The organism is Flavobacterium sp. (genome assembly GCF_035299005.1).
Taxonomy (GTDB): Bacteria; Bacteroidota; Bacteroidia; order Flavobacteriales; family Flavobacteriaceae; genus Flavobacterium.
In genome coordinates, this window is sequence record NZ_DATGXL010000014.1 from 57672 (window position 1) to 173014 (window position 115343).

The 115343-nt window shown below is 31.7% G+C and carries 113 protein-coding genes and 1 tRNA gene (2 of these 114 cut by a window edge); 46 read left to right on the forward strand and 68 right to left on the reverse strand.

Annotation, left to right across the window (positions count from 1 at the left end; translation table 11 throughout):
• Together VK164_RS09070 and VK164_RS09075 are read left to right on the forward strand one after the other, a co-directional pair.
• On the forward strand, positions 1-3081 hold the 3' portion of the coding sequence (locus tag VK164_RS09070) for a DUF2723 domain-containing protein (protein ID WP_324209037.1). 120 nt of this gene lie to the left of the window's left edge; 3081 of the gene's 3201 nt are visible here — the last part of the coding sequence; its start codon lies beyond the left edge, outside the window; its stop codon occupies positions 3079-3081.
• A 74-nt stretch (positions 3082-3155) separates the two neighbouring features.
• A complete protein-coding gene (locus tag VK164_RS09075) occupies positions 3156-3794 on the forward strand; it encodes a polysaccharide deacetylase family protein (RefSeq protein ID WP_324209038.1) in 639 nt (212 codons plus the stop codon).
• Here VK164_RS09075 and VK164_RS09080 read toward each other — a convergent pair.
• Both VK164_RS09080 and VK164_RS09085 read right to left on the reverse strand, forming a co-directional pair.
• Positions 3791-4087, reverse strand: coding sequence for a thioredoxin family protein (locus VK164_RS09080; protein ID WP_026724375.1), 297 nt, complete (start codon positions 4085-4087; stop codon positions 3791-3793). The two genes, VK164_RS09075 and VK164_RS09080, sit on opposite strands and share 4 nt — an antisense overlap.
• 74 nt (positions 4088-4161) lie before the next feature.
• Positions 4162-5388: a metallophosphoesterase gene (locus VK164_RS09085; RefSeq protein ID WP_324209039.1), complete on the reverse strand. Its 1227-nt coding sequence runs from the start codon at positions 5386-5388 to the stop codon at positions 4162-4164.
• Positions 5389-5511: 123 nt separating this feature from the next.
• On the opposite strand from VK164_RS09085, the gene polA reads away from it, so the two are divergent.
• The 6 genes from polA (at position 5512) to VK164_RS09115 (ending at position 11923) form a co-directional block, all read left to right on the forward strand.
• Positions 5512-8364, forward strand: coding sequence for a DNA polymerase I (polA, locus tag VK164_RS09090; protein ID WP_324209040.1), 2853 nt, complete (start codon positions 5512-5514; stop codon positions 8362-8364).
• Positions 8365-8449: 85 nt separating this feature from the next.
• Complete coding sequence (locus VK164_RS09095; protein ID WP_324209041.1) at positions 8450-8878, forward strand: DUF1493 family protein; 429 nt, start codon at positions 8450-8452, stop codon at positions 8876-8878.
• A 66-nt stretch (positions 8879-8944) separates the two neighbouring features.
• Positions 8945-9199: an autorepressor SdpR family transcription factor gene (locus VK164_RS09100; RefSeq protein ID WP_008256034.1), complete on the forward strand. Its 255-nt coding sequence runs from the start codon at positions 8945-8947 to the stop codon at positions 9197-9199.
• A gap of 3 nt (positions 9200-9202) precedes the next feature.
• Positions 9203-9844, forward strand: coding sequence for an SdpI family protein (locus VK164_RS09105; protein WP_324209042.1), 642 nt, complete (start codon positions 9203-9205; stop codon positions 9842-9844).
• A gap of 42 nt (positions 9845-9886) precedes the next feature.
• Complete coding sequence (locus VK164_RS09110) at positions 9887-11194, forward strand: serine hydrolase domain-containing protein (RefSeq protein ID WP_324209043.1); 1308 nt, start codon at positions 9887-9889, stop codon at positions 11192-11194.
• A complete protein-coding gene (locus VK164_RS09115) occupies positions 11195-11923 on the forward strand; it encodes a nicotinamide mononucleotide transporter family protein (RefSeq protein WP_324209044.1) in 729 nt (242 codons plus the stop codon).
• Here the strand turns inward: VK164_RS09115 and VK164_RS09120 are convergent.
• On the reverse strand, positions 11918-12940 hold the full coding sequence (locus VK164_RS09120) for a LacI family DNA-binding transcriptional regulator (protein WP_324209045.1): 1023 nt from the start codon (positions 12938-12940) through the stop codon (positions 11918-11920). The genes VK164_RS09115 and VK164_RS09120 overlap by 6 nt on opposite strands.
• A gap of 185 nt (positions 12941-13125) precedes the next feature.
• Here VK164_RS09120 and rplM point away from each other — a divergent pair, with 185 nt between their 5' ends.
• The 8 genes from rplM to VK164_RS09160 all read left to right on the forward strand — a co-directional run bounded on the left by rplM (position 13126) and on the right by VK164_RS09160 (position 21125).
• Positions 13126-13581, forward strand: a complete 456-nt coding sequence (gene rplM / locus VK164_RS09125) for a 50S ribosomal protein L13 (protein WP_166234867.1) — start codon at positions 13126-13128, stop codon at positions 13579-13581.
• Positions 13581-13967, forward strand: coding sequence for a 30S ribosomal protein S9 (gene rpsI / locus VK164_RS09130; RefSeq protein WP_166234869.1), 387 nt, complete (start codon positions 13581-13583; stop codon positions 13965-13967). Before rplM ends, rpsI begins: the two co-directional genes overlap by 1 nt.
• A gap of 175 nt (positions 13968-14142) precedes the next feature.
• Positions 14143-14904, forward strand: a complete 762-nt coding sequence (rpsB, locus tag VK164_RS09135; RefSeq protein ID WP_166234871.1) for a 30S ribosomal protein S2 — start codon at positions 14143-14145, stop codon at positions 14902-14904.
• A 138-nt stretch (positions 14905-15042) separates the two neighbouring features.
• Positions 15043-15864: a translation elongation factor Ts gene (tsf, locus tag VK164_RS09140; protein WP_324209046.1), complete on the forward strand. Its 822-nt coding sequence runs from the start codon at positions 15043-15045 to the stop codon at positions 15862-15864.
• A gap of 106 nt (positions 15865-15970) precedes the next feature.
• Positions 15971-19693: a TraB/GumN family protein gene (locus VK164_RS09145; protein ID WP_324209047.1), complete on the forward strand. Its 3723-nt coding sequence runs from the start codon at positions 15971-15973 to the stop codon at positions 19691-19693.
• Positions 19694-19699: 6 nt separating this feature from the next.
• Positions 19700-20359 carry a queuosine precursor transporter gene (locus VK164_RS09150; protein ID WP_324209048.1) on the forward strand — a complete coding sequence of 220 codons (660 nt, stop codon included), beginning with the start codon at positions 19700-19702 and terminating at the stop codon, positions 20357-20359.
• Positions 20349-20909, forward strand: coding sequence for a DNA-3-methyladenine glycosylase I (locus VK164_RS09155; protein ID WP_324209049.1), 561 nt, complete (start codon positions 20349-20351; stop codon positions 20907-20909). The genes VK164_RS09150 and VK164_RS09155 overlap by 11 nt, the downstream gene beginning before the upstream one ends.
• 3 nt (positions 20910-20912) lie before the next feature.
• Positions 20913-21125: a VF530 family protein gene (locus tag VK164_RS09160; RefSeq protein ID WP_324209050.1), complete on the forward strand. Its 213-nt coding sequence runs from the start codon at positions 20913-20915 to the stop codon at positions 21123-21125.
• Here VK164_RS09160 and aat read toward each other — a convergent pair.
• The 3 genes from aat to VK164_RS09175 all read right to left on the reverse strand — a co-directional run bounded on the left by aat (position 21122) and on the right by VK164_RS09175 (position 23115).
• Positions 21122-21757, reverse strand: a complete 636-nt coding sequence (gene aat, locus VK164_RS09165; protein WP_324209051.1) for a leucyl/phenylalanyl-tRNA--protein transferase — start codon at positions 21755-21757, stop codon at positions 21122-21124. The genes VK164_RS09160 and aat overlap by 4 nt on opposite strands.
• 93 nt (positions 21758-21850) lie before the next feature.
• Positions 21851-22228 carry a DUF3127 domain-containing protein gene (locus tag VK164_RS09170; RefSeq protein ID WP_324209052.1) on the reverse strand — a complete coding sequence of 126 codons (378 nt, stop codon included), beginning with the start codon at positions 22226-22228 and terminating at the stop codon, positions 21851-21853.
• An 11-nt stretch (positions 22229-22239) separates the two neighbouring features.
• Positions 22240-23115 (reverse strand): flavin reductase family protein, encoded by an 876-nt coding sequence (locus tag VK164_RS09175; RefSeq protein WP_324209053.1) that lies wholly within the window; start codon positions 23113-23115, stop codon positions 22240-22242.
• A 106-nt stretch (positions 23116-23221) separates the two neighbouring features.
• Here VK164_RS09175 and VK164_RS09180 point away from each other — a divergent pair, with 106 nt between their 5' ends.
• Entirely contained in the window at positions 23222-24379 is a 1158-nt protein-coding gene (locus VK164_RS09180) for a HAMP domain-containing sensor histidine kinase (RefSeq protein WP_324209054.1), read from the forward strand.
• Here VK164_RS09180 and VK164_RS09185 read toward each other — a convergent pair.
• The 3 genes from VK164_RS09185 to greA all read right to left on the reverse strand — a co-directional run bounded on the left by VK164_RS09185 (position 24372) and on the right by greA (position 26455).
• Positions 24372-25457, reverse strand: coding sequence for a transglutaminase domain-containing protein (locus VK164_RS09185; RefSeq protein WP_324209055.1), 1086 nt, complete (start codon positions 25455-25457; stop codon positions 24372-24374). The genes VK164_RS09180 and VK164_RS09185 overlap by 8 nt on opposite strands.
• Positions 25458-25582: 125 nt before the next feature.
• Entirely contained in the window at positions 25583-25975 is a 393-nt protein-coding gene (locus tag VK164_RS09190) for an HIT family protein (RefSeq protein WP_324209056.1), read from the reverse strand.
• Between the two features lie 3 nt (positions 25976-25978).
• Complete coding sequence (gene greA / locus VK164_RS09195) at positions 25979-26455, reverse strand: transcription elongation factor GreA (protein WP_324209057.1); 477 nt, start codon at positions 26453-26455, stop codon at positions 25979-25981.
• Positions 26456-26610: 155 nt separating this feature from the next.
• On the opposite strand from greA, the gene VK164_RS09200 reads away from it, so the two are divergent.
• The gene (locus tag VK164_RS09200) at positions 26611-27033 is read left to right on the forward strand and encodes a hypothetical protein (RefSeq protein WP_324209058.1); all 423 of its coding nucleotides are present in this window, start codon (positions 26611-26613) and stop codon (positions 27031-27033) included.
• Positions 27034-27082: 49 nt separating this feature from the next.
• On the opposite strand, the gene VK164_RS09205 is transcribed toward VK164_RS09200, so the two are convergent.
• The 6 genes from VK164_RS09205 to VK164_RS09230 all read right to left on the reverse strand — a co-directional run bounded on the left by VK164_RS09205 (position 27083) and on the right by VK164_RS09230 (position 33900).
• Complete coding sequence (locus VK164_RS09205) at positions 27083-29269, reverse strand: TonB-dependent receptor (protein ID WP_324209059.1); 2187 nt, start codon at positions 29267-29269, stop codon at positions 27083-27085.
• Positions 29270-29481: 212 nt separating this feature from the next.
• Positions 29482-29883 carry an alternative ribosome rescue aminoacyl-tRNA hydrolase ArfB gene (gene arfB, locus VK164_RS09210; protein WP_324209060.1) on the reverse strand — a complete coding sequence of 134 codons (402 nt, stop codon included), beginning with the start codon at positions 29881-29883 and terminating at the stop codon, positions 29482-29484.
• The gene (locus VK164_RS09215) at positions 29876-31972 is read right to left on the reverse strand and encodes a DUF4301 family protein (protein WP_324209061.1); all 2097 of its coding nucleotides are present in this window, start codon (positions 31970-31972) and stop codon (positions 29876-29878) included. The genes arfB and VK164_RS09215 overlap by 8 nt, the downstream gene beginning before the upstream one ends.
• On the reverse strand, positions 31933-32553 hold the full coding sequence (pnuC, locus tag VK164_RS09220) for a nicotinamide riboside transporter PnuC (protein WP_324209062.1): 621 nt from the start codon (positions 32551-32553) through the stop codon (positions 31933-31935). The genes VK164_RS09215 and pnuC overlap by 40 nt, the downstream gene beginning before the upstream one ends.
• A gap of 2 nt (positions 32554-32555) precedes the next feature.
• On the reverse strand, positions 32556-33269 hold the full coding sequence (locus VK164_RS09225; protein ID WP_324209063.1) for a geranylgeranylglyceryl/heptaprenylglyceryl phosphate synthase: 714 nt from the start codon (positions 33267-33269) through the stop codon (positions 32556-32558).
• Between the two features lie 4 nt (positions 33270-33273).
• The gene (locus tag VK164_RS09230; protein WP_324209064.1) at positions 33274-33900 is read right to left on the reverse strand and encodes a 4'-phosphopantetheinyl transferase family protein; all 627 of its coding nucleotides are present in this window, start codon (positions 33898-33900) and stop codon (positions 33274-33276) included.
• 138 nt (positions 33901-34038) lie between these two features.
• On the opposite strand from VK164_RS09230, the gene ahcY reads away from it, so the two are divergent.
• From ahcY to VK164_RS09255, 5 genes are all read left to right on the forward strand, one after another.
• Entirely contained in the window at positions 34039-35355 is a 1317-nt protein-coding gene (ahcY, locus tag VK164_RS09235; protein WP_324209065.1) for an adenosylhomocysteinase, read from the forward strand.
• Positions 35356-35565: 210 nt separating this feature from the next.
• Positions 35566-35937: a hypothetical protein gene (locus VK164_RS09240; protein WP_324209066.1), complete on the forward strand. Its 372-nt coding sequence runs from the start codon at positions 35566-35568 to the stop codon at positions 35935-35937.
• Positions 35938-35942: 5 nt separating this feature from the next.
• The gene (locus tag VK164_RS09245) at positions 35943-36314 is read left to right on the forward strand and encodes a BlaI/MecI/CopY family transcriptional regulator (RefSeq protein ID WP_324209486.1); all 372 of its coding nucleotides are present in this window, start codon (positions 35943-35945) and stop codon (positions 36312-36314) included.
• The gene (locus VK164_RS09250; protein WP_324209067.1) at positions 36311-38173 is read left to right on the forward strand and encodes a M56 family metallopeptidase; all 1863 of its coding nucleotides are present in this window, start codon (positions 36311-36313) and stop codon (positions 38171-38173) included. Before VK164_RS09245 ends, VK164_RS09250 begins: the two co-directional genes overlap by 4 nt.
• Before the next feature lie 131 nt (positions 38174-38304).
• The gene (locus VK164_RS09255) at positions 38305-39405 is read left to right on the forward strand and encodes a DUF4407 domain-containing protein (RefSeq protein ID WP_324209068.1); all 1101 of its coding nucleotides are present in this window, start codon (positions 38305-38307) and stop codon (positions 39403-39405) included.
• Between the two features lie 40 nt (positions 39406-39445).
• Here the strand turns inward: VK164_RS09255 and VK164_RS09260 are convergent, their stop codons facing one another.
• The 8 genes from VK164_RS09260 to ruvC form a co-directional block, all read right to left on the reverse strand.
• A complete protein-coding gene (locus VK164_RS09260; protein ID WP_324209069.1) occupies positions 39446-40648 on the reverse strand; it encodes an NAD(P)/FAD-dependent oxidoreductase in 1203 nt (400 codons plus the stop codon).
• A 92-nt stretch (positions 40649-40740) separates the two neighbouring features.
• Entirely contained in the window at positions 40741-42069 is a 1329-nt protein-coding gene (locus VK164_RS09265; RefSeq protein WP_324209070.1) for an OmpP1/FadL family transporter, read from the reverse strand.
• 259 nt (positions 42070-42328) lie between these two features.
• Positions 42329-43036, reverse strand: a complete 708-nt coding sequence (locus VK164_RS09270) for a PH domain-containing protein (protein ID WP_324209071.1) — start codon at positions 43034-43036, stop codon at positions 42329-42331.
• A gap of 44 nt (positions 43037-43080) precedes the next feature.
• Positions 43081-43452, reverse strand: coding sequence for an MmcQ/YjbR family DNA-binding protein (locus VK164_RS09275; protein ID WP_324209072.1), 372 nt, complete (start codon positions 43450-43452; stop codon positions 43081-43083).
• 11 nt (positions 43453-43463) lie between these two features.
• On the reverse strand, positions 43464-43814 hold the full coding sequence (locus tag VK164_RS09280; protein WP_324209073.1) for a VOC family protein: 351 nt from the start codon (positions 43812-43814) through the stop codon (positions 43464-43466).
• Positions 43815-43816: 2 nt separating this feature from the next.
• Positions 43817-44575 (reverse strand): cyclase family protein, encoded by a 759-nt coding sequence (locus VK164_RS09285; RefSeq protein WP_324209074.1) that lies wholly within the window; start codon positions 44573-44575, stop codon positions 43817-43819.
• 50 nt (positions 44576-44625) lie between these two features.
• Complete coding sequence (hemW, locus tag VK164_RS09290; RefSeq protein ID WP_324209075.1) at positions 44626-45789, reverse strand: radical SAM family heme chaperone HemW; 1164 nt, start codon at positions 45787-45789, stop codon at positions 44626-44628.
• A gap of 62 nt (positions 45790-45851) precedes the next feature.
• Positions 45852-46406 (reverse strand): crossover junction endodeoxyribonuclease RuvC, encoded by a 555-nt coding sequence (gene ruvC, locus VK164_RS09295; RefSeq protein WP_324209076.1) that lies wholly within the window; start codon positions 46404-46406, stop codon positions 45852-45854.
• A 54-nt stretch (positions 46407-46460) separates the two neighbouring features.
• Between ruvC and VK164_RS09300 the strand changes: the two genes are divergently transcribed.
• Together VK164_RS09300 and VK164_RS09305 are read left to right on the forward strand one after the other, a co-directional pair.
• Entirely contained in the window at positions 46461-47387 is a 927-nt protein-coding gene (locus tag VK164_RS09300; RefSeq protein ID WP_324209077.1) for a hypothetical protein, read from the forward strand.
• An 87-nt stretch (positions 47388-47474) separates the two neighbouring features.
• Positions 47475-48500 (forward strand): glycosyltransferase family 2 protein, encoded by a 1026-nt coding sequence (locus tag VK164_RS09305; RefSeq protein WP_324209078.1) that lies wholly within the window; start codon positions 47475-47477, stop codon positions 48498-48500.
• Between the two features lies 1 nt (position 48501).
• Here the strand turns inward: VK164_RS09305 and VK164_RS09310 are convergent, their stop codons facing one another.
• Positions 48502-48984 carry a hypothetical protein gene (locus tag VK164_RS09310; protein WP_324209079.1) on the reverse strand — a complete coding sequence of 161 codons (483 nt, stop codon included), beginning with the start codon at positions 48982-48984 and terminating at the stop codon, positions 48502-48504.
• A gap of 1 nt (position 48985) precedes the next feature.
• Positions 48986-49600, reverse strand: a complete 615-nt coding sequence (locus VK164_RS09315) for an energy transducer TonB (RefSeq protein ID WP_324209080.1) — start codon at positions 49598-49600, stop codon at positions 48986-48988.
• A gap of 71 nt (positions 49601-49671) precedes the next feature.
• On the opposite strand from VK164_RS09315, the gene VK164_RS09320 reads away from it, so the two are divergent.
• Positions 49672-50172, forward strand: a complete 501-nt coding sequence (locus VK164_RS09320; protein ID WP_324209081.1) for a DUF456 domain-containing protein — start codon at positions 49672-49674, stop codon at positions 50170-50172.
• Positions 50173-50331: 159 nt separating this feature from the next.
• Here VK164_RS09320 and VK164_RS09325 read toward each other — a convergent pair.
• The 5 genes from VK164_RS09325 to VK164_RS09345 all read right to left on the reverse strand — a co-directional run bounded on the left by VK164_RS09325 (position 50332) and on the right by VK164_RS09345 (position 57346).
• Positions 50332-50408, reverse strand: a tRNA-Asp gene (locus VK164_RS09325).
• Positions 50409-50494: 86 nt separating this feature from the next.
• Positions 50495-51421 carry a DUF58 domain-containing protein gene (locus VK164_RS09330; RefSeq protein WP_324209082.1) on the reverse strand — a complete coding sequence of 309 codons (927 nt, stop codon included), beginning with the start codon at positions 51419-51421 and terminating at the stop codon, positions 50495-50497.
• Between the two features lie 126 nt (positions 51422-51547).
• Positions 51548-51865: a thioredoxin gene (trxA, locus tag VK164_RS09335; protein WP_133608539.1), complete on the reverse strand. Its 318-nt coding sequence runs from the start codon at positions 51863-51865 to the stop codon at positions 51548-51550.
• 113 nt (positions 51866-51978) lie between these two features.
• Positions 51979-56502 carry a DNA polymerase III subunit alpha gene (gene dnaE / locus VK164_RS09340; protein ID WP_324209083.1) on the reverse strand — a complete coding sequence of 1508 codons (4524 nt, stop codon included), beginning with the start codon at positions 56500-56502 and terminating at the stop codon, positions 51979-51981.
• Between the two features lie 154 nt (positions 56503-56656).
• A complete protein-coding gene (locus VK164_RS09345) occupies positions 56657-57346 on the reverse strand; it encodes a DUF6252 family protein (RefSeq protein WP_324209084.1) in 690 nt (229 codons plus the stop codon).
• 171 nt (positions 57347-57517) lie between these two features.
• Here VK164_RS09345 and VK164_RS09350 point away from each other — a divergent pair, with 171 nt between their 5' ends.
• The 5 genes from VK164_RS09350 (at position 57518) to VK164_RS09370 (ending at position 61484) form a co-directional block, all read left to right on the forward strand.
• Positions 57518-58072 (forward strand): 30S ribosomal protein S16, encoded by a 555-nt coding sequence (locus tag VK164_RS09350; RefSeq protein ID WP_324209085.1) that lies wholly within the window; start codon positions 57518-57520, stop codon positions 58070-58072.
• A gap of 15 nt (positions 58073-58087) precedes the next feature.
• Positions 58088-58615: a ribosome maturation factor RimM gene (rimM, locus tag VK164_RS09355; RefSeq protein WP_324209086.1), complete on the forward strand. Its 528-nt coding sequence runs from the start codon at positions 58088-58090 to the stop codon at positions 58613-58615.
• A gap of 5 nt (positions 58616-58620) precedes the next feature.
• Positions 58621-59328, forward strand: coding sequence for a tRNA1(Val) (adenine(37)-N6)-methyltransferase (locus VK164_RS09360; protein ID WP_324209087.1), 708 nt, complete (start codon positions 58621-58623; stop codon positions 59326-59328).
• A gap of 75 nt (positions 59329-59403) precedes the next feature.
• On the forward strand, positions 59404-60582 hold the full coding sequence (locus VK164_RS09365; RefSeq protein WP_324209088.1) for an acyl-CoA dehydrogenase family protein: 1179 nt from the start codon (positions 59404-59406) through the stop codon (positions 60580-60582).
• Positions 60583-60701: 119 nt separating this feature from the next.
• On the forward strand, positions 60702-61484 hold the full coding sequence (locus tag VK164_RS09370; protein WP_324209487.1) for a DUF3050 domain-containing protein: 783 nt from the start codon (positions 60702-60704) through the stop codon (positions 61482-61484).
• 38 nt (positions 61485-61522) lie between these two features.
• On the opposite strand, the gene VK164_RS09375 is transcribed toward VK164_RS09370, so the two are convergent.
• The 10 genes from VK164_RS09375 to trmB all read right to left on the reverse strand — a co-directional run bounded on the left by VK164_RS09375 (position 61523) and on the right by trmB (position 69103).
• Positions 61523-61855: a ferredoxin gene (locus VK164_RS09375; protein WP_324209089.1), complete on the reverse strand. Its 333-nt coding sequence runs from the start codon at positions 61853-61855 to the stop codon at positions 61523-61525.
• A 1-nt stretch (position 61856) separates the two neighbouring features.
• Entirely contained in the window at positions 61857-62915 is a 1059-nt protein-coding gene (locus VK164_RS09380) for an NAD(P)/FAD-dependent oxidoreductase (RefSeq protein WP_324209090.1), read from the reverse strand.
• Positions 62916-63032: 117 nt separating this feature from the next.
• Positions 63033-63272 carry a NifU family protein gene (locus VK164_RS09385; RefSeq protein WP_324209091.1) on the reverse strand — a complete coding sequence of 80 codons (240 nt, stop codon included), beginning with the start codon at positions 63270-63272 and terminating at the stop codon, positions 63033-63035.
• Between the two features lie 4 nt (positions 63273-63276).
• On the reverse strand, positions 63277-64419 hold the full coding sequence (locus tag VK164_RS09390) for an Mrp/NBP35 family ATP-binding protein (protein ID WP_324209092.1): 1143 nt from the start codon (positions 64417-64419) through the stop codon (positions 63277-63279).
• A 180-nt stretch (positions 64420-64599) separates the two neighbouring features.
• A complete protein-coding gene (locus tag VK164_RS09395) occupies positions 64600-65088 on the reverse strand; it encodes a YceI family protein (RefSeq protein ID WP_324209093.1) in 489 nt (162 codons plus the stop codon).
• Positions 65089-65214: 126 nt separating this feature from the next.
• Positions 65215-66624, reverse strand: coding sequence for a hypothetical protein (locus VK164_RS09400; RefSeq protein ID WP_324209094.1), 1410 nt, complete (start codon positions 66622-66624; stop codon positions 65215-65217).
• 23 nt (positions 66625-66647) lie between these two features.
• Positions 66648-67232, reverse strand: a complete 585-nt coding sequence (locus VK164_RS09405) for a YceI family protein (protein ID WP_324209095.1) — start codon at positions 67230-67232, stop codon at positions 66648-66650.
• A 177-nt stretch (positions 67233-67409) separates the two neighbouring features.
• Positions 67410-67745, reverse strand: a complete 336-nt coding sequence (locus VK164_RS09410) for an MGMT family protein (protein WP_324209096.1) — start codon at positions 67743-67745, stop codon at positions 67410-67412.
• 3 nt (positions 67746-67748) lie between these two features.
• Positions 67749-68375 carry a hypothetical protein gene (locus VK164_RS09415; RefSeq protein WP_324209097.1) on the reverse strand — a complete coding sequence of 209 codons (627 nt, stop codon included), beginning with the start codon at positions 68373-68375 and terminating at the stop codon, positions 67749-67751.
• A gap of 53 nt (positions 68376-68428) precedes the next feature.
• The gene (gene trmB, locus VK164_RS09420; protein ID WP_324209098.1) at positions 68429-69103 is read right to left on the reverse strand and encodes a tRNA (guanosine(46)-N7)-methyltransferase TrmB; all 675 of its coding nucleotides are present in this window, start codon (positions 69101-69103) and stop codon (positions 68429-68431) included.
• A gap of 192 nt (positions 69104-69295) precedes the next feature.
• Here trmB and VK164_RS09425 point away from each other — a divergent pair, with 192 nt between their 5' ends.
• Positions 69296-70360 carry a glycosyltransferase gene (locus VK164_RS09425; protein ID WP_324209099.1) on the forward strand — a complete coding sequence of 355 codons (1065 nt, stop codon included), beginning with the start codon at positions 69296-69298 and terminating at the stop codon, positions 70358-70360.
• Here VK164_RS09425 and VK164_RS09430 read toward each other — a convergent pair.
• A complete protein-coding gene (locus VK164_RS09430; RefSeq protein WP_166234987.1) occupies positions 70334-71377 on the reverse strand; it encodes a sensor histidine kinase in 1044 nt (347 codons plus the stop codon). The genes VK164_RS09425 and VK164_RS09430 overlap by 27 nt on opposite strands.
• Positions 71377-72060 carry a response regulator transcription factor gene (locus VK164_RS09435; protein ID WP_324209100.1) on the reverse strand — a complete coding sequence of 228 codons (684 nt, stop codon included), beginning with the start codon at positions 72058-72060 and terminating at the stop codon, positions 71377-71379. The genes VK164_RS09430 and VK164_RS09435 overlap by 1 nt, the downstream gene beginning before the upstream one ends.
• A gap of 181 nt (positions 72061-72241) precedes the next feature.
• Here VK164_RS09435 and VK164_RS09440 point away from each other — a divergent pair, with 181 nt between their 5' ends.
• The 5 genes from VK164_RS09440 (at position 72242) to VK164_RS09460 (ending at position 79706) form a co-directional block, all read left to right on the forward strand.
• Positions 72242-75010, forward strand: coding sequence for a TonB-dependent receptor (locus VK164_RS09440; RefSeq protein WP_324209101.1), 2769 nt, complete (start codon positions 72242-72244; stop codon positions 75008-75010).
• A 162-nt stretch (positions 75011-75172) separates the two neighbouring features.
• On the forward strand, positions 75173-76333 hold the full coding sequence (locus VK164_RS09445; protein WP_324209102.1) for a hypothetical protein: 1161 nt from the start codon (positions 75173-75175) through the stop codon (positions 76331-76333).
• Between the two features lie 104 nt (positions 76334-76437).
• Positions 76438-76779, forward strand: coding sequence for a T9SS type A sorting domain-containing protein (locus VK164_RS09450; protein ID WP_324209103.1), 342 nt, complete (start codon positions 76438-76440; stop codon positions 76777-76779).
• 104 nt (positions 76780-76883) lie between these two features.
• Positions 76884-78644 (forward strand): T9SS type A sorting domain-containing protein, encoded by a 1761-nt coding sequence (locus VK164_RS09455; protein WP_324209104.1) that lies wholly within the window; start codon positions 76884-76886, stop codon positions 78642-78644.
• 81 nt (positions 78645-78725) lie between these two features.
• Positions 78726-79706 (forward strand): acyl transferase, encoded by a 981-nt coding sequence (locus tag VK164_RS09460; RefSeq protein WP_324209105.1) that lies wholly within the window; start codon positions 78726-78728, stop codon positions 79704-79706.
• A gap of 52 nt (positions 79707-79758) precedes the next feature.
• Here VK164_RS09460 and tyrS read toward each other — a convergent pair whose 3' ends face one another.
• A complete protein-coding gene (gene tyrS / locus VK164_RS09465; protein ID WP_324209106.1) occupies positions 79759-81066 on the reverse strand; it encodes a tyrosine--tRNA ligase in 1308 nt (435 codons plus the stop codon).
• Positions 81067-81207: 141 nt separating this feature from the next.
• Here tyrS and VK164_RS09470 point away from each other — a divergent pair, with 141 nt between their 5' ends.
• Complete coding sequence (locus tag VK164_RS09470) at positions 81208-82191, forward strand: SDR family oxidoreductase (protein WP_324209107.1); 984 nt, start codon at positions 81208-81210, stop codon at positions 82189-82191.
• On the opposite strand, the gene VK164_RS09475 is transcribed toward VK164_RS09470, so the two are convergent.
• The 3 genes from VK164_RS09475 to VK164_RS09485 are packed head-to-tail and all read right to left on the reverse strand — an operon-like array spanning position 82184 to position 84615.
• On the reverse strand, positions 82184-82546 hold the full coding sequence (locus tag VK164_RS09475) for a DUF4296 domain-containing protein (protein ID WP_324209108.1): 363 nt from the start codon (positions 82544-82546) through the stop codon (positions 82184-82186). The genes VK164_RS09470 and VK164_RS09475 overlap by 8 nt on opposite strands.
• Positions 82547-83893: a dihydroorotase gene (locus tag VK164_RS09480; protein ID WP_324209109.1), complete on the reverse strand. Its 1347-nt coding sequence runs from the start codon at positions 83891-83893 to the stop codon at positions 82547-82549.
• Positions 83893-84615: a polyprenol monophosphomannose synthase gene (locus VK164_RS09485; RefSeq protein WP_324209110.1), complete on the reverse strand. Its 723-nt coding sequence runs from the start codon at positions 84613-84615 to the stop codon at positions 83893-83895. Before VK164_RS09485 ends, VK164_RS09480 begins: the two co-directional genes overlap by 1 nt.
• A gap of 106 nt (positions 84616-84721) precedes the next feature.
• Here VK164_RS09485 and VK164_RS09490 point away from each other — a divergent pair, with 106 nt between their 5' ends.
• Entirely contained in the window at positions 84722-85387 is a 666-nt protein-coding gene (locus VK164_RS09490) for a DUF4271 domain-containing protein (RefSeq protein WP_324209111.1), read from the forward strand.
• A gap of 17 nt (positions 85388-85404) precedes the next feature.
• Entirely contained in the window at positions 85405-86154 is a 750-nt protein-coding gene (locus tag VK164_RS09495) for a uroporphyrinogen-III synthase (RefSeq protein ID WP_324209488.1), read from the forward strand.
• Positions 86155-86277: 123 nt separating this feature from the next.
• Here VK164_RS09495 and pckA read toward each other — a convergent pair whose 3' ends face one another.
• Entirely contained in the window at positions 86278-87906 is a 1629-nt protein-coding gene (pckA, locus tag VK164_RS09500; protein ID WP_324209112.1) for a phosphoenolpyruvate carboxykinase (ATP), read from the reverse strand.
• A gap of 73 nt (positions 87907-87979) precedes the next feature.
• Entirely contained in the window at positions 87980-88363 is a 384-nt protein-coding gene (locus tag VK164_RS09505) for a DUF423 domain-containing protein (protein WP_324209113.1), read from the reverse strand.
• A 125-nt stretch (positions 88364-88488) separates the two neighbouring features.
• Here VK164_RS09505 and VK164_RS09510 point away from each other — a divergent pair, with 125 nt between their 5' ends.
• From VK164_RS09510 to VK164_RS09520, 3 genes are all read left to right on the forward strand, one after another.
• Complete coding sequence (locus VK164_RS09510) at positions 88489-89859, forward strand: saccharopine dehydrogenase family protein (protein WP_324209114.1); 1371 nt, start codon at positions 88489-88491, stop codon at positions 89857-89859.
• A gap of 98 nt (positions 89860-89957) precedes the next feature.
• Positions 89958-90428, forward strand: coding sequence for an Lrp/AsnC family transcriptional regulator (locus VK164_RS09515; protein ID WP_324209115.1), 471 nt, complete (start codon positions 89958-89960; stop codon positions 90426-90428).
• Between the two features lie 12 nt (positions 90429-90440).
• Entirely contained in the window at positions 90441-91595 is a 1155-nt protein-coding gene (locus tag VK164_RS09520) for a beta-ketoacyl synthase N-terminal-like domain-containing protein (RefSeq protein ID WP_324209116.1), read from the forward strand.
• A gap of 3 nt (positions 91596-91598) precedes the next feature.
• Here the strand turns inward: VK164_RS09520 and VK164_RS09525 are convergent, their stop codons facing one another.
• From VK164_RS09525 to aspS, 16 genes are all read right to left on the reverse strand, one after another.
• Positions 91599-92966 (reverse strand): NADH-quinone oxidoreductase subunit N, encoded by a 1368-nt coding sequence (locus VK164_RS09525; protein ID WP_324209117.1) that lies wholly within the window; start codon positions 92964-92966, stop codon positions 91599-91601.
• A 15-nt stretch (positions 92967-92981) separates the two neighbouring features.
• A complete protein-coding gene (locus VK164_RS09530) occupies positions 92982-94415 on the reverse strand; it encodes an NADH-quinone oxidoreductase subunit M (protein ID WP_324209118.1) in 1434 nt (477 codons plus the stop codon).
• Positions 94416-94424: 9 nt separating this feature from the next.
• Complete coding sequence (gene nuoL, locus VK164_RS09535; RefSeq protein WP_324209119.1) at positions 94425-96302, reverse strand: NADH-quinone oxidoreductase subunit L; 1878 nt, start codon at positions 96300-96302, stop codon at positions 94425-94427.
• Between the two features lie 6 nt (positions 96303-96308).
• Positions 96309-96629, reverse strand: a complete 321-nt coding sequence (gene nuoK, locus VK164_RS09540; RefSeq protein WP_324209120.1) for an NADH-quinone oxidoreductase subunit NuoK — start codon at positions 96627-96629, stop codon at positions 96309-96311.
• Between the two features lie 3 nt (positions 96630-96632).
• Entirely contained in the window at positions 96633-97136 is a 504-nt protein-coding gene (locus tag VK164_RS09545; RefSeq protein ID WP_166235030.1) for an NADH-quinone oxidoreductase subunit J, read from the reverse strand.
• 2 nt (positions 97137-97138) lie between these two features.
• Positions 97139-97684, reverse strand: a complete 546-nt coding sequence (locus tag VK164_RS09550; RefSeq protein WP_324209121.1) for an NADH-quinone oxidoreductase subunit I — start codon at positions 97682-97684, stop codon at positions 97139-97141.
• 6 nt (positions 97685-97690) lie between these two features.
• On the reverse strand, positions 97691-98725 hold the full coding sequence (nuoH, locus tag VK164_RS09555) for an NADH-quinone oxidoreductase subunit NuoH (RefSeq protein WP_324209122.1): 1035 nt from the start codon (positions 98723-98725) through the stop codon (positions 97691-97693).
• Positions 98726-98728: 3 nt separating this feature from the next.
• Complete coding sequence (locus tag VK164_RS09560) at positions 98729-99757, reverse strand: 2Fe-2S iron-sulfur cluster-binding protein (RefSeq protein ID WP_324209123.1); 1029 nt, start codon at positions 99755-99757, stop codon at positions 98729-98731.
• A gap of 56 nt (positions 99758-99813) precedes the next feature.
• Complete coding sequence (gene nuoF, locus VK164_RS09565; protein WP_324209124.1) at positions 99814-101178, reverse strand: NADH-quinone oxidoreductase subunit NuoF; 1365 nt, start codon at positions 101176-101178, stop codon at positions 99814-99816.
• Between the two features lie 4 nt (positions 101179-101182).
• Positions 101183-101713, reverse strand: a complete 531-nt coding sequence (locus VK164_RS09570; RefSeq protein WP_324209125.1) for an NAD(P)H-dependent oxidoreductase subunit E — start codon at positions 101711-101713, stop codon at positions 101183-101185.
• A gap of 4 nt (positions 101714-101717) precedes the next feature.
• Positions 101718-102956: an NADH dehydrogenase (quinone) subunit D gene (gene nuoD, locus VK164_RS09575; RefSeq protein ID WP_166235042.1), complete on the reverse strand. Its 1239-nt coding sequence runs from the start codon at positions 102954-102956 to the stop codon at positions 101718-101720.
• Between the two features lie 20 nt (positions 102957-102976).
• Positions 102977-103498 carry an NADH-quinone oxidoreductase subunit C gene (locus tag VK164_RS09580; protein ID WP_324209126.1) on the reverse strand — a complete coding sequence of 174 codons (522 nt, stop codon included), beginning with the start codon at positions 103496-103498 and terminating at the stop codon, positions 102977-102979.
• 2 nt (positions 103499-103500) lie between these two features.
• Positions 103501-104052, reverse strand: a complete 552-nt coding sequence (locus VK164_RS09585; protein WP_166235046.1) for an NADH-quinone oxidoreductase subunit B — start codon at positions 104050-104052, stop codon at positions 103501-103503.
• A gap of 11 nt (positions 104053-104063) precedes the next feature.
• A complete protein-coding gene (locus tag VK164_RS09590) occupies positions 104064-104429 on the reverse strand; it encodes an NADH-quinone oxidoreductase subunit A (protein ID WP_324209127.1) in 366 nt (121 codons plus the stop codon).
• 201 nt (positions 104430-104630) lie between these two features.
• Entirely contained in the window at positions 104631-104828 is a 198-nt protein-coding gene (locus VK164_RS09595; protein WP_166235050.1) for a cold-shock protein, read from the reverse strand.
• A gap of 106 nt (positions 104829-104934) precedes the next feature.
• Positions 104935-106686, reverse strand: a complete 1752-nt coding sequence (gene aspS, locus VK164_RS09600; protein WP_324209128.1) for an aspartate--tRNA ligase — start codon at positions 106684-106686, stop codon at positions 104935-104937.
• A gap of 141 nt (positions 106687-106827) precedes the next feature.
• Here aspS and VK164_RS09605 point away from each other — a divergent pair, with 141 nt between their 5' ends.
• Both VK164_RS09605 and VK164_RS09610 read left to right on the forward strand, forming a co-directional pair.
• On the forward strand, positions 106828-107829 hold the full coding sequence (locus VK164_RS09605; RefSeq protein ID WP_324209129.1) for a TlpA disulfide reductase family protein: 1002 nt from the start codon (positions 106828-106830) through the stop codon (positions 107827-107829).
• Between the two features lie 161 nt (positions 107830-107990).
• On the forward strand, positions 107991-108338 hold the full coding sequence (locus VK164_RS09610) for a membrane-binding protein (protein WP_324209130.1): 348 nt from the start codon (positions 107991-107993) through the stop codon (positions 108336-108338).
• A 62-nt stretch (positions 108339-108400) separates the two neighbouring features.
• On the opposite strand, the gene VK164_RS09615 is transcribed toward VK164_RS09610, so the two are convergent.
• From VK164_RS09615 to VK164_RS09630, 4 genes are read right to left on the reverse strand one after another with little or no spacing between them, the layout of a single operon-like run.
• Complete coding sequence (locus VK164_RS09615) at positions 108401-111577, reverse strand: efflux RND transporter permease subunit (RefSeq protein ID WP_324209131.1); 3177 nt, start codon at positions 111575-111577, stop codon at positions 108401-108403.
• Between the two features lie 9 nt (positions 111578-111586).
• On the reverse strand, positions 111587-112654 hold the full coding sequence (locus tag VK164_RS09620) for an efflux RND transporter periplasmic adaptor subunit (RefSeq protein ID WP_324209132.1): 1068 nt from the start codon (positions 112652-112654) through the stop codon (positions 111587-111589).
• A gap of 5 nt (positions 112655-112659) precedes the next feature.
• Complete coding sequence (locus VK164_RS09625; RefSeq protein ID WP_324209133.1) at positions 112660-114000, reverse strand: TolC family protein; 1341 nt, start codon at positions 113998-114000, stop codon at positions 112660-112662.
• A gap of 3 nt (positions 114001-114003) precedes the next feature.
• The gene (locus tag VK164_RS09630) at positions 114004-114600 is read right to left on the reverse strand and encodes a TetR/AcrR family transcriptional regulator (RefSeq protein WP_324209489.1); all 597 of its coding nucleotides are present in this window, start codon (positions 114598-114600) and stop codon (positions 114004-114006) included.
• A gap of 161 nt (positions 114601-114761) precedes the next feature.
• On the opposite strand from VK164_RS09630, the gene VK164_RS09635 reads away from it, so the two are divergent.
• Positions 114762-115343 carry the 5' portion of a polyprenyl synthetase family protein gene (locus tag VK164_RS09635; protein WP_324209134.1) on the forward strand. It continues 393 nt past the right edge of the window, so only the first 582 of its 975 coding nucleotides appear in the window; it begins with the start codon at positions 114762-114764; its stop codon lies beyond the right edge, outside the window.

Sequence of the window (115343 nt, forward strand, 5' to 3'; positions counted from 1 at the left end):
TACATCGCAACTTCAGCAAACTTAGAAGTAGGACATCCACCTGGAGCTCCATTATTTCAAATGTTAGGTGCTTTTTTCGCAATGTTTGCCTTTAGTCCAGATAAAATTGCATTAATGGTTAACTATCTTTCAGTTTTTTCTAGTGCTTTTACTGTTTTATTTATGTTTTGGTCGTTGACCATGTTACTTAAAAAAATTACTGGAACCACTAAAGAAATTTCAACTAATCAAAACATAATGATTTTAGGAAGTGCTTTTATAGCTTCATTATCATTTACTTTTTCTGATAGTTTCTGGTATAATGCAGTTGAGGCAGAAGTATATGCAATGGCTTCATTTCTTATTGCATTGTTGTTTTGGCTAGGACTACGTTGGGAGCAAGAATTAGAAACACCTCGTGGCAATAAATGGTTATTAATAATTTCATTAGTGATTGGGTTATCTTTTGGAGTTCACTTTATGGCATTACTAACATTTCCTGCAATTGGATTCTTATATTTCTTTAAAAAATACAAAAAAGTAACCATAAAAAGTTTCTTACTAGCCAATGTAATCATTGTTGCAATTTTACTTTTTATATTCAAATTACTATTACCATTTACACTTGCTTTCTTTGGAAAAACAGAAATATTCATGGTAAACGAATTGGGACTACCTTTCAATTCTGGAACTATATTTGCTTTTTTATTAATTGTTGCTGCGTTTTACTTTGCTTTAAACTATACCAAGAAAAAAGGACACGTTTTTTATAACACCTTGATTTTATCAACGCTTTTCATATTAATCGGTTTTTCAACATGGATAATGTTGCCTATTCGCGCCAATGCTGATACCCCTATTAATGAAAATAAACCTTCTGATGCTGCCGAAGTATTAGCTTATTATAATCGTGAACAATATGGTGAGCAAAAATTATTTTATGGCCCTCAATTTTCAGATACTTATTCCGGATTAGATCCTGTAACACCTTATTTGGATGAAAAACCAAATTATGAGCGTGATTACAAAACTGGGAAATATATTATTACCAATAATTTTAAAAATGCAAAGCAAAACACAGACGACGCCCATAAAGCATTTTTACCTAGAATGTGGAGCAATGAACACAATGTAAATTACATGACTTTTGGAGAGCCACTAGAATTTCAGATTAACCCTGAATATTCTCACGAAGACGAATTAGTTCAAATTGTAACCGATTTTAGAAACGCCTACGCAAAAGGAGATGTTGATTTAAAAGGATATGATAAATTTTTAAAAACCTATGGCGAATATTTAATCGTTGAAAAACCATCTTTTTCAACCAACATGAAATTTATGGTTCAGTATCAATTTGGATACATGTATATGCGCTATTTGATGTGGAATTTCGTTGGAAGACAAAATGACAATCAAGGAAAATACAATGATTTAGACGGAAATTGGATAACAGGAATTCCTCTTTTAGATGAAGTATTTATTGGTTCACAAAAAAATCTTACATCAGATATGCAAAACAATAAAGGAAGAAATATTTATTTTGGACTTCCTTTCATTCTAGCAGTAATCGGAATTTTATATCATGCCAAAAAAGATGTAAAGAGCTTCTATGTATTACTAGCTTTATTTTTATTTACTGGATTAGCATTAAAAATTTACTTAAACGAAAGACCGTTTGAACCAAGAGAAAGAGATTATGCCTTAGTAGGTTCATTCTATGTCTTTGCTATGTGGATTGCCTTCGGTGTGTATGCAATTTTTGATTGGATTAAAAAATTTGTAACACCTAAAGTAGCCATTCCGTTAGTACTAATTATTAGTTTCTTAGCTTCACCAATGCTTATGGCAAAAGAAAACTGGGACGACCATAACCGATCTGACAAATATACCGCATTAGCAATGGCTAAAGCCTATTTAGATTCTTGTGACAAAAATGCTATTTTATTTACCATTGGTGACAATGATACTTTCCCATTATGGTATATGCAAGAAATTGAAGGCTATAGAACTGATATTCGAATTGTAAATACGAGCTTATTCATGACAGACTGGTACATCGACCAAATGAAACGAAAAGTACACGATTCTGAAGCAATTCCGAGCTCATTCAACAGAGACCAATATGTTGGAAACAAAAGAGATTATAGTTTATTTGTTGAAAGAACTAAAGAACCTCTTTTACTTGACGACATGTTAAAATTCATCGCTTTGGATGACGAAAGAGCCAAAATAGAATTAAAAAACGGAAATAAAGTTAATTATTATCCTTCAAGTAAAGTTATAATTCCAATAGACAAAAATGTTATTATCAAAAACAAAGTTGTTTCACCAAAACAATACGACTCAATTGTTCCTGCAATTGCATTTGATATTAAAGGCGATGCTATTTATAAAAACAGATTAATGATGCTTGACATCGTAAATCAAAACAATTGGAAACGACCTATATATTTTACTGGAGGAAGTTTTGGCGAAGATGACTACATTTGGATGAAAGACTATCTACAACTAGACGGAATGTGCTTCAAACTAGTTCCTATTAAAACTCCTGTTGAAGAGCCAAATCCAATGAAAATGGGTTGTATAGATTCAGAAAAAATGTACAATATTGTAATGAAATGGGATTGGGGAAATAGTGGAAATCCAAAAATATACCATGATCCAGAAACAAGAAAAAATAGTATTACTTATCGTACTAATTTAGCTCGATTAATGGAAACATTAATTAATGAAGGTAAAAACGATAAAGCAGAAAAAATAATTGATTTAGCAATGACAAAAATGCCTGTTGAATATTTTGAATATTACTCAATGGTAGATCCTTTTGCAATGGGTTATTACGAAGTAGGTAAGAAAGAAAAAGCAAGATTAATTTTGTCACAATTAGTTAAAAAATACCAAGAAAATCTTACTTTTTATAGTGGCTATACACTAACTGAACAATATTTTTATGCTTCAGACATTGTAACTGACATCGAACAATATAGAGGCTTGCTTGAAATCGCAAAAAATGCAAACGACTCAGGATTTTACAACAAAGAGAAAGTAAAATTCAACAATTACAATAAAATGTTCAATGTTTTTAACAGAAAAATGGAATAAGTAATTTCAAAATATAGAATGTTCCAAGTGAAAGAAATTTCGCTTGGAACATTTTTTTATGCTAATTTTACAGAATGAACTTCAATTGGGTAAAAACAAATAGTTTGATAAAAAAGGTTTTCGCTAATCTGGTTTGGGATATACCAAACTTGGACAAGAAAATCTATTTAACATTTGATGACGGACCAATTCCAGAAGTAACTGAATGGGTTTTAGAACTCTTAAAATCAGAAGACATTAAAGCTACATTCTTTTGTATTGGCGACAACATCAAAAAACATCCAGAAATTTATAAAAGAATACTTGCTGAAGGACATCAAACCGGAAATCACACTTTCAATCATTTAAACGGCTGGAAAACCAACACAAATTATTACATCGATAATTTCAAGTTGTGCGAAACTGAGCACTTAAAACTGAACACTGAACACTCATTTTTATTTCGTCCTCCTTACGGAAAAATCAAACCAAGTCAATCAAAAGCAATTCGACAATTAGGCTACAAAATAATTATGTGGGATGTGTTGAGTTATGATTTTGATTCAACCATTTCAGCAGAAAAATGCTTAGAAAACGTAATTTTAAATACGGAACAAGGAAGCATTATCGTATTTCACGATAGCATTAAAGCAGAAAAAAATCTGAAATATGCACTGCCAAAAGCAATACAAATTTTAAAAAATAAGGGATTCGTTTTTGATGTAATTTCTTAGGCTTGTTCTTGTACCAAAGAAATTAATGTGTTTGCATCAAGTTCACCGCTTTGCCTCCATACCATTTGACCTTCTTTATAAATCATTAAAGTAGGTAAACCTTTAATACGAAGTGCTTCGGCTAATTCCTGATTTTTATCCACATCAATTTTAATTACACGCGCTTTGTCTCCTAAAGCAGCTGCTACATGACGAATTACTTCATTCATAGCCACAGAAGGTTCATTCCACTCTGTAAAAAAATCGATAAGTACAGGTACTTGAGCATCGATAAGTTCTCCAAATTTTGACATAAATTGAATTTATTAGTATCAAAAAAATTATTTTTCACTTGAAAATAATATACAAATGTAGCATTTTTACTGAATTACGCTACTTTTTCTCCTTTTTTTAGTTCAATAACCGTTATTTCGGGCATAATTCCTACTCTACCAGGATAAGCATGGAAGCCAAAACCACGATTTACATAAATGTATCTTCCTGTATTTTCATACAATCCTGCCCATTGTTTATACACATATTGTACTGGGCTCCATTTTATCCAACCCGGAATTTCAATCCCAAATTGAAACCCATGCGTATGACCCGAAAGCGTTAAATGATAATGATTATCATCGTGCTGAATTTTCTCATCCCAATGACTTGGGTCGTGACTCATTACAATTTTGAAATCTTCTTTCATTAAACCTTTTGATGCTAAATTCAAATCGCCACGTTCTCCAAATTTTCTTCCCCAGTTTTCAACACCTACGATTACTAATTCTTGATTGTCTTTTTTAATTTTAATGTGTTCATTTAACAACAATTTAAAATCAATTTTATCATGAATCGCTTTTATAGCTTCAAAATTAGCTTGTTTTTCGGTTTGTGATTTCCAATCTACATATTCGCCATAATCATGATTTCCTAAGATGGAAAACTTTCCAAATTTTGGATTATGAATCCCCTTAAATGTATCAATCCAAGGATCCATTTCGGTTGCATGCGTATTTACAATATCACCTGTAAACAAAACCATATCTGAATTTTGCTCATTAATCAAATCAATTGCATACTGAATTTTCTCAGCATCATCAAAACTTCCACTGTGAACATCAGAAATATGAGTAATTGTCGTTCCATCAAAAGCATCAGGCAAATCTGGAAAAAACAAAGTTTGTTTGATTACTTTAAAATTATACTTCCCAACAGTAATCCCATACAAAAAAGAAGCAAACGGAATTGCTGCTACTCCCAATGCAACTTGGCTTACAAAACGCCTTCTTTCTGGTAAAAAACCTTCTGAATCACTATTAACTAAAGAAAATAATCCCACAAAAAAACGCACAATATCTTCTCCAAATAATATAATGGTCAATAATAATTTTGGGACATATAGTAATAACAACAAACCCATAGTCATCATGGTTTTTGAAGTTTGTCCTACACTTCTATCAAAATGATACAATTGATAAACAATATAGGCTAACGCAATTGCAGACGTTACATAATAGAAAACAAAAAACCACTTTGATTTTATCAAAGTCTTAAATGCCTGAAAAGCATAGATTTCCAGAATAGCAACAAATATTAAAAAAACAATCCAACGAATCATTAGCTCTTTTTTTTGCAAAGTAAGTAACAAGTTAGACAAATTGATGCTGCATTAAATGAATTTTAACAAAGTTTTTTTAAGCAAAGAATTGTACTTTTACATTTTTAATGAAATTTCAGAACAATGTCACAAAAACGTCTTTTCCTTCTTGATGCTTACGCGCTTATCTTTCGTGGGTATTATGCCTTTATAAAAAATCCTCGTATCAATTCGAAAGGAATGGATACTTCTGCAATTATGGGATTCATGAATTCTTTAATGGATGTCATTAAACGCGAAAAACCTGACCATTTAGCCGTGGCTTTTGATAAAGGTGGAAGCGATTATCGTTTTGAAATGTATCAAGAATACAAAGCACATCGAGACGAAACACCAGAAGCGATTAAAATTGCGGTTCCATATATTCAAGAATTATTGCGTGCTATGCACATTCCCATTATCGAAAAAGCGGGTTTTGAAGCCGATGATTTAATTGGAACTTTAGCAAAACAAGCCGAAAAAGAAGGTTTTCAAGTGTTCATGGTAACGCCAGATAAGGATTTTGCCCAATTGGTTTCAGAAAACATTTTCATGTACAAACCAGCTCGAATGGGGAACGATATTGAGATTTGGGGAATCCCAGAAGTCTTAGCAAAATTTGAAATCGAACGCCCTGATCAAGTAATTGATTTTTTAGGAATGATGGGCGATTCTGCCGATAACATTCCAGGATTACCAGGTGTTGGCGAAAAAACAGCTAAAAAATTCTTAGCGGAATATGGCACTTTAGAAAATTTATTAGCGAATACACACCAATTGAAAGGTGCGATGAAAGATAAAATCGAGGCGAATAAAGAATTGGGACTTTTATCAAAAAAGTTAGCTACTATCCTACTCGATTGTCCTGTAACTTTTGATGCTGACGATTACGAATTATCAAAACCAGATGTAGAAAAAACTGATGCTTTGTTTCAGGAATTAGAATTCCGTCAAATGAAAGCGCAGTTTGATAAATTATTTGGTTCTGGGAAAGAATATGACGAAATTGATAGTAATGGAAATACTTCTGAAATTCCGCAACCCATTAAAAAAGCTCCAGCAAAAAAATCAAATGAAGACCAATTTGATTTGTTCGGTTTTAGTGATGAATCGGATGAACCAACAGCGAATCATTCGTATTATGCAACGTTAGAAAACACGACGCATTTTTACCAAACTATTCAAGGTGATTTGCCTGTGAAATTATTGTTACAAAATTTATTAAATCAAACTTCGGTTTGTTTTGATACTGAAACTACTGGAATTGATGCTTTAAACGCAGAATTAGTAGGAATGTCATTTTCTTTCGAAAAAGGAAAAGGATTTTATGTTCCGTTTCCCGAAAATCAGGAAGAAGCACAAACGTTAATTGAAAAATTCCGACCATTCTTCGAAAATGAAAACATCGAAAAAATCGGTCAGAACATGAAATACGACTTGAAAATTCTTTCTAATTATAACATTCAAGTCAAAGGTAAATTATTCGATACCATGATTGCGCATTATCTGATTAATCCTGATATGCGTCATAATATGGATGTTTTGAGTGAAACGTATTTGAAATATGCCCCAAAATCGATTGAAACTTTAATTGGTAAAAAAGGAAAAAATCAATTGTCGATGCGCGATGTTCCTTTGGAAGACATTAAAGAATATGCAACTGAAGATGCTGATATTACGTTCCAACTAAAAGAACATTTTCAACCGATTTTAGAAAAAGTAGGCACAAAAAAATTGTTCGACGAAATCGAAATTCCGCTAGTTCCGGTTTTAGCAGATATGGAAAAAGAAGGAATTCGTTTGGATGTGGAATTTCTAAAAAGTATGTCGGTTGACATGCAAAAAGAAATCGATGCGTTTGAACAACAAATCTATGAAACTGCGGGTGAGAAATTCAATTTGGCTTCTCCAAAACAGTTGGGCGATATTTTATTCGATAAACTAAAAATTGGTGGTGCAAAACAAAAGAAAACCAAAACCGGTCAATATGCTACTGGTGAAGAAGTGTTGAGTTATTTGGCAAACGAACATCAAATTGTGCGCGATATTTTAGAATGGCGACAAATGGTGAAATTGCAAAGCACGTATATTGATGCTTTACCAAATCAAGTTGATAAAAAAACTGGAAGAGTGCATACCGATTATATGCAAACGGTTGCGGCTACAGGTCGTTTGAGTTCGAATAATCCAAACTTACAAAACATTCCAATTCGTACCGAAAGAGGAAGACAAATTAGAAAAGCCTTCATTGCACGCGATGAAAACTATACCTTACTTTCTGCCGATTATTCTCAAATTGAATTGCGTATTATTGCGGCTTTATGTGGCGAAGAAAACATGATAAAAGCCTTTCAAAATCACGAAGACATTCACAAAAGTACGGCTGCAAAAGTGTTCAATGTGCCTTTAGATGAAGTAACAAAAGAACAAAGAAGTCATGCTAAAACTGTAAACTTCGGAATTATTTATGGGGTTTCGGCTTTTGGATTGAGCAACCAAACCAACTTGTCTCGCAAAGAAAGTGCAGAATTAATAGAAGCCTACTATCAAACGTATCCGAAATTAAAATCGTTTATGACTTCGCAAGTTGATTTTGCAAGAGAAAATGGTTATGTGGAAACCATTTCAGGAAGAAGACGTTATTTGAAAGACATCAACTCAGCCAACGCCATTGTTCGTGGTGGCGCGGAACGAAACGCTGTTAATGCGCCAATTCAAGGTTCGGCAGCAGATATTATCAAAATTGCGATGATTAACATTCATAAGAAACTTACGGCTGAAAATTGGAAGTCAAAAATGCTATTGCAAGTGCATGACGAATTAGTATTTGACGTACACAACTCCGAATTAGAAAAAATTCAACCAATGATCAAACACGAAATGGAAAACGCGTTCAAAATGGCAGTTCCGTTAGATGTGGAAATTGGATTAGGTAAAAATTGGTTGGAAGCGCATTAGTAAAGTGGTCAGTGGACAGTAGCAGTTGGCAGATGGATTAGTTTTGTTATTTCGACGGAGGAGAAATCTCATAATGTGATATTTTATGGATAATATACTAGAAAAAGAAATTATTGATTTCATTGAAACAGAATATTGGAAATCCAATCTTCATTCAGACTCTGATATTTTTGAAACAGTAAGAATTAGCGGTGATGATTGTTATGAATTGATAGAAAAATTCTCCAAAAAATACGATGTTGATATTTCAAACTTCTTATGGTATTTTCATCACGAAGAAGAAGGAAGTTGGAATAGTATTGGAGGAGTTTTTTATAAATCACCTGACAAACTGGTTAAAAGAATTCCAATTACACCAAAAATGCTTGCTAAGTTTGCTGAAACAAAAAAATGGGAAATCAATTATCCTTATCACCAACTTCCTGAAAAAAGAAAAGACATTCTATTCAATAAAATAGTATTAATTATTACCGTAATTCTCGCAATTATTGGATTCATAATTAATGTTCTGTAATTATTATTTTAATTTTTTTGCAATTTCAAATAATATTTAGATATTTGTCTAAATATATAAATTAATATGAACGCAATTTTCAAAGCCTTAAACGACGAAACCAGAAGAGATATTCTGGAATTGCTGCGCAAACAGGAAATGACGGCTGGCGATATTGCGGACCAATTTCATATTTCAAAACCTAGTATTTCGCATCATTTGGATATTTTAAAGCGTGCCGATTTAGTCACGAGCGAGAAAAAAGGACAATTTGTAGTCTATTCTTTAAACACTACAATTGTTGACGATATTTTACAATGGATTATTACCTTAAAAAAATAAATTATGAAGAAATTTAAAAAAGAAATTCCGTTTATTGCTGTGGCTTTGTTGCCTTTTACTTACTTAGCATACATTTGGAATCGTTTGCCAGAAAAGGTACCAATGCATTGGAATGGCGCCGGTGAAATTGATCGTTATGGCGATAAAAAAGAATTGGTTGCCATGCTATGCATGTTGGTTGGAATAACCTATTTTGTATTTCTAATTATTCCTTATGTAGACCCAAAGCAAAAATTACAAAACATGGGCAACAAACTAAATAACCTGCGAATGATTCTAACCTTATTCATGTCGGGTTTAGCGGTTTTTATTTTGTATAGTGTGCAACAAAAAAGCAGTAATCCTGGATTTGTGTTTGCAATTATTGGCTTGCTTTTTGCTTTCTTAGGTAATTATTTCAAAACGATAAAACCGAATTATTTCATTGGCATCAAAACCCCTTGGACATTAGAAAACGAAGAAGTTTGGAAAAAAACGCATTTAATGGGCGGAAAATTATGGTTCGTAGGCGGACTTTTAATGGCGTTGACATTTTTACTACCAAACGAAATGCAATTGTATACTTTTTTAGGAATTACTGCCGTTATTACAGTTGTTCCGATTGTTTATTCCTATTTAGAATTTAAAAAAATCAAAAATCAGTAACAATAATATTTTTATTACCACTAATAGCATAAATCGATAATCATGAAAAAAATACTTTTTCTTTTTGTATTGACATTTTCTTTAGCATCAATTGCTCAAGAGCGTTTTGAAAAAATTGATAGCTTGCTAACTTATTTGAATCAAAACAATAAATTCATGGGTTCGCTTTGTATTCGTGAAGGCGAAAATGTAGTCTTTAACAAAGCTTATGGTTATGCAGATGGCGAAAAAAACATTCTAGCCAATAGAGAAACCAAATATAAAATTGGATCGGTTACTAAAACCTTTACCGCAGTGATGATTATGCAATTGATTGAAGAGAAAAAATTGACCCTTCAAACCAAATTGAATCGTTTTTATCCAAAAATTCCAAATGCAGAAAAAATTTCGATTTATGATTTATTACATCACAGAACTGGAATTGTAGATTATATAAATGGCGATACTATTACAGCTAAAAATATTTATCGATTTCATTCAAAAGAAGAAATGATTCAAAAAATAACGGATTACAAACCATTATTTGAACCTGGAACAAAACACCAATACAGTAACTCAAACTATAATTTATTAGGCTACATTATTGAAACACTTACTAAAAAATCGTACGCCGAAAATATTCAAACAAGAATTGTTAAAAAAGCCAACCTAGCAAACACTTATTTTCCAGAAGGAAAAATCAACACATCTGTTGGAGAAAGTTATTCATATTCATTCAATGGAACCGAATGGGAAAAAGTGGAAGAATGGGAAAACTCTATTGCTTATTCAGCTGGGGCCATGATTTCAACACCAGCCGATTTAACACGTTTCATGCATGCTCTTTTTGAAGGAAAATTAGTCAAACCAGCCTCATTAGAACAAATGAAAGAAATTAAAGACGGCTATGGAAAAGCATTAGTACAATTTCCATTTGGTGAACGTCGTTTTTATGGTCACACGGGTGGAATTGAAAATTTTAGAGCAGTTGTAGGGTATTATCCTACTGAAAAATTAGGTGTTTCATTAATTGTAAACGGGGATAACTTCAACAGAAATGATATTATGATTGGCGTGTTGAGTATTTATTACAAAATGCCATTCCCTTTTCCAATATTTACTAAAATTGATGCTGCAGAATTAGCAAAATTTACAGGAACTTATGCATCAAAAGAGTTGCCTTTAAAAATTACGATTTCTGAAAAAAATGGAGAATTATTAGCGCAAGCAACTGGACAAAGTGCGTTCCCTTTGACATTTAAAGCAGAAAAAACATTTATCTTTGCATCCGCAGGAATAGAAATAGTATTCGGCGAAAACACTTTTGTTTTAAAACAAAGTGGCATGAGTTTTAACTTCACCAAAGAATAAATGACAATAAACATATTATCGGGAAATCAAATCGCATTAATAAAGAAAATCACTAACGGAAGAAATCTTGATTTAATAGGATTATTTATTGTTATCTCTGGTTCTATTTTTTTAGATTATCACAAAACCAGATATTACTTTTCTTTGGATGATGTTTCCTATTATTTTCCATTAGGTTTCTTCTCCATAATAAATGTTGGATTTTCAATGATTGCAACTAGATTAGTAACAAAGAAAAATAATCTAGGCAATTTAATTCACACCTTTAATACCACATTAAGTGGAACAATTGATTATTTATTAGGAAACGTTGGAGCTATCTTAACCTACCCTATTTCAATAGTTGCCAATTACTTATCATATAACCACTGGAAAAAAGACAACCGATTAAACGATATTGATTTTGCATTCTATCGCAATTTATTCGTGGGGATGATAACTTCTTTAGTTTTAAATTTTATTGCTTTTTACTTTTTATCAACTAAAGAAATAGATTGGTTCCTTTTCATATCAATTGCATTCCCAGCTGGATTAACTTTTGGAGGAACATTTAACAATATCAAGCGCTATCCAGACAATTGGTTTCTTTGGCAAGTGTATAATTTATCTAAAATTATCCAAAGTCTTTTTATTTTAAATATTGCTAATACTATTAAATATTCATTCTATATGATTAATGCTATTTTAGGTTATATCACTTGGAATGATGATAAAATCAAACAATTATAGTTTTCTAGTAGATTCTCTCTGACGCAACTCTGTCTTTATCACAACCGTTTGATGTTGATAGAATTCATCTTTCGTATTTAACTTATTGATGAGCAACTCTGCCGCTTTAGCTCCAATTTCAGGTGCGTGTTGACTCACGGTAGATAAACTTGGTGTCAATCTTTTAGACCAAACACCATCAGCAAAACCAATAATATTTAATTGCTCAGGAATTTTAATTCCTTTTTTAATTGCTAACTTCATTGCCATAGTAGAGGCATGCTCGTCTAACGCAAAAACCGCATCAACTTTTTCTTTTTGAAACAAGGTTTCTAATTTTTTATCAAACAACTCAACATCATTTTCAATAATGAGTAGTTTATCGTTTAATTTAATATTATTTTCTTCCAATGCTTTTTGGTAACCATGAAATCGTAATTGACCAACACTTAAATTACCAATGGTTGACAACAATGCGATTTTTTTACTTCCTAACTTTAATAAATGTTGTGTAGCATCATAAGAAGATTCAAAATCATCAACAATCACTTTATCACAAACAATAGTTTCAGCAACTCTATCAAACATAACGATAGGGGTTCCACTATTAATAATATCTTTAAAATGCTGATAATGCTTTACAGATTGTGTTTCTTCGGCAACAGAAACAATAAAACCATCAATAGTTCCATTGTTAAGCATATCCATAACTTGCATTTCTTTTTCATAAGATTCATTAGAAATACCTGTAATAACATTATATCCTTTAGCTAATGCTGCTTTTTCAATACCGCTAAATACTTTCGCAAAAAATGGATTTAAAATATTAGGAATAATTACACCTATAGTATTAGTACGTTGGTTTTTTAAATTTTTAGCAATACTATTTGGTTTATAGTTTTGTAATTTAGCATACTCTTGAATTTTTATCTTAGTAGCTTCACTAATTTCAGGACTATCACTTAACGCTTTAGAAACAGTAGAAATGGACACTTCAAACTCCTTGGCAATTTGTTTTAAGGTTGCTTTTGCTTTCATGCTTAAAATTTAAAAAGTAAAAATACACTATTTTTTGTAATTATACTGCTAAAAAAAATCAATAATAACAGATGGTTAGCTACATGAAAACAATATTTTGCATTCCCTATTTGCAAATCTAATAATTAATTGTACTTTTGCACTCCCTTTATTGGGAATGGAATGTTTAATTTAAATAAATTATTGTGAACACATTAAGCTACAAAACAGTATCAGCAAACAAAACAACTGCAGACAAGCAGTGGATTGTTGTGGACGCTGAAGGGCATAACTTAGGTCGTTTATCTACAAAAGTAGCAATGCTTTTAAGAGGTAAATACAAACCAAGTTATACACCGCACGTTGATTGTGGAGATAACGTAATCGTTATCAACGCAGAAAAAATCAACCTTACTGGTAACAAGTTAGATGACAAAACGTACATCAGACACACAGGTTATCCAGGAGGTCAAAGAACTTTAACTGCTAAAGTAATGCAACAAAAAAATCCTGCATTATTAGTAGAAAAAGCTGTAAAAGGAATGTTACCTAAAAACAAATTAGGAGCACAACTTTTCAGAAATTTAAATGTAAATGTTGGTTCTGAGCACAAACATGCAGCTCAACAACCAAAAACAGTTAACCTAAACGATCTTAAGTAATGGGAGTTATTCACAAAATCGGTAGAAGAAAATGCGCTGTTGCACGTGTTTATGTTTCAGAAGGAACAGGAAAAATCACTGTAAACAAAAGAGAATTTAGTAACTACTTCCCAACTGCTACTTTACAGTACAAAGTAATGCAACCTCTTTCTATGACAGAGAACGCATCAAACTTTGACGTTAAAGTAAACGTTTATGGTGGTGGTTCAACAGGACAAGCAGAAGCTGTAAGAATGGCTATTGCTAGAGCAATGTGTGAAGTTGAGGCTGAAAACAGAGCTATCCTTAAACCAGAAGGATTACTAACAAGAGATCCAAGAATGGTAGAACGTAAAAAATTCGGTCAGAAAAAAGCACGTAAGAGATTCCAATTCTCAAAACGTTAATATTCGATATTTATCAGAATATATTTTCAGATTTATTTTTACAATTAAAATTGAATTAAAAACAAAGTTGTCGATATTCCTTGTAAAAAGGGAATTAGTTTAGCATCTAAATTTTCAAGACTAACGCAAGTGACTACTTGAAAATTGCTAATCACGGAACGTAAACTATTACACAATGGCAAACAAAATTGACGTTAAAGAGTTATTAGAAGCAGGTGTACATTTCGGACACATGACTCGTAAATGGGATCCAAACATGGCTCCTTACATTTATATGGAGCGTAATGGTATTCATATCATTAACTTATATAAAACTGCAGCTAAAATTGAAGAAGCTAACGAAGCTTTGAAAAAAATTGCTGCATCTGGTAGAAAAGTATTATTCGTTGCTACCAAAAAACAAGCGAAAGATATCGTTGCTGAAAAAGCAGCAGCTTGTAACATGCCTTACATCACTGAAAGATGGCCTGGTGGTATGTTAACAAACTTCGTTACTATCCGTAAAGCTGTTAAAAAAATGGCTTCTATTGATAGAATGAAAAAAGACGGTACTTTCTTAACTTTATCTAAAAAAGAAAGATTGCAAGTAGATCGTTTACGTGCAAAATTAGAGAAAAACTTAGGTTCTATTGCTGACATGTCTAGACTTCCAGCAGCTCTATTTGTAGTTGACGTTAAAGCTGAGCATATCGCGATCAAAGAAGCTCAAAAATTAAACATTCCAGTTTTCGCAATGGTTGATACGAACTCGGACCCACGTCCAATTGATTTCGTTATTCCTGCAAATGACGATGCTTCTAAATCAATCGATAAAATTTTATCTCTAGTATCTGCTGCATTAGTAGAAGGTCTTTCTGATAGAAAAGTTGAAAAAGATGAATTACCAGCGAAAGAAGTAGAAGCTACTGAAGCTCCTGCAACTGAAACTGAAGCATAAATAAATTAAATTCCAAGAATTAAATTCCAAATTCCAAACTTGTTCTAACTTTTAGTTAGCAATTTAGTAAAATTGGAATTTGGGATTTAGTAATTGGAATTTTTTACTTTTATAAACAACAAATAAAAAACATACAAAATGGCAAATATTACTGCTGCAGACGTAAATAAATTAAGAACTATCACTGGTGCTGGAATGATGGATTGCAAAAAAGCATTAGTGGAAGCAGAAGGAGATTTCGATTTAGCAATTGAAAACTTAAGAAAAAAAGGTCAAAAAGTTGCTGCTAACCGTTCAGACAGAGAATCTACTGAAGGAGCTGCAGTTGCTGTGGTTAACGCAGACAAAACAGCTGCTGTTGCAATCACATTAAACTGTGAAACTGACTTCGTAGGTAAAAATGAAGCTTTCGTAAAATTAGCTACTGATTTAGCTAATCAAGCTTTAAACTACACTACTAAAGACGAATTATTAGCTTCAGATTTTAACGGAATTACAGTTGCTGAAAAATTAATTGAGCAAACTGGAGTTATCGGTGAAAAAATTGAAATCGGTGCTTTTGAGCGTTTAGAAGGTGCTTTTATTGGATCATATATTCATGCTGGTAAAATTGCTACTTTAGTTGCTTTATCTGCAAACGTTGCTGGAGCAGACGAAGCTGCTAAAAACGTTGCTATGCAAGCTGCTGCAATGAATCCAATTGCTTTAAACGAAGCAGGTGTTGATGCAGCAATCATTGAAAAAGAAATCGAAATCGCTAAAGAACAATTAAGAGCTGAAGGAAAACCAGAAGCAATGTTAGACAACATTTCTAAAGGAAAAATCCAACGTTTTTACAAAGATAATACTTTAGTAAACCAAGATTATATCAAAGATGGTTCTATGAGCGTTGCTGCTTATATCAAATCTGTTGATGCTAACTTAACAGTTACAGGTTTTAAAAGAGTTGCTTTAGGATAATCTCTTCCTAAACAAAAGATACAAACCTTAATTCTTTAATAAGAATTAAGGTTTTTTTATTTGCAAAAAAATGTATATTTGAAAAAACTAAACAAATAAATTTACTTTGAAAAAAATTGCTCTTCTTTTTGTTCTTATTAGTTCATCACTTTTTGCTCAAGAAAAAAAATACCAAAGTTTGCTATGGGAAATTAGCGGTAATGGCTTACAAAAAAAATCATACGTATACGGCTCAATGCATGTAAGCGATAAAGTCTCTTATCACTTATCCGATGCCTTTTTTACCCATTTACAAAATGCAGATATTATTGCCAATGAAAGCGAACCTAGAACTTGGACTGAACTATTTGATTTATTTAGTTTCTATAGTAATTATGCAAATAGAGGCTCTTTTTATACAAATTTCTATATAAACCCTCTAGAAAAAGACGATTTATACTCATTGTTTAGAAGCACTAACTACAACTTAGAAAGCTTACTTACTAGAACTAATGAAGTCAATAAAGAATATCAAGAAGAAACCTATCTTGACATGTTTATTTATCGTACAGGAAGGAAATACAACAAAAAAACAGTTGGATTAGAAGATGTAAAAACATCTACCCTTAACATCATGAAAGCTCAAGCCAACATGGATCAAACAGAAGTAGATAAAAACCGTCAAGCTATTTTAAAACTATTAAAAAATAAATCTTACGACGAAGCTCTAACTGATTTTTATAGAGAAAAAGATTTGGACATGATTGATTCGTTATCCAATTTAAGTTCTCCACAAGCTTATTTAAAAGCTATGCTATTTGACCGCAATATAGTGATGGTAAAAAGCATGGATTCAATTATGAAAACAGGAAGTTTATTTAGTGCTATTGGCGCCGCTCATCTTCCTGGACAAAATGGAGTAATTGAGTTACTTAGAAAAAAAGGATATACTGTAACACCAATATTTGATGCATATACAGATAAAGGGAAAAACAGCAAAAAACAAATTGAAGAATATTTTACTAAACCCGAATTAAAAACTAGAACTACAGCAGATAAAACGATTTCAATGCCGCTTTTTGAAGTTGTTCTTGAAAGTGGTGAAGATTTAGAATCTCCAGATTTAGTAAATGGTGGTTTTATTAATGTAAAAAGAAATGTATTAAAAGATTTCTTGAACAAAAACAACAAAGCATTCAATCCAAAAACTTTAGACAGCTTATTTTATGAAAATATTCCAGGCGATATTTTAGAGAAAAAAGCATATAAAGAAAAAAATTATTGGGTTTACGATATTAAAAATAAAACAAAAACCGGTAATGCTCAACATTATCGTTACTATATCACACCACTAGAGATAATTGCAGTAATTATGGGTGGCGAAGGTGATTATGTAAGAAAATATGAAGAAGAAGTTTATTCAAAAATAGTCATTAAGTCTGGCGGAGAAAATTGGGAAACAATTACACCAAGAAAAGGTAATTTTGAAGTACAATTTCCAAGCTATTTTTCATACAGTGGCAACAAAGAAAATCTAAAAGACAATACCGATATGTCTATCTTTGGATATCAAGAAAAAGACAACTCTCATTATTTTTTACTTGAAAAAACACTTCAAGAAAACGATAATCTGGAAGATTCTGAATTTGAATTAAAACGAATTCATTATGAATTTTACACCCAACACGAAATAGATTCAACTGAAACAAAATTCAATAAAGAAAGTTTTATATTTACATCTAAATCAAAATTAGGCGATAAAAAAATTGCATTGCAATCATTACTTAAAGGAAACAAATATTACCTCCTTGGAACTGTAAATGCGTCAGATGCAAATACTACAAAATTTTTCAATTCGTTTCAATTAAAACCTTCAATAGCAACTGAAGAATACAGAACTTACAGCGATTCTGTAGCGCATTTTTCAATTGAAATACCAAAAAAACAAAACGAACATTTAGATTTCTTAATTGAACGCGATTATAACATTGGTGCAAAGAAAAAGAACCATTTTGTTTCAAAAAACAAAAATTATCAATTTTTAGGTGCCAATGGATCAATCGTTGAATTGTCATTTTATCAATACCACAAATACGAAACAGAGAAAAGTATAGATTCTATATGGAAAGGTTATAAAAAACAAATCACAAAAGATTACGACAACAAAGATTTTAATACAAGTATCGATGTTGCTGCGCCTGTAGTAGATGCCGATGTTTTATTGGATAATGAAAACGATGTTTTAGATTATGCAATATCTGATTGGGATGAAGCTTTATTTGGAAAGCAAGATGAAAAATTAACCATTTTATCTGAAAAAAAATCTGAAGACAAAAACAAAAAAACATACACTTTTGAAGCATTAGTTTCTAAAAAAGATTCCAAACAAGCCATCAAACACAAAGCTATTTTTAAAGATGGTACATTCTATACTTTTAAAACATTAGTAGATAAAAACTATAACAACGACGATGCTTTTATAGAAAAGACATTCAGTTCGCTTGCACTTAAAGACACAATATTTACAGAAAGTGTATTTGACAATAAATTAGATTTGTTCCTTACCGATGTGAGAAGCAAACATGATAGTATTCGCTACTCTGCTTTAAAATCGATTCATTATCTGTCTATTGAAAAAGAAGATTTACCAAAGTTCAAAACTTTTTTATCAACATTCAAATTTAAAGATGATGAAACAGAAATTTTAGGCGAGTTGTATGAGAAAATTGGTCGCATAAAATCTCCAGAAATCATCCCATATTTAGAAAGCATTTACAAAAAAGAAAATGTAAATACCGTAATACAATTTGCTGTTTTAAGAGCGTTAACGTTCCAAGAAAGCAAAGAAGCCTACAAAAAAATTCAGGAATTATTAGAATATGATTTACCTATTTCAGATGACGAATACGAAATCACAAGTCTATTCCGCTATTTTGAAGATGATTTAGAAAACAGTCAAGTGTTATTCCCAGATATTTTTCAATTTTATAGTATCAAAGAATATCATACTCCAATTGTAGATTTCACAGATAATCTTTTAAAAGAAAATCTTGGGAATTCTAAAAAGCTAAAATCATTCAAAAAAATGATTTTAACCAATGCAAAACTAGAATATAAGCGTTTAGCAAGTTGGAAAAACAAACAAGATATAAAAGATGAAGACGAGGAAGACTATTATGAAGATATGTATGCTCCATCTAGTGATTTTATAAGTTACATTCAAATTTTGTATCCCTTCAAAAATGAAAAAGACATTGCGCAACTTTTTGAAAAAGCTAGAAAATTAGACATTGAAGAAGTAAATATAGCTTTCGCAAAAGTTCAATTAGAAAAAACTCATAATTTAGATGAAGTAACAGCAAATAGCATGATAGGCAATGAAAAAACAAAATTTGCCGCTTTTCAGATGTTATATCATACAAAACAGAATAGTTATTTGGAAAAATTTGACAATAATGCAATTGCTGAAGCTGCAATAATTTATTTCGAAAATATTGATGTGAAAAAAGATTCTATCTCATTTTATCAAACAAAGGATGTGGTTTATAACGGTAAAAAAATAACCTATTATTTCTTCAAAAAATTAAAAATTGATGAAGATGATTACAATACCAAACAAGAGAAAATTACTGGAATCGCATTTATAAATGATGGAAGCAAATTAAATCTAAAAGGTTTTTACAAACTTACACCAAAAACATTTTTAGAAGAAAAAGATATTAATCCAATAATAAATGCCGCTATTGATGAAAGTTTAAACAGCAATCATTCAAGAGCTTTTCATGGAAAAATAAAAGACGCATTCCAGATGTATGATGAAGAAATGTACATGGAAGAAGGTGATTATTAAAAACAAATGTTTCAAAGAAAAAAAGACATCATTTACGTTGTATTAGCTGGTATATTTATCACCAATGCATTAGTTGCGGAATTGATTGGCGGAAAATTAATTCATATAGGTAACACCGTTATGAGCTTAGGCATTTTACCTTGGCCAATTGTTTTCATTACAACTGATTTAATCAATGAATATTTTGGTGAAAAAGGAGTAAAAAAGCTGTCATTTATAACCGCTGGGCTAATTGCATATACTTTTTTTCTGTTATTAATTGGTCTTCAAATTCCAGCTGTAAAAGGCGATGGATTAATTTCTGACGAACAGTTTAATGCAGTTTTTGGACAAAGTATGTGGATTATAGTTGGAAGTATAACAGCTTTTTTAGTTTCACAATTAATTGATGTCACTATTTTTCATTTTGTAAAAAATAGAACCGGAAAAAAAATGCTGTGGTTGAGAAGTACAGGCTCAACTGTAATTTCTCAATTATTTGATAGTTTCATTGTATTAGGAATTGCCTTTTGGTTACCAGGCAAAATAAACGGAGAAACGTATGTCGCCTCTGCTTTTACGGGATATTCTGTTAAATTGGGAATTGCCATTTGTTTGACACCCTTTATTTACCTCGGACATTATTTAATTGACAACTATTTAGCTAAAGAAAAACATGGCAACTAAACATAGATGCGCTTGGTGCGAAAAAGACGATTTATACCGCGATTATCACGATAACGAATGGGGGAAACCCATTTATGATGATGAAACTATTTTTGAATTTTTGATTTTAGAAACATTCCAAGCTGGATTGAGTTGGTACACCGTTTTAGCTAAGAGAGAAAATTTTAGAAAGGCATTTGATAATTTCGACTTACTTAAAGTGGCTAACTATTCGGAAGAAAAAATGGCAACATTAGCTGAAGACACAGGTATTATCAGAAATAAATTAAAGATTAAAGCAACTGTTACCAATGCACAAGCTTTTATAAAAGTACAGGAAGAATTTGGGACTTTCTCAAAATATATCTGGGGTTTTGTTGATGGAAAACCTGTCGATAATAAACCAAAAACCTTAAGCGAAATAAAAGCAACTACTCCTATTTCAGACGCATTAAGCAAAGATTTAAAAAAACGCGGTTTTAAATTTGTTGGTTCGACAGTTATGTATGCACACATGCAAGCCACTGGAATGGTTAATGACCACGTGATGGATTGCTTTACAAGAAAATAAAAAATGAGCAACGACCCACTACACGGAAAACCTTTAAAGGAAATTGTAGAACAATTGGTGAATTTCTATGGCTTTGACACTTTAGGCGAATTAATCAACATCAATTGTTTTAGAGAAAACCCATCTATAAATTCAAGTTTAAAATTCTTGAGAAAAACGGATTGGGCAAGAAAAAAAGTAGAGGAATTGTATATTAGAACGTTGCCTAAATTTTAAGATTTCAACACCATCAAAAAATCATCTCGGTCAATTTCTACACAACCTAAACTAGCTAAATGATCATTATATACTTGGCAATCTAACAATTTGTAATTTGCTAATTCTAATTGTTTTGCTAAAGCAATGAAGGCAATTTTACTAGCATTTGACACTTTTGAAAACATACTTTCACCACAAAAAACATGACCTAAATCAACGCCATACAAACCGCCTACTAATTCGTCATTTTGCCAAACCTCAACACTTTTTGCGATGCCTAATTCATGTAACTTGCAATAGGCTTCTACCATATTATCAGTAATCCAAGTGCCGGGTTGGTCTTTTCTAGAAATCTTTTTACAGTTTAGAATTACGTCTCTAAAAGCTGTGTTAAAAGTAACCTTGAATTTTTTTTGATTAATTATATTTCGCATGCTTTTCGAAATCTTTAAATCTTCAAAAAACAAGACCATTCGTTCAGGCGGACTCCACCACAAAACTGGCTCATCATCTTCAAACCAAGGAAATATTCCCGAATTATAAGCTAATACGAGTCGTTCTGGAGATAAATCGCCTCCAACCGCTACAATCCCTTCGGGTGAAGCTGTTTCTACAGACGGAAAATATAATTCTTTGGTTAAAAAATACATCGTTTTAAATTTAGAATTCAGAAATTAGAATTTAGAAAAAGAAAAAGTCAGAAATTATAAAACTTCTGACTTCTAATTTCTAATTTCTAAATTTTAGAAAGGTAAATCGTCGTGTTCTTCTTCTTTAAAGTTAGTTGCTGGCTCAAAAGCTTCTGTAGCAGGCATTGGTGGCATTTGTGGTGCACTTGGTGCTTCTGCTTGCACTTTCTCGATTCTCCAACCTTGGATAGAATTGAAAAACTTTGTTTCTCCTTGTGGATTTACCCATTCTCTTCCTCTTAAATTGATAGAAACTTTTACCTGTTCACCAACATTATAATTGTTTAACAAATCTGTTTTGTCTTGTGCAAACTCAATCAAAATATGTTGAGGATATTGCTCTTCTGTAGTTACTACAAGTTCTCTTTTTTTGAAAGAAGCACTAACTTGTTGTACAGGATTAATTAATTTTACTCTTCCTAAAACTTCCATAATACTTAAATTTATTTTTTTGCTAATAACAATTTCCAAGCATCAATAGCTCTTCCATTATCTACATACTCTTTTGCTTTTTGAAATTTTGTATCCATATCATCGGCACTTAAAACCGCTTTTACTTCAAAATTTTCTTTTACAAATATAGCAATTTCTTCTTCGGTTGGAATATTTTCTATGTTTCCTAATTTTCCTAAATCATTACCCGTAAAATAGCCACTTTCTTTGATGAAATCAGGAATCATGTCAACACCAATTCCTAAAGTGGTCAATGGTTTTTCAACCTCAAACATCCCTACATTAGAACGGCTATACCAATTACCTCCCATTCGGGCAACCAAATCAATTTTGTGTTGGTCAATCATTCCTATTGCATCCAAAACGGCTTCATTAATATGAATTTTCACCACTTCACAAATTACTAAATTTCCTGCTCCGCCTTGGTCACCTAAAGCAATCACTTCATTGATTTTACATTCAAATTGTACAGGACTTTCAGCCACTCGAAATGGCTTTACTCTGTCTGATTTTAGCATCGTAAATCCTGCTTTTTCAAACTCATTAACTCCATCTGGATATTCGGTACTTGATAACGACATTTGTTGTACGATATCATAATTCACAACATTAATTACAACTTCTTTAGTGTTTTGAACGTTGATTAAGGTGTGCTTAGTAGTATTATCGCGTACACGTCTTGCTGGCGAAAAAATCAAAATCGGTGGATTAGAACTAAACACATTAAAGAAACTAAAAGGCGACAAATTTGGATTTCCATTACTATCCATAGTACTTGCAAAAGCGATAGGTCTTGGCGCTACTGCACTTTGTAAATATCCTTGTAGTTTTGCTGGCGCTATTTCTTTTGGATCGATGCTTAACATACTGAAACTATTTTTTACAAAGATAACAAACAATTACAAGTTCAATTACAAGAACAAGTGTCAAATTTAAAATGGTTTTTAGTATTTTTACATCAAATCTTGATACATGCAGTTTTCAGAAAGGCGAAATATTACCCGTTGGTTTATCATTATTGCTTCCTTTTTCATTGTAATCTTAATACTTTGGAATACCTATAACTTTTTCCAGATTTTCAAAACCGAAGAACGAGCAAAAATGGAATTTTGGGCCACAGCTCAAAAAACACTAGCCAATGCTAACGAGAATACAGATATTGAGTTACCATTTCAAATAATCAGCAACAATACCTCAATACCGATGATTGTTACAGATAGCAATGAAAAAATCATTAGTCATAATAACATTGCAGAAGCAATCACAAAAGATAGTATTGCTTTAAAAAACTATTTTAATTCAATAAAAAACGACAATCAGCCTATAAAAATGGAGCTTTCTGATAGAAATTATCAATTGGTTTATTATGGAAATTCACCCTTATTAAACAAGTTAAAATATTATCCTGTTGCGTTATTATTAATTATTATTTTATTTGGCGCTGTAGTTTATAACTTTTATAAAGCCACGAAAATGGCTACACAAAACAAACTTTGGGCTGGAATGGCAAAAGAAACAGCACATCAAATTGGAACACCTTTATCCTCATTAATTGGTTGGTTGGAAATTTTAAAATTAGAAAATATTGAAGAAAGTACTGTTACCGAAATCGAAAAGGACATCAACAGATTACAAACTATAACCGATCGTTTTTCAAAAATTGGAAGCGAACCAGCATTAGAAAATCGAAACATTATTGAAGACACAAAACATACGGTTGATTACTTGCAATCGAGAGTTTCAAAGCAAGTTGTTTTTAGTTTTTCGGCGCCTGACCATCCTATTTTTGCAGCAATAAATCCTGCTTTACATAGCTGGACGATTGAAAACTTAGTCAAAAATGCTATTGATGCCATGAAAGGTAAAGGGCATTTAGATATCAATATTGTGGAATTAGAAAATGTGGTTAAAATTAAAATTACAGATACCGGTAAAGGAATTCCGAAGAATCAATTTAGTAAAGTTTTTGAACCAGGATTTACAACAAAAAAACGAGGTTGGGGATTAGGGTTATCGTTAACAAAACGAATTGTTCAAGAATATCATAAAGGAAGAATAAAAGTAGCTCATTCTGAAATTGGAAAAGGAACTACAATGCAAATGAGTTTTAAGAAAATCCCTCTTATTTAACTGGAATTCCAAACCAAGTAACGGTTCTGAACATTTTTTTTCTCTCTTTTTTACTTTTTGAAATGTATTCTTTTACGAACTCATATTGCTCTTGCGCTTGTTTTACAGTATCAGAAATTGATGCTCTTAATGAATTATAACTTGATGTATTTTCTTTCCCTATACTTCCTAAAGCAAAAAATTCTTTTTGAACATTTTCTAATCTTTCTTTTGGTATTTGAATCATCTCTAAAAGAATTGTATCAGAATATGATGGTGTAAATTCTTTATTTCTGTAAATAATAAAGTCATTTAATAACACAATTACTATATTATATTCTTCTACAATCTCATTAAATTTTTCAACATTTTTATTCATTCTTGAAACATTAAAAACACTTTTCATGTAATTGTATTGTTCCAAAATTAAATCGTTCAAAATTTCATTTCTTTGGATTCTTTCAGAACTTTCAAATGCTTTATCAACTTCAGATAATTTTAAATATTTTTCAATTTCAATCTGATACTCAAAATTCATTTTAGGTCTTCCTTCATATGGTTTCCCATTATAAAATTCGCGATTAGTTATTGGCTCTTTTGTAAATTGCCATAAATAATCAAAAGGCATGTGGGATAAAATTGCTACTGAAGGCAACATTTTAAAATATTTAGAAACTAAATTGCGAACAAATTTTTCGTTTTTTACATAACCCGAATCCCAAGTTGGATCAAAAACGTACCAATTTCCGTTTTTCATATGAATAGCACACCAAGCATGTGATAATTTACCAATCTGATTATTTTGCTTTGTATAACCTGTCACAATTTGACATTGATAACCTAATTTATCTATTATTGCTTTAAAAAATTTAGCATAATGAATACAAACGCCTTTCTTAGTTGAAATTGTTTTTGTAACAAAATCTTCATCGCTACTAAATAATTCTGTAGAAAAACTATAGGTAACATCATAAGAAACTGTTGAAATCACATAAAAATAAGCTGCTTTTATTTGCAGTTCTTCGTCTTTAAAATTTGTTTGAATATAGCTTGCAATTTCCTGAGCTGACTTTGTTTGCTGCTCAGGAATCAGACGCATTTGTTTTTCAACGGGAGCGTAAATGCTTTTAACTTGTGAAAAAAGAATTGTTTGAAAAAATAAAAGATAAATTATATATTTCATAGCTATTTTTAATCAAAAAAAAACACCAAAAAAGGTGCTTTTTATTCTAAATTAGAAGCGATTTGCTTCGCTAATTCTTGAAACTCTTCTGGTAATAAACTTGTTTTTCGTTGAAAACGCATATCTTCCATATCTTGAAGCGGAATCAAATGTACATGAACATGTGGTACTTCTAACCCAACAACAGCAACACCTATTCGCTTGCATTCAACCGATTTCTCAACTGCTTTTGCAATTTTTCTTGAAAACTTCATCAATCCTAAATAATGCTCTTCTTCCATATCAAAGATTTTATTAATCTCTTGTTTTGGAATACAAAGTGTGTGCCCTTTTGCGTTTGGATTAACATCTAAAAAAGCTAAATAATTATCATCTTCAGCTATTTTATAACATGGAATTTCTCCATTCACTATTTTAGTAAAAATACTAGACATAATTTAGTCTCTTGTGATTTCTAATACTTCAAATTTTAACACTCCATTTGGCACATTAATTTCGGCAATTTCTCCAACAGATTTTCCAAGTAATCCTTTTCCAATAGGAGAAGTTACTGAAATTTTTCCTGATTTTAAATCTGCTTCACTTTCTGCAACTAATGTGTAGGTCATTTCCATGCCATTATTTTGATTTTTTATTTTTACTTTAGACAAAACCAAAGCTTTAGACAAATCTAATTGTGATTCATCTATTAAACGTGCATTAGAAACAATTTCCTCCATCTTAGAAATTCTCATCTCTAATAATCCTTGTGCTTCTTTTGCTGCATCATATTCTGCATTTTCAGACAAATCACCTTTATCTCTTGCTTCTGCAATGGCTTGCGATGCTTTTGGTCTTTCTATACTTTTAAGTTGATCTAATTCTTCTCTTAATTTTTTTAATCCTTCTGCGGTGTAATAAGATACTGTACTCATAACTTCATCATTTATATAAATAGAAAAAATCCCACCTGATGGGATTCCTTTTCACAAAGATAGTAATTTATTTTTAATATTAATTTATGACATTGTATAATGTATGTCAAAAGTAATTAATTAAATTTGTTTTACAATTTATATCTAATAATTCTATGAAAAAATATATTCTACTGGTTTTAGTCGCCGTTTTTATTAGTTGTGATAAGGAAAATTTCAACAACACAAATCCTTATTTGCCAAACTATGCTTTTACGTATAATATCAACATGAACCTACCACAATATAATAGTTTAAAATTTCCAAGTAATGCTGTTTATATTAATGCTGGAAACACAGGTGTGAGAGGTGTTTTTGTTTTTAATACGGGCAGTGGTTATGTAGCTTTTGATGCAGCTTGTCCTAATCAGGCATTAAGCAGTTGTTCTACCATGACTTTAAATGGAATTAATGCTGTTTGTCCTTGTGATGATGTTTCTTATAGTTTGTTTTCTGGTCAAGCTCCAGAAATGGAATATCCTATGAAACAATATAGAGTGGAACAACTAGACGATTTTAATTTACGTGTTTACAATTAAAAAAAGCCTGAAAGTATATACTTTCAGGCTTTTTTTATCACTTATATTACTAAAAATTAAGAGTTGCACCTAAAAGAAAATTAATTCCCGCTTGTGGATAATATCCCGTGCCTTCTATAGTTGTTGGTGTTGGTCCAGACCATGTATCATCATATGTATAGAAATAACCATTTGATTCATACTCTAAATCGAAAATATTATTCACCAATCCTGAAAAAACAATTGATTTGATTGTTTTATTAAGTTTCCACTCATAATTTATATTCAAATCATTAACAAAATAGGCATCTAATTTTGATTTATCTGAATCGATATTTCCCATATACTGCTCGCTTACAAATTTGGATAAAAACGAAATTTGAAAATCCTTAATTGGTAAGAAGGCAAGGCGATTACCTACAATTAAATTTGGTGAAAAAGCAATATTTGTATTTCCTAAATTTTGCAAAACTCCATCTCGTTGAAAGTAGAAATCCTGATTTTTATTTTGGCTGACCGTTACATTTGGATTCAAAATTAATTTCCTTGTAATAGCAATTGAGGATTCTACTTCTAATCCTACTCTATAACTCTTCCCACTATTGGTAAAAACTGGCGAACCTACATCATTCAAAGCTCCTGTCAAAACCAATTGATCTTTATAATTCATATAAAATGCATTGGCACTAATTTTTACTTTTTGAGTATTGTATTTCCAGCCTAATTCATAATCAAATAAACGTTCTGGTTTTACGCTTCCGTTTTCATAATCATCACGTCTAGGTTCTTTATTTGCAATTCCAAAATAACCATAAAATGAGTTTCTATCATTCAATTGATAGCTCAAACCCGCTTTTGGATTAAAGAATCGAAACGTATCATTTACATCCGAAAATTTAACACTTGTTGCTTCATAAAACACCATTCGATATTGTAAATCGGCAAATAAATTCAGCTTACTGGTAATATTATATGATGCTTTGGTATAGAAATTTATATCATCTTTGTTTCCAAAATCATCATAATATGTATTTGCGCTTGGTACATAATATTGTGTCCAAATTACTTCTCCAAAATGTTTTCCTAAATAACGATTTGCTGCTCCACCAAATAAAACATCTGTTTTTGGAGTTTTATAATTTAATGAAAAAGTAGTACCGAAGAAATCATTGTCTAACCAACGTTTTCTAACTAAATCTGAAATTGAATTTCCGCCAAAATCGGGTAAATTATAATCAGCTAATGTTTCATCTTCTTTATATTGTTCAAAATATCCTTTACCAATAGTGTAATGCAAAGCAGTATTTGAAACCCACTTTTGAGACCACTTTTGAGACCAATGTAACTGAAAATGATTTTGCCAATAATTATCAGTTTCATTATCATAAAATTGTATATTCCCAAATTCGTCTGTATACATTCCTGCCGGATTGAATGTACGGTCATTTTCTAATTTATCAACATCTTCAATACCATACCATGCTTGATAGGTTTTTTCTTTTCCTCCAAAAGCTAAAAATTTTATTTGTGATTTCTCGGTAATATAATTTACATTTAAAAAATAGCCAAACATATTAGATGAAGCTCTATCTATAAATCCGTCAGATGCAATATTTGAAACACGTGCATTCATTTCAAAATGATCATGCAAACCTGTTCCAAATGCAAAAGTGTGCTTTCGAGTTCCAAAACTCCCCGCAGAGTTAGCAATTGTTGCATATGCATTTTCATGAAATGATTTGGTCTGCATATTCAAACTCGCACCAAAAGCGCCAGCTCCATTGGTAGACATTCCAACACCACGTTGCAATTGAGCACTCTCTATGGAAGATGCAAAATCGGGCAAGTTAACAAAGAATGTTCCTTGACTTTCACTATCATTAAAAGGAACTCCATTTAGAGTAACATTGATTCGAGAACCATCTGAACCACGAACCCTCATATAGGTATACCCTACTCCGTTTCCTGCATCTGTTGTTGTAACTACTGAAGGCAAATATTGCAACAAAACAGGAATATCTTGACCTAGATTTCTTGGAGCAATTTCTTTTGCAGAAACATTAGAATATGTGATTGGGTTTTGGCCTTTTGCTCTAACAGAAGAAACCATTACTTCCTTCAATTCGGTTGTTTTTGTAGTGTCTTTTTGAATTTCTTGAGAAAAAGAAAATAAAAAATAAAAAATAAACGATAGACTTAAATAAGCCTTTGTACTTCGTACCTTGTACCTTGTACTTTTTTGAGATAAAGTTTTCATTCGTAAAATAGTTACGAATAAAAGGGGCAATTACTCTTGGTTAAAAATTAAATTTGATACTCTTTGACACTAATAAACGTGCACTTTTATTACTGTCAATTCCCTAAACAGCATTACCTGTTCTAGGTTCTATGGGTATGATCTCAGCTCGATATTTTGAGCACCCCTTTGAGACATCGCAAAGATATAACTCTTTAGATTAAAGTTCCAAGTTAAAAGTCAGGTTTCTTTCTGTTTTCTTTTATAGAAGCCGTCGATTTTTTTTCTTGTAAACGCTTTTCTTTAACTGCTTTTGGAATTTTAGTTTCTTTACGCTCTTTAGGAATTTTTAAACCATTTTGAATGACTTTCAAAAATTTTTTGACAACAATTTCTTTATTCTTCAATTGGCTTCTATCTTCTTCACTTGTAAGAATAAGAATATTTTCCTGAGTTAATTTAGTAGCTATTTTAGCTTGTAAAAGTTCTTTTTCTTCATTTGTTAAACCCGAAGAATTAGCTAAATCAAAATTCAAAACCACTTTTGAAGACACTTTGTTTACGTTTTGACCACCAGCTCCACTACTCCTAACGGCTTTAAATTTTAATTCAGAAAGTAGAATTTCTTTATCCATTATTTTCGGGTTGATGTGCTGGTTTCAATAAATCATTTACGGTTTTAACTGGATTAAAAGTAACCAATGGAACTTCTACAAAAAGTGTTAGCCAATTTGCCATTGCACCATTCCATAATCCGGGTAATTCGTATGCTTTATAAGGTTTTCCGTTTTTATTTTTTGAAACTATAAAGCCTGTATTTTCATCTACAAACTGCGTTAAATCAAACTTCTCTCCTTTGTAATTCTTAACTCCACAAACTAAGTCAACTGGATTAAAATGTGTTGCTTCATTTACAATTTGCACTTGTTTTTCGTTGGTTAAATCAATCTGTGAAGTCTCAATAATTTGCAAGGAAATCTTCCCATTTTCCTCTTTTATCCAAAAAGGTCCACCGCCTGGCTCTCCTTCATTTTTAACCATTCCGCACACGCGAATAGGTCGATTTAATTCGTTAAACAAATATTGAATTTGAAACGATTTTTTATACATTTCAAAATCATTTGGAAAAATAATATGCAACTGCTTTTGCGCAAACAATTTAATTTCGCTAACTTTTTCAATTGAAACAGATTCACTTTCTAACTCCTGCAAAAATGAAAAAATTTGTTGTTGCAATTTAAATAATATTCCGCCTAAGAGTTTTTTATATTTTACAATATCAACCATGTGGTTCTGCGACACATTATCAATATTTTTTATAAAAATTATATCTGATGCAAGTTGGTTTAAATTTTCAATCAAAGCACCGTGACCACCAGGACGAAAAACCAATTCACCTCTATCATTTCTAAAAGGGGTGTTGTCATTATTAACCGCTAATGTATCTGTTGTTTCTTGCTGAAATGAAAATGTTATGGCTACATTTTCGTGTTGTTTCGTAATTTTTTCAAACGAAGATTGATGTTCTGGTGAAACCGTAAAATGAATTTTTGATTTTTTATTTGGCACTTCATAAAAAATCGATTCTTTTATATGTTCTTCAATTGGTGAAACAATTTTATCTTCTTTTTGATGAAAAGGCAAGATTCCTTTTGGCTTATTTGCAAAATCAAAATGCTCTTTTGAAAGCAATGTTTTTATTAAAAGATAGTTTCGTACTTCGCGTTCTTTCTCAAAATAATTAGGGTAAACTTCTATCGTTTTTTGTTTTAACTCTGGATAAAATGGAAAACTTTTTAATCCTACTAAAAAAACCGATAATTCAGTACATTTTTTATGATTTATATATGAATTTATAGTGTCGTTTTCAACATCAAATTCATTAATAAATTCTGATAAGAACTTAAACATTCGGCTCGCTGCTCCCGAAGCAGGAACAAATTTTTGAATGTCTAAATTTTGTTTATTTTCATCGAAAAATTGAATATAGCTTTTGATTTCTTGTTCATTATATACAGAAATTCCGTCGTTTTTTACAGCAGATCGTACTAAATTTACCTTAGATATTCCATCTTTAAAAAACTGCAATTGCTTTTGAATGGAAGTAACAGATATTTTCTTTTTGTACATTGCCACATAATCCGATGAGGTAAAACCTAATTGCTTAGCAAGAACCAATTCATCAATTATTTTTACAGCTTTTTCATATCTTGACGTAACATCTCCTTTAAGTTTTATGTACGGATTTCCGTTAGCAATTATTGCCTTTTTAAATGTTTCAAAAGTAATTTCTCTATCATCTGGACTATCACGCAAATCATCTGCTTCCCATGGGACATCAATATTAGTAAGAAAAATTAAATCATACTCATGTTCTCGTGCTGCTTGCTCTAAATTTGCATCACATCTATTGTAATAAATATCTGAAAAAACTTTGGTAACCAATAAATTCGTGTCGCAAAATAAGAATTTCTTCGCTTTTAAAACAGCTTCATTTTCTAATTTTACTTGGCCTATTGCAATAGGAATTAAATCTTCTTCTGTACAAATTTCTTTGTTTTTATCCCATTTTTCTTGCAAAAAGTCGCGAGCAAATTCAGGAATCCACTCGTCGTTGTAATGTGCGGCCAATTGTTTTGAAAGCGTAGTTTTTCCAGTGCTTTCAGGGCCATACATTGCTATTTTTATGATGCTTGTTGGTAACTGTTTAAAATCTTTTTCCATTGTAAATAAGCCATAACGGCTAAAATTGTAAAAATCAAATATTGTAACGACAACATTCCTAAACCTCTATGAGCAAATAACGGAACAGCGATACAATCTCCTATAATCCATAATGTCCAACTCTCTAATTTTTTCAAAGCCATATACCACATGGCTGTAAAAAATATTCCAGATGTAAAAATATCAATATAATTAGGAATTTCAAGTTTGTAATCAAAAAAAACATAGACTAAATACGTGACAACCATTGTAAATACAAACAATCCAAAACCTATTACCTTTTCTTTGGGTGTTGTTCTTGTAATTAATAAATCGGTGTCTGTTGCTTTTGTTGACCATTTGTACCAGCCATAAATACTCATAATTGAATAATAAAAATTCATGGTCATATCACCAAAATATTTTGCTTGATACAATAAATAAACCGTAATAACTGTTGAAATCAAACCTGTTGGATACACCCAAATGTTTTCTTTTTTAGCAAAATAAACACTCAAAATTCCGAACACAAAAGCCACAAACTCTAGTGAAATTTGTAAATTTGAAGCTTCTTTATATTGATTGATTAAAAAATCGAGCATATTTATAAATTAAAAAAATTGTTGTCTTTTTCAAAAGCAGTTCCTATTACAACTAAATCAGCTCCAGCTGTATATACTTCCTGAATTGTTTTCATCGAACGAATTCCTCCACCTACAATCAAAGGGATTTCTATATTTTGAGCTACGTAGCGAATCATTTCTAACGAAACGTGTTGATTAGCGCCACTTCCAGCTTCTAAATATATCAATTTTTTACCTAAAAACTCACCAGCTTTTGCGGTTTTGTATGCCAAATCAACATTATCTTGCTCAATAGGTAAGGTTTGACTTACGCGCTGTACAGCAGTTTCTTTTCCTCCGTCAATTAACAAATAACCTGTTGGAATGATTTCTAAATTAGATTTTGCCAATATATCTACCGAATTGATATGATGCTCAATCAAGTATTCAGGATTTCTGCCAGAAAGTAAACTCAAAAATAAAATCCCATCTGCTTCATTGGAAATTTGAGATGGATGACCTGGGAAAACTAAAACAGGTAATTGAGTGGTTGCTTTAATAATTGTAATCAGTTCATCTAAATGTGTTCCATTAAAAGTACTTCCACCTATTAAGACATGTGTGGCTGGCGATTTTATTATTTTTTTTGACAAATCAAAACTTTCTTCAACTGTTACTTTTTCAGGATCAATTAAAATAGCCAATAATTTTTTATTCTCTTGTTTGGCTTGAACTATATCTTGATAAATTGCCATTTTTTTAATTAGGGATTGCACAGACAAAGATATAATCTTCTATAGAATAAAAATGAATATTAAACTTTTCTATTTGCTTATTAAATTTTAACTCAGCAACACATGTAGCGTCAGATAAGTCAAACTCATCTTCAAAAATATGATTTGGAAAACTTATTCCTTTTTCATTTTTTATTTTAAAAATAGCTTCTTTTATTCCCCAAACTACTGTTGCTTTTTGTAATTGTTGCTCTTTAGAAAGATTGACCAAATGCTTAACATCCATAAATCTAGGTGCTATTTTCAAAGTTTTTTCTTTGAGTTTTTCCAAATCAATTCCCATCAATTCATCACTAATGCAAATACATGAAAATTCATGCGAATGCGAAATAGAGATGTTTTTTCCATCACTCAAGTTTGGTTTTCCTGCTTCATCATATGTTAAATCATAATCGGTGTAACCCAAATGTTGTAGTAACATTCGAACGGCTAAAAACCCTCTTTGATGTTCTTCTGATTTCATCCCTTCTAAACGAAAAAGTGATGTATCTTTTAACGAAACGGCTCTAAATAACGACGTTACGTCTTCGGTGATATGCCAAAAGTACGCAGTGGTTGTTTCGTTAATATGAATAATTCTATGTAAAGGCATTTATATTTTGTTGTTTTTCAAACCATTAGAAAGCTAAACAATTCACAAATTAATAGAATTCTTTGAAAAAATAAAAAGTTATTTTGTAATTTTGCGCTCTAATTTTAGAATATACAAATATACAAATATACATAATAGATGAGTACACAAACATTACCTTATGTAGCTTATAAAGTGAAAGATATTTCACTTGCAGCTTGGGGAAGAAAAGAGATTGAATTAGCTGAAGCTGAAATGCCAGGATTAATGGCACTAAGAGAAGAATACGGAACTAGCCAACCTTTAAAAGGAGCTAGAATTGCTGGATGTCTTCACATGACAATTCAAACTGCTGTTTTAATCGAAACTTTAATAGCTTTGGGTGCAGAAGTTACCTGGTCATCATGTAATATTTTTTCAACACAAGATCAAGCTGCAGCTGCTATTGCCGCGGCGGGAATTCAAGTATATGCTTGGAAAGGTTTAAATGAAGAAGAGTTTGATTGGTGTATTGAGCAAACTTTATTCTTTGGTGAGGACAGAAAACCATTGAACATGATTTTAGATGACGGTGGAGATTTAACAAATATGGTTATTGACCGTTACCCAGAATTAGTTGCTGGAATCAAAGGTTTATCAGAAGAAACTACAACAGGAGTTCACCGTTTATATGAAAGAGTAAAAGCTGGAACATTACCAATGCCTGCAATTAACGTAAATGATTCGGTTACTAAATCTAAATTTGACAACAAATATGGATGTAAAGAATCGGCTGTTGATGCTATTCGTCGTGCAACTGATGTTATGTTAGCAGGAAAAAGAGTTGTTGTTTGTGGATATGGTGACGTTGGAAAAGGAACTGCTGCTTCTTTCCGTGGCGCTGGTTCAATTGTAACAGTTACTGAAATTGATCCAATTTGTGCTTTACAAGCGGCTATGGACGGTTTTGAAGTGAAAAAATTAGATACAGTTATCAAAACTGCTGATATCATCATTACTACAACGGGAAATAAAGACATCGTTTTAGGTTCTCACTTTGAGCAAATGAAAGACAAAACTATCGTTTGTAACATCGGACACTTCGATAACGAAATCGATATGGCTTGGTTAAACAAAAACTTTGGTCACACTAAAAACGAAGTTAAACCTCAAGTTGATATTTACAACGTAAACGGGAAAGATATTATCATATTAGCTGAAGGTCGATTAGTGAACTTAGGTTGTGCTACAGGTCACCCAAGTTTTGTAATGAGTAATTCATTTACAAACCAAACTTTAGCTCAAATTGAATTATGGAATAACAGTGCAGCTTATAACAATGACGTTTATATGTTACCAAAACATTTAGATGAAAAAGTAGCAATGTTACACCTTGCTAAATTAGGAGTTGAATTAGAAACTTTACGTCCAGACCAAGCAGAATATATTGGTGTAGAAGTACAAGGCCCATTCAAACCAGAATATTATAGATACTAATTTTTAGTAAATAGTAAAAAGTGATTAGTAATTAGTCGCTTAATTATAATAGAACCCTCGCATTCCGACAATTCGGAAATGTGAGGGTTTTTTGTTAAAATTTAATTCTACACTTGTAGAATTAATTTTTTATTCTACATTTGTAGAGCGTCGAAATGTTTTCTCATGAAATTCATAAAAATATATCTCATATTAATTTTTATTTGCCTTATGAGTTGTAAGACAAATAAAAAAATTAATGCCATAAAATGTGGAAAATGGATTACTTATGATACAATCAGTATTGACATATATAAATATATCGAATATTATAAAAATGGTAATGAAGTAAAAACATGGAAAACATATAAGAATAATAAGATATATAAAAAGGAGAAAAATTTAACCAATATTTGTTTGATTACTTACTACCATAAAAATGGAAAAATCGCAATAATTGGTCAGTCCAAAATAATAGAAGTCGAAAATAGCATTCACTGGTTTTATTATGGTGATTGGAATTTTTACAATGAAACTGGCAAGCTAATCGGAATAAAAAAGTACGAAAACGGAGAACTAATATCAGATATCGAAATCGAATAATTATGATGCAATTATCAAACACAGAAGAGCAATTAATGGAACATTTATGGAAGTTAAAAAAAGCTTTCATGAAAGATTTATTAGAAGCTTATTCAGAACCAAAACCTGCACCAACAACTATAGCTACACTTTTAAAAAGAATGACAGATAAAAAATTTGTAGCTTATAACGAAATTGGCAATACGAGAGAATATTTTCCGTTAGTTAAAAAAACAGATTATTTTTCAAAACACGTTAACGGATTAATTAAAAACTTCTTTAATGATTCGGCTTCTCAATTTGCATCATTCTTTACAACTTCAACAAATTTGACAGAAAAAGAATTACAAGAATTAAGAAAAATCATTGATGTTGAACTCCAAAAAAAGAAAAAATGATCGATTTTTTAATCAAATACACTATCTGTTTAACGGTTTTTCTTAGCTTCTATCATTTAGTATTAGAACGTGAAAAAATGCATCGGTTTAATCGATTTTATCTTTTGGGTTCGATTGTTATTTCATTGGTAATTCCATTTATAACATTTGAAATAATTGAAATTATCCCAGCTGTTCAAAATACTGAATCGCTAATTATCGATACATTTTCATCCTCAAATAAAATAGTAATTCAAGAAAAAAAAGATTACATTCCTATCATTTTATGGAGTTTATATAGCTTAATAAGCTCAATATTAATCATTCGCTTTGTTAGAAATATCTGGAAATTAATCTCAAAAGCAATCTCAAAACCGAAAGTAAAATACAAAAATGTCTATCTGGTTTTAATTGATGAAAAAAATATTCCTTACACTTTTTTAAACTTTATCTATATCAATTTCGAAGATTATAACAATCAAAATATTGAAGACGAATTGTACACACATGAATTAGTTCATGTTAATCAAAAACACACTTTAGACATCTTATTCATTGAATTTTTGAAAGTGATTTTTTGGTTCAATCCACTTTTTATTTTCTATAAAAAAGCAATACAACTCAATCATGAATTTCTTGCAGATGAAGAAATTGTGAAAACCTATAATAACGTTCCATTTTATCAAAATTTACTTTTGCAAAAGGGCATTGGAACCCAAACGATTTACTTGGCCAGTAATTTGAATTATTTAGTAACCAAAAAACGATTAATTATGATGACTAAAAGCACATCGCGAAAAATTGCCGTTTTAAAAAAAATAGCAATAGTTCCAATTCTTATTGGATTAGTATATTTTTTCTGTATTGAAATTGTAGCGCAAGAAAAGAATACTAATCAAATTATCAAACCTATATCAACTGATAAAATAGAAAAAATATCAGATAAAGACAAAATTAGAGATCGTTATTACAGCGGTGTTTATGTAAATCTTATTGATGAGAAAAACAACAGAAAAGAAGTGACAATGTATGAAAACCTTTCATTAGAAGACCGAAGAAAATATCTTGATTTTGTTCCAGAAATAATGATTGAAAAAGAAATTCCAGAACCATTATTTGAAAAAATGAAAACTAAGAATATGGCGGTTTGGATTAATGGAAAAGTAAAAACAAAAGAAGAAATCAAGAAATATAAACGAACCGATTTTAGTTATTACACTTATAGTTTTGTTCATGAAAATGCACGTTCAAAACGTTTTCCTCACGAATACCAATATTCGCTTTATACAAAAAAATATTTTGACGAAAATTTAAAAAATAGTCATACTCATTTCTCGGGAGATACAATTAAAATAAGTTTGGTTTCATATAAAACCGCAATGAAAAATGTTATAGCAAAAAACATAAAGGCTGACACATTAGTTTGGTTCACACAAAGAAAAGATGGTTATAATTTGTATATAAATGATTCTGCTAAAAAAAAGAAAAAAACTAAAAAACCTGAACCAAGTTATTGCCCAGATGTAGAACCTAAAAAAAATGAGAAAGTAAATGAAATAATTACATCTGATATAAAAAACTTAACAGAAGTAACAGAAAAACCAACTTATATTGGTGGAATGCAAGCTTTTTACAAATATGTTGCTAAAAACTTTATAGTACCAACTGAGGCAAAAATTGATGGAAATATAATTGTTAGTTTTGTCGTTGAAAAAGATGGATCATTAAATGAAATAAACGTTTTAAAAGATATTGGTTATGGAACAGGAGAAGAAGCGATTCGGGTATTAACAGGTTCTCCAAAATGGAATCCAGGAACAAAAGAAGGTAAACCAGTTCGTGTTCTGTACACACTTCCAATATCTATCAAAGTAAAATAACAAGATTAGTCAAAAATCCGCTCTAAACCAGCGGATTTTTCTTTTTCAAACTATTTTTCAACAAATTAACACTAAGCTGAAACTTTTGGCGTTAAATTTGTACTAATCATCATCAATCAAAATCAATCATCATGTTAAAACGTTTTTTTATGTTATGTTCGGGTGTAGATTCCGACATAATTAATGGCTGTTCCAATGGCGAGCAAAACAAATATGCAGGAATTGGAGCTACCGTTTTCTTCACCTCCGTTATGGCTTTTATTGCTAGTGCTTATGCGCTTTTCACCGTTTTTGACAATGCATTTATTGCAGTTGCATTCGGTTTGGTTTGGGGTTTGCTTATTTTTAATTTGGATAGATTTATTGTTTCTACCATTAAAAAAAGAGATAGCTTTTTAGACGAATTTATTCAGGCAACTCCGCGAATTGCATTGGCGATTATTATTGCTATCGTAATTTCAAAACCTTTGGAAATTAAAATTTTCGAAAAAGAAATCAATACGGTTTTACTGAAAGAAAAAAATGAAATGATGTTGGCTAACAAAAAACAAGTAGCCAATTATTTTCAATCGGATTTAGATAAAAATAAAGCCCAGATTGATAGTTTAAAATCGGACATTCTTAAAAAAGAGAAAGAAGTTAACGATTTATATTCGGTTTATATCACTGAAGCAGAAGGAACTGCTGGAACCAAAAAGTTAGGCAAAGGTCCTGTTTATAAAGAAAAACGTGAAAAACACGATGTAGCTTTACAAGATTTAGCAACTTTAAAAACTACAAATCAAGCCAAAATAACCGATTTAGAAACCAAAAACAAAAATATTGAAGCAGATTTAGATAAAAAAGTCACCGAAACCCAACCTATTATTGAAGGTTTCGACGGTTTAATGGCTCGAATTAACGCCTTGAACAAATTGCCTTTCTTACCTTCATTTTTTATTATGTTATTGTTTTTAGCGATTGAAACTTCGCCAATTATTGCTAAATTATTATCGCCAAAAAGCGAATACGATTTCAAACAAGAAGACAACGAAATGGGCATCAAAAATATGTTGGCTCAAAACCGATACCAAAGCGAATTACAAAAGAAAACTGATGCAGAAATTTATGATAAAGTATATGCCGACATCAAAGAAGATAGAGAACTTTATAACTACAAAAAGAAAAGCGCATTGGAATTATTAAAACTCCAAGCCGATGGATTTGTAGAAAAACAAAAGAAATCAATATAAATAAAAAACCCGATAAGTACTTATCGGGTTTTTTATTAAATTATGGTAAATAAGAATACCCATTTTTAGTTTTCCAAAGAAAATATTTTTCTAAAATTACTTTATTAATATCATAAATCACATTTGGAATCATTACTGCAAAATTTCTTGGTTTAAATAAATGGTCAGAAAAAATAATTACTTCTTTTTTACCACAGTCCATAATACACAATCCCATTATTTTTCCCCAAGCTTTTTCTTTTAATTTGGATTTTCCTTCTGTTACTCTAATAATATTTTCTGCTACAATTTTACCTGTTTCATCACTTGGATAACCTGTTTTTGGAGAGGCAAAAGGAACTTTACTTGGTGTAAATGGTAGCGGAACATTTACTGCAATTCCGGCAGCCCATACATTTGGGTAATCAACATGTTGGTAACTATCTTTAACTGGAATATAGCCAGTTGGTGTTGCGTGCAAATCTGATGAATTTGTTACAAAATCAACCCCAATAAAAGGTGGCATCAACATAGAAAATTTGAATGGCAACTCTTCATCACTTGTTAAAATGATTTTGTCTTCAGTTACTTCTTTAACACCCACTTGCGTTCTATAATGAATATTAAACATTTTCATAAAAGATTTTAGCATACTTTCTCCCATTGGCATTCCATCAATACCAAAATGTCCTAAATAATCTTCTGGAGTTATCCAATATAAATCTACTTTTTTACGAATATTTTGTTCTCGAAGCCATTTTTCAACATTGAATAAAAATTCATAAGCAGCGCCCATACAACCTGCATTTTGAGTGGCTCCAATTACAATTGGTCCAGGGTTTTTCTTAAACTCTTCTAATGCTGTTCTAGCTTTCATTGCTCCATTTGGAGTTCCAATATAATGTGTGTGTTCAGCAACACCAGGAGCAATATCATATTTTACTTTTGGACCAGTAGCCACAACAAGATGATCATATTTATAATCACCCTTATCTGTAGTTACAACTTGATTTTTTACATCAACATTTAGTGCCTCAGCATTAACAAAATCTACTCCTTTCTTAGCTAAAATAGTATCTTTTCTAAAAGAAATATCTTTAATATCTCTTCTTCTAAAAGGCACCCAAATTAATGACGGAATAAATAAAAATAACGGTGATTTATCTATCAAGATTACTTTATGTTTGTCTTTACCTTTTCTTTTAATTTCAAGGGCTGCAGTCATCCCTGCAAAACTCCCTCCTATAACTACTGTTGTTGTCATAATTTTTTAATATTTACATAGTAAAGTTACTACATTGATTTAAAAACATCTGTTACAAAAGTTACATATAAAAATATTTAAACTATTGAATGTCAATTATTTATTTTTGATTTAACATTTAAAGTATATGATATGCCAATCATAATTAAATCTGTTTTCATTTCATATGAAACTTCACTTCCTGGAATTGCCCCATAAGGGTTTGAACTTGAAACAAACATTGGGTTTAATAATTGACCAGATATTTTGCCATTACTCATTCCGTGGTGATAAACTGCATCAAAAACTAAATCATTAGTGGCTTTATAGCTAAATCCAAACTGAAAAGCATTCTCAATAATAGCAGTTGCTGGGATATTAAACATCGTTACTTTGCTATCAATTGGATTAGAACTATATGTGTACCCAAATCTTAAAGGCAATTTTTCAAATCCTTTATATTGAATTCCAGCAGACACAATTGAAACATTTTTCCAACCGAATCCAGCAACAGATGCTGTAGGTGTCCATCCAGTTTTAGAAAATCCATCTGTGTTTTCATAATCAACAATTCTGTAATCTAATGCCAAATCAAATTTATTTTTTGAGTATCCCAATCCAAAAGAAATAATTGCTGGATAATTCATTTTAAATTCATTTGTCCCTGTTGAATTGTCCAAGTAAGTATTTTCAAAATTAAATGCACTGAAGAATTGTTGCGTTTTGTATGATGCACCAGCTTTCAAACCTTTTCCTGAATCATAAAACAATCCAAATTGACCTCCAAATCCAGTCGCAGATGCTTTATTTGTTGATGGATAACCAGCCATAGTTGGATTCGCAGTAGGATTTGGCATTAATTCTAAACTTGCATAATTAAATGTAGGTGCTACCCCAATTGAAAATTTATCAGAAAATTCATAGGCCCATGTAAAACCAAATTGCAATAACATATAATCTGATTCTATTCTACCAAATCCACCCATGCTTTGTGGCATATTAATGGGATTTGTCGAGCTTTCTGGAAATGTAACCCCAAATCCGCTTATACCAAATACTGAAGCCCCAAAAGTGTGTTTACAATTTTCTTTACCCCAAACCATTGCTAAAGCTGGCATTGGAGAAACACCTCTGTCATCTTTAGTATTTCCGCTATAAAAATTCCCCGTTGGATTTCCAGATGAATCAAATTCAGGTACCGTTGAATATAATTCTGGAGAAGAATAAAAAAGTCCTAAATCAAACTTAATTATTTTACTATCAAATACTGCTATTGCAGCTGGATTCCATTGTAACGCCCCAGATATTTCTAATGGCTGAGCTGTTGCTGCTCCTCCCATGGACATATTTGTTGCCCCAATTCCTTGCATGATGTGTCCTGTTTGAGCATAAAAAAAACTTGATGTAAACAACAAACCTAAAGTAAAAAAAACATTTTTCATGATATAGATTTTTAAAAATTCTAATCAAAATTAAATTCATCAAAAAATAATATTTATGACATTAATCATTGTTGATTTTACCTCTAACACCAAAATTATGTATTCTTTTCACGAAAGTGTTAATTATAAACACTTTATGAAGATTATTATTAAAATTATTCCTTGTAATTATTTTGTAATTATTTGAATATGTGTAACATAGGTTACAAAAAAAGCCCAACTTTTAATAAAGTTGGGCTGTGATTTTTAAGAGTTATTCTTACAAAAACTTTAATATCTCTGCTTTCAAGCGGTCGTATTCTCCTTGCAAAATTAATCCATTATCCAAAAGTTTTTTATAATTCTGAAGTTTGGCAAACAATTCGTCTTGTGATAAATGCGCCAACCCTTTTTCTTCTGAAATAGGTGCTTCTACTTCTGTGTCGCGAATAATGTCGTTTGGTGTTGGCATCAATTCTGCAAAATGAGTCACTTCTTCTGCTTGAATTTCCTCAACAACTTCCTCTTGAACTGGAGTTTCAATTGGAGCTTCTGCCTTAACTTCTTCTACAACTGGAGTAGCTACTTTTGGATTTTTCAATAAATCCAATTGCTCTTTTGCGTAGGTATATAATTTTCGCGCTTGATTTTTTGGCAAATAATCAACAGTATGTGTTAAATCTGAATTAGTTGTAAACGTAAAATCAGCACCTAAAATACCTTCTTTTACAAACGAACCTGCTATATCATCCCAATCATAATCAATGAATTCCATTGATAAACCTAAATTTTTAGGCTTACATAAAATAATACGCTTGTTAGTTACCACAATGCTATCTGGAAAAATAGTTACCGCTGGTTTTTTCTGAACCGCAATATATCCTACTTCTTCATTCGACATTAAAAGATTCTCCAATTTAGCTGTGATCTTTTCGATTGCTTTTGGATCTTGATCTTCGTTTAATATTTTTTTTAAGTTGTCTATCATGATAGTTACTTTGAAATTTTCATTTATTAGCACAAAAGTAATGCCTAATTTTCTATTTCTTGGATTTCTTGCTGCACTTTTTTCGTTAAACTTTTGAAAACAAGTTCATAAGAATGATTAATCAATTCACACATCATTTTATCGGAAACATCACAATGAAAATGAATCGTGTTCCAATGCACTTTACTCATATGATAACCAGACTCTATGGCTTCATATTCCGCTCGAAGTTCCAAAGCGCGTTCTGGATCACATTTTAAATTTAACGACGGTGTTCCTTTTTCCCATTCGGATAACGAAGTTAGGCAAAACATTTTTCCGCCTACTTTAAAAACCAACGTATCTTCATCAAATGGAAAATGTTCGGTGACACCTTTTTTAGATTGACAGAATTCGTAAAGTTGCTGAATGTTCATTTTTATTGTAATTAAACAAATTGACCAAAAGTTAAAAGCGTTCCATTCGGATCAATAATAGAAAATTCTATTTGATTCCATGGTTTCTTTTCTAGTTTACCATTTGGATGAATTGAAATACCGCTTTCAATTAATTTATTATATAGCTTTTCGATTTCAACATTAACTCTTAAATAAATCATGAAATCAGATTGCTTTGGATTTAGATTGCTATGAGAAAAAAAATGAAGCTCTGCTTGTTCTAAACTAAAAATTAGATACTGACCATAATCGGCATCTAATTGAAATCCAATGGTGTTATAGAAATTAATTGTTTCATCCTTATTAATAAAAGGTAATTTTGAAATTACTGCTGAAATCATTTTTACTCAATTTTATATAATATTGGCTTACTTGGACTTGCATCATTTTCAAACGAAGCAAATTGTAAGTTTAAAATATAACTTCCATCTTTTATATCTTCATTTACATAAATCATTTCCGTAATCGTACAATCAAATCGTGCATCTTCGCTGACATCATTGACATCTTTTACATTCCAAAATGCTTTGTGCGCTAACAATTTTCCTTCATCGTGCTCTCTATCCACACTAGGCAAATCGATTAATAAATGCTGAATACCTTTTTCTCTAATAAAAATCGCAGCCGCTTCTTCTAAATAAGGTGGATTCGTATTGGAATAATTCAGATGTTTTTTAGTTTCAGGATTAGGTAATGTTCTGATGATGATGGATTCTTGGAAATTTTCTCCCAATGCAATCTCAATCTGTTCTTTCGTAATGACTAAATCTTCGCCAACCGCTTTTGGTTCCACCGAAATTAATTCAGCTGTAAAGAAAAATTGCTTTAAACATTGATTTATCGAGTAAAAATCACGTGTAATATGTCCTAAACATTCGGTGTGCGTTCCATGCGCATGTGGATTGAAGAAAATATTATTAAAATTGGTTGATGATTTCCCCTCCGAAACTTTCCCAATCCAATCGCCCATTGTTACTGGTGCAATTTCAGGGGTGTTTTGATACCACGCAATCGGGTTTTGCTCGTTATTGGTTAATGGAATGGAAATATCTAATGGTTTAGATAAGTCGGTTTTATATTCATTGTTGATGATTGCTATCATAATAGAATGCGATTTAACAGATATTCTAAAGCAGATTTACTGAGTTACTTTTACTCCAAATTTAATAAAAACAAATCACTCGCAATCCCATCACTCAAAAACTTTCCTTTTTTTGTAGCTCGTAAAATATTATCATCTACAAACAACAAATGATCTTCTATAAATTTTGCTGCTTGTTGGTTCAGATAGTCCAAATAGGTTTTTCCAAATTCTTGTTCGATTCTTTCTAATGAAATACCCCAAATGGTTCTCAAGCCAGTCATAACATATTCGTTGTATCGGTCGGTTTTGGTTAATGTTTCGATTTCAATTGGTAATTTATTTTCTTGTATTGATTTGATATAAAGTGAATTATTTGATACATTCCAGCCTCTATTTTTTCCATCATAACTGTGTGCTGACGGACCAATTCCGATGTATTTTTTTCCCAACCAATAACTCGAATTGTTTTTAGAAAAATAATTTTCTTTACCAAAATTCGATAATTCGTAATGAATGAAACCGTTTTCAGATAGTTTGTCTACCAAAATATGAAAATGTTCTTGAGCTACTTCATCATCAGGTTGTGGAATAATTCCTTTTTGTATAAACGAATGCAAAGCCGTTTTAGCTTCAACTGTTAAAGCATAACTCGAAATATGCGGCACACCAAAAGACAAAGCGGTTTCAATGTTTTGTAACCATTTTTCATTACTCATTTGCTTCGCCTGTTCGCCATTTTGGCTCGAGTCAGGAATTCCGTAAATCAAATCGATAGAAATATTATCGAAATATTGTGTGGCAATTTCCAAACATTTCTTGGCTTCTTCCACATTGTGCGCGCGATTCATCATCTTTAAATCGTCTTCAAAAAACGATTGAATTCCGATAGATAATCGGTTAACTTTATTTTTTGAGAGTTCAATTATTCGATTCTCCGTTAAATCATCTGGATTGGCTTCTACCGTAATTTCTGGATTTTCAACCACTTTGAAATTTCGATATACTGCATCAATCAAAAATTTTAAATCAGACATTTCTAAAATGCTTGGAGTACCACCACCAAAATAAATCGTTTCAACAATCTCCTCTTGAAACTCACTTTTACGCATTTCAATTTCTTTAGCCAATGCCAAAACCATCTCATCCTTCTTCTTCAACGAAGTAGAAAAATGAAAATCGCAATAGTGACACGCCTGCTTGCAGAATGGTATGTGGATGTAGATGCCTGACATTTTATTAGTATTCAGTCGCAGTCGCAGTTTGCAGTACTGAGACTGCAAACTGCGACTGAAAACTATTTTTTTATTCTATCTTCATTCTGTTTTACAAAAGCATCCCATCCAGTATAATTTTTTCCCACTTCAACTCTTCCCGAATTGAAAAAATGACAAACAGCTGCTGCTAAACCATCGGTGGAATCTAGATTTTTAGGAAGCTCCTTTAATCCTAATAATTGTTGAAGCATTTTGGCTACTTGTTCCTTACTGGCATTTCCATTTCCAGTAATAGCCATTTTTATTTTTTTTGGTTCATATTCTGTAATCGGAATATCTCTTGAAAGTCCGGCTGCCATAGCAACTCCTTGTGCTCTTCCTAGTTTTAGCATTGATTGTACATTTTTTCCAAAGAAAGGCGCTTCAATGGCAATTTCATCTGGATTGTGCGTGTCGATTAGTTCGATAGTTCGCTCAAAAATGACTCTTAATTTTTGATAATGGTTGTCGTATTTGGACAAAATAAGTTCGTTCAACTGCAGAAATTCCATTTTCTTGTTGACTACTTTAATTAATCCAAAACCCATAATCGTCGTTCCTGGGTCAATTCCTAATATGATGCGTTCGTTTGCCAAAATTTTGTTTCAAGTTTCAAGTTTCAAGTTCAAAGTTTTCGTTTCTTTGTACCAATGATTACAATTCCTCACAAAGCTAAGCAATTCCTTGTTTTTACCATCAAACTTTTGATTGTAATTGGTGCGTTTTATTTTATTTATGACCAAATTGCTGGAAATTCAAAATTAGAATGGAGTAAATTCCAAACTTTAGTTTTAGAAAAAACTTCAGTTTTGACCATCATTTTTATTTTATTGTTTAGTGTTGCCAATCGGTATTTCGAAATTTTAAAATGGCAGAATTTAGTAGATTTTATCAAACCGATTTCTGTTGGTGAAGCAAGTAAACAAGTTTTAGGTGCTTTAACATTAGGTGTATTTACTCCAGTTGGAATTGGAGAGTACGCTGGAAAAGCTTTATATTTTCCAAAAAAACAAACTAAAAAAATTATTTTTTTAAATTTAGTTTGCAATGGAATTCAAAGTTTTTCAACTGTTATCTTTGGAATAATTGGCTTAATCTATCTGAAATATTATTTTTTGGCATCAGGATCTATTTTATTGGTAGTAATTTTAACATTATTTCTATATTTCTCAAGAGAGATAAAAATCAAGAACTATACTTTTCAGGATTTAATACATCGTCTTAATGAAATTCCAAAATATATTCATCGTAAGAATTTTGTTTTGGCTTTTTGTAGATATGTAATTTTTTCTCATCAATATTATGTTTTATTTTTAGTATTTGATGTTGACCTACCCTATTTAACTTTAATATCAACAATTTCTATCGTTTATTTTTTATCATCAGTCGTACCGAGTTTCCAATTTTTGGATTTTGCTGTAAAAGGAAGTATGGCGATGTTTTTCTTTGTAAAATTAGACGTTAACGAATGGATTGTGATATTTATTAGTACCTTGATGTGGTTTTTAAACGTAGTTTTACCAGTAGTGATTGGGAGTTATTACGTGATGCGATTTAAGTTGAATACTTCAAAATAGATAGTTCGTATGTTGGAATTAATTCTTGGGACCGTTTTTCTTATTTACCTCCTATTCATCGGGCAACTGATTTATGGATTTAATCGAATGAGACGTTTTTCGAAAACAGAATTCACTCCAAAAACCTCTTTTTCAATTGTAATTCCGTTTCGAAATGAAAAAGAAAACCTTCCGAATTTATTGCATTCGATTTCATTGTTGCATTATCCGAAGGAATTAGTTGAAGTGATTTTAGTGGATGATAATTCTGTGGACGAATTTAGAATTCAGAATTTAGAATTTAGAATTCAAACTGTAAAAAATATTCGTAAATCAAATTCACCAAAGAAAGATGCAATAGAAACTGCAATTCAAATAGCAAAAAAAAATTGGATTATTACTACCGACGCCGATTGTTTGGTACAGAAAGATTGGTTGACAATTTATGACCAATACATTCAGGAAAATGAAGTTAAAATGGTAGCTTCAGGTGTTTGTTATATTCAAAAAAATGGTTTCTTATCCGCTTTTCAGAATTTAGATTTTTTGAGTTTACTAGGCGCTACTATTGGCAGTTTTGGCATTGGGAAACCTTTTATGTGCAATGGTGCTAATTTTGCCTATTCTAAACATTTTTTCAAGGAATTAAACGGTTTTCAAGGGAATGAAACTATTGCCAGTGGTGACGATGTTTTTCTGCTTCAAAAAGCCGTTTCATTTGCTCCTAAGAAAGTTGGATTTTTATTGGCTAAAGAAAGTATTGTAGCAACAAAACCTGTTGCAACATGGTCTGAATTGTTTCAGCAACGGGTTCGCTGGGCTTCAAAAAGTACCGGTTATTCATCGATTTATGGAAAGCTGTTAGCGCTTGTAGTTTTTGGTGGAAATTTGGCTTGGATAGTAAGCTTTTTACTTTGGTTAATTGGATTTTTAGACCAAAACATTTTTATGCTTTTTGTGGCATTGAAATTCCTAGTCGATTTTATTTTGATTTACAAAACGGCAAGTTTTTTCGAGTCGAAATTACAATATGTATTGGCGAGTAGTTTGTTGTATCCGTTTTTTAGTGTTTCGGTGGCGGTGTATTCGTTGTTTGGGAAATATGATTGGAAAGGAAGAAGTTTTAGAAAATAAACTACTTTTCAACTTTAATAATTACGGGAAGCACAAATTGAGTTTTTACTTTAATTCCTCTTTTAATTGCGGGCTCTACTTTTGGAAAATCAGACAAACGAGCGGTTAAAATACTATCAATTTTTATTTTATCATACGCCACACTATCTTTTGGTAATTGCGGTTCAAATTGTAAGCTTGCATCAGGATTAATAGTTACTTTTACTTCAATAGTATCCATTTCAGGATATAACATTTGTAAAGTATCAATTCCTATTCGTTCTTGAATGGTTTGCGCTAAATAATCAAAAAAACATTGTTTTTTTATTTCGGAATCTTTTATCGTATCACACTGTAAAACAGACGGAAACTCATCCACTTCATTCCAATTGATTTTTTTTAATTCTTGTTGTAACAACACATTTTCATCTGGTACTTTTTTATCAAAATACTGACAAGATTGAATTGTTAAAAATAAAAAAAGGAGTTGAATTGTTTTTTTCATATTATTCTTCCATCTGAAACATTATGGGTATAGCAAACGAAATATTAATTGGCTTTCCATCACAATTTGCAGGGATAGCTGTTGGCAATGATTTAATAATCCGAATAGCTTCTTCTTCTAATATTAGTCCATATTCTGGACCTATAACTTCTTTAACTTGTGGATTTCCTTCTTTGTCAATTAGAAAATAAACTGTTACCCTACCTTGCAAATCATGTTCCTCAGCAAATTCTGGATATCTAAATTTATTAATAATATGTTTCTTTATATAATCTGTAAATGCTATTTCTTCTTCAAGACCAGTTGTTATGTTTTTTATCTTGTAATAAGGTAATTCTTGATTGGTACATTTATCAAAACCATCAACATCTCTTTTAACATTATCCGTTAGTTTTGATTTCTCAATAGAATCTGCGGCTTTTTTCTGTTTTTTTGCTAACTTATCTGCTTCAACACGAACTAAATAAGCATCCCATTCTTTCTTTTTTTGTTCTTCTAATTCTTTTTTAATTCTAGCTAATTCTTTCAATTTTTCCTGCGTTGACATTCTCTTCTCTTGAGCAATTGAAGGCACTGAAAATAGAATTGAAATAAAAAACAAAAAAGCAAATCTCATAGTTATAATTAATTAATTTTAAATTGTATGAAAACAAAGTTATAAATTTGTTAGACAATAACTAAAATCTTATGGAATACTTTTTACTGATTCTAGGTTTGCTTTTTATGATTATCGGAATTATTGGCAGCGTACTTCCTGCTTTACCGGGACCGCCTATTAGTTGGGTTGGGATTTTGATGCTATATTTATGCAAAGAAATTCCAACAAATTACTGGATCTTAGGAATTACCTTACTGATTGCTGTTGTAATTGGTATTTTAGATTATGTGATTCCTGCAAAAGGAACTAAGTATTTCGGTGGAAGCAAGTATGGTATTTGGGGAACAAATATAGGTTTAGTTGTTGGGATTTTTACTCCAATTCCGTTCGGATTTTTAATTGGACCCTTTATTGGTGCACTTGTGGGAGAACTTATTTATAACTCTCAAGAAAAAGGAAGGGCATTCAAAGCAGCTACCGGTTCATTTATTGGGTTTTTAGCAGGAACCTTTATGAAAGTATTGGTGAGTTTACTTTTTTTTGGATTGTTTTTAGTTTTAGTATGGCAAAATAGAGCCGTTTGGTTTTAATGTTAAATAAATAAATCAAAAAAGCTCTGCATAAATGCAAAGCTTTCCATTGGTCTAACTACTAAACCTTTTGGTACTTTCGTACCTAAACAACACAACTATTTTAAATATTTTAAGAGGGCAAAAAAGCCTTTCTTTTACGAAAGGCTTCCTCTTTACTGGCGGTCTGGACGGGACTCGAACCCGCGACCCCATGCGTGACAGGCATGTATTCTAACCAACTGAACTACCAAACCAGTGCTTGATTGCGAGTGCAAATATACTACGCTTTTTCATTCCTGCAAATATTTTTTTAAAAAAAATTAAACTTTTTTTAAAGCATTTAGCCAAACTTTTGTTTTTCAACCAAATACGTAGTCATAATTTTTTCAAATTTTTCATCTACAGAAACCGGAACATACTTAATTTGGTACTGCATACAAGTTGTTTCAACAGATTTAAAATATTCCTGAACCTTTTCTTGGTACATTTCTTGAGTATTTTCAGCAAATAAATTGACTTCTTCACCGGTTTCAACGTCGATAAATTTTCGTGGTGTGTTGTCAAAACTAAAATTTAATTCTGTTTTTTTATCATACACATGAAAAACCACTACTTTATGTTTGTTATGTTTTAAATGCTGAAGCGCTTTGAAGATTTTCTCACTGTCTTCGTTCTGAAACATATCTGTAAACAAAATTACCATAGAACGACGATGAATGTTTTCCGCAATTTGATGTAAGAACGTTACTGTATCTGTTTTTTTTGTTTGATTATTATTCTCCAAAACACCTTCTAGCTTATTTAAAATCATACGATGATGACGATCACTTCCTTTTTCTGGTGAATAATATTCGTAAGTATCTGAGTAAACACTCAATCCAACAGCATCGCGTTGCTTTTTAAGTAAATTCATTAAAACCGCAGAAGCCAATACCGAAAATCCTATTTTATTTTCATAAAAGAGCTGATTATCTTTCAATTTGGGATAATGCATCGAAGACGAATTATCGATAATCAAATGGCAACGCAAATTGGTTTCTTCTTCGTAGCGTTTAGTATATAATCTATCCGTTTTTGCAAATAACTTCCAATCGATATGTTTAGTGCTTTCGCCTGGATTATAGATTTTATGCTCGGCAAATTCTGCTGAAAATCCATGAAAAGGCGATTTGTGCATGCCGGAAATAAAACCTTCCACAATTTGGTTGGCCAATAGTTCCAGATGCTCAAAACTGGAAATTTTTTGTATTTGAGATTCTAAATTCATATTCTCAAAGATAGGAAAAGATTTTTTATTTTAGGTAAAAGCTTTTGGGCAAAGAATGTGTGGTTGTGAATAAAAAAAGGCTCAACTTGCGTTGAACCTTTCTCATCATATTTCTTTTCTAATTAATTATAGTAATGCGTCAATTGCATCAGTATAAGTTTTCTTAGGAGCAACACCAACTTGTCTTCCTACTACTTCTCCGTTTTGGAAAATTAATACTGTTGGAATATTTCTAACACCGTATTTTGCAGCAAATTCTTGATTTGCATCTACATCCACTTTTCCTACTACTGCTTTTCCTTCATACTCACTGTGAATTTCATCGATAACAGGTCCAACCATTCTACATGGTCCACACCAAGCTGCCCAAAAATCTACTACTACTGGTTTGTCTGATTTTAACACTACCTCATCAAAAGTAGCATCTGTTATTGCTAATGCCATATTTTTCTATTTAGTTTTATACTTATTATGAATGCAAATTTAGGAATTAATTATAAACGAAAGTATATTTTAAAATTAGTTTTGATTATACCTACATTACAATAGCTTATACTTTAATTCAATTTAAAATTTACTTGCATGCGCTCAAGTTCTTGAAGTAATTCAGACGAAATTTTTACTTTTAATTTTCGGCTGGGCATAGAAAGTTTAGTTTTTACTATGATTTCTTCTTTTTCTGTCGGAACTTCTATTTCCATTTCTGCTACTTCACCCGACTCATTCACAATTTCATCTTCTATATCAATCAGAGCAGCAGTAGGAATCTCTTCTATAACTTTTTTAATTCGCTCCAATTCCATTACTTCAAACGTAACTGAATTATCCCCTTTATTTTGTAAAAATATTCGATTTAATTCTGTTATCACATGTTCTTTAACATCGTTAATTGGAAACATTAAAATCAATTTCTTTGCGAAAGTTGGCAACACATCAGCTAACATTTTGGCGTCTAAAAACTGAATTCTTGGATCTGATTTTTTGCCTGTCTCGCGATTTACCCAACCTTCTTTTACGTTGATTTTAAAGAACACAAACTGATTTTGTAACAAGAAATGACGGTATTTCAGATACTCTTCATCAAAAATTCGGAATTCATAACTCTCTTCATAACCTTCTAATACAAAGGTTGCCCAACCTTTTCCGTTTTTGGCAGTTCTATGTTGTACATTGGTTACAATTCCACCAAAAGAAAGATTTTTACCTAAATGTTGTTCTAAATTTTTAAGCGATTCTAATTTAGCCGTACAAAAATATTTCATTTCAAACTTGTAATCATCTAACGGATGACCCGAAATATAAATTCCAACAACTTCTTTTTCTTTAGCTAATTTTTCCATAGTGCTCCATTCTTCACATGGTGGCACTTGTGGTTCTGCAATTTGAACTTCCGAAGCATCACCAAACAAACTTACTTGTGATGAATTTTCATTTTCTTGGAATTTTGATCCATAACGAATTGCTTTTTCTAAAAATGTAATTCCATCGCCATCATGATGAAAATATTGGGCTCGATGTGTTTCTATAAAACCATCAAAACCACCTGCTAATGCTAAATTTTCGAATGCTTTTTTATTCGCAGCACGTAAATCAATTCGTTTGGCTAAATCAAAAATAGATTTGTAATTTCCGTCTTTTCTATTTTCAACAATAGTTTGTACTGCTCCTGCTCCAACACCTTTAATCGCTCCCATTCCAAAACGAACAGCGTAATTTTCGTTTACTGTAAATTTATAGTACGATTCATTCACATCTGGACCCAAAACAGCCAATCCCATGCGTTTACATTCTTCCATAAAGAACGAAACTTGCTTGATATCGTTCATATTATTAGAAAGTACCGCAGCCATGTATTCTGCAGGATAATGTGCTTTTAAATAAGCGGTTTGATACGCAATCCAAGCATAACAAGTAGAATGTGATTTATTGAACGCATAACTTGCAAACGCTTCCCAGTCTTTCCAAATTTTCTCTAAAATAATGGGGTCATGCCCTTTTTCTGCAGCTTGATTGATAAATTGAGGTTTCATTTTGTTCAAAACGTCAATTTGCTTTTTACCCATCGCTTTACGCAAAACGTCGGCATCACCTTTTGAAAATCCAGCTAATTTTTGTGACAAAAGCATTACCTGCTCTTGATAAACTGTAATTCCGTAGGTTTCTGCTAAATATTCTTCACACGCTTCTAAATCGTATTTGATTTCTTCTTCGCCGTTTTTTCTACGAACGAAAGAAGGAATATATTCCAATGGCCCTGGACGATATAATGCATTCATGGCAATTAAATCGGCAAAAACAGTTGGCTTTAAATCCTTCATGTATTTCTGCATTCCAGGTGATTCGTATTGGAAAACCCCAACCGTTTCACCTCTTTGGAATAACTCATATGTTTTTTGGTCATCAATTGGAAAATTATCAGGATCTAAGTCGATTCCTAAACGATATTTTACCAATTTAACCGTGTCTTTAATTAAGGTTAGGGTTTTTAATCCCAAAAAGTCCATCTTCAACAAACCGGCGCTTTCAGCCACTGAGTTATCAAATTGCGTTACATATAAATCAGAATCTTTCGCTGTTGTTACAGGTACGAAATTAGTAATATCATCAGGTGTAATGATTACCCCACAAGCATGAATTCCGGTATTTCGCATGGAGCCTTCTAGCACTTTTGCTTGCTGAATGGTTTCTCCTGCTAAATCTTCAGAGTTGGCAATCCCAATTAATTCTTTGACTTTATCAAATTCTTCCGAACGCAATGCTTTTTTGACTTCGCTTTCGTCTTCGGCTAGAAATCGGGCTAAATTCCATTTGGAAGGCATCATACCTGGAATTAATTTTGCAATTCTATCCGCTTCAAAAAGTGGTAAATCTAGTACACGAGCCGTATCTCGAATTGCAGACTTCGTAGCCATTTTACCATAGGTAATAATTTGCGCCACTTGATTAGAACCATATTTATTAATTACATAATCCATTACACGACCACGACCTTCATCATCAAAGTCGATATCAATATCGGGCATGGAAACACGGTCGGGATTTAGGAAACGCTCAAAAAGCAAATCGTACTTAATGGGGTCGATATTTGTAATTCCTAAACAATATGCCACAGCAGAACCCGCTGCTGAACCACGACCTGGACCAACGGAAACATCCATTTTTCGGGCTTCCGCAATGAAATCTTGTACAATTAAGAAATAACCCGGATAACCTGAATTTGAAATCGTGAGCAATTCAAAATCCAAGCGTTCTTTGATGTCATCGGTTAATTCTGGATAGCGTTTTTCGGCTCCTTTGTAAGTTAAATGTCTTAAATAATTATTCTCACCTCGCACACCTCCGTCTTCGGCATCTTCAGGGACTTCAAATTCATCAGGAATTTTAAATTTTGGAAGTAATACATCACGATATAATGAATACGCTTCGACTTTATCTATAATTTCCTGAATATTGATAATCGCTTCGGGTAAATCCGCAAAAAGTTGCTTCATTTCGTCACTCGATTTGAAATAATATTCCTGATTTGGCATCCCATAACGATAACCACGTCCGCGACCAATTGGAGTAGCTTGTTTTTCACCATCTTTCACACACAATAAAATATCGTGGGCGTTGGCATCTTCTTTATTAACGTAATAGGTATTATTGGTAGCAACCAACTTCACATTGTGCTTTCTCGAAAAAGCAATTAATGTCTGATTGACACGATTTTCATCTTCTTGCTTGTGACGCATTAATTCCAAGTAGAAATCAGCACCAAATTGTTCTTTCCACCAAATCAAAGCTTCTTCTGCTTGACTCTCACCGACATTTAGAATTTTACTTGGAATTTCACCGTATAAATTTCCAGATAAAACAATAATATCTTCTTTATATTGCTCTACTACTTTCCTATCGATACGAGGAACGTAATAGAAACCATCGGTGTAAGCAATAGAAGACATTTTAGCTAAATTGTGATAGCCTTTTTTATTTTTTGCCAATAAAACAACTTGATAACCATTGTCTTTTTTGGTCTTATCTTTATGATCATCACAGATATTAAATTCACAACCAACAATAGGTTTGATTTCGATTTCTGTGGGTTCCTCTCCTGCTTCAATTGCAGCTTCAATTTTTGTTTTAGCAGCTTTGTTGTGATTCATTACAGCACTTACAAAATGGAAAGCTCCCATCATGTTCCCTGTATCGGTCATAGCAACCGCTGCCATTTTGAATTTTGCCGAGGCTCTTACTAAATCATTAATAGCAATAGTAGATTGCAAAACCGAAAACTGTGTGTGATTGTGCAAATGTGCAAAAGCAGCGTCTTTTAAATCAGATTTTACTTCTTCTGAAATTGTCGTTTGAACTTCCTCTTGTTCGATTTTTTTCAAACGCGCTCTAATTTCATCAGAGGCTTGTTTTAGATTGATATGTTTTAATCCGATTAATTGAATTTCGCCCAGATTTTTTTCTCGAAAACTTCTAAAATATTCAGGCGTTACATCTAATTCTTCTTTAGTAAAAACTTCTCTTTTGATTAATTCTAAAAAACAACGAGTTGTTGCTTCCACGTCGGCAGTCGCATTGTGGGCTTCTGCAAATGGCTGATTAAAAAGAAACTGATGAAGTTCTGTTAATGTTGGCAATTTAAATTTACCACCTCGACCACCAGGTAATTTCAATAAGTTGGCTGTGATTTCGGTACAGGTATCTAAAACCGGCATTTTCGTCATATCAGAACCAATATTCATACGATGAAATTCACATCCCATAATATTGACATCGAATCCTACATTTTGTCCAACGATAAATTTCGTTTTAGAAAGCGCGATATTGAATTTCTCTAAAACTTCAGACAGCAGAATTCCTTGCTCCATTGCCAATTCAGTAGAAATACCATGAATCCGCTCTGCATCATACGGAATATTAAAACCTTCGGGCTTTACCAGATAATCTTGGTGCTCGATAAGATTTCCCATTTCGTCATGCAACTGCCATGCAATTTGTATACAACGAGGCCAGTTATCTGTATCGGTAATGGGCGCCGACCAACTGCGAGGTAATCCTGTGGTTTCTGTATCGAAAATTAAGTACATCTATCTGATAATTAAGCTAAAAATAAAAAGCTAAAGAAAATTTAGAATAATAACAAAAATACATTTTATGTTATTGAATGCCAATTTAAGTTATCAACAAAAAAACCACCTGAATTACTTCAGATGGTTTTGATTATAATTTATTTGTTTACAATTATTGTAAAGGAACTTTGTAAAAATGCCCTTCAGAAAAAGTAACCACTTCTCCTTCACTATTAACAGCGTTAAGTTTGAATGTTCCAGTAAATAATCCATTTGAAACTTCTTCAATTGTAACCTCTCCATTACTTTGCTGTACGTTTTCAATTCTTACAGTTGCATTATTATTACCTCCTACAATTGTAACAACATCTCCTGCAACATAACCCTCACCTCTAGCCACAACAGTTAACTTAGTAATCGTTCCAGAAACAGTTGTTAAAGCGACCTTTAAACCTGTACCAGAACCACCTGTAGTTTGTGCACCTGGCAAATTAGTATAACCAGTACCAGCAGTTAACATTCCTGAAAGTTTGTATGCTGGACCTTCAACAACACTTGTATCATAAAAATCAGCAAAATCATTTGCATCAAAAGAATATGAAGCGTGATTTCCTAAATAATCTTGTGTTCCTAATAAATAAGTTCCAACATTCATAGCGTTAGTTTTCAATACAACTGTTTCATATGCCGTGTAAGCGGTAATCGTCATTCCTCCATCTCCATCAACAGAAACTCTTGCTTCATTTGCTCTCCATTGAACATCATTTAGTTTTGCTTGAAATGCTGGTGTATTGGTTTGAATATCTTGTTGACATGAATTAAATAATGCCACAATAGCTAACAAAGAAAATATTTTTTTCATTTTTAAAAGTTCTAATTATATGTAGGAAACAAAAATAACTTTTTTATCTAAATAAACGCAAATTCAAGATAAAAATATTTTTTCTATACTTAATATGTTTGTATTACAAAGTTTTATATATTTGCACCCTTAAATAACCGAGGTCGAGAACCTCAAATTAATCACAAGATTATGTCAGTAAAAATTAGATTACAAAGACACGGAAAAAAAGGGAAACCTTTTTATTGGGTTGTTGCAGCAGATGCAAGATCAAAGAGAGATGGTAAATTCTTAGAAAAAATTGGAACTTACAATCCAAACACAAATCCAGCAACTATTGATTTAAACTTGGACAGCGCTGTTCAATGGTTACACAATGGAGCTCAACCAACTGATACCGCTAGAGCAATTCTTTCATACAAAGGTGCTTTATTAAAACATCATTTAGATGGAGGTGTTAGAAAAGGTGCTTTAACTCAAGAGCAAGCAGATGCTAAATTAGCAACTTGGTTAGATGAGAAAGCAGGAAAAGTTGATGCTAAAAAAGCTGGTTTATCTAAAGCTGAAGCAGATGCTAAAGCAAAAGCTTTAAAAGCTGAAAAAGAAGCAAACGAAAAACGTATTGCTGCTCAAGCTGAAGCTGCAAAAGCTGAAGAGGCTGCAGTAGAGGCATCTGAAGAAGTAGTTGAAGCTGCTACTGAAGAAACTCCAGCTGTTGAAGAAAACAACGAAGAAACAGAAGCTTAATCATAGAGCGATTTTATGCGTAAACAAGATTGTTTCTATTTAGGTAAAATCGCGAAAAAATTTAGTTTCAAAGGGGAAGTATTGGCGTATTTAGACACCGACGAACCCGAATTGTATCAAAATTTGGAATCAGTTTTTGTTGAAATCAACAAAAGTCTGGTTCCATTTTTTATTGAAAGTAGTTCCCTTCACAAAGAAAAATTCTTACGTATCCGTTTTGAAGACATTCAAACTGAAGAAGAAGCAGACGAAATCATGGGAAGTGAAATCTATCTTCCGCTTTCTATGTTACCAAAATTAGAAGGAACCCAATTTTACTATCATGAAGTTATCGGGTTTGATGTATTGGATACTCGTATAGGAAACATTGGAAAAATTACTGCTATTAATGATAGTGGTGCACAACCTCTTTTTGAAATCGATAAAAATGGAACTGAAATTTTGATTCCGCTTATTGATGATTTCATTATTGCTCTCGACAGAGAAAATAAAATCATTACTTTAGAAACTCCTGAAGGTTTGGTTGACCTTTATCTTGGATAATTCCAATGACTTTTACATTCAAACAATTTTCGGTTAATCAAGATCGTTGTGCAATGAAAATTGGCACTGATGGTGTGCTACTTGGCGCTTGGACACCATTAACTAATAATCCATACAATGTTTTAGATATTGGCACAGGAACTGGAATCTTATCCTTAATGTTAGCTCAAAGAAGTAACACCGAACAAATCGATGCGATTGAAATTGACGAAGATGCTTACGAACAATGTGTGGAGAATTTTGAAGCTTCGCCTTGGGGTGATAAATTATTCTGTTTTCATGCTGGTTTGGATGAATTTGTGGACGAACCAGAAGAGGAATATGATTTAATTATTTCCAATCCTCCTTTTTACACTGATGATTACAAATCGGATAATACTTCGAGAGATTTAGCGCGTTTTGAAGATGCTTTGCCTTTTGAAGAATTAATTGAAGCTGCTGCATTATTACTTTCGGATAATGGGATTTTCTCAGTGATTATTCCTTACAAAGAAGAAGAACGTTTTGTTTCTTTATGTAAAGAATTGGATTTATTTCCATTAAAAATTACTCGAGTAAAAGGCACACCAACATCTGAAATTAAAAGAAGTTTATTAGCTTTTTGCCGAATGGAACAAATTCCTTTAATTGATGAGTTAGTCATTGAAATTTCAAGACATATTTATACTTCGGAATACATTGAATTAACGAAAGAGTTCTATTTGAAGATGTGATTTAAAAATTATAACATTTGTTCGTTGATTTGTTAAAAATCTTTACTTACTTTTGTGACTTTCAAATCAAAAACTATGAGACCAGACTTATTTCAATCTCCAGATTATTATTTATTAGACGAATTATTATCTGACGAACATAAAATGGTGCGTGATGCTGCACGTGCTTGGGTAAAAAAAGAAGTTTCTCCGATTATTGAAGACTTCGCACAAAGAGCAGAATTTCCAAAACAAATCGTAAAAGGTTTAGGGGAAATTGGTGGATTTGGTCCGTATATTCCTGTGGAATATGGTGGTGCTGGATTAGATCAAATTTCTTATGGATTAATCATGCAAGAAATTGAAAGAGGAGATTCGGGTGTACGTTCGACTTCTTCTGTTCAGTCTTCATTGGTTATGTATCCAATTTGGAAATACGGAAACGAAGAGCAAAGAATGAAATATTTACCAAAATTAGCCACAGGAGAAATGATTGGTTGTTTTGGTTTAACAGAGCCAGATTATGGTTCTAATCCAGGTGGAATGGTAACGAATTTTAAAGATATGGGCGACCATTATCTTTTAAATGGCGCTAAAATGTGGATTTCCAATGCCCCATTTGCTGACATTGCAGTGGTTTGGGCTAAAAACGAAGAAGGAAGAATTCACGGATTAATCGTGGAAAGAGGAATGGAAGGTTTTTCAACTCCTGAAACACATAATAAATGGTCGTTAAGAGCTTCAGCTACTGGAGAGCTTATTTTTGACAACGTAAAAGTTCCAAAAGAAAACTTATTACCAAACAAATCTGGATTAGGAGCACCACTTGGATGTTTAGATTCGGCACGTTATGGAATTGCTTGGGGAGCGATTGGAGCAGCAATGGATTGTTATGATACGGCTTTGAGATATTCAAAAGAACGTATTCAGTTTGATAAACCAATTGGAGCAACTCAATTACAACAAAAGAAATTAGCCGAAATGATTACTGAAATCACAAAAGCGCAATTATTAACTTGGAGATTGGGTGTTTTAAGAAACGAAGGAAAAGCTACAACAGCTCAAATTTCGATGGCAAAAAGAAACAATGTTGACATGGCGTTAACAATTGCACGTGATGCACGTCAAATGCTTGGCGGAATGGGAATTACAGGTGAATATTCTATCATGAGACACATGATGAATTTAGAATCTGTAGTAACTTATGAAGGAACACATGATATTCACTTGTTAATTACAGGTATGGATGTAACTGGTTTCCCTGCATTTAAGTAATTAAACAATAGATAAAATTGATACAAAATGCTTCTCTTTCTAGGGAAGCATTTTTACATTTGTACTATTATAGTAGAAACCAAAAAGGTTACTAATTCGTACATAAAATAAAAAACATGATGAATATTCCAAGCATTAATCAAGCTATACAAAACCAGAAAGAACAATTATTAAACCATTCGTTATACAATAAAGTTAAAACGATTGAAGATTTACATTGTTTTTTAGAAAATCATATTTATGCGGTATGGGATTTTATGTCATTATTAAAAGCCTTGCAAAATAAGTTGACTTGTACCACTACTCCATGGTTACCAATTGGAAATCCAGAAATTCGCTATTTAATTAATGAAATTGTTGTAGCTGAAGAAACCGATTTAACTATTGATGGAACACGTCAAAGTCATTTTGAAATGTACATAGATGCGATGACGCAATGTGGTGCTTCGACAACTCAAATCAATGCTTTTTTGAAAAATGTAGAAGAAACGAAAAACATTTTTGTATCGATAAAGCAAAGTGATTTACACCCGAATGTGAAAGCGTTTTTAGATTTTACTTTCCGTGTGATTGAACAAGGAAAACCACATGAAATTGCGGCTGCTTTTACTTTTGGAAGAGAAGATTTGATTCCGAATATGTTTACCGAAATCTTGAAAAACTTTCAGCAAAATTTCCCAGAAACTGATTTATCAAAACTAATTTATTATTTCGAAAGACATATTGAATTAGATGGCGATGAACATGGACCAATGGCGATGCAAATGATAACTGAACTTTGTGGTGATTCTGAACAAAAATGGAATGAAGTTCAAGAAATTTCAGCTTTAGCTTTAGAAAAAAGAATTGGACTTTGGAATGCTATTGAAGAGCAAGTGGAACATAAACATGAATTGGTTTAAAAACAAAAAAAGCGAGAATCTCTTCTCGCTTTTTATTTTTACTGTTCAGGTGCTATTTCAATTTCCAAACCTTCTAAATCTTCTGTGATTGGAATTTGGCAACCTAATCTTGAATTATCCTTTACGTGATAGGCTTCCCAAAGCATTGCTTCTTCATCGGGGTTTCGTTCCAATGAGATTACATCGTTTAACACATAACACTGACAAGAAGCACACATAGCCATTCCGCCACAAACACCAACGGTTCCTTCTTCGGCTAATTCATAAGAACGAATTAACTCCATGATGTTCATGTTCATGTCGGTTGGGGCTAACACTTCGTGTCGAACTCCGTTTCTGTCGGTTATAAAAATGGTTACGTCTTGTGGCATATTAATCAATTGATTTTACAACTGCTTTTTCAGCTTCTTTTCTACTTCCATCAAAACCATCAACTCCTGAAACTGTAGTATATTTCAAAACATAACGTTTTCCTGGGTTAATTCTATTGTAAACACTTTGGCACATTAAAGTAGCTTCGTGGAAACCACATAAAATCAACTTTAATTTTCCTGGATAAATATTAACGTCACCAATAGCATAAATTCCATCGATATTAGTTTGATAATCTAATGCGTTATTTACTTTGATAGCGTTCTTTTCGATTTCTAATCCCCAGTTAGCAATTGGTCCTAACTTTGGTGTTAATCCGAAAAGTGGAATAAAATAATCGCATTCAACTTTCAGTCTGGCACCGTTAACTTCAATATCAACAGCGGTTATTCTCTCACTACCATTAAATCCAACAACTTCTGCAGGCGTAACCAATTTTATTTTACCAGCATTCTTTAACTCTTGTACTTTTTCTACTGAATCTAAAGCGCCTCGAAATTCGTTTCTTCTATGTACCAATGTCACTGAATTCGCAACATTAGACAAGAAAATACTCCAATCTAAAGCAGAGTCACCTCCACCAGCAATTACAATATTTTTTCCACGATATTTTTCTGGGTCTTTTACGAAGTAATCCACTCCACGATCTTCTTTTTCGTAAAATTCGATGTCTTTTAAAATAGGCTTTCTTGGTTCAAAAGTTCCCAAACCTCCAGCTATTGCAATCGCTTTTGCCTGATGCTTTGTACCTTCATTAGTGGTTACAATAAACGTACCATCATCTAATTTTTCAATGGTTTCAGCCGTTTCTCCCAAAGTAAATCCAGGTTGAAATTGTTTGATTTGTTCCATCAAATTAGTTACCAAATCTCCTGCTAATACTGAAGGATATCCTGGAATATCAAAAATAGGCTTCTTTGGATATAATTCGGCTAACTGCCCTCCTGGTTGCGGAAGAGCGTCAATAATATGACATTTTAATTGTAATAATCCGGCTTCAAAAACAGCAAAAAGTCCCGTAGGACCTGCGCCAATAATTAATATATCAGTTTGAATCATGCTTTAAAATCATTTAGAAATGTAAAGTTACAAATACATACATTTGCTATACGTTACATAAGTTACAAAGTGGCAAAATTGAATAATTCAAATATAATATAACATGATAATAATCAGTTATGCTATATTTTCTACTGTTTCAATTTGTGGCGCATACTTTTTTATAGTAGTTTCCACACCCGCTTTCATTGTACTAATACTAAAATTACAACTTGTACAAGCTCCCTCTAACCTTACTTTGACGTGTTTATCATCAATAATTTCTATTAATGATATATTTCCTCCATCAGAATTTAAGAAAGGACGAATTTCTTCTAATGCTTTTTCAACGTTTTCTTTAATTTCTATTGTTGTCATAATTTTATTTTCCTTTAACAGCAGAACATCCTGCCATAGTAGTTATTTTGATTGCTTCAGTCGGCGGCAAGCTTTCATTACGATTAACTGTCTCTTGTACAACATTTCTAGTGATTGTTTCAAAAACACTCTCTAAAACAGATGCAGTTTGCAATGCAGCTGGACGTCCATAATCTCCGGCCTCACGAATACTTTGTACAAGTGGAACTTCACCTAAAAGAGGCACTTGTAAATCTGCTGCCAAATTTTTTGCTCCTTCTTTTCCAAAGATATAATATTTATTTTCTGGTAATTCTTCTGGAGTAAAATAAGCCATATTTTCTATGATTCCTAAAACTGGAACACTTACAGCATCAGACATAAACATTGCAACACCCTTTTTAGCGTCTGCTAAAGCTACAGCTTGAGGTGTGCTTACTACAACAGCTCCTGTAATAGGTAACGATTGCATGATTGACAAATGAATATCACCAGTCCCAGGAGGCAAATCGATTAGCATAAAATCTAATTCTCCCCAGTTAGCATCAAAAATCATTTGATTTAGTGCTTTTGCTGCCATTGGACCTCTCCAAATAACAGCCTGATCTGGCTTTGTAAAAAAGCCAATTGAAAGAATTTCAACTCCATAACTTTGAACTGGTTGCATTTTTGATTTTCCCTCCACTTCAACTGAAATAGGTTTGGCATTTTCAACATCAAACATAATTGGCATTGATGGTCCATAAATATCCGCATCTAAAACACCAACTTTGAATCCCATTTTAGCTAATGAAACAGCAAGGTTAGCAGTAATTGTAGATTTACCAACACCTCCTTTACCAGATGCGACTGCTATAATATTTGAAATTCCTGGAATAGCTTTTCCTTTTATTAAGTTAGGATTTTCGGCCTTTTCTGGTGCTTCAACTTTTATATTTACTTTTACTTTTGCTTTTTCATATACTCTTTCGTGAATAACTTTGATAATATCCACTTCAGTACGTTTTTTTATATGTAAAGCTGGTGTAGCCAAAAGCACATCAACAACGACCTCATCTCCAAAAGTGATTACATTTTGAACTGCACCACTTTCTACCATATTTTTACCTTCTCCTGCCACAGAAATAGTTTCTAAAGCCGCAAGTATCTCTTTTCTATCTAGTTTCATTTTTATTCAGACTGATTTTAGATTGCAAAGATAGGAAGAAGTTTATGAGTTTAAAAGTTTAGAAGTTTAAAGTTTTTATAATTGAATAAGTATAATCTATACAACCATAATCCATTAAAATAAAAAAGCAATCTCTATAAATAAAGATTGCTTTCCTAAACTAAACATGAAAAAGATTTATTAATATTGTAAAAAGAGATTAAAATGAATATCAACATTGTCGTTTACAATAACCATCCCTAATAATTTTTTAGGTGCTTTCAAGTTAAAGTCTTTAATATTGATTTTTAATTGTCCTTTTACATTATTATTTTTTGAATCATAAGTAACTGGAATTGTATACTCTTTAGAAACTCCTGCAATTTCAACTTTTAATTTTGCCGAAATATGCTCTTTTAAAGTGGTGATTTCTTTTACTTCTAATTTTATATTTGAATACTCGTTGGCCTTTAGGATGGTTTTGAAATCTTTGGTTATCATTTTATGAGCACAATCAAAGCCGGTACTCTTTATTGCTATTTTTGCACCATCTAATACAATTTTAGCATTTTGTTTAGATAACGAAACTTGAATTTCGTCTTCAATAAATGCTGAGTTGTATTTACATTCAAAAGAATTTACATTTGATTTTCCTTTAATAACAACTTCACTTTGGTTAGTTATTTTCACTTTGGTTTTGTTTGAAACAAAACCTAGATTCATCAAAATAAAACACCCTATAAACAAACTAATTGTTCTCATGATTCTTGAAAAGAGAAAAGCTTTCACTTTTCTCTTTTTTTAATTATTTATTTTTTAGAAAGTGATAACTGCTTCAAACATTAATCCACTGAATTTACCACCATATAAGTCATTTAAGCTATTTCCACTAAATTGAGAATAATCTTTATAGCTTTGAGTTGTGTAAGCTACTTTTGCTAAAATATTTTTAGTCATAAACCAACCCATACTAGATTCAAATCTGTTTACACTTACTTTGTCAGCATCAGCATTAGCTAATTTTCCAGATACTACATTGTATCTTGCACCTACATAAAATTTTTCATTTGCTCCGAATCTGTATACAACGTCACCTGCATATTGGTTTACTTTACGAGCTTCATCAACACCTTTTTTATCGCCACCTTGAGCTAACTCTATTGTTCCGAAAAATTCCAATCCTTTGTATTTAACAAATGGGTTAAACATTACAGTTGTAAACCAGTTTCCAAAATTTGGATTAAATCTACCAGTTGTAGCGTTTGCCGCTAAATCAGTTGTAGCATTATTAGTAACTGCTGTTGTTCCATAAGTATAGGCTGCATGAGACATTACGTAGTAATAACGGCTACCAGCTCTGTCTGAACTCCATGGATTACCACTCATGTTTGCATTATGTGCTAATGAACCTGTAAATCTTACTCTTAAATCAGTATTAATTTGTTTGTCATAACCTAATTTTGCTAAAATTGTTGGGCTAATTGTTGTATTTGGATCTGGCGCTGCAGTAGTTGCTGCTGCAGGAACGAATTCAGTTACATTTTGGTTTAATTTACCATTTGTCATACCAAACATAGAAACAAATCCGTTTCTGTTGTAGTAAATTTCAGCTCCCATTTCGGTTGTAAAAGAATCCATAATATTACTTTCTATAAATGGATTTACCAAAGCGCTACCATTATCTGATCTTCTAAAGTGAGCATCACCATAGTTGTTTTCCATTTGACCAATCTTGATTGTAGCATATTTCATGAAACCAGCTAAGAAATCTTTTTTAATAAAATCTAACTTGTCAATTTGTAAATATCCACCTTTAACCCATGTTTCATTGTGGTGTCTTGCTGCTAGATACAAATCTAAATTAACTCTAACTCCATCATACAATTGAGCTCCAATAGTCATATTTGCAGTAGGTAAATTGAATTGATTTTCAAGATTGTTCAATCTGTAGTTTGTAATTGCAGTTCCGTTTGAAGCGGTATATGTGCCTTGTGTTTGATCGTTAAACGAATTAATTGCCTGAAATTGTAAAGCAAAAGCTCCTCCTAAATCAATACTTAACCCTTTAAACTCAACGCTATCTTTTTTAACATCAAATTGATTAATTGCTCTTTGATCTCTTGGTATTAGATTTTGCATATTACCAAATGTAGTTGTCTGCGCCTTAATGCCAGTAGATAAACCTAAGGCTAGTATTGCTAACGAAAATTTAATAAATGTTCTCATGATATGAATTTTTATATTTATATTTAGTTATAAGTTACTTTAAAATCTACAACAACTTCTTTTCCTGTTTTAATAGTTCCCATTAAAGCTGTTGGAGGCTCGACACCATATAATGTCATGTCTAATTTTTGTTTCCCAGAGAAAACCATTTTTTTACCTATAAGTTTAACTGAAAAAGTTTGGTTGATTCTTTTAGTCACGCCAGCAATTGTTAAATCACCTTGCGTTTCTATAGTATAATTATCGTTGGAAACTGTTGTTATTTTTATCACTTTTACTAATTTGAAAGTGATAGTTTTGTGGGTTTTGCTTTTTAGAGCTTTGAAAGTATTTTTATCCATTCCGCTTTTACCGCTCTTTAACTGTTCGGCTTCAACAGAAAAATCTAAACTTTTTATTGCTTTCAAATCACCAGCATCTAAAGTTACTGCTGCTTTTCCGCTCATTGCTTTGGCTTCTATTGTCCAATCGTGTAAATTTGAAGTTCCATCTACTACTAATTTACTTTCGGCTAAAACTACTTTTGCCTCTTGTGCCTTACCGATAAAGCCTGTGGCTAAAAAAAGTACTAAAAACCATTTTTTGAAGTGTATTTTTAAAGTGTCCATTTGTATTGATGTTTAAATTACAATACAAATTTCCATCTATAAAACAAGGGATTATATGACTTTTGTCACATTTGTTACAGAAAAAAAATGATACATTATAGAATGTATTAACTCAAACGTTTTAGTTTTAAAAAAAGTGGTGAATGAGTTAAAAAAATAAAAAATATTTCTGAAATTTTATTTGAAAGGCTCCCAAAAGTGTTTTTCAAAATCAATAATTTGATTTTCTACTACTTTTATTCCTTCATTTTCTAGAAGTTGTTGCATTAAATTGGTTCCATCAAAATGATGTTTACCAGAAAGTAATCCTTTTCTGTTGACCACTCGATGCGCTGGAACATCTTCTAAATTGTGAGAAGCATTCATTGCCCAACCTACCATTCTAGCAGAACGAGCAGTTCCTAGTGCCTTTGCAATAGCACCATATGAAGTAACTTTCCCTTCTGGAATTTGGCGAACAATTGCATAAACACGTTCGAAAAAATTTTCATTATTTGAGTTTTGCTTTTTCAAACCTTAAAAATACATTTTATAAAGCGAGGAAATAGCCACGATACCAGTTAAAGCAGCAATTAAAAAATTGATATTTTTTACAATAAAAGTTAGTCGGTGTTCAATTAACTTAAAAAACTTAGCATATAAGTAAAACACAAAATAGGTCCCAATAGCTGCAGATAACGAAAACAAGAGTATAGAAACCATATCATACTGGAACAAGTCTTTAGAAGACATCATTAAACTTGTTATAGCATACCACGGAATGGCAAACATGTTAAACGACGACAATGCCATACCATAAAAAAAACGATTTCTTTTTGCTTCTATTTTTACTTCAATATCTTTCTTTTTTTTGGCATTGAAACCCATTACAGTGAAAGCAACGGTTAAAGCTATAAAAATAAATGTTCCTATCTTTTTTAATCCTTCACTAAAAACAGGATTTGCATCTAAAAACTTTGCAAAATAGGTTCCAAAAAAACATTGAAAAAAAACTACAACAACTGCTCCAAAAGCAAAATTTAGAGCTTGGGTTTGATTTTCTTTAATGCTCAATTTTGCAATTGTCATATTTAACATTCCTGGAATAATTATTCCTACAATAGAAATTATTAATCCTAAAAAAACAGCTAATACAAAAGTCATAGAAAGATTTTTATCAAAAATAGGAAAGATTAACTAGTCTAAAGCAACTTATATTACTTAATTCTAAATTGTATATATGTAATTGGCTTGTTCACCTCTAAATATTGGCTTTCGTAAAATGTTTGAATACCTGTTACTTCAGCTGGGGCTCCTTCATTTTTATAAATATTGTGATTTGCATAAATTACTTCGTGACCTTCACCATGTAGCAATCCTAATGTATAACCATGCATAAACTCTGAATCGGTTTTTAAATGCATTAACCCATTGGTCTTTAAAACCTTTTTATATCGATTTAAAAACTCTGAATTTGTCATTCTATGCTTCGTTCTTTTGTATTTAATTTGTGGATCTGGAAAAGTAATCCAGATTTCTGAAACTTCGTTTTCGGCAAAACAATGTTCAATTAATTCAATCTGTGTACGCAAAAAAGCCACATTTTTCATGCCTGATTCAACTGCTGTTTTTGCACCACGCCAAAACCTTGCTCCTTTAATATCAATCCCAACAAAGTTTTTATTTGGACTTCTTTCAGCTAATCCAACAGAATATTCTCCTTTTCCACAACCCAATTCTAATACAATAGGATTGTCATTCTTAAAAAAATCGCTATTCCATTTTCCTTTTAATGGGAAACTATCCGATACAACTTCTTCTCTTGTTGGTTGAAAAACATTTACAAACGTTTCGTTTTCTTTGAATCTCTTTAATTTATTTTTACTTCCCACGATTTTATTTAATTTTTTGGTAAAATTAAGGAAATATAAAAGAACTCAAATTTTTTTTACTTTATATCTTGAAAAAGTATAACTTTTAATGACGATTTTGTTCAATATGCAAATCAATAATTACATAATGCTTTTATTTTATACCTTTGGGTCAGAATTTTATTTCTCATCGCCCCTAAGATCAAGACATAAATGAATACCCCGAAGAAAATACTAATCACTCCATTAAATTGGGGATTAGGACACGCTACAAGATGTATACCGATTATCAAAGCATTGGAACAGAATAATTTTGAACCTATAATTGCTTCTGATGGTGTTGCATTAGCATTATTAAAAAAAGAATTTCCGCACTTAACTTGCATAGAACTTCCTGCATATAATATTGAGTATGCAACTAATGGAAGAAATTTTAAATGGAAACTTTTAACTCAAATGCCTAAAATGTTTAGTGCAATTAGTAAGGAAAAAAAAGCCATTCAAAAAATCATTGAAAATTACAAAATTGAAGGGTTAATATCTGACAATAGACTTGGTTCTTTTTCTGATGTAATTCCTTCTGTTTTTATTACACATCAACTCAATGTGCTTTCTGGAAAAACGTCTTGGTTAACCACAAAAGTGCATTTAAATTATATTAAAAAATATACTGCTTGTTGGGTTCCAGATGTGGATAAATTTCCGAATTTATCTGGAAAATTGGGGCATTTAGACAAGCCTTTAGACAATATCACATACATTGGACCATTAAGCAGAATTACTAAAAAAGATTTACCCAAAAAGTATGATTTAATGGTAATTCTTTCAGGACCCGAACCTCAGCGAACCCTTTTAGAAGAAAAACTAATTGAGGAATTGCAAGAGTATCCAAAAGAAATTCTATTTGTAAAAGGAATTATTCAAGACCAACAAAAAAATTGGAATGAAAATCAAATTACTTATTATAATTTTATGAATTCAGAACAATTAGAAACTGCTTTTAACGAAAGTGAAATTGTCCTATGTCGTTCAGGTTACACAACAGTTATGGATTTAGCTAAATTAGGGAAAAAAGCTTTTTTTATTCCAACTCCTGGTCAATATGAACAAGAATATTTGGCAAAAAAATACAAAATGGAAGGCATCGCACCAAGTTGTAAACAAGATAAATTTAGAATAGAAAAACTATCAAAAATTGATGTATATAAAGGATTACAAAATTTTTCAAGTGAAGAAATAGATTGGGAAAATCTATTTAGCCTTTTCCAAAGTAAATGAGAATTCTGACCCTTTCCCGAATTTACTTTCAACATTGATTTTTTCATTGTGACGCTCAATGATATGTTTCACTATTGCTAAACCTAAACCCGAACCACCTTCACTTCTTGCTCCACTTTTATCAACTCTATAAAAACGCTCAAATAGTCTTGGGATATGCTGCTTTTCAACACCTTCCCCATTATCACTAACCTTGACAATAACTTTATTATTTACAAAATCTTCAATGCTTACTTCAGTTGTACCATTTTCTTTTCCATATTTAATAGAGTTCTCAACCAAATTTGTAATAACTTGCTGTATTTTTTCTAAATCAGCAACTACCTTTATTGGCCTAACATATTTCATATCAAAAGTTAAGAGAATATTTTTCTTGGAAGCTCTCATTTCAAGTAAATCCAATACGTTTTGAATCACATCAACAATATTAAACTCAGAAATTTCCAAACCAAGTGTATCCATTTCTAACTTGGTAATCATATCTAAATCATTCACAATGTAAATTAAACGTTCTACACCTTTTTCTGCTCTTTGCAAATATTTTTTTCGAATGTGCTTATCGTCCATAGCGCCATCTAAAAGCGTTAACAAATATCCTTGAACGGTAAAAAGAGGTGTTTTTAATTCATGAGAAACGTTTCCTAAAAATTCTCTTCTGTATTCTTCACGAATCTTTAGTGATTCTATTTCTAGCTTTTTATCACGAGCAAATTTTTGAACTTCACTTGTAAGCGTTGCCATATCAGTAGTGATTGGCTGATTTCTGAAATTGGCATTTTCTAGTAAAGAAACATCATCATATATTTTCTTTACTCTTTTGTAGATAAAATATTCTACTCTATACTGTAATACAAAGAATGAAAATATAGAAAGTGCTATAACAAATAGCAACAGATAATAAAAGGGAAGTTTAGCAAAATAATAATTGGCTATTGCTAAAAATCCAAAAGAAAACAAAGCAATATAAAAAGATGATTTTATTGCGAATTTATATGATTTTTTAAATTTTATGGCCATTAAAATTCAATTTTGTAACCAACTCCTTTAATGGTTTTAAAGAAATCATCACCTATTTTTTCTCTTAATTTTCTGATATGCACATCTATTGTTCTTCCACCAACTACAACTTCATTTCCCCAAACTTTGTCTAAGATTTCTTCTCTAGTAAATACTTTTCCAGGTTTTGTTGCTAAAAGATAAAACAATTCAAACTCTTTTCTTGGTAAAATAATTTCTTTTCCGCTACTAATAATTTTATATTCTTCACGATTGATTTCAATATTACCAACTGTTAATGTACTGGTTGCTTGACTATCCTCTTTTAATCTTCTTAATAATGCCTTAACCTTACTTACAAGCACTTTTGGTTTAATTGGCTTAGCAATGTAATCATCTGCACCAGCATCAAAGCCTGCTACTTGAGAATAATCTTCTGAACGAGCTGTCAAAAATGTAATAATTGTATCTTGAAGTTCTGGGATTTTTCTAATATTTTCACAAGCTTCAATACCATCCATTTCTGGCATCATCACATCCAAAATGATAAGGTGTGGTAATTCTTTTTTAGCTTTAGCAATGGCTTCTTTACCATTATTAGCAGTAGAAATTTGATATCCTTCTTGAGATAAATTATAACCTACAATTTCTAGAATATCCTTCTCATCATCAACCAACAAGATTTTAATATCTTTTTTTTTCATAACACTATTAAGTTGCATTTCTGATTGTAAAGATAAAGATAAAACAAAACGATTTAATGGCTTAACAATTATTTAATCTGTTAACCTTTTAATAACAGATAAGAAACTTATTGATAATGACCAAGTAACAATTGAGTAACGCTGTCACACTTTCTTTGCACCAAATTAATAATCAGATAACATGAAAATTAAATTTCTATTTTTAACATTACTTTTTACTGCATTATCATTTGCTCAAAATGCAACTATTAGCGGTGAAATATTAGACAAGGAAATGAACAACGAACCTCTTCCTTTTGCTACTATTGTAATTAAAGAAACCAAACAAAATACTACTACAGACGAAAATGGAAAATACTCAATTTCAATACAACCTGGTAGTTATACATTAGTAATTAACTATTTAGGCTACGAAAATAAAGAAATTCCTTTTACAGTAATCGCAGGAGAAACAAAAGTAATCAATCATACATTGGCTTCAACAGGCGGAGAAGAATTAAAAGACGTTGTAATTGAAGCACAAGTAAGCCGAGAAAAAGAAACTGCTTTATTGCTTGAACAACAGAAAGCAGTTGAGATTAAGCAAAGTATTGGTGCACAAGAATTATCTCGTAAAGGGATTAGTGATGTCGAAGAAGGTTTAACAAAAATTACTGGTATTTCTAAAGTAGAATCAAAAGGATTATTTATCAGAGGTTTAGAAGATCGATATAATAACTTATTAATAAACAATCTTGCCGTTCCTTCTAATAGTCCATTCAAAAAGATTATCCCTTTAGATCAATTTCCTACTGATGTTGTAGGTTATATAGATGTTTTTAAAACATTTAATCCAAATATATATGGTGATTTTGCAGGAGCAACTATTGATGTAAAAACTAGTCAACCTACAAAGGAACAAACTAAAATTAGTTATGGTGTTGGTTATACCACAAATAATAACATGAGTGATTTTTTACTTTCTGAGGATGCAGATAACACAAAAAGTTTTTTTGGCTTTGGTGGACAAGAAAGAGAATTACCTGGTGGTTATGGTGAAATTCCTGCTGGAAGAATCAACAATGATTACAAATCAAGCTGGAATGTAAATAAAATTAAATCTCCTTTAAATACTAGTCTTGGAATAAGTCATTCAGGAAAGTTTGATATCGGTAAAAACAATAATAAATTATTTTATGTTTTTGCAACTAATTTTGACAACAAATACCAAGTTAGAGAAGGAGTAGATAGAACATTTTCACAAGGTCAAGGAATTTATGACAATAATTTAACAAAAAAACAATTCAAATTTCAAACACAAGCCTCGGCTTTGTTAGGGTTGCAGTATAAAGCTGATAGAATTAAATTATTCTACAATAGTTTATATTTAAAATCTACCGAGAACTTAATTCAAGATCAAATAGGCTATACTAGAACGGCTGTACAAAATCCAAACGAGTTTATTCGTTTAAATCAATATGAACAATCTGATTATTTTGCGAATCAATTTTTTGGGAACTACAAACTAACAAAAGATGACAAACATTCTTTGAGCGGTGGTTTATCATACACAAGAACAAAATATAGCCAACCAGACAGAAAATTTATTACAGGGACAAAAATTAGTGATACTGAAATCAACACGCAGTATGGAAGTAATAACTTATTACGTCAGTTTTTCAATATTGACAACAACTTCCACTTGTCAGGCAATTTAGAATACAACTTAAAATTTGGCAAAAACGAAGACAATTTAAACAAATTATCTTTTGGATATAGTGGTTTTGCAGAATATATGGTTTCAAAATTTAGATTCACCTTTGGAAATCCAAACTCTGGATCTGCTCCATACGATGCGCCAGTAAACGACATTGACGAATATATTCAAAATGATATTGCTAATAACTTTCTTTCGTTTACTGAACAATCAACTGCAGAATGGAAAACAAAAGTATTCCAAAGAGCCGATGGTGCATACACCAATTTACTTTTAAATGTAAATGAAAAATTTGAGTTCAATGTTGGACTTCGAGCAGAAAACACAATAAGAGAATATAAATACAAATCTATTGTTGACCCAATTTCAAATCCATACAGAAAAAAAACTAGCGAAAACTTATATATTCTACCTTCTTTAAACATTAAATATGCAATAAAAGAAGATCGTAATTTACGTTTAGCTGTTTCAAAAACGTATACAAAACCGGTTCTTTTTGAGAGTTTAGATATTAACTTAATCAATGCTGATGGAACAACCGAGAGAGGAAATTCGGATATTGAGAACAGTGAAAACTATAATGCAGATTTAAAATTTGAAGTATTCCCAACTAATAAAGAAATGTTTGCAGCAACATTATTTGCAAAATATATTGACAAACCAATTGAAAGAACTGTTCAAGCAAGTGCAACTGGAAGCGGGCAAACTATTACATATTACAACAATAAAAACGCTACATTATTTGGAGCAGAATTTGAGTTTTTACTACAATTAAGTAGAATAAACGAAAATTTAGAAGGATTGTCTTTTGGATTAAACACTTCATTAATGATTACGGAAGCAACAGTTAACAAAAATAGACCTGGATATTTTGACACATTTGAAAAAAGAGATTTACAAGGTGCTTCAAATTGGTTATTAAATTCTGACTTAAAATACGAATTTAATTTAGGTGAAAATTGCAAAAACACTGCCTCATTAGTATACAATGTTTATGGAGAACGCATTTATGCTGTTGGAATAGCAGGAAATGACCATATATATGAAAAACCATTCCATAAATTAGACTTTGTTTGGGGAAGTAATATTAGCAAAGCTTGGGACATAAAATTCTCAGTAGATAACATTTTAAATCCTTTATACAAAAGAGAATTGGGAGAAGATAGTAAAATTTCAATTGATGAATCATCATTATTATTGCAGAGCTATAAAAAAGGTGTTGGTTTTTCAACAAGTGTTTCTTACACATTCTAAATATTTAAAGAGCAGCTAATTACTGCTCTTTTTTGTTTACATAAAAGCAACATTGGTTTTACGATTTTATGATTTTTCAATAACCTTTTTATAATGGTAAAAAAACATTCTAAACACATGCGCAATATAAATTTGCTATAACAATTAAAAAACACAATTAACATGAAAAATTTATTTTTAAGTCTAACTATTTTAGCTACATTATTCACTGGATGTTCAACAGACGATGACGAAGGAACAATACAACCAGTTGAAGGAGAACTTACAGGTTCTATAACAACAAATAGAACAATTGCATATGGAAACTATACTCTAAATGGTATTGTTACTATTGAGCCAGGTGTAACAGTTACTTTTGATGCAGGTTCAACAATTACTGCAAGTACAACAAATGGTGTTGATGCAATCGTAGTTAAAAATGGTGGAAAACTAATTATGAATGGAACTGCATCCCAACCAATTGTTTTAACTGAATCTTCTGCAACACCAGGTTCTTGGGGAGGAATTATCATGTATGGGGATGCTCCAATAAATGGTGCAGGTGGAGTTACTACAAAAACTTCTGAAGATGGATTAAACTTAACATATGGCGGAACAAACCCAACTCATAATGGTGGAACATTACGCTATGTGAGAGTAGAATATGCAGGTAAAAAAATTACAGATGGAACAAGTGAAATGAATGGTTTTTCATTCTATTCAGTAGGTTCAGGTACTATATTAGAAAACTTAGTTTCATACAAAGGAGCAGATGATGGATACGAATTTTATGGTGGAACTGTAAGTGCTTCAAATTTAATTTCTTATGGGAACTATGATGATTCATTTGACTGGCAAGATGGCTGGAAAGGACAAAACAATTCTAATTGGTATGCCTATCAAACAACAACAGGTAACTTTGGAATGGAAATCGAAGCTTCAAACAACAATAATGCTTTTTGGCCAGTAATTGCAAATATTACTTTAAAAAGAGCTGCTGGTACAGTTACAGAAGGAGGTTCATCTGCAGCAGAATACGATGCAATTCAATTCAAAAAACAAGGTAATGGTGACTTCTCTAATATTGTAATTTCGGGTTATACAACTGCGGGAGCTACAGCTGTAAGAATTCAAGATGCTGGTACAAATACAGATCAAGTCAACGCAAGTAAAATAAAATTAACTTCTGTTAAAATTAACGACGGAACATCTGAATATGCAGGAGCTGGTACATTAACGGTTGCATTCCCTTCAGGACAATTTACCACAAGTACTTCAGCAACTGGAGCTAACTTAACAAATGGTGTTTGGTCAACAGTTGGAGGTGTAAGCTTAATTCAGTAATCTAACTAAAGATAGTTAAAAATCCCTCGATTTGAGGGATTTTTTATTTGGCATTGTATTTGTATAGTATTTTTAATATCTTTACACTATATTTTTAGTTGCGAATGAAAAAAAATTACACTTATATCATTTTACTGTTAGTTGCTTTATTTTCTTTTAGTGCTCAAGCACAAGAAGGCAAAGCAAGCGTTACAACTAAAACTCAAGAACCTACAATTGAGGGACTTACTATTTATCCTAACCCTGTAAACTCTGGAAAAATTTTTATTACAACTAAATCATCTTTAGACAAAAAGGTAGAAATTTTTAATGTGCTTGGTAAAAAGGTACTAGAAACAGTGATTACTTCAAAAGAAGTAAATGTGAGTAATTTAGCTGCAGGTGTCTATATCATCAAAATAAAAGAAGGTGATGCTTCTGCTACTAGAAAGCTAATTATCAATTAGTTCTTTACACTATTATTCCTAAAATTAATTTTAAGTTAACAGCTAAATATTAGTTAGAAACTTAAAAACTATTTATCTTTGTACCATAATTTAATTTTATAAAAATGAAAAAACTTTACACTTTATTATTATTAATTTTTGTGGCTTTTTCTGCAAAATCACAAATTGTTATCAGTCAAGTTTATGGAGGTGGTGGGAATTCTGGAGCGCCTTATACGCATGACTTCGTTGAACTTTTCAATAGAGGAACAGTTTCGGTTGATATTTCTTCATGGTCAGTTCAATATGCAAGTACAGCAGGTACTACATGGAGTGTCACAGCAATACCAGCTGCTACAAGTATAGCACCTGGCAAATATTACTTAATCAAGCTTGCTGGAGGAGCAACAGGTGTAGCTTTACCAACTCCTGATTTAGACATCACTGCATCGCCTGCAAATTTATCTGGTACAAACGGGAAAGTAGCTTTAGTAAACAATACAACAGCTTTATCTGGAGCAACTTTAACTGCAGGCACTTATGTTGATTTAGTTGGATATGGTACTGCTAGTGCATACGAAGGATCTGCTGCTGTAGCAGCTTTATCAAACACAACATCTGGAATTAGATTAAATGGAGGATGTACAGATAACAATTCAAACAATACTGATTTCTCAACAGGAGCACCTTCTCCAAGAAATTCAAGTACTGCTGCTAATGTTTGTTCTACAAATCCAAGTTTAGCTATTTCTTCACCTACGAATGGAGCTATTTTCTCACCTACAACTACAAACGTTAATGTAGCTTTATCTGTTAGCAATTTTAATGTAGCTAGTGGAACTGGAGATGGACATATTCATTATACAGTGAATGGCGGTGGAGTTGTTATGAAATACGACACTACACCTATCGCTCTTTCAAGTTTAACACCTGGAACATACATAGTTTATGTTGAATTAGTTGACAATGCTCATAATCCAATCTCTCCAGCTGTAAATGCTACCGTAACATTTACTATTGCTTCATATAATGTAGTTGCTGACATTGCAGCTTTAAGAGCTGATGTAATTGCTAATGGAACAGGAAGATATTACCAAATTACAAGTAACCCTGTAATAACATTTAAAAGAGCAACAAGAAATCAAAAATATATCCAAGATGCTTCAGCAGCAGTAGTAATTGATGATGCCGCTGGAATAATCACAACAACTATGAATGCTGGAGATGCTATAGCTTCTTTAAAAGGTCAGTCATTATTATTTAATGGCTTATTGGAATTAGTCCCAACTGAAGACGCTTCTGTTGCATCAACCGGGAATACTGTTACACCACAGGTTGTTACAATAAGTGATGTCGTTTCTAACATAGAAAATTACGAAAGTGAATTAGTTAGAATTAATGGAATCACATTTGACGCTACTGCTACAAATTTTGCAGTTAACACTAACACTCCTATAACAGCTCCAACAGCATCAGTTTTCAGAACAGTATTTACTGCTACTGAAGTTGACTACATTGGCCAACCGATCCCGACTGCTTCAACAAGTATTATTGCATTCCCTGGAGAAAACACAGTAGCTGTGACATCACCTTCAATTTATTTTGTTGCGAGATCATTAGCTGAAATCAATTTATCCTCTGCTTCATTTGACAACATTGATGGTTTAACAATGTATCCAAATCCTTTGTCTGGGAACACTTTATTCTTAACTTCTACTGCCAATGCTGATATGTCAGTTCAAATTTTTGATATATTAGGTAAAGAAGTAGTAAAAGCAAATGTAATTAACAACTCTGTAAACGTAGCTAAATTAACAGCTGGTGTTTATGTAGTTAAAATTACTGAAGAAGGTAAAACTGCTACCAGAAAATTAGTTATCAAATAATTAATTTCAAATTATATTAAAAGCATCAACGAAAGTTGGTGCTTTTTTATTTAAGACAAATTTGTTTGCTATTTTTGCACCATGATTTCACAAGAAGATATTTTCCAAATTGGCTCTAAAAAAGAATTTGAAAAAATTGCTTTAAAAATATTTCGTCATCAGTACGATAACAATTTGGTATACCAACAATTTTGTAGCTTCTTAGCAAAAGACAAAACTAACGTGAAATCGTTAACCGAAATCCCTTTTTTACCCATTCAATTTTTTAAAAGTCATAACGTTTTGAGCGCGAATGGAATCATTCAGCAAACATTCACCAGCAGTGGAACCACTGGAATACATACTAGTAAACATCTAGTTGCCGACGTAAGTTGGTATGAAAAAAGTTATCGGTTAGGTTTTTCAGAATTTTATGGAAATATTGAAGACTATTGTGTTTTGGCATTGCTTCCTTCTTATTTAGAACGCGAAGGTTCATCCTTAATTTACATGGTGGAAGATTTAATCAAAAGTAGTAATCACAAAGACTCTGGATTTTATTTACATAATTATGAAGAATTAATTTCTAAACTAATTGAGTTAGATAATTCGGGACAAAATGTAATTTTAATTGGTGTTACTTATGCCTTATTAGATTTGATTGAGAAACAAAAATTTCAATTAAAAAACACTATTATCATGGAAACCGGTGGCATGAAAGGTAAGCGAAAAGAAATGATTCGCGAAGAATTACATGCGATTTTATGTGATGGGTTTGGAGTTTCTAAAATTCATTCAGAATATGGAATGACAGAGCTTCTTTCGCAAGCGTATTCTCTTGGTGACGGTGTTTTTGAATGCGTCCCTTGGATGCACATTCTAATTCGCGATACCGAAGATGCACTCACTTATGTTTTAGAAGGAAAAACAGGCGGAATTAACGTAATAGACTTGGCCAACATAAATTCATGTTCATTTATTGCTACGCAAGATTTGGGTAAAAAATATCCCAACCATTCTTTCGAAGTGTTGGGACGTTTTGACAATTCTGATATTCGTGGTTGTAATCTTATGGTACTTTAACTGTTAAAATGTCTATTTTTTAAATCGATTCTACAGCCTAACAATTTGACATTTAAACAATTTTTATCACGTAATAATTTTTCTTACCTTTTTGTAATAATAAGAATTGATTGTTGATTAAATCTTCTTTAGTGATGATTTTATCTTCTCCTACTTTCTCTTTATTCAAAGAAATCGAATTTTGCTTCAACTCTCTACGAGCATCACTATTAGAAGCTAAGAAATTAGTTTTTGCTGCTAATGCCGCAATCATATCTAAACCAGCATTCAAATCTTCCATCGAAATTTCAGCTTGAGGAACTCCGTCAAACACTTCTAAAAACGTTTTCTCATCTAACTTTTTTAATTCATCCATAGACGGACTAAAGAACGCATTTGAAGCCGCAATAGCATTTTCTAAATCTGCTGCAGAATGTACCATAACAGTAATTTCTTCTGCCAAACGTTTTTGTAATACTCTTAAATGAGGGGCTTCGTTATGTTCTGCAATTAATTTTTCAATCGTTTCTTTATCTAAGAATGTAAAAATTTTAATGTATTTTTCAGCATCAACATCCGATGTATTCAACCAAAATTGATAAAATTTATAAACCGAAGTTTTATCAGCATCTAACCATACATTTCCACCTTCAGATTTTCCAAATTTAGAACCATCTGCTTTTGTTATTAATGGCGTTGTTAAAGCATATGCTTTTGATTTTTCTTCATTACCAACATTCATTCTTCTTACAAGCTCTGTACCTGTGGTGATGTTTCCCCATTGGTCACTTCCTCCCATTTGAAGCAAACAATTGTAATGTTTATTCAAATGATAAAAATCGTAACCTTGAATTAATTGATATGTAAATTCGGTAAAACTCATTCCTTCTGTTCCTTCTTCTCCACTCAAACGCTTTTTTACAGAATCTTTAGACATCATATAGTTAACCGTAATACGTTTTCCAATATCACGAGCAAAATCAATGAATGAAAAATCTTTCATCCAATCATAATTATTAACTAAAATTGGAGCATTTTCATCTTTAGCATTAAAATCTAGAAAACGAGATAATACTTTCTTTATTCCTTCTACATTATGATTTAAAGTAGCTTCATCTAATAAATTTCTTTCATTTGATTTTCCTGATGGATCACCAATCATTCCTGTTGCACCTCCTACTAATGCTATTGCTTTATGTCCAGATTTTCTCAAGTGCATTAATAGAATAATTTGCACTAAACTTCCAATATGTAAAGAGTCTGCAGTTGGATCAAAACCGATATAAGCCGTAGTTGCTTCTTTTAGTAATTGTTCTTCTGTTCCAGGCATCATATCATGAAACAAACCTCTCCAACGTAATTCTTCTACTAAATTTTTCATCTTTTGTAATAATTTGGGCAAAGATAGTTTTTAGTCTTAAAGTGGCAAAGTCTAAAAGTCAAAAGTGATAAAGTTTTGAAATTCTAAATCTAAAATCATTAATCTTAAATCTAAAATCAAAAGATTTGCTATTTTTACCACATGATTTTAGTTACAGGAGCAACAGGATTAGTAGGTTCACATTTGTTAATACCACTTCTTCAAGAAAATGAAGAAGTAAAGGCGTTATTTCGTTCAAATAAACAAATTGAGAAAACGAAAAAGATATTTGAAAATAACAAACAAATCGATTTGTTTGAAAAAATTAACTGGGTAAAAGGTGATATTACTGATATACCTTCTCTTGAAAAAGCTTTTGAAAATGTAACCCATGTATACCATTGTGCCGCTTTAGTATCATTTGAACCTAAAGATGAAGAAAAGCTTAGGAAAATAAATATTGAAGGCACTGCAAATATTGTAAATTGTTGTATTGATTTCAAAATAAAGAAATTGTGTCATGTAAGTTCAATTGCAGCACTTGGCGATACCAAAGAAGCTGAGCATTTAATTACAGAAGAAACCGAATGGAATTCTGAAAAACAACATAGTGATTATGCTATTACAAAATATGGCGCAGAAATGGAAGTATGGCGGGGCTTTCAAGAAGGATTAGATGTTGTAATTGTAAATCCAGGTGTAATTTTTGGATATGGTTTTTCTAATCTTGGAAGTGATCTTTTTATTCAATGGGTAAAAAATAAAATCCCTTTTTACACCAATGGTATTATTGGAATTATTGCCGTACAAGATGTTACAAAATGTATGATTACTTTAATGAAAAGCAAAATTTCAGGCGAACGTTATACTTTAGTTGGTGAAAATTGTACTTACAAAGATTTGTTTTTCTATATAGCTACTTTATTAAACACCAAAAAACCTTTTATTTGCGCTTCAAAAACATTAACTTCTGTTGGTTGGCGACTTGATTGGTTGCGAGCAACTTTAACAAATAGTAAAAGAAAACTAACAAAATCAACCGCTGCTTCTTCACACGCTATTGACCAATATGACACTCAAAAAATCGAAAATGCGATATCAATTTCTTTTCAAAAGAAAGAAACTTTTCTAAAAACTGTTATTTGAGTCTTTCTTTTCCCTCAGGCAAAATAGAATCATTTTCAATTTTTGCTTTATCTAAACGATCTAAAACTTCCTGATACATTTTTTTATACTTGCGTGCATCAGCTGCATAATAACGCTGATTTTGATAGTAAGTTGTACTATCTATTTCATATTTTTTAAAAATATATGTATTTATTTTTATGTTTTTTTCAGATAATCTAAAAGGCATGGAACCATCGGCTGCTTGCAAAACAGCAATGTCAAATAAAATATCAGTCATTACTTCATCATCTAATAAATTATCCGGTTTTGGTACAGGGTTTTTTGAACATGAAACACTGATAATTCCAAAAAATAATACTACTAACTTTTTCATTTATATTGCTCTTTCAAATAATAAACGTTGACCTACTTTTGTTTCTTTAACTTTACCATTTGCATATACTAACTTCCCGTTTACAAAAGTATGTGTTACTCTCGATTTAAAATTATAGCCTTCAAAAGGTGACCAACCACATTTGTATAAAATATTTTCTTTCTTTACATTCCAAGGTAAATACGCGTTCACAATAGCAATATCAGCAAAATATCCTTCTCTAATGAATCCGCGCTTTTCGATTTTGAAAATTTTTGCCGGATTGTGACACATTTTTTCTACAATTTTTTCTACCGAAATTTTTCCTTGATGATGTGCTTCAAACATGGCAACAACAGCATGCTGTACTAATGGCCCACCAGATGGACAGGTTGTATAAGAATTTATTTTTTCTTCTAATGTATGCGGCGCGTGATCGGTAGCAATAACATCAATTCTATCATCCAATAATGCTTTCCATAGTGCGTCTTTATCTTCTTGAGTTTTAACCGCTGGATTCCATTTTATTAAAGATCCTTTTGCATCATAATCAGCATCAGTAAACCACAAATGATGCACACAAACTTCAGCTGTAATTTGTTTTTCTTCTAATGGAATTTTATTTGTAAATAAATCCATTTCTTTTGCGGTTGACAAATGAAAGACATGCAATCTAGCACCTGTTTTTTTTGCCAATTCGATAGCTTTTGAAGATGATAAATAACAAGCTTCTGCACTACGTATTAGATGATGATATTTTACTGGAATATCTTCACCATATTCTTCTTTATATTTTTCTAAATTGGCTTTAATTGTTGCTTCATCTTCGCAATGAACGGCTATCAGCATTTTAGTAGATGAAAAAATATTCTCTAAAACTTCTTGATTATCCACCAACATATTTCCGGTTGAAGAACCTAAAAACAATTTAATTCCTGCAACATTGCGAGGATTAGTTTTTAAAACTTCTTCCAAATTATCATTTGTTCCACCCATCATAAACGAATAATTTGCATATGATGTTTGAGAAGCAATTTTATATTTATCTTCTAAAAGCTCTTGTGTAACTGCATTTGGAACTGTATTAGGTTGTTCTATAAATGAAGTGATTCCACCAGCTATAGCTGCTTTACTTTCGGTTTCAATGGTTCCTTTATGAGTTAAACCTGGTTCTCTAAAATGCACTTGATCGTCAATAGCTCCTGGCATCACATAGCTTCCTTCTGCATCAATAATCACACAGTTTGACGATTTTGGACTTATTTTCTCGGCAATCTCCTTAATGAATTCATCTTCAATTAATATATCACCCTCAAAAACAGCACCTTCGTTTACAATTTTGGCATTTCTAATTAAATATGTATTCATTATAATCTATTAAATATTTTTCGTAACCTTAACATAATTACTCCAACTACAGCTTCACGAATAATTCCACCACTCATTTTTGACTGCCCTTTTGTTCTATCAGTAAATATGATTGGCACTTCAACAATATTGAATTTATTGACAAAAGCACGGTATTTCATTTCTATTTGAAAAGCATAACCAACAAATTTTATTTTATCAAGATTTACTTTTTCTAAAACAACTCTTCTGTAACATTTAAATCCAGCTGTTGCATCAGCAATTTTCATTCCAGTAATAATTCGAACATAAACCGAGGCAAAATAAGACAGCAATACACGGATTAAAGGCCAATTGACCACATTGACGCCATTTGAATACCTTGATCCAATAGCTACATCTGCACCATTTTCACAAGCCACTAATAATTTTTCTAAATCGTTAGGGTTATGAGAAAAATCGGCATCCATTTCAAAAATATAATCATAACCTTGTGAAAGCGCCCATTTAAAACCATGTACATAAGCCGTTCCAAGTCCAGCTTTTTTAGTTCTAACTTCTAAAAACAATTGCTTATCAAATTGTTTTTGAAGTTCTTTAACTTTTATAGCAGTTCCATCAGGAGAATTATCGTCCACAATTAAAACATGAAAAGTGGTAGGTAAAGCAAAAACTGCATTTATTATTGCTTCAATATTTTCAATTTCGTTATAAGTAGGGATTATGACAATGCTTTTAGCCATAGAATGAATTATATTTTGATGCAAAAATAAACTATTTCTAGTGGATAATTCTTAATAATTTTATAATAATCATATTAAGTGTATTTTTTGTAATTTTGCAATCAATATGCTAGCAATACAATTACATGACCGAATAATCGAAAGCAAAGATTGGGCAACCCTTTTGTTTGTTTTTTGCATTGGTATTATTGCCGTGAACAAAACAGTTTCATCTATTCGTTTTTCCGAATTTGTACGTTTAGCTTATTCTGACAAATACACAAAAATATATAGAGATAGTAGCAATTTGATGAATGGTTTTACAGTATCAATGTTTGTTTTACAATTGCTCTCATTCTCATTTTTTACTTTGTTAGTCTTAAATCAATTTGATAAAGCTGAAAAAAACAACATTATCATTTATATTCAGATTTTTACTTTTTTAACTGTATTTATACTTTCAAAATATCTCATCGAAAAAATTATAGCTACAGCATTTAAAATAGAAGAATTTAATGAACAATTTAATTTATTAAAAGTAAACTACCGTGCTTACTTTGGATTTATACTTTTACCTGTTAATATTATTCTTTTTTACAACCCAATAGATTCAGATTTGTTTTTTTGGGCATTACTTTTTGCATTATTTGCAATAAACATTGTTACATACTTGGTTGCATTGAAATTATATCAAAATTTACTGATACGTAAAATATTTTATTTTATTTTATATCTTTGCACCCTTGAAATAGCGCCTTACTATTTCATTTATAATTGGTTTACAAAAAATTAGAGAGAAATATGTCAAATTTGAAAGTGAAAACAATTTTAGTTTCACAACCAGAGCCTAAAGTAGAAAATTCTCCTTATTTTGAGCTACAAAATAAACTTAAAGTAAAAGTTGATTTTAGACCCTTCATACATGTTGAAGGTGTTCCTGCTAAAGAAGTAAGAGCTCAGAAAATCGATTTAAACAACTTCACTGCTATTATATTAACTAGCAGAAATTCAGTTGACCACTTTTTTAGAGTGGCTGAAGAAATGCGTTATAAAGTACCTGAAGATTTAAAATATTTTTGTCAGTCAGAAGCTGTGGCTTTCTATTTACAACGCTATGTGGTGTACCGAAAAAGAAAAATTTATGTTGGTCAAAAAGACTTTGTAGATTTATCTCCTTTGATTAAAAAATATAAAGACGAAAAATTCTTACTACCTTCTTCTGATCAATTAAATGCAGACGTACCTCCTACGCTTGATGCCTTAAAAGTAGATTGGACTAAAGGTACTTTTTACAGAACAGTAATGAGTGATTTATCAGATTTAAAAGATGTTTATTACGATATTTTAGCGTTTTTTAGCCCAACAGGAATTAAATCTTTGTTCAAAAATTTTCCAGATTTTAAACAAAACAACACTAGAATTGCTGTATTTGGAAGCACCACACAAAAAGAAGCTTTAGAACACGGATTACGTGTAGATATTATGGCTCCAAGCCCTGGAACACCATCAATGACAGGTGCTTTAGAAAAATATGTAGCTGAAGTAAATAAAGGAAAATAATATTTATTTCTAGATATAAAATCCCAAATTCAAATTGAATTTGGGATTTTTTTTACAGCAGCTTTATTACACAAAAAAAGTCCCGATAAAAATCGAGACTTTTCAACTGAATTAATAAAATCTTTATCCTAATTGTGGTCCAGCAGTAACAAGGTTTTTACCTTCCTCATTATCTGTGTATTGCACGAAATTTTTAATAAATCTAGAAGCTAAATCAGCGGCTTTAACATTCCATTCAGAGGCATCAGCATAAGTATCTCTCGGATCTAAAATCGCTGGATTTACATCATGTAAAGCAGTAGGAACTTCAAAATTAAATACTGGAATTACTTTTGTATCGGCCTTTTCTATTGAACCATCCAAAATAGCATCTATAATAGCACGTGTATCTTTAATAGAAATGCGCTTTCCTGTACCATTCCATCCAGTGTTTACCATGTAAGCAGTAGCATTGTGCTGCTCCATTTTCTTCACTAACTCTTCACCATATTTGGTTGGATGTAAAGACAAGAATGCTTTTCCAAAACAAGCAGAGAATGTTGGTTCTGGTTGTGTTACTCCTCTTTCTGTACCAGCTAATTTAGCCGTAAATCCAGATAAGAAATAATATTTTGTTTGCTCTGGTGTTAATTTAGAAACGGGTGGCATTACTCCAAAAGCATCTGCAGTTAAGAAAATAACTTTAGTAGCATGACCCGCTTTAGAAACCGGTCTTACAATATTTTCAATATGATAAATTGGATAAGAAACACGAGTGTTTTGAGTAACCGAACCATCTTTAAAATCAATTTTTCCGTTAGCATCAACTGTAACGTTTTCTAACAGTGCGTCTTTTTTGATAGCCCCATAAATATCTGGTTCGTTTGCCGCACTTAAATCAATGGTTTTTGCATAACAGCCTCCTTCAAAATTGAAAACACCATCGTTATCCCATCCATGTTCGTCGTCCCCAATTAACTCACGTTTTGGATCAGTTGATAAAGTAGTCTTTCCTGTTCCCGATAACCCGAAGAAAACAGCAACATCACCATCTTTTCCTTTGTTAGCAGAACAGTGCATTGAAGCCATTCCTTTTAATGGTAAATAATAATTCATCATCGAGAATAAACCTTTTTTCATTTCCCCACCATACCAAGTACCGCCAATTAATTGAATTTTTTCAGTCAAATTAAAAGCTACATATACTTCAGAATTTAATCCGTGAGCTGCGTAATCTTTAAAACTTGTTTTTGAACCATTCATTACAATAAAATCTGGTTCACCAAAATTTTCCAATTCTGCTTCGGTTGGACGAATAAACATATTTTTTACAAAATGTGCTTGCCAAGCCACCTCCATAATAAAACGAACTTTCAATCTTGTATCTTCATTAGCACCACAAAAAGCATCTACTACAAACAATCTTTTTCCTGATAGTTGTTTTACAGTAGTTTCTTTTAAAGCATTCCATGTCGTTTGAGAAATTGGCTTATTGTCATTTGCCGCTTTATCAGAGTTCCACCAAACGGTGTTTTCTGTAACACTGTCTTTTACTATATATTTATCTTTAGGAGAACGACCAGTGAATTCACCTGTCATTACATTTACGGCTCCAAGTTCAGATAATTGACCTCTTTCGAAACCTTCTAAAGCTGGATTTAATTCTTCATTATATAAAAACTCATAAGAAGGATTGTAGATTATTTCTGATACATTAACGATTCCGTATTTTTCCAACGAAATCGATTTCGTAATTTGGGCATTCGTATCCATAAATTGTTTGTTATGTTGTGTATTTAATAAAGTGCAAAATTATAAATTTAATTTCAGATAGCGTTTTAATTTATTATTTTTTACTTAAAACCGTGTAAAATAAATAGCTCCATGCAGAGATTAAGAACATTCCTCCTATTGGCGTAATAGGTCCTAAAAATTTAGTTTTTAAATTTGTAATCCCATTTGTTGACAATAAATAGATAGATCCTGAAAAAAAAGATACCCCTATTATTGTTAACCAAAAAATAACCAAACGTTCTTTTTCGCTTAAAAAAGTGAATACACCAATAAACAATAAAAACAAAGCATGGTACATTTGATAACGCACTCCTACCTCAAAAGATTGTAATTGTTCTACAGAAAGCACTTTTTTTAACGCATGAGCCCCAAAAGCACCTAAAATTATTGCCGAAAGCCCTAAGAAAGCTGCCGCTAAAAGAATTTTCTTGTCCATTATTTCAAATTTTAGACCAAAGATAGGAAAAGTTTTAATGTTAAATTATAACATAAATAAGGAAATTGTTTTTATAAATATAACATTTTATTATCTTCGTGTGATATTTTCACAACACGTACAAAATGAGACATGTCTTAGTCATTGGAGCAGGTCGTTCGGCTTCATCGCTTATAAAATATTTGTTAGATCATTCAGAAGAAGAAAATCTCCATGTTACAATTGGCGATTTATCAGAAGATTTAGCGAAACAAAAAACCAACAATCACAAAAATGCAACCGCAATTGCATTTGACATCTTTAATGAAATCCAACGTAAAGCCGAGATTCAAAAAGCAGATATAGTTGTTTCAATGTTACCCGCTCATTTACATTTAGAAGTTGCTAAAGATTGTATTGTTTATAAAAAACATATGGTAACAGCTTCTTACATCAGCAATGCAATGCAAGAATTAGATATTGTAGCCAAAGAAAACAATTTAGTTTTTATGAACGAAATTGGGCTAGACCCAGGTATCGATCACATGAGTGCCATGAAAGTATTGGATGAAATTCGTGATAAAGGAGGAAATATAATCTTATTTGAATCGTTTTGTGGCGGATTAGTAGCACCTGAGAGCGATACTAATTTGTGGAATTATAAATTTACTTGGAATCCAAGAAATGTTGTGTTGGCAGGACAAGGTGGAGCTGCAAAATTTATTCAAGAAGGAACTTACAAGTACATCCCATACTCAAAATTATTTAGAAGAACCGAGTTTCTAGAAGTTGAAGGATATGGAAGATTTGAAGCTTATGCCAACAGAGATTCTTTAAAATACAGAAGCGTTTATGGCTTAGACAAAGCTTTAACTTGCTATCGTGGAACGATTAGACGTGTGGGATATTCTAGAGCATGGGACATTTTAGTACAACTTGGAATGACAGATGATTCTTATGTTATTGATAATTCGGAAGAGATGACTTATCGAGAATTTACAAATTCATTCTTACCTTATCACCCAACTGATACTGTGGAAATCAAATTACGTCATGCACAAAAAATTGATCAAGACGATATTATTTGGGACAAATTAGTTGAATTAGATTTGTTTAATGCAGATAAAAAAGTAGGATTAGTTAAAGCAACTCCAGCACAAATATTAGAAAAAATATTAGCTGAAAAATGGGCTTTGCAACCAAACGATAAAGACATGATTGTCATGTATCATAAATTTGGTTATGAATTAAATGGCGAAAAGAAACAAATTGATTCTACAATGGTTTGTATTGGGGACGATCAAACTTATACCGCTATGGCAAAAACGGTTGGGCTACCTGTCGCCATAGCAACCTTAAAAATTTTAAACAAAGAAATCAAAACTCCAGGTGTTCAATTGCCAATCACAAAAGAAGTTTATACTCCAATTCTAAAAGAATTAGAAACCTATGGTGTTATCTTCAAGGAAACCGAAGCCCCTTATTTAGGTTATAATCCTTTGAATGTGAAGAATTAATTGTTTTAATTATAATTTAAAATCCGATTTCAATTGATCTCGGATTTTTTTGTTTCAATTATAACTAATTTAGTACTTTTACTTTCAAATAAATTAAAATGAAGATAAATCAGTTACAAATTGAAATTGACGGAATTGACAAAGAGATTCTTCGAGATTTAATGGAAGACGCTCGTAAACCAATTTTGCAAATTGCAAATAAAATTGGGATTTCTGGAGCAGCAATCCATCAACGGTTACGAAAACTTGAGCAAGCAGGCGTTATTGCAGGTTCTAAATTTGTGGTTGACACCAAAGTTTTGGGCTACAGTACAGCCGCATTCATAGGTATTTATTTAGAAAAAGCTTCAAGTAATCCAGAAGTCGTTAAAGAATTAAAAAAAATTCCTGAAGTACTCGAATGCCATTATACAACTGGAAATTGGAGCATTTTAATCAAAATCATTTGTAAAGATAATGAACATTTAATGCAATTACTAAATAAAAAAATACAACCTATTGAAGGTGTTTCTAGAACAGAAACTTTTATTTCATTAGATCAACAAATTGAAAGACAAATTCAATTGTAATTCCCCAATACCTTGAAAACAAAAATTGCCATAACTGGTTTTGCGTCTATTTCTACATTAGGTTTAGAAAATGATATGATATGGAAAAAATACAACCAAAGAAAGAGTTGTATCCAAAAGAAAAGTATAAACCATCAAGATGTTTTAGTAGCATCTATTCCTATTGAAGTAGAAGATGAAATCACACGACTAAGAAATTCCGACAATAAATATAAAAGCATAGATAATTCCGTTTTATTTGCAATATTGGTTTCAAGAAAAGTGGTTGCAACTGCAAAATGGACAAAAAAAGATGTATTTGGAATCAATATTGGTTCCTCAAGAGGAGCTACTGAATTGTTTGAAAAACATCATGAAGAGTTCATTAAATCTAATAAAGTAAACACATTAGCTTCACCAACCACAACGCTTGGCAACCTCTCAAGTTGGGTTTCTCACGATTTACAAGCAAATGGTCCCGAAGTTTCTCATTCAATCACTTGTTCAACTTCACTACACGCGCTTTTAAATGGCATTGCTTGGCTACAAGCAGGAATGGTAGATAAATTCTTAGTTGGTGGTACAGAAGCTCCACTGACACCTTTTACAATTGCACAAATGCAAGCATTAGGAATTTATTCAAAAAACGAAAGTGAATTCCCTTGTCAAGCCTTAAACTTATCTAAAAAACAAAATACTCTAGTAATTGGAGAAGGAGCAGCAGTTATCTGTATAGAAAATGGAGCAAAAGAAAATGCTCTTGCATATATCGAAGGGATTGGATATGCAACTGAAATATTAGAACACAATGTTTCTATTTCTACTGAAGCAGAATGCTTTCAAAAATCTATGTTAATGGCAATTGACGGAATCGATATAAATGAAATTGATGTAATTGTAATGCATGCTCCTGGAACTATTAAAGGCGATCTATCAGAATTTAAAGCTATTGAAAAAGTTTTTGGAAACAACATTCCATCATTAACTACTAATAAATGGAAAATCGGACATACTTTTGGCTCTTCAGGTATGTTAAGTCTTGAATTGGCAATTTTAATGCTACAAAACAACACAATAATCGAAAGTCCGTTTTATCCAAACAAAAAACCCACAACACCTCTAAAAAAGATTTTAGTAAATGCTGTAGGCTTTGGTGGAAACGCAGTTAGCGTTGTAGTATCTGTATAAAAGTTATATTAAATGTAAAATTGTATCTGGAAATAATCCTAATACAATTAATAATACTGTTGCAACTATTCCAACTATGTAAAATTCACTACCGTGTTCTACTTCTTGTTTTACAGAATCTTTAGTGTACATAGCAAGGATAACTCTAAAATAGTAGTAAACACTAATCATAGAATTTACTATTGCAACAATTGCCAACACCAAGAAACCAGCAGAAATAACTTGATTCAACAAGAACAATTTAGCAAAAAACCCGCTTAAAATAGGAATTCCAGCCATTGATAATAATGCTAAAGACATAATAACTGCCATCAAAGGATTTCTTTTGGCTAAACCATTGAAATTGTCAATTTTATCATCGTCTTCATTTTTACATACATAAATTAAAACTGAAAATGCTGCAACACCTGCTAAAGCATAAGACGCTGAATAATACAATAGGTTATTAGCCGCTGCGCCAATATTTAATAGTGTCATTAATAAAAATCCTGCGTGAGAAATTCCTGAAAAAGCTAATATACGTTTAACACTATTTTGACGCAATGCCATAATGTTACCAATAGTCATAGAAAGTATAGAAATAACCAATATCACAATTTCATAACTATATGCCATGTAACTGTTTAAAATGGTTATTAATTTAAAGAAAGATGCCATTGCAACAACTTTTGCAAATGTGCTCATAAATGCAGTAACAATTAATGGTGCACCTTCATAAACATCTGGAGCCCAAAAGTGGAAAGGCACAGCTGCAATTTTGAACAACATACCTATTGTAATTAAAATAACTCCAATATAAAACCAATACTCTGTATTTGCAGAGATTGAAGCATCATATAATGTTGGCACGTCAAAAGTTCCAGTTGCACCATACAACATAGCAATTCCAAAAAGTAAAATTCCAGAAGCAAAAGAACCCATTAAAAAGTATTTCATACCTGCTTCATTACTTCTAATATCAAGTCTATGACTTCCTGCTAAAACATACAGCGCGATAGAAAGCACTTCTATACCAAGAAAAAACATGGCCATATTATTAAAGCTTACCATAGCAATTGCACCTGAAAGCATAAATATTTTGATAGAAATAAAATCTGATATTTTAGAACTATTCTTGTAAACATTATTACTTAAAACCAACAATAATGCTGTAAGTAAAATAAATAAAGAAGAAAATGTCTTAGAAAAGCTAGTTTCTTCAATCATATTGCTATAATCCCCAGCAACTTGAGGTAAATTGTCTGTAATGGTTAAACCAAATAAAGCAAGTAAAGCAATAACACTTACTGGAATGATGGCCTTTCTAAAGTTAAAAATCTCTGCTACTAAGCAAAAAACTCCTAAACCTACTATAGCTATTAATGTATTCATTCTTAATTGACTTTCTTAATTAATTTGATTTAAAATATTTTGTAAACTTGGTGTGATTAACTCAATAATTGGTTTTGGGTATAATCCAAAGAAAAACACTAATCCAACTATAATTAACAATACCAAACCTTCTGTAATGGTAACATCTGCAAAAACTTTTGTATTTGTTTCACCTAACATTGATTGCTGATACATTCTTAACATATAAAATGCTCCTAAAATAATAGTTGTTCCAGCTACAATAGCAAAACAAATATTTACATTATACAAACTGTACAATATAGTAAACTCACCAACAAAATTAAAAGTAGTAGGCATCGCAACAGAAGCTAAAACTAAAATCATAAAAAATGAAGCAAATCTTGTAGCTTGAGAACGAATTCCACCCATTTCTGAAATAGTATAAGTATTCCATCTGTTGAAAATAATTTCTGCTACAAAAAACAATCCAACAATTACCAACCCATGAGAAAGCATTTGCAAAACAGCCCCTTGAAATCCTTCAATAGTTAATGAATATAAACCAGCTGCAATTAATCCAACGTGAGAAAGTGAAGAATATGCTAATAATTTCTTAAGATTTTTTTGTTTCAAAGTCAAAACCGCACCGTAAATAACTCCAGCAATTGAAATTCCTAATATATAAGGCATAAATTCTTTTGCAGCACTATCAGTTATTGGCAATTGCCATCTCAACACACTGTATAATCCCATTTTTAGCATAATCCCTGATAAAAGCATTGTTCCAATTGCTGGAGCTTTACTATAAGTATTAGCCTGCCATGTGTGAAAAGGAATCAAAGGAATTTTAATTGCATATGCTAAGAAAAACGCTAAGAAAAGCCATGTTTTTTCAGTTCCAGTTAATGCTAAAGCATATAAACTTTCGATCTCTAAACTTCCTGCTTTTTGATACAAATAAATAAAAGCAACAAGCATAAATAAAGAACCTCCAAAAGTGTAAATAAAGAATTTTAAAATTGCATTTTTACGTTCTTCTAAAGAACCATTGCCCCACAATAGAGCAATAAAATAAATTGGAATAAGTGCTAATTCCCAGAAAACATAATATAGCAAGCCGTCAGCTGCTAAAAAAGTTCCTGCCATAGCAAATGCCATGAATAATACTAAACTGTAAATTGCTTTTTCATTTTCAAATTTTGTAATCCATCCCGACAAAACAATTAATGGTAATAATCCAGTTGTTAGTAGCAACATAGCCAATGACAAACCATCAACAGCTAATGAAAAATAAATTTTAGGATTTTGAATCCAAATAGATTTGCAACTTAAATCAGCTCCATTAAGATACAAATTAAGTGCATATAATGTGAATACAAAAGAAGCAACGCTGACTAACAAGGCAATTTTTGATGCAAATTTATTTCCTGCAAAAAAAGTGAAAGCTGCTCCAGCTAATAATAAAATTAATACGATACTTATGTTCATAATATCAAATTATCGGATAAGAAATAAATAAATTAAAAACGCGCTAATGCTAAATACAAATGCAAAAAGATAAAAACCAACATTTCCGTTTTGTACTTTTTTACCTTGTATTGATAAAACTGAAACTACATTTCCTAAACCAAAAACAGATTTAGAAATATACTTCTCAATGAAATTTTTAGAAAAACTTGCTAAACCATAAATTGGTGTAACAATGATTGCCATGTATATTTCATCTATATAATATTTGTTTGAAAGTACTTTGTGTAATCCTTGAACTTCATCAGATGTTGGCACTTCTTTTTTCTTCATGTAAATATTATAAGCTATTCCTATCCCAATTAACGCTCCAATAACTGCAAAAGCCATTAAGCCATATTCAGTAGCACCCAAATGATGCTCAGCATGATCTTTGTGAGCAAAAATTGGTGTTAAATAATGATTCAACCAACTGTTACCAAAAGGCAAACTAATCAATCCACCTAACGCTGATAATATTGCTAAAACTATTAATGGAAAAGTAATTAAACTTGGGCTTTCGTGTAAATGTTTTTTCTGTTCTTCAGTACCTCTAAATTCATTAAAGAATGTAAGGTATAATAATCTAAACATATAAAAAGCAGTCATGATAGAAGCAATTGTTGCTAAAACCCATAACACTTTGTTTTCATGAAAAGCTGTTAATAAAATTTCGTCTTTAGACCAAAATCCTGCAAACGGTGGCAATCCTGCTATCGCTAGTGTTGCAATTAAAAAGGTAATATAGGTAATTTTCATACTTCCTCTTAAACCACCCATTTTTCTCATATCTTGCTCACCATGTAAAGCATGAATTACCGAACCTGAACCTAAGAATAAACAAGCTTTAAAGAAAGCGTGTGTGATAACGTGAAAAACTGCGACTTGATATGCTCCTAATCCTAAAGCTAAAAACATTAAACCAAGTTGTGAAACTGTTGAATAAGCCAATACTTTTTTAATATCATTTTGAACTAATCCAATAGATGCTGCAATTAAAGCTGTAGCAACCCCAACCACTGCAATAATATTTTGAACTACTGGAGCAATATCAAACAAGAAATTCATACGAGTAATCATAAAAATACCTGCTGTTACCATTGTAGCCGCGTGAATTAATGCAGAAACTGGTGTAGGTCCAGCCATTGCATCTGGCAACCAAGTATAAAGTGGTAATTGTGCTGATTTTCCACAAGCACCTATAAACAAACAAAATGCCGCAATTGAGTACCATCCAGATGTTGAAACAACTCCATTCACATCAATTGCCTGTTGAATTCCTGCAAATTCAAGTGTATTTGTTGCAAAACCTAAAATAAAAATTCCGATTAAGAATCCTAAATCTCCAATTCTGTTCATAATGAATGCTTTTTTGGCTGCATCATTATACTCTTGATTTTTATACCAGAATCCGATTAATAAATAAGAGCACAATCCTACTCCTTCCCATCCGATGAACATAATTAAAAGATTGCTTCCCGCAACTAAAGTAATCATGAAGAAAATAAACAAATTTAGATAAGCAAAAAACTTATACATATTTTCATCATCATGCATGTAACTAATCGAGTAAACATGAATTAATGTTCCTATTCCAGTTACAAACAGCAACCATAAGATAGATAGTTGATCAAAAACAAAATCAAAATTTACTGCTAATTTCCCTATTGAAAACCACTCTGATAAATGAAGTGTTACGGGTTGTTTTACACTGAAAAAAAGCAGCAATGTAATCACAAACGAAAGTAAAACTGACGCTGTTCCTACAACACCAGAAAGGTTTTTACTCATTTTTTTTACAAAAAACACATTGATTAAAAAACCAATTAGCGGAGCAAAAAGTAATACTATTAAACTAGTTGTATTCATAAGGAATTATCCTTTTAAATTTTTTAAATTATCGATATCAATATTTCCAATGTTTCTGTAAATAGAAACTAAAATTGCTAAACCTACAGCTACTTCTGCAGCGGCAACTGCCATTGTAAAAAATACAAACACTTGTCCAGAAGCATCGTGGTGGTATGTTGAAAATGCAACTAATAATAAATTAACTGCATTTAGCATTATTTCTATAGACATAAACATAATAATGGCATTTCTTCTATATAAAATTCCAAAAGCACCAATACAAAATAGTAATGCTGATAAAATAATGTAATTTCCAATACCTACTTGTTCTAAAATACTTTGCATAACTTATATTTTTTCTTCTTTTTTAGAAATTAAAACCGCTCCAATCATTGATACTAAAAGCAAAACAGAAGCAAATTCAAACGGAACCATATACTCGTTAAGCAACACTTTTCCTAATACTTTTATAGATTGATAATCCTCGTTAGAAGAAACATATTCAATCATTTCTGGCTGAGCAGTTTTTAGAGCTGAAATTAAAACTAATGCTAAGATTCCAGCAGAGAAAACAGCAGCAAATTTGATATAAATCGGCTTAGACACTTCGTCTTCTTTGTTTAAATTCATAAGCATCAAAGTAAAAAGCAATAAAACCATAATAGCTCCAGCATAAACGATGATATGCACCATTGCTAAAAATTGAGCATTAAATAATAAATAGTGACCTGCTATTGAAAAAAAGCTGACTACTAAATAAATTGCACTGTGGATTGGATTTTTGCTATAAACAGTCAAAAAAGCGGTTCCAAGTGTAATTGCAGATAATATATAAAAAACTATTTCTAACATAATTAATTTACGGTATTAGATTTTGTGTTATTAATTGCCATTTCTAAAGGCATCACTAATTTATCTTTACCAAAAATAAAATCTTCTCTACTATAATCGGCATTTGCTATTTTTTTAGATTTAGTTAAAAAGATAGCTTCTTTAGGGCAAGCTTCTTCACACAATCCACAAAAAATACAACGAAGCATATTTATTTCATAAATAGAAGCGTATTTTTCCTCACGGTATAAATGCTTTTCATCGGGTTTACGCTCTTCCGCTTTCATAGTAATTGCTTCTGCTGGGCATGATAAAGCACACAATCCACAAGCAGTGCATCGTTCTCTACCTTCGTCATCACGCATAAGCATATGCTGCCCACGATAAACCGGGCTCATTTCTCTTACTTCTTCAGGATATTTGATAGTTACTTTTCTTCTAAAAAGGTGTTTTAATGTAATAAACAACCCTTTCAAAATGGTAAGCAAATATATTTTTTCGATAAAAGTCATTTCTTTATTAGAAACCACTTTTTTTCTTCCAGATAATGATATTTGTTCTACTGACATTTTTTCCTAATTAAATAAAACCATTACAATTCCTGTTAAAATAATATTTAAAACAGCCAACGGAATTAATATTTTCCAACCTAAGTTCATTAATTGATCGTATCTGAAACGAGGTATTGTCCATCTAATCCACATATAGAAAAAGATGAAGAAACAAATTTTGGTAAATAAAACTGCAATTGCGATTATGTTAGCAATATTTACACCCCAATTTTGCTCTGCCCATCCCATTCCAGGATAGTTATAACCTCCTAAAAATACAACAGATAATATTGTTGCTGAAATAAACATATTTGCATATTCTGCAAATAAATAAAATCCCATTTTCATTGAAGAATATTCTGTATGATATCCTCCAATTAATTCTGATTCACATTCTGCTAAATCAAAAGGTGTACGATTTGTTTCAGCAAATGAACAAACTAAAAAGATTACAAAAGCTAATGGCTGATAGAAAATATTCCATTTCATTTCAGCTTGCTGCACCGTAATCTCTTTTAAACTCAATGAACCTGTCATCATCAAAATTGAAATGATGGCTAATCCCATGGCAACTTCATAAGAAATCATTTGTGAAGAAGCTCGAACGGCACTCATTAAAGAATATTTATTATTTGAAGCCCAAGCTCCAATCATGATTCCATAAACACCTATTGACAGTACTCCAAAAATGTATAAAATTGAGACATCTAAATCTGTAGCTTGAAGTACGACATCTTTTCCAAATATGTGAAATTTATCTCCCCAAGGAATTACAGCACTAGTTATTAATGCAGTACTCATTGCAATTCCAGGACCTAGGATAAATAAAAATTTATTAGGTGTATTTGGAAAAAACTCTTCTTTAGTAAATAATTTTAATCCATCTGCCAATGGTTGTAATAAACCACCCCAACCAGCGCGATTAGGTCCAACACGGTCTTGTAAAAACGCGGCTACTTTACGTTCTGCCCATGTTGAATACATTGCCATTAACATTGTTATAGCAAAAACTACGACAATAATGGTTCCTTTTTCTATTATAAATGTAGTCGTATCCATTGTTTATTTAGAGTCATTGTTTTTTAATGGAATAGCAGCCATACTGATTTTCTTACGGTCTTCTTCTCTACCTTGTAAAATATTTTCTTCAGTATTGATAACTACTTTTTCAGTTTTTCTTGTGTAATTATTTTGATTGATTACAGAATCTTTGTCAAACTTTTTAGGTCCTTCAATCGTCCAATCTGTAACTTCTTTTTTGTCAAAACGACAAGTATTACAAATAAAATCTTCAACTTCTCCGTATTGATCTTTTCTACCTGTTACACGTTGAATTTCGTTTCCAAACATCCAAAGTGTGGTTTTACCACAACATCCAGGCGTGGTACATTCTCTGTGTGCGTTGAATGGTTTGTTGAACCAAACTCTTGATTTAAATCGGAATGTTTTATCAGTCAATGCTCCTACTGGACAAACATCAATCATATTTCCAGAGAACTCATTGTCGATTGCTGCAGAAACACATGTTGAAATTTGTGCATGATCGCCACGATTTAAAACCCCATGCACTCTGTCATCAGTTAATTGTTCTGCCACTTGTACACAACGTTGACATAAAATACAACGATTCATATGCAATTGGATTTTATCTCCAATATTTTCTGGTTCAAATGTTCTTTTTTCTTCTATAAAACGAGTTTCTGGTTTTCCATGTTCAAAACTCAAATCTTGTAAATTACATTCTCCTGCTTGGTCACACACTGGACAATCTAATGGGTGATTAATCAATAAAAACTCTGTTACAGCTTTTCTAGCTTCAGTAACTCTATCAGAATTTTTACTATTTACTTCCATTCCATCCATACAACCTGTTACACAAGATGCCATCAATTTAGGCATTGGTCTTGGATCTGCCTCACTTCCTTTGCTTACTTCTACTAAGCAACAACGACATTTACCTCCAGTACCTTTTAATTTCGAATAATAACACATGGCTGGTGGCACACTTTCGCCTCCAATCATACGTGCAGCTTGCAGGATGGTTGTTCCTGGTTCTACTTCTACGCTTTGTCCGTCTATGGTTACTTTCATTTTATTTTTGTTTAAAAGTTAAAGTGTAATACACCTTTAAACTTCATCCTTATAATTTATACTGTTTGATTACTTATCAAGTGACGAACTTTTTCAAATGGTTCATGCACAAAGTGATCTCTGTTTTTAATTTTCTCAGGGAATCTAATATGATATTCAAATTCTTCTCTAAAATGACGGATAGCTGCAGCTACTGGCCAAGAAGCGGCATCACCTAGTGGACAAATTGTATTTCCTTCGATTTTGCTTTGAATGCTTAATAACAATTCGATATCTTCTTCGCGACCGTGTCCATTCTCAATACGATGCAATACTTTTTCTAACCAACCCGTTCCTTCACGACAAGGTGTACATTGTCCACAACTTTCATGGTGATAGAATCTGGAGAAATTCCAAGTATTTCTGACAATACATGTTGTGTCGTTATACACAATAAAACCTCCAGAACCTAACATTGAACCCGTAGCAAATCCACCATCAGATAATGATTCATAAGTCATCAAACGATCGTTTCCTGCAGCCGTTTTATAAATTAAGTGCGCTGGTAAAATAGGCACCGATGAACCTCCAGGAACTAAAGCCTTTAAAGGTCTATCATCTATCATACCACCACAATACTCATCAGAATTAATGAATTCTTCAACAGAAACACCTAATTCAATTTCATAAACACCTGGATTTTTAATGTGCCCTGATGCAGAAATTAATTTAGTCCCTGTAGAACGTTCAATTCCAATTTTTGCATATTCTGTACCTGAATTTAATACAATCCATGGCACTGAAGAAATAGATTCCACATTATTAACTACTGTAGGATTTTGCCACAATCCTTTAACTGCTGGAAAAGGTGGTTTCAAACGTGGATTTCCTCGTTTACCTTCTAATGATTCGATTAAGGCTGTTTCTTCACCACATATATATGCACCCGCACCGCAGTGAACATGCAAATCTAAATCATATCCTGAACCTTGTATGTTTTTACCTAACCATCCTGCAGCATAAGCTTCTTTGATAGCTCTTTCTAAAGTCTTATATACCCACATATATTCACCTCTAATGTAAATGTATGATAAGTTAGCTCCTAAAGCATAACTTGAAGTAATCATACCTTCAATTAAAAGATGCGGAATATATTCCATTAAATAACGGTCTTTGAATGTTCCTGGTTCAGACTCATCTGCATTACAAACTAAGTGGCGAGGGTTTCCTGATTTTTTATCAATAAAACTCCATTTCATTCCAACAGGGAAACCTGCACCTCCACGACCTCTAAGTCCAGAAGTTTTTACTTCTTCTGTAACTTCATCTGGAGTCATTTTAAATGCTTTTTCCACTGAAGTATAACCACCATTTTGACGGTAAACTTCATAGGTTTTGATACCCGGAATATTAATTTTTTCTAATAATATTTTTCTTCCCATGGTATTATTTATCGTGTAAGGTTATTTTACCAGCTTTACATTCATCAATTAATTGGTCGAATTTTTCTTTAGATAATTTCTCATGATAAAAATCGCCTAATTGTAACATCGGTGCATATCCGCAAGCGCCTAAACATTCAACGCCTACAAATTGAAATAATCCATCAGAAGTAATTTCGCCTTCTTTTACACCTAATTTTTCAGAGGCATAATCCATTAAATCTTCCACTCCACGAGTAGCACAACAAGAAGTTCTACAAAATTCAAACATAAATTTTGCTACAGGTTTTGTGTTGAACATGGTATAAAAAGTGACTACTTCATATACTTCAATAGGCTTTATTTCTAGGATTTCAGCTACTTTATTTTGTAATTCTATGCTTAACCAATTTTCATGAGTATCTTGTACTTCATGTAAAACAGGTATTAAAGCAGACTTCTTTTTATCAGCAGGATAATGACTTATTAACTCATTAATACGAGTCATTAATTCTTCTGTTATATTTATTTGCTGTGTATAATTATTTTTTTCCATACTATTATGCGTCTAATTCTCCCGCAATCACATTTAAACTAGATAATATTACAATGGCATCAGAAAGCATTGAACCCTTTATCATTTCTGGATAAGCCTGATAATAAATAAAACAAGGTCTTCTAAAATGTAGTCTATATGGCGTTCTACTTCCATCTGTAATTAAATAAAAACCTAATTCTCCATTACCTCCTTCTACAGGATGATACACTTCTGCAACTGGAACTGGCACCTCTCCCATAACAATCTTGAAATGATAAATCAAAGCTTCCATATCTTGATAAACATCTTCTTTTGGAGGTAAGTGGTATGCTGGCACATCTGCAGTAAATTCATTACCCGCAGGCATTTTTTCTAATGCTTGACGAATGATTTTTAGAGATTCCCACACTTCTGCATTTCTAACACAGAATCTATCATATGTATCACCAGATTTTCCAACAGGAACATCAAATTCAAAATCTTCATATGAACTGTATGGTTGTGCAACACGCACATCATAATCTACACCAGCAGCTCTTAAATTAGGACCTGTAAAACCATAAGCCATTGCTTTTTCAGCTGTAATTGCGCCTACATTAACTGTTCTATCAATAAAAATTCTATTTCTGGTGAAAAGATTTTCAAATTCTTGCCAAACAGCTGGAAACTCTTCAAGGAAAGCATCGAGTTTTTCAAATGCTTTTGGACTCCAATCTCTTTCAAATCCACCTATTCTTCCCATATTTGTAGTTAAACGAGCACCACAAATTTCTTCATAGATTTCATATATTTTTTCTCTATATTGAAAAACATATAAAAATCCAGTGTAAGCACCTGTGTCAACACCAAGTATAGAGTTACAAATAATATGATCAGAAATTCTAGCTAATTCCATTACAATAACTCTTAAATATTGAGCACGTTTTGGTACCTCGATATTTAATAATTTTTCTAATGTCATCCACCAAGCCATATTATTAATAGGAGAAGAACAATAGTTCATTCTGTCAGTAAGCGGTGTGATTTGATAAAAAGGTCTGTTTTCAGCTATTTTTTCAAAAGCTCTGTGGATGTATCCAATAGTTGGCTCTGCTTCCACAATTCGTTCACCATCCATTAATAAGATGTTTTGAAAAATTCCGTGTGTAGCAGGGTGAGTTGGTCCTAAATTCAGGATCGCCAATTCACTTCCGTCTTCATTTTGACGCTCTTGAATTATTTTATTGTAGCGATGTTCTGCTGGTAATACTATATTAGACATAGTTTACTGTTTTTTCTTTTTTAACAATTGTTAATAGTTCTTCCAAAGAATCTATCGTCTTTATCAGTTCTTCCTGAATCCTCCATTGGAAATTCTTTTCTTAACGGAAAAGATACCATTTCATCCATATTTAAGATTCTAACTAAATTAGGATGACCTTTGAAGATAATCCCATAAAAATCATAAGTTTCTCTTTCCATCCAGTTAGCACATTCAAAAAGAGAAGTTATTGATGGTAATTCTGGTTGTGTTCCGCTGATGAATGTTTTAACTCTAATTCTGGTATTAGTAAACCAATTGTGTAAATGATAGACTACACAAAATTGTTCATTAACATCATTTTCAGGGTAGTGAACACCACATAAATCGGTTAAGAAATGAAAGTTAAGTGTTTTATCTTCTTTCATAAATTGAAGAATCTCTACAATTGAATTAGCTTCTACTTCTACCACAAAAACACCATATTCTGTCCTGAAATGGTTTACTTTTTGCCCAAAAGCTTCTTGCAATTTATTTTGTATTTCTAAGGTATCTAGAGCCATAGTTATTCTATATTATAAGAAGCTAAAAGTTCTTTATATTCGTCTGAATTTCTTCTTCTAGAAGATTCGTTTTTTACTAGTTCTTGTAAATGCATTACACCATCAACAATTTGTTCTGGTCTTGGAGGACATCCAGGCACATAAACATCAACTGGAATCACTTTGTCTATTCCTTGTAAAACAGAATAAGTATCAAAAATTCCACCCGAAGAAGCACAAGCTCCAACAGCAATCACCCATCTTGGTTCAGACATTTGTTCATACACTTGACGTAATATAGGTGCCATTTTTTTTGAAATAGTTCCCATAACTAAAAGCATATCCGCTTGTCTTGGAGAAAAACTCACGCGTTCAGAACCAAATCGCGCCAAATCGTAATGTGAAGCCATAGTTGCCATAAATTCAATCCCACAACATGATGTAGCAAATGGTAATGGCCACAATGAATTTGCTCTAGCCAATCCAATTACACTATCAAATCTTGTAGCAAAGAATCCTTCTCCAGCAATTCCTTCTGGCGCTTCCACCATTTTAGTTTTAGATACGTTTTCCATTTGATATCAATTTATTCCCAAACTAATGCTTTCTTCTTAATAACATAAAAGAAGCCGATTAATAATAAAATCATAAAAACGCCCATTTTAAGCAAACCGTCAACGCCCATTTCTTTGAAATTAACCGCCCATGGATACATAAAAATCACCTCAACATCAAATAAAACAAAAAGAATAGCTACTAAAAAGTATTTTACAGAAAAAGGAATACGAGCATTTCCTACGGACTCAATTCCACACTCAAAACTTTTATCTTTATTTGCCGAAGATCGTTTTGGTCCTAATAAATTTGAAATTAAAATTGTTCCTCCTACAAAACCAACTGCTAATAAAACTTGCATTATTATTGGTATCAAATCTTGTTGTGAAGCCTGCATTTTTTTTGGATTTAAAAATAGCTACAAATATAAAGTTGCTATTACTAAATAGCAAAATTTAAACAACAAATTAGCATTATGTTTTGTAGAAATAATTTTATTTATACTTATTCTAAATAATAAATTTGAAATAAATAAAAATAAGCACAAAAAAAACGCTCAAATATTATTTTGAGCGTTTTTTAAAAAAGGGATAACTTATTAGCTATTCACAACAACATTAGTTGCTACAATTCCTTTTCTACCTTCTTCTTCTTCGTAACTTACGCTATCACCTTCGTTTAAAGATTCAACTTTCATTCCGCTTGCGTGTACGAAAATGTCTTTTCCAGTTTCATCATCTGTAATAAAACCGTAACCTTTTGATTCATTGAAGAACTTAACTTTACCTGTTCTCATTTTGTATTGTAAAAAATTAATAATACTTCAAAGATATACTTATTTAAGAAATAAAAAAGAAAAAGCTAAAAAATATTTAAAATTTATTGATTTTCAGATGGTTTGATTATTTTAAATCAACTTTAATATGCAATTCGTTCAACTGAGAATCATCAATCATTGAAGGCGCATCAATCATCACATCTCTTCCTGAATTATTTTTAGGGAAAGCGATAAAATCACGAATTGTTTCTTGTCCTCCTAAAATAGAAACCAATCTATCTAATCCAAATGCTAATCCTCCATGTGGTGGTGCTCCAAACTGGAATGCATTCATAAGAAATCCAAACTGTGCTTCTGCTTGCTCTGGTGTAAATCCTAGCAAAGAGAACATTCTGCTTTGTAAATCTCTATCATGAATACGAATAGAACCGCCACCGATTTCGTTTCCGTTTAACACCATATCATAAGCGTTAGCACGAACTTTTCCTGGTTCGGTTTCAATTAACGCCATATCTTCTGGTTTTGGAGAGGTAAACGGATGGTGCATTGCATGGTATCTTTCACTTTCCTCATCCCATTCTAATAATGGAAAATCTATCACCCATAATGGTGCAAATTCGTCTGATTTTCTCAAACCTAAACGCGTAGCAACTTCCATTCTTAAAGCCGATAATTGTGTTCTGACTTTATTTGCATTACCTGATAAGATTAAAATTAAATCACCTGATTTTGCATTGGTAATCTCAGCCCATTTTTTTAAATCTTCTTGATCGTAGAATTTATCTACTGATGATTTGAACGAGCCATCTTCTTCACATTTTACGTATACCATTCCCGATGCTCCAATTTGTGGACGTTTTACCCAATCAATTAAAGCATCAATTTCTTTTCTTGTATAATTTGCACAACCTGGAGCCGCAATTCCAACTACTAATTCCGCAGAATTAAATACTGGAAAATCTTTATGTTGTGCTACAGCGTTTAACTCACCAAATTTCATTTCAAAACGAATATCTGGCTTGTCGTTACCATAGGTTTTCATTGCGTAATCGTAGGTAATTCTTGGGAATTTGTCTACTTCAATTCCTTTGATTTCTTTTAGCAAATGACGGGTTAAACCTTCGAACATATCCAAAATATCTTCTTGCTCCACGAATGCCATTTCGCAGTCAATTTGTGTAAACTCTGGTTGACGGTCAGCACGTAAATCTTCATCACGGAAACATTTCACAATTTGGAAATATTTATCCATTCCTCCTACCATCAATAATTGTTTGAATGTTTGTGGCGATTGTGGAAGTGCATAAAACTGCCCTTCATTCATTCTACTTGGCACTACGAAATCACGCGCGCCTTCTGGAGTAGATTTAATTAAATAAGGCGTTTCAACATCACAAAAACCTTGGTCAGAAAGATATTTTCTAACTTCCATCGATACTTTATGACGGAATAACAAGTTGTTTTTAACCGGATTTCTTCTAATATCTAAGTAACGATATTTCATACGAATATCTTCTCCACCATCCGTTTCATCTTCAATGGTAAATGGAGGCAATTGTGCTTCGTTTAAAATAGTTAATTCTGAAACTAAAATTTCAACGTCTCCAGTAGCCATATTTGAGTTTTTAGACTCACGCTCAATAACCGTTCCTTTTACTTGAATTACAAATTCTCTACCAAGCGATTTTGCTTTCTCAAAAACTATTTTATCAGTTCTTTGTTCATCAAAAATTAATTGGGTAATTCCGTATCTATCACGCAAATCAACCCAAATCATAAAACCTTTATCTCTTGATTTTTGAACCCAACCTGCAAGGGTAACTTCTGTATTGATATGTGAAGCATTTAATTCTCCACAGTTATGACTTCTGTACATTTCTAAAAAATTTTATGCAAAAGTAATAACAAAAAAGAAAATTTTTAGTCTAATGAGATAATTATAATTACAATTTTAAACGGTTTCTTTAGTTTTATAAAATATTACCTTATTTTTACACAAACCTTATTTACATTTTTTATGAAAAAAATCACCTATTTACTATTATTATTTGTTTGTTTTTCTTTTGCTCAAAACACAGGAAAAGTTAAGTTTTTTGCCAAAATTGAAAACAGAAACTCAGACACATTAACCATTTATGGTCCTAAAAAATTTAAACACAAAATTCCTGTAAACAAGAAAGGCGTTTTTGAATCTAGTTTTGATATAACTGAAGGATTACACCAATTTAATGATGGTGTTGAATCTTCAATGTTGTACTTGAAAGATGGTGATGATTTAAAATTGAATATGGACGCTAAAGAATTTGACGAAACCATTGTCTACAAAGGCAAAGGTGAAAAAGAAAATAATTATTTAGCACAAAAAGCACTTTCTGACGAAGCTTTTGAAATGGAATTAGAAAATTTATTAGAAAAAGAAGAAGCTGTTTTTAAGGCTGCTCTAGACAAAAAGAAAACTGATGACTTAGCTAAATTAGAAGGCAATGGATTAAATGAAAAATTTGTTGGTATATACAAACCAATGATAACACAAGAATCTGTTATGCTTTTACAATACTACAATCAAAAAGCTGAAGCTAAAAAAACAGAGGGAACTCAATCTACTTCTTTTGAATATGAAAATCATAAAGGAGGAAAAACTAAGTTAGAAGACTTGAGAGGGAAATATGTTTATATCGATGTTTGGGCAACATGGTGTGGTCCGTGTAGAGCTGAAATTCCTCATTTGAAAAAAGTGGAAGAAAAATATCATGGAAAAAACATCGAATTTGTGAGTATTTCTGTAGATGTTGACAAAGATCATGAAAAATGGCAAAAATTTGTTACAGATAAAGAATTAGGAGGTATTCAATTATTTGCAGACAAAAACTGGAATTCAGATTTTATAAAAGCATTTGGAATTAATTCTATACCAAGATTTATATTAATTGACCCAAGTGGAAAAGTTGTAAAATCTGATGCCCCAAGACCTTCATCTGTACAATTAATTGAATTATTAGACGAATTATTGCAAAAATAACTAATAAATATCACACAAAACTGAAAGCCAATGTATAACACATTGGCTTTTTCAATGTTAAGTTTTTATCTAATGTTACCAAATTGTTAACTAAAAGTTTTTTTATTGTAAAAAATAATATATATTTGTTATGTAATTATTAATCCAATAAATAAATGTATATGAAAAATTTAGTGATTTCTGGGATGTTATTGGTTTCTGGAGTGTTTTTTGCTCAAGATGTAAAACCAAAATTTGTTGCTACTGACGACAACACAATACAAGCAACATATTATTATGACAATGGTCAAGTTAAACAAGAAGGTTCATATGTAGATGGAAAACTTGATGGAAAATGGGTTTCTTATAATGAAGATGGTTCTAAACAAGCTTCAGGAGAATATAAAAACGGAGAAAAAGTTGGTACTTGGACTTTTTGGAACTCAGGTTCGTTAAATGAAGTTGAATTTGCTAATAGCAGAATTGCATCTGTAAAAAAATTAAACAATGATTATTTAGTAACTAAATAATTTTTTTGAGCTAATAAAAAAAGTCCCGATTTTCATCGGGACTTTTTTTATGTGAATTACTATTATAAAGTGTGTTTCGGATTAAAACCATCTTCACTTAATTCTGCATGAACATAATCAGCAACCATTTCAGCTTCATAATCTGTTTTTTCTCCTTTAGAGAATTTAGCGATTATTTTCTCCATGATTTCATAAATTACAGGAACCACAATTAAGGTCAAGAATAATGATGAAATTAATCCCCCAATAATTACCCAAGCCAAACCATTTTTCCATTCTGCTCCAGCTCCAGAAGCTAATGCAATTGGGAACATACCAAATACCATCGCGATCGTGGTCATTAAAATTGGACGCAACCTTGCATGATTTGCTTGAATTAATGCTGTTCTAATACTTTCTCCTGCCTTACGTCTTTGGTTAGTATAATCTACCAACATAATAGCATTTTTACACACAAGACCAATCAACATGATGATACCTAAAATGGTGAAAATATTAAGCGAATTATTTGTTAAAGCTAATGCTAACATAGCTCCGATAAATGAAAGCGGAATTGCAAACAATACTACAAATGGATGCACAAAACTGTCATACAACGAAACCATTACAAGATAGACCAAAATAATGGCAGCCAATAAGGCAATTCCAAGTGTTCCAAAACCTTCAGATTGGTTTTCCATATCACCACCCCAAATATAATCTACACCTGTTGGTTTTTCTAACTTATCTAATTTCTCTTGCCATTGTGCTACAATTGTTCCTGAAGGAACACCCACATTTTGACCTTTTACAGTTACCGATGCTGATTTATCTCTTCGTTCTAATTCACTTGGGCCTGAGCTTTCGGTTACTGTTGCAAATTGTGTCAATTTAATTTGTTCACCTCTATCATTGATAAAAATTAAGTTACTTACATCTGCTATACTTTTTCTGTCGAATGCATTATATTTGATATTGATATCATATTCATATTCCCCAGCTCTAAATCTTCCATCAGTATTTCCACTAAAAGCCGTTTGCATAGTCATACCTACAGTTTGTAAACTTAAGCCAAGCGCTGCCATTTTATCTCTATCCACCTGAACATTTACTTCCGGATTTCCGTCTTCTACTGATAATTCAATTTCTGTAGCTCCCGGAATCGTGCGTAATTCTTTTTCAGCAGCTTTTGCAAATGCCATAGCTGTTTCTACATTTGGACCCGTAACGATTAAACCTAAAGTTGCATCTTCAGCAGTTCCTAAAATACCTACTGGAACCGTTTTAACTTTTGCTCCTACCAATATTTTTTCTAACTTACGTTTTGTTTTAGCTGCATAAACGTTTGCAGGTTCATCACGTTTATCTAAACCAACCATTTTAACATTAATCTCAGATTTATAGGCTGTTGCTTGAGAAGCTCCTAAACCCTCACTAGTTTGACCAATAGTTGTAATTTGACTATGTACATATGGTTCTTTTTTCAAGAAAGCTTCAGCTTTTTGCGTCATAAAATTAGTTTGCTCTAACGAAGCGTCTTTTGGCATTTCGATTTGAACTAAAAACTCACCGCTATCAGATGCTGCGAAGAATTCTCCTCCAATAAATCCGCCACCCATTAATCCGATGGTAGAACCAAAAAACAATACTAAAACAACAACAAAAGTTTTAATATAATGATCTAAACACCAAGTTAATAATCCTGAAACCCAATCTGTAAAACGAGTTAAATAGCTTTCAAATTTAAGGATAATTCTTCCGAAAAGTGTTTTACCTGTAATGTGTTCTAATTTTCCATATCTTGATGATAACCAAGGAATAATGGTAAACGAAGCAATTAAAGACAATAAAGTTGAAATAATAACAGTTACACAGAATTGCGTAATAATATTAGAAACCAATCCTGTACTCATTGCAATAGGTAAAAATACTACCACAATTACTAATGTAATGGATACAACGGTTCCTCCAATTTCGGCTGTTCCATCATAAGCAGCACGAACTTTGTTTTTACCCATTTCCATGTGACGATATATGTTTTCTAATACCACAATAGCATCATCTACTAGAATACCAACTACCAATGATAATCCTAATAAACTCATTAAGTTTAAGGTATATCCCATTAAGTAAATTCCAATGAAAGTAGCAATTAACGAAGCAGGAATCGAAACCATTACAATTAATGAATTTCTGATACTATGTAAGAAAAACAACATTACAAATGCAACCAATAAGACCGCTATAAGTAAATCATGAACTACTGCATCTGCTGCTTCAAGAGTAAAAATAGTACTATCTTTTGCGATTTCAAGTTGCAATTCTTTTGATTTATAATCGTTTTCTAATTTGTTGATAGTTTTTACTAATTCCTCACTTACAGCTACAGCATTTGCATCTGATTGTTTTACAATTTGTAATAAAATAGCGCTTTTTTGATCTACACGAGCAACTTTATCAGCGATTTTTTGTGTGTCTTGAACATCAGCAATATCACCTAAACGAACTTGAATTCCATTTTTAGAAGATACAATTAAATTTCTAAGCTCTTCAACATTTTTATATTTTCCAGCTAAACGAATTAATATTTTTTGCTCACGCGTTTGAATGTTTCCTGTAGGGAAATCCAAATTAGACGATAAAATATTTTGTTGTACTTGTGGAATCGAAAGTCCGTAGCCTTGCATTTTTACAGCATCAAGATTTACTTGAATTTCTCTCTCTTGTCCACCAATAATGTTTACTTGTGCAACACCTTGAACTCGAGATAAAATCGGAGCTAATTTTTTATCAATTAAATCGTAAAAAGCAACTTCGTCCATTTTTCCATTGGCACCAATAGTCATAATTGGTAAATCACTCAAGGAAAATTTGGTTAATGAAGGTGTTTCGGCATCATCTGGTAAATCACTGATGATGGCGTTTATTTTACGTTGCGCATCGTTCATCGAAATATTAACATCAGCATTTGAAGTTAATGTGATGGAAACGGTTGATAAACTTTCGTATGATTTTGAATCAATTTTTTTTATATTCTCCAAAGAGGCTACTGCATCTTCAATTTTTTTGGTTACCGTATTTTCAATTTCGCTTGGCGATGCACCTGGATAAATTGTTGCAATTGTAATTACGTTAGTTTCAAATTTAGGAATCAATTCGTAGCCTAAATTGCTATAACTGAACAGTCCACCAAGTGTTAGAATTGTAAACAATACAATTACTAACGACGGACGTTTTATCGATATTTCTGCTAATTTCATATATTTTGATTATTTAATAACTTCAACAGCGTTTCCGTCTTGTAAGTTGATTTGTCCTGTTACAATAACAATTTCTCCGTTAGATAATCCGTCTAAGATTTCTACTTTGTCACCTAAAATTCTACCTGCTGTTACTTTTTTAAGTTTCGCAGTTCCGTTTTCAATCACAAAAATTTCGTTGCTACTAACACTACCAACAAATGCATTTCTTGGGACAATTTTCAAGGTTTGTTTTTGTTGGTTTGAAGCAAATTTTGCTGTTCCATACATTCCTGCTTTTAAGTCGTTTGATGTGTTGTTTGTAATTTCAATTTCAACAGGAAAATTTAAACTTGCATCTGCTTTTGGAGCAATAAATGTTATTTTTCCTGAAAATTCTTTATCTGGAAAAACATTTGAAGTCACTTTTATTTGGTTTCCTAATTTTAAGCCCGCCACTTGATTCTCGTTAACCGCTACTTTTAACTTTAACTTAGACACATTAACAATTTCAAATAAATCAGTTGCTGGCATCCCTGTTAAAATAGAACCTGGTTCAATAAATTTTTTATTGATAAATCCACTAATTGGTGCTTTAATTCTAGTATCTGCAACATTAATATTTGCTTGTGTTAAATTAGCTTTAGCATTAACCATGGCTAATCTTGCTTGATCTAACTGTTGTTTTGTTACTCCACCTGTTTTAAATGCGTTTTCAAATCTTGTGTAGTCTGCAACTGCATTTTGATATACTGCATTAGCATTTTGTGCATTTACATTTATAACATCGCCTCTCACGATAGCAAGTGTTTGACCTACAGCAACATAATCTCCTTCTTTAACTAAAACTTTTACTACTTTTCCTGATTTTTCAGCCGCAAAAGTTAATTCTTGAATAGGTTCAAAATTTCCGTTTGATACGAAATCTAATGAAACTTGTTCTGTTTTTACAGTATCAACTTTTACAGAAACTGAAGCATTTTTTTCAGCAACAATGGCTGTTTTAGCTTCATTTTCTTTTTTATTATTTGTTAAAATAACAGCAATTATAGCTAATGCTCCTAAAATTACTAATATGGTTATAATACTCTTTTTCATCTTGATTATTTATTGGTTAGTGTTTTAAGTTCTCCTTTTGATTTTATGAATTGAATTTCAGCTAATTTGTATTCTAAAATAGCATTGGTATAATTATTTTGTGCTTCAACCATTGCATTTTCTGCATCTAATAAATCGGTTAAAGAAGCTAGACCTTGTGTGTAATTATTATTGGTATTATTAAAAACTTCTTGAGCAAGTTGTGCGTTTTCTTTTTGATTGTTGATGGTTATCAAACTGTTTTCAAGTTGCTTTTTTGCATTATCAAAAGCTAAATCCAATGCCAATTTTGTATCATCAAGGTCAACTTTTAAAGAATTTAAAGCATTATTTGCTTGTCTTACTTTTGCTCTTGTTCCAAATCCAGCAAAAAGTGGCACTCTTAAATTTAAACCAATTGAGGCATAATCAGACCAATAAACACCGTCTGATGGCTTTGCAAATAATGGTATTTCTGGTCCTTGACCGATATAGTTATAACTTCCGCTTAATGAAAGTGTTGGATAATATGCCGCCTGAACTGCCTTTTTTTGGTACGTTAATAATTGTTCTTGTTTTTTTAGTAACAAATATTCAGTTCTTCCAGTTACATCGGTCGATGAAGTTAAATCTTGTGGAGTTACTTCAAATGCTGTTTTAGGAATGATTATTTTATTTTCCATCGGCATTCCTATGTAAAATTTTAAAGCATTTTCTTGAAGCAAAATCGCATTTAAAATTTGTTGGCGTTGCGAATTGATATTATTTACTCGAACTGTGATTCTGTCTAAATCAATTTTTTTAGCTAAACCATTATCAAATTGACCTTTGATGATATCTTTTACTTTGTTTGTATTTTTCAAGTTATTATCAACTACGATAAGTTTTTGTTGTTGTACATATACTTGATAATACGCATTTGCAACACGTTCGATAACTTGTTCTTCTGTTAATTGCGCGTTTATTTGGTAAAATTCTCTGGTAGATTTAGCCGCTTTTAAACCAGTAAAAACAGATTGGTCAAACAAAGCTTGGTTTAAAGAAACACCAGCTCCAGAATTCCATTTTTGTCCAAAGGCAGCTTGAATAGTTGTTCCTGGAGCGCCAAAATTATCTCCATCTATTACCGTTGTTTGTAAAATAGGATTATAATTCAAACTTCCATTAGCCGAAATTTGCGGTAAAGCTCTAGAGCGAACTTCTTGAATTTTATATTCACTATTCTCGACTTCTAATTTTGCTTTTTTAGCTTCTGCTTTGTTTTCAAGCGCAAAAGTGATAGCGTCTTTTAATGTTAGTGGTGCCGCTTCTTGCGCACTTACTGACAGTGTAAAAGTTAATAATGTTATGAGGATCGTTTTCTTCATTGTTTATATAATTGGGTTTTTAAGATGTTTTTCTAATTCAATAATTCCAGCTAATGTAGCCATGGCTCTAATGTGATATTCTAATGCTTTGACTTCTAATTCATGAGCATCGTTTTCTAGCATAGTGTTTTCGTTAATATTGAAAATTAAGGTGTAATAAAATTTTACATAATTATCAATGTCTAAATTTTCTCTATATAAACCCTCATTAATACCTTTGATGATGTTTTGCCTAAAACAATCTTCACAAATGCTTACTTGCTGGGTTAATACTTTTTCATAAATTTCTGGATAGTGTTTTTTTAATTGATAAATTGGGGAAGATTCTGCAGCTTTGAACATTTCTCTAAACATTCTCTTGATTTCAAAATTTTCTTCAATAGCATTAAAATTTTTAGATACAATTTTATCTATCGTTTCATGAACTTCTTTGTGAACCAATTCAACACTTTCTTCAATCAGTACATCTTTGTTGCTGAAATACTTGTAAATCGTTTTTTTTGAAATACACATTTCACAAGCAATATCATCCATAGTTATGCTTTTGAAACCAAGTCTCAAAAACATTTCTTTAGCCTTATTTATAATTTTATCTTTCATTTTTACAGTAAAATCTCTTTTTTGGATTTTATTTTCGGGTACAAATGTATAACGGAAACTTTTAACACCAAAATAGTTTCCTGTGTTTTTACATAAATTTAACATTTGATTAATTCGTGTCGTTTCATAATATTGGAGTATTTTAGCAAAAAATTCAAATAATGCATTCTATATCATACTATCAAGAAAAAATGAGCAATCATTTTTCGAAAATTGTTGCCAACAAAGAGCCCAAAAATTTATACGAACCTATCGAGTATATTTTATCGCTTGGTGGAAAAAGAATGCGTCCGGTTTTAACCTTAATGGCAAGTGAAGTTTTTAATGTGGATTGTGAAAAAGCGATTCCAGCAGCAACTGCGGTTGAGGTGTTTCATAATTTTTCATTGATTCACGATGATATTATGGATGATGCTCCTTTGCGAAGAGGCAATCAAACCGTTCATGAAAAGTGGGATTTGAATACTGGAATTTTATCGGGTGATGCGATGCTGATTTTAGCGTATCAATTTTTTGAAAATTATGAACCAGCAACTTTTCAAAAATTAGCCAAATTATTCAGTAAAACAGCTTTAGAAGTTTGCGAAGGACAACAATATGATGTCGATTTCGAAATGCGCGATGATGTTACCGTTCCTGAATATTTAAAAATGATTGAATATAAAACAGCGGTTTTAGTTGGTGCTGCTATGAAAATGGGAGCAATTGTTGCCAAAACTTCAGAAGAAAATGCAGATTTAATT

Excerpts from the sequence above, each read along its gene's own strand:
- VK164_RS09075 (WP_324209038.1), top strand. The coding sequence starts at position 3,156 with ATGAACTTCAATTGGGTAAAAACAAATAGTTTGATAAAAAAGGTTTTC.
- VK164_RS09080 (WP_026724375.1), bottom strand. The coding sequence starts at position 4,087 with ATGTCAAAATTTGGAGAACTTATCGATGCTCAAGTACCTGTACTTATC.
- VK164_RS09085 (WP_324209039.1), bottom strand. The coding sequence starts at position 5,388 with ATGATTCGTTGGATTGTTTTTTTAATATTTGTTGCTATTCTGGAAATC.
- polA (WP_324209040.1), top strand. The coding sequence starts at position 5,512 with ATGTCACAAAAACGTCTTTTCCTTCTTGATGCTTACGCGCTTATCTTT.
- VK164_RS09095 (WP_324209041.1), top strand. The coding sequence starts at position 8,450 with ATGGATAATATACTAGAAAAAGAAATTATTGATTTCATTGAAACAGAA.
- VK164_RS09100 (WP_008256034.1), top strand. The coding sequence starts at position 8,945 with ATGAACGCAATTTTCAAAGCCTTAAACGACGAAACCAGAAGAGATATT.
- VK164_RS09105 (WP_324209042.1), top strand. The coding sequence starts at position 9,203 with ATGAAGAAATTTAAAAAAGAAATTCCGTTTATTGCTGTGGCTTTGTTG.
- VK164_RS09110 (WP_324209043.1), top strand. The coding sequence starts at position 9,887 with ATGAAAAAAATACTTTTTCTTTTTGTATTGACATTTTCTTTAGCATCA.
- VK164_RS09115 (WP_324209044.1), top strand. The coding sequence starts at position 11,195 with ATGACAATAAACATATTATCGGGAAATCAAATCGCATTAATAAAGAAA.
- VK164_RS09120 (WP_324209045.1), bottom strand. The coding sequence starts at position 12,940 with ATGAAAGCAAAAGCAACCTTAAAACAAATTGCCAAGGAGTTTGAAGTG.
- rpsI (WP_166234869.1), top strand. The coding sequence starts at position 13,581 with ATGGGAGTTATTCACAAAATCGGTAGAAGAAAATGCGCTGTTGCACGT.
- rpsB (WP_166234871.1), top strand. The coding sequence starts at position 14,143 with ATGGCAAACAAAATTGACGTTAAAGAGTTATTAGAAGCAGGTGTACAT.
- tsf (WP_324209046.1), top strand. The coding sequence starts at position 15,043 with ATGGCAAATATTACTGCTGCAGACGTAAATAAATTAAGAACTATCACT.
- VK164_RS09150 (WP_324209048.1), top strand. The coding sequence starts at position 19,700 with ATGTTTCAAAGAAAAAAAGACATCATTTACGTTGTATTAGCTGGTATA.
- VK164_RS09155 (WP_324209049.1), top strand. The coding sequence starts at position 20,349 with ATGGCAACTAAACATAGATGCGCTTGGTGCGAAAAAGACGATTTATAC.
- VK164_RS09160 (WP_324209050.1), top strand. The coding sequence starts at position 20,913 with ATGAGCAACGACCCACTACACGGAAAACCTTTAAAGGAAATTGTAGAA.
- aat (WP_324209051.1), bottom strand. The coding sequence starts at position 21,757 with ATGTATTTTTTAACCAAAGAATTATATTTTCCGTCTGTAGAAACAGCT.
- VK164_RS09170 (WP_324209052.1), bottom strand. The coding sequence starts at position 22,228 with ATGGAAGTTTTAGGAAGAGTAAAATTAATTAATCCTGTACAACAAGTT.
- VK164_RS09175 (WP_324209053.1), bottom strand. The coding sequence starts at position 23,115 with ATGTTAAGCATCGATCCAAAAGAAATAGCGCCAGCAAAACTACAAGGA.
- VK164_RS09180 (WP_324209054.1), top strand. The coding sequence starts at position 23,222 with ATGCAGTTTTCAGAAAGGCGAAATATTACCCGTTGGTTTATCATTATT.
- VK164_RS09185 (WP_324209055.1), bottom strand. The coding sequence starts at position 25,457 with ATGCGTCTGATTCCTGAGCAGCAAACAAAGTCAGCTCAGGAAATTGCA.
- VK164_RS09190 (WP_324209056.1), bottom strand. The coding sequence starts at position 25,975 with ATGTCTAGTATTTTTACTAAAATAGTGAATGGAGAAATTCCATGTTAT.
- greA (WP_324209057.1), bottom strand. The coding sequence starts at position 26,455 with ATGAGTACAGTATCTTATTACACCGCAGAAGGATTAAAAAAATTAAGA.
- VK164_RS09200 (WP_324209058.1), top strand. The coding sequence starts at position 26,611 with ATGAAAAAATATATTCTACTGGTTTTAGTCGCCGTTTTTATTAGTTGT.
- VK164_RS09205 (WP_324209059.1), bottom strand. The coding sequence starts at position 29,269 with ATGAAAACTTTATCTCAAAAAAGTACAAGGTACAAGGTACGAAGTACA.
- arfB (WP_324209060.1), bottom strand. The coding sequence starts at position 29,883 with ATGGATAAAGAAATTCTACTTTCTGAATTAAAATTTAAAGCCGTTAGG.
- VK164_RS09215 (WP_324209061.1), bottom strand. The coding sequence starts at position 31,972 with ATGGAAAAAGATTTTAAACAGTTACCAACAAGCATCATAAAAATAGCA.
- pnuC (WP_324209062.1), bottom strand. The coding sequence starts at position 32,553 with ATGCTCGATTTTTTAATCAATCAATATAAAGAAGCTTCAAATTTACAA.
- VK164_RS09225 (WP_324209063.1), bottom strand. The coding sequence starts at position 33,269 with ATGGCAATTTATCAAGATATAGTTCAAGCCAAACAAGAGAATAAAAAA.
- VK164_RS09230 (WP_324209064.1), bottom strand. The coding sequence starts at position 33,900 with ATGCCTTTACATAGAATTATTCATATTAACGAAACAACCACTGCGTAC.
- ahcY (WP_324209065.1), top strand. The coding sequence starts at position 34,039 with ATGAGTACACAAACATTACCTTATGTAGCTTATAAAGTGAAAGATATT.
- VK164_RS09240 (WP_324209066.1), top strand. The coding sequence starts at position 35,566 with ATGAGTTGTAAGACAAATAAAAAAATTAATGCCATAAAATGTGGAAAA.
- VK164_RS09245 (WP_324209486.1), top strand. The coding sequence starts at position 35,943 with ATGCAATTATCAAACACAGAAGAGCAATTAATGGAACATTTATGGAAG.
- VK164_RS09250 (WP_324209067.1), top strand. The coding sequence starts at position 36,311 with ATGATCGATTTTTTAATCAAATACACTATCTGTTTAACGGTTTTTCTT.
- VK164_RS09255 (WP_324209068.1), top strand. The coding sequence starts at position 38,305 with ATGTTAAAACGTTTTTTTATGTTATGTTCGGGTGTAGATTCCGACATA.
- VK164_RS09260 (WP_324209069.1), bottom strand. The coding sequence starts at position 40,648 with ATGACAACAACAGTAGTTATAGGAGGGAGTTTTGCAGGGATGACTGCA.
- VK164_RS09265 (WP_324209070.1), bottom strand. The coding sequence starts at position 42,069 with ATGAAAAATGTTTTTTTTACTTTAGGTTTGTTGTTTACATCAAGTTTT.
- VK164_RS09270 (WP_324209071.1), bottom strand. The coding sequence starts at position 43,036 with ATGATAGACAACTTAAAAAAAATATTAAACGAAGATCAAGATCCAAAA.
- VK164_RS09275 (WP_324209072.1), bottom strand. The coding sequence starts at position 43,452 with ATGAACATTCAGCAACTTTACGAATTCTGTCAATCTAAAAAAGGTGTC.
- VK164_RS09280 (WP_324209073.1), bottom strand. The coding sequence starts at position 43,814 with ATGATTTCAGCAGTAATTTCAAAATTACCTTTTATTAATAAGGATGAA.
- VK164_RS09285 (WP_324209074.1), bottom strand. The coding sequence starts at position 44,575 with ATGATAGCAATCATCAACAATGAATATAAAACCGACTTATCTAAACCA.
- hemW (WP_324209075.1), bottom strand. The coding sequence starts at position 45,789 with ATGTCAGGCATCTACATCCACATACCATTCTGCAAGCAGGCGTGTCAC.
- VK164_RS09300 (WP_324209077.1), top strand. The coding sequence starts at position 46,461 with ATGATTACAATTCCTCACAAAGCTAAGCAATTCCTTGTTTTTACCATC.
- VK164_RS09305 (WP_324209078.1), top strand. The coding sequence starts at position 47,475 with ATGAGACGTTTTTCGAAAACAGAATTCACTCCAAAAACCTCTTTTTCA.
- VK164_RS09310 (WP_324209079.1), bottom strand. The coding sequence starts at position 48,984 with ATGAAAAAAACAATTCAACTCCTTTTTTTATTTTTAACAATTCAATCT.
- VK164_RS09315 (WP_324209080.1), bottom strand. The coding sequence starts at position 49,600 with ATGAGATTTGCTTTTTTGTTTTTTATTTCAATTCTATTTTCAGTGCCT.
- VK164_RS09320 (WP_324209081.1), top strand. The coding sequence starts at position 49,672 with ATGGAATACTTTTTACTGATTCTAGGTTTGCTTTTTATGATTATCGGA.
- VK164_RS09330 (WP_324209082.1), bottom strand. The coding sequence starts at position 51,421 with ATGAATTTAGAATCTCAAATACAAAAAATTTCCAGTTTTGAGCATCTG.
- trxA (WP_133608539.1), bottom strand. The coding sequence starts at position 51,865 with ATGGCATTAGCAATAACAGATGCTACTTTTGATGAGGTAGTGTTAAAA.
- dnaE (WP_324209083.1), bottom strand. The coding sequence starts at position 56,502 with ATGTACTTAATTTTCGATACAGAAACCACAGGATTACCTCGCAGTTGG.
- VK164_RS09345 (WP_324209084.1), bottom strand. The coding sequence starts at position 57,346 with ATGAAAAAAATATTTTCTTTGTTAGCTATTGTGGCATTATTTAATTCA.
- VK164_RS09350 (WP_324209085.1), top strand. The coding sequence starts at position 57,518 with ATGTCAGTAAAAATTAGATTACAAAGACACGGAAAAAAAGGGAAACCT.
- rimM (WP_324209086.1), top strand. The coding sequence starts at position 58,088 with ATGCGTAAACAAGATTGTTTCTATTTAGGTAAAATCGCGAAAAAATTT.
- VK164_RS09360 (WP_324209087.1), top strand. The coding sequence starts at position 58,621 with ATGACTTTTACATTCAAACAATTTTCGGTTAATCAAGATCGTTGTGCA.
- VK164_RS09365 (WP_324209088.1), top strand. The coding sequence starts at position 59,404 with ATGAGACCAGACTTATTTCAATCTCCAGATTATTATTTATTAGACGAA.
- VK164_RS09370 (WP_324209487.1), top strand. The coding sequence starts at position 60,702 with ATGAATATTCCAAGCATTAATCAAGCTATACAAAACCAGAAAGAACAA.
- VK164_RS09375 (WP_324209089.1), bottom strand. The coding sequence starts at position 61,855 with ATGCCACAAGACGTAACCATTTTTATAACCGACAGAAACGGAGTTCGA.
- VK164_RS09380 (WP_324209090.1), bottom strand. The coding sequence starts at position 62,915 with ATGATTCAAACTGATATATTAATTATTGGCGCAGGTCCTACGGGACTT.
- VK164_RS09385 (WP_324209091.1), bottom strand. The coding sequence starts at position 63,272 with ATGACAACAATAGAAATTAAAGAAAACGTTGAAAAAGCATTAGAAGAA.
- VK164_RS09390 (WP_324209092.1), bottom strand. The coding sequence starts at position 64,419 with ATGAAACTAGATAGAAAAGAGATACTTGCGGCTTTAGAAACTATTTCT.
- VK164_RS09400 (WP_324209094.1), bottom strand. The coding sequence starts at position 66,624 with ATGAGAACATTTATTAAATTTTCGTTAGCAATACTAGCCTTAGGTTTA.
- VK164_RS09405 (WP_324209095.1), bottom strand. The coding sequence starts at position 67,232 with ATGGACACTTTAAAAATACACTTCAAAAAATGGTTTTTAGTACTTTTT.
- VK164_RS09415 (WP_324209097.1), bottom strand. The coding sequence starts at position 68,375 with ATGACTTTTGTATTAGCTGTTTTTTTAGGATTAATAATTTCTATTGTA.
- VK164_RS09425 (WP_324209099.1), top strand. The coding sequence starts at position 69,296 with ATGAATACCCCGAAGAAAATACTAATCACTCCATTAAATTGGGGATTA.
- VK164_RS09430 (WP_166234987.1), bottom strand. The coding sequence starts at position 71,377 with ATGGCCATAAAATTTAAAAAATCATATAAATTCGCAATAAAATCATCT.
- VK164_RS09435 (WP_324209100.1), bottom strand. The coding sequence starts at position 72,060 with ATGAAAAAAAAAGATATTAAAATCTTGTTGGTTGATGATGAGAAGGAT.
- VK164_RS09440 (WP_324209101.1), top strand. The coding sequence starts at position 72,242 with ATGAAAATTAAATTTCTATTTTTAACATTACTTTTTACTGCATTATCA.
- VK164_RS09445 (WP_324209102.1), top strand. The coding sequence starts at position 75,173 with ATGAAAAATTTATTTTTAAGTCTAACTATTTTAGCTACATTATTCACT.
- VK164_RS09450 (WP_324209103.1), top strand. The coding sequence starts at position 76,438 with ATGAAAAAAAATTACACTTATATCATTTTACTGTTAGTTGCTTTATTT.
- VK164_RS09455 (WP_324209104.1), top strand. The coding sequence starts at position 76,884 with ATGAAAAAACTTTACACTTTATTATTATTAATTTTTGTGGCTTTTTCT.
- VK164_RS09460 (WP_324209105.1), top strand. The coding sequence starts at position 78,726 with ATGATTTCACAAGAAGATATTTTCCAAATTGGCTCTAAAAAAGAATTT.
- tyrS (WP_324209106.1), bottom strand. The coding sequence starts at position 81,066 with ATGAAAAATTTAGTAGAAGAATTACGTTGGAGAGGTTTGTTTCATGAT.
- VK164_RS09470 (WP_324209107.1), top strand. The coding sequence starts at position 81,208 with ATGATTTTAGTTACAGGAGCAACAGGATTAGTAGGTTCACATTTGTTA.
- VK164_RS09475 (WP_324209108.1), bottom strand. The coding sequence starts at position 82,546 with ATGAAAAAGTTAGTAGTATTATTTTTTGGAATTATCAGTGTTTCATGT.
- VK164_RS09480 (WP_324209109.1), bottom strand. The coding sequence starts at position 83,893 with ATGAATACATATTTAATTAGAAATGCCAAAATTGTAAACGAAGGTGCT.
- VK164_RS09485 (WP_324209110.1), bottom strand. The coding sequence starts at position 84,615 with ATGGCTAAAAGCATTGTCATAATCCCTACTTATAACGAAATTGAAAAT.
- VK164_RS09490 (WP_324209111.1), top strand. The coding sequence starts at position 84,722 with ATGCTAGCAATACAATTACATGACCGAATAATCGAAAGCAAAGATTGG.
- pckA (WP_324209112.1), bottom strand. The coding sequence starts at position 87,906 with ATGGATACGAATGCCCAAATTACGAAATCGATTTCGTTGGAAAAATAC.
- VK164_RS09505 (WP_324209113.1), bottom strand. The coding sequence starts at position 88,363 with ATGGACAAGAAAATTCTTTTAGCGGCAGCTTTCTTAGGGCTTTCGGCA.
- VK164_RS09510 (WP_324209114.1), top strand. The coding sequence starts at position 88,489 with ATGAGACATGTCTTAGTCATTGGAGCAGGTCGTTCGGCTTCATCGCTT.
- VK164_RS09515 (WP_324209115.1), top strand. The coding sequence starts at position 89,958 with ATGAAGATAAATCAGTTACAAATTGAAATTGACGGAATTGACAAAGAG.
- VK164_RS09525 (WP_324209117.1), bottom strand. The coding sequence starts at position 92,966 with ATGAATACATTAATAGCTATAGTAGGTTTAGGAGTTTTTTGCTTAGTA.
- VK164_RS09530 (WP_324209118.1), bottom strand. The coding sequence starts at position 94,415 with ATGAACATAAGTATCGTATTAATTTTATTATTAGCTGGAGCAGCTTTC.
- nuoL (WP_324209119.1), bottom strand. The coding sequence starts at position 96,302 with ATGAATACAACTAGTTTAATAGTATTACTTTTTGCTCCGCTAATTGGT.
- nuoK (WP_324209120.1), bottom strand. The coding sequence starts at position 96,629 with ATGCAAAGTATTTTAGAACAAGTAGGTATTGGAAATTACATTATTTTA.
- VK164_RS09545 (WP_166235030.1), bottom strand. The coding sequence starts at position 97,136 with ATGTTAGAAATAGTTTTTTATATATTATCTGCAATTACACTTGGAACC.
- VK164_RS09550 (WP_324209121.1), bottom strand. The coding sequence starts at position 97,684 with ATGTCAGTAGAACAAATATCATTATCTGGAAGAAAAAAAGTGGTTTCT.
- nuoH (WP_324209122.1), bottom strand. The coding sequence starts at position 98,725 with ATGGATACGACTACATTTATAATAGAAAAAGGAACCATTATTGTCGTA.
- VK164_RS09560 (WP_324209123.1), bottom strand. The coding sequence starts at position 99,757 with ATGAAAGTAACCATAGACGGACAAAGCGTAGAAGTAGAACCAGGAACA.
- nuoF (WP_324209124.1), bottom strand. The coding sequence starts at position 101,178 with ATGGGAAGAAAAATATTATTAGAAAAAATTAATATTCCGGGTATCAAA.
- VK164_RS09570 (WP_324209125.1), bottom strand. The coding sequence starts at position 101,713 with ATGGAAAAAAATAATTATACACAGCAAATAAATATAACAGAAGAATTA.
- nuoD (WP_166235042.1), bottom strand. The coding sequence starts at position 102,956 with ATGTCTAATATAGTATTACCAGCAGAACATCGCTACAATAAAATAATT.
- VK164_RS09580 (WP_324209126.1), bottom strand. The coding sequence starts at position 103,498 with ATGGCTCTAGATACCTTAGAAATACAAAATAAATTGCAAGAAGCTTTT.
- VK164_RS09585 (WP_166235046.1), bottom strand. The coding sequence starts at position 104,052 with ATGGAAAACGTATCTAAAACTAAAATGGTGGAAGCGCCAGAAGGAATT.
- VK164_RS09590 (WP_324209127.1), bottom strand. The coding sequence starts at position 104,429 with ATGCAGGCTTCACAACAAGATTTGATACCAATAATAATGCAAGTTTTA.
- VK164_RS09595 (WP_166235050.1), bottom strand. The coding sequence starts at position 104,828 with ATGAGAACAGGTAAAGTTAAGTTCTTCAATGAATCAAAAGGTTACGGT.
- aspS (WP_324209128.1), bottom strand. The coding sequence starts at position 106,686 with ATGTACAGAAGTCATAACTGTGGAGAATTAAATGCTTCACATATCAAT.
- VK164_RS09605 (WP_324209129.1), top strand. The coding sequence starts at position 106,828 with ATGAAAAAAATCACCTATTTACTATTATTATTTGTTTGTTTTTCTTTT.
- VK164_RS09610 (WP_324209130.1), top strand. The coding sequence starts at position 107,991 with ATGAAAAATTTAGTGATTTCTGGGATGTTATTGGTTTCTGGAGTGTTT.
- VK164_RS09615 (WP_324209131.1), bottom strand. The coding sequence starts at position 111,577 with ATGAAATTAGCAGAAATATCGATAAAACGTCCGTCGTTAGTAATTGTA.
- VK164_RS09620 (WP_324209132.1), bottom strand. The coding sequence starts at position 112,654 with ATGAAAAAGAGTATTATAACCATATTAGTAATTTTAGGAGCATTAGCT.
- VK164_RS09625 (WP_324209133.1), bottom strand. The coding sequence starts at position 114,000 with ATGAAGAAAACGATCCTCATAACATTATTAACTTTTACACTGTCAGTA.
- VK164_RS09630 (WP_324209489.1), bottom strand. The coding sequence starts at position 114,600 with ATGAAAGATAAAATTATAAATAAGGCTAAAGAAATGTTTTTGAGACTT.